At 40.2% G+C, this 92603-nt stretch carries 80 protein-coding genes and 2 riboswitches; of the genes, 44 read left to right on the top strand and 36 right to left on the bottom strand.

The genetic code is table 11. The features are described from left to right. Positions 1 to 370 precede the first annotated feature (370 nt). From DD657_RS05250 to DD657_RS05280, 7 genes are all read left to right on the top strand, one after another. Entirely contained in the window at positions 371 to 1546 is a 1176-nt protein-coding gene (locus tag DD657_RS05250; protein ID WP_118774678.1) for an AAA family ATPase, read from the top strand. A gap of 107 nt (positions 1547 to 1653) precedes the next feature. After that, entirely contained in the window at positions 1654 to 5190 is a 3537-nt protein-coding gene (nifJ, locus tag DD657_RS05255; protein WP_287048849.1) for a pyruvate:ferredoxin (flavodoxin) oxidoreductase, read from the top strand. Between the two features lie 265 nt (positions 5191 to 5455). Next, positions 5456 to 5755 (top strand): hypothetical protein, encoded by a 300-nt coding sequence (locus DD657_RS05260; RefSeq protein WP_068689948.1) that lies wholly within the window; start codon positions 5456 to 5458, stop codon positions 5753 to 5755. Between the two features lie 156 nt (positions 5756 to 5911). Continuing rightward, positions 5912 to 6009, top strand: a riboswitch (TPP riboswitch). Positions 6010 to 6036: 27 nt separating this feature from the next. Then, positions 6037 to 8322 (top strand): TonB-dependent receptor, encoded by a 2286-nt coding sequence (locus tag DD657_RS05265; protein ID WP_287048851.1) that lies wholly within the window; start codon positions 6037 to 6039, stop codon positions 8320 to 8322. A gap of 127 nt (positions 8323 to 8449) precedes the next feature. Beyond that, a complete protein-coding gene (gene pnuC, locus DD657_RS05270) occupies positions 8450 to 9013 on the top strand; it encodes a nicotinamide riboside transporter PnuC (protein WP_068689945.1) in 564 nt (187 codons plus the stop codon). Between the two features lie 102 nt (positions 9014 to 9115). Then, positions 9116 to 9760, top strand: a complete 645-nt coding sequence (locus DD657_RS05275; protein WP_287048853.1) for a thiamine diphosphokinase — start codon at positions 9116 to 9118, stop codon at positions 9758 to 9760. 137 nt (positions 9761 to 9897) lie between these two features. Then, on the top strand, positions 9898 to 12072 hold the full coding sequence (locus DD657_RS05280; protein ID WP_287048854.1) for an alpha-galactosidase: 2175 nt from the start codon (positions 9898 to 9900) through the stop codon (positions 12070 to 12072). A gap of 34 nt (positions 12073 to 12106) precedes the next feature. Here DD657_RS05280 and DD657_RS05285 read toward each other — a convergent pair whose 3' ends face one another. Beyond that, positions 12107 to 12481: a response regulator gene (locus tag DD657_RS05285; protein ID WP_287048856.1), complete on the bottom strand. Its 375-nt coding sequence runs from the start codon at positions 12479 to 12481 to the stop codon at positions 12107 to 12109. A gap of 526 nt (positions 12482 to 13007) precedes the next feature. On the opposite strand from DD657_RS05285, the gene tgt reads away from it, so the two are divergent. The 7 genes from tgt to DD657_RS05320 all read left to right on the top strand — a co-directional run bounded on the left by tgt (position 13008) and on the right by DD657_RS05320 (position 22872). Next, entirely contained in the window at positions 13008 to 14138 is a 1131-nt protein-coding gene (tgt, locus tag DD657_RS05290; RefSeq protein WP_287048857.1) for a tRNA guanosine(34) transglycosylase Tgt, read from the top strand. Positions 14139 to 14174: 36 nt separating this feature from the next. Beyond that, on the top strand, positions 14175 to 15254 hold the full coding sequence (locus DD657_RS05295) for an LptF/LptG family permease (protein WP_021988437.1): 1080 nt from the start codon (positions 14175 to 14177) through the stop codon (positions 15252 to 15254). A 70-nt stretch (positions 15255 to 15324) separates the two neighbouring features. Continuing rightward, on the top strand, positions 15325 to 16572 hold the full coding sequence (locus tag DD657_RS05300) for a pseudouridine synthase (protein ID WP_273133560.1): 1248 nt from the start codon (positions 15325 to 15327) through the stop codon (positions 16570 to 16572). 104 nt (positions 16573 to 16676) lie between these two features. Continuing rightward, the gene (locus DD657_RS05305; RefSeq protein ID WP_021988439.1) at positions 16677 to 18632 is read left to right on the top strand and encodes a polysaccharide biosynthesis protein; all 1956 of its coding nucleotides are present in this window, start codon (positions 16677 to 16679) and stop codon (positions 18630 to 18632) included. A gap of 25 nt (positions 18633 to 18657) precedes the next feature. Continuing rightward, complete coding sequence (locus DD657_RS05310; protein WP_021988440.1) at positions 18658 to 19161, top strand: UpxY family transcription antiterminator; 504 nt, start codon at positions 18658 to 18660, stop codon at positions 19159 to 19161. 101 nt (positions 19162 to 19262) lie between these two features. Further along, positions 19263 to 21734: an SLBB domain-containing protein gene (locus tag DD657_RS05315; protein WP_287048859.1), complete on the top strand. Its 2472-nt coding sequence runs from the start codon at positions 19263 to 19265 to the stop codon at positions 21732 to 21734. 1 nt (position 21735) lies between these two features. Next, positions 21736 to 22872: a Wzz/FepE/Etk N-terminal domain-containing protein gene (locus DD657_RS05320; protein WP_287048860.1), complete on the top strand. Its 1137-nt coding sequence runs from the start codon at positions 21736 to 21738 to the stop codon at positions 22870 to 22872. A 45-nt stretch (positions 22873 to 22917) separates the two neighbouring features. Here DD657_RS05320 and DD657_RS05325 read toward each other — a convergent pair whose 3' ends face one another. The 22 genes from DD657_RS05325 to DD657_RS05430 all read right to left on the bottom strand — a co-directional run bounded on the left by DD657_RS05325 (position 22918) and on the right by DD657_RS05430 (position 48686). Then, positions 22918 to 24114 carry a sugar MFS transporter gene (locus DD657_RS05325; protein WP_287048862.1) on the bottom strand — a complete coding sequence of 399 codons (1197 nt, stop codon included), beginning with the start codon at positions 24112 to 24114 and terminating at the stop codon, positions 22918 to 22920. A gap of 5 nt (positions 24115 to 24119) precedes the next feature. Next, positions 24120 to 24449 (bottom strand): L-rhamnose mutarotase, encoded by a 330-nt coding sequence (locus tag DD657_RS05330; protein WP_021988444.1) that lies wholly within the window; start codon positions 24447 to 24449, stop codon positions 24120 to 24122. 99 nt (positions 24450 to 24548) lie between these two features. Then, the gene (locus DD657_RS05335; RefSeq protein ID WP_287048864.1) at positions 24549 to 27401 is read right to left on the bottom strand and encodes a bifunctional fucokinase/fucose-1-phosphate guanylyltransferase; all 2853 of its coding nucleotides are present in this window, start codon (positions 27399 to 27401) and stop codon (positions 24549 to 24551) included. An 88-nt stretch (positions 27402 to 27489) separates the two neighbouring features. After that, positions 27490 to 28572: a GDP-L-fucose synthase family protein gene (locus DD657_RS05340; protein ID WP_068689929.1), complete on the bottom strand. Its 1083-nt coding sequence runs from the start codon at positions 28570 to 28572 to the stop codon at positions 27490 to 27492. Positions 28573 to 28639: 67 nt separating this feature from the next. Beyond that, on the bottom strand, positions 28640 to 29713 hold the full coding sequence (gene gmd / locus DD657_RS05345; RefSeq protein ID WP_118774144.1) for a GDP-mannose 4,6-dehydratase: 1074 nt from the start codon (positions 29711 to 29713) through the stop codon (positions 28640 to 28642). Positions 29714 to 29851: 138 nt separating this feature from the next. Next, entirely contained in the window at positions 29852 to 30247 is a 396-nt protein-coding gene (locus tag DD657_RS05350; protein WP_118774145.1) for a WbuC family cupin fold metalloprotein, read from the bottom strand. A 181-nt stretch (positions 30248 to 30428) separates the two neighbouring features. Beyond that, positions 30429 to 31382, bottom strand: coding sequence for an MraY family glycosyltransferase (locus DD657_RS05355; RefSeq protein WP_287048934.1), 954 nt, complete (start codon positions 31380 to 31382; stop codon positions 30429 to 30431). A 73-nt stretch (positions 31383 to 31455) separates the two neighbouring features. After that, the gene (locus DD657_RS05360; RefSeq protein WP_287048866.1) at positions 31456 to 32433 is read right to left on the bottom strand and encodes an NAD-dependent epimerase/dehydratase family protein; all 978 of its coding nucleotides are present in this window, start codon (positions 32431 to 32433) and stop codon (positions 31456 to 31458) included. Continuing rightward, on the bottom strand, positions 32430 to 33197 hold the full coding sequence (locus tag DD657_RS05365; RefSeq protein ID WP_287048867.1) for a glycosyltransferase family 2 protein: 768 nt from the start codon (positions 33195 to 33197) through the stop codon (positions 32430 to 32432). The genes DD657_RS05360 and DD657_RS05365 overlap by 4 nt, the downstream gene beginning before the upstream one ends. A gap of 94 nt (positions 33198 to 33291) precedes the next feature. Next, entirely contained in the window at positions 33292 to 34431 is a 1140-nt protein-coding gene (locus DD657_RS05370; RefSeq protein ID WP_287048868.1) for a polysaccharide biosynthesis C-terminal domain-containing protein, read from the bottom strand. Positions 34432 to 34502: 71 nt separating this feature from the next. After that, entirely contained in the window at positions 34503 to 35516 is a 1014-nt protein-coding gene (locus tag DD657_RS05375; RefSeq protein ID WP_287048869.1) for a polysaccharide biosynthesis protein, read from the bottom strand. Between the two features lie 65 nt (positions 35517 to 35581). After that, on the bottom strand, positions 35582 to 36793 hold the full coding sequence (locus DD657_RS05380; RefSeq protein WP_287048871.1) for a glycosyltransferase family 2 protein: 1212 nt from the start codon (positions 36791 to 36793) through the stop codon (positions 35582 to 35584). After that, complete coding sequence (locus DD657_RS05385) at positions 36786 to 37592, bottom strand: hypothetical protein (RefSeq protein ID WP_287048873.1); 807 nt, start codon at positions 37590 to 37592, stop codon at positions 36786 to 36788. The genes DD657_RS05380 and DD657_RS05385 overlap by 8 nt, the downstream gene beginning before the upstream one ends. A gap of 463 nt (positions 37593 to 38055) precedes the next feature. Beyond that, a complete protein-coding gene (locus tag DD657_RS05390) occupies positions 38056 to 39198 on the bottom strand; it encodes a hypothetical protein (protein ID WP_287048875.1) in 1143 nt (380 codons plus the stop codon). Next, positions 39191 to 40318 (bottom strand): nucleotidyltransferase family protein, encoded by a 1128-nt coding sequence (locus DD657_RS05395; RefSeq protein ID WP_287048877.1) that lies wholly within the window; start codon positions 40316 to 40318, stop codon positions 39191 to 39193. The genes DD657_RS05390 and DD657_RS05395 overlap by 8 nt, the downstream gene beginning before the upstream one ends. A gap of 65 nt (positions 40319 to 40383) precedes the next feature. Next, on the bottom strand, positions 40384 to 41535 hold the full coding sequence (locus DD657_RS05400) for a LegC family aminotransferase (RefSeq protein ID WP_287048878.1): 1152 nt from the start codon (positions 41533 to 41535) through the stop codon (positions 40384 to 40386). A 34-nt stretch (positions 41536 to 41569) separates the two neighbouring features. Then, positions 41570 to 42607 carry a glycosyltransferase gene (locus DD657_RS05405; protein ID WP_287048879.1) on the bottom strand — a complete coding sequence of 346 codons (1038 nt, stop codon included), beginning with the start codon at positions 42605 to 42607 and terminating at the stop codon, positions 41570 to 41572. A gap of 8 nt (positions 42608 to 42615) precedes the next feature. Then, complete coding sequence (locus DD657_RS05410; RefSeq protein ID WP_287048881.1) at positions 42616 to 44040, bottom strand: lipopolysaccharide biosynthesis protein; 1425 nt, start codon at positions 44038 to 44040, stop codon at positions 42616 to 42618. Next, positions 44019 to 45188 (bottom strand): glycosyltransferase, encoded by a 1170-nt coding sequence (locus DD657_RS05415; protein WP_287048884.1) that lies wholly within the window; start codon positions 45186 to 45188, stop codon positions 44019 to 44021. The genes DD657_RS05410 and DD657_RS05415 overlap by 22 nt, the downstream gene beginning before the upstream one ends. Before the next feature lie 30 nt (positions 45189 to 45218). Next, positions 45219 to 46529 (bottom strand): UDP-glucose dehydrogenase family protein, encoded by a 1311-nt coding sequence (locus DD657_RS05420; protein WP_287048885.1) that lies wholly within the window; start codon positions 46527 to 46529, stop codon positions 45219 to 45221. 1 nt (position 46530) lies between these two features. Beyond that, positions 46531 to 47589, bottom strand: a complete 1059-nt coding sequence (locus DD657_RS05425; protein ID WP_287048887.1) for an NAD-dependent epimerase — start codon at positions 47587 to 47589, stop codon at positions 46531 to 46533. A gap of 119 nt (positions 47590 to 47708) precedes the next feature. Continuing rightward, positions 47709 to 48686: an NAD-dependent 4,6-dehydratase LegB gene (locus tag DD657_RS05430; protein WP_287048889.1), complete on the bottom strand. Its 978-nt coding sequence runs from the start codon at positions 48684 to 48686 to the stop codon at positions 47709 to 47711. A 336-nt stretch (positions 48687 to 49022) separates the two neighbouring features. Here DD657_RS05430 and DD657_RS05435 point away from each other — a divergent pair, with 336 nt between their 5' ends. From DD657_RS05435 to DD657_RS05535, 21 genes are all read left to right on the top strand, one after another. Further along, complete coding sequence (locus DD657_RS05435) at positions 49023 to 49481, top strand: helix-turn-helix domain-containing protein (RefSeq protein WP_287048891.1); 459 nt, start codon at positions 49023 to 49025, stop codon at positions 49479 to 49481. Between the two features lie 305 nt (positions 49482 to 49786). Beyond that, a complete protein-coding gene (locus DD657_RS05440; RefSeq protein ID WP_287048892.1) occupies positions 49787 to 51091 on the top strand; it encodes a nucleotide sugar dehydrogenase in 1305 nt (434 codons plus the stop codon). A gap of 128 nt (positions 51092 to 51219) precedes the next feature. Next, complete coding sequence (locus tag DD657_RS05445) at positions 51220 to 52758, top strand: lipopolysaccharide biosynthesis protein (protein WP_287048894.1); 1539 nt, start codon at positions 51220 to 51222, stop codon at positions 52756 to 52758. A 37-nt stretch (positions 52759 to 52795) separates the two neighbouring features. Then, positions 52796 to 53734 carry an ATP-grasp fold amidoligase family protein gene (locus DD657_RS05450; RefSeq protein WP_118774315.1) on the top strand — a complete coding sequence of 313 codons (939 nt, stop codon included), beginning with the start codon at positions 52796 to 52798 and terminating at the stop codon, positions 53732 to 53734. Beyond that, positions 53734 to 54678 carry a glycosyltransferase family 2 protein gene (locus DD657_RS05455; protein ID WP_287048897.1) on the top strand — a complete coding sequence of 315 codons (945 nt, stop codon included), beginning with the start codon at positions 53734 to 53736 and terminating at the stop codon, positions 54676 to 54678. The genes DD657_RS05450 and DD657_RS05455 overlap by 1 nt, the downstream gene beginning before the upstream one ends. Before the next feature lie 445 nt (positions 54679 to 55123). Further along, a complete protein-coding gene (locus DD657_RS05460; RefSeq protein WP_287048899.1) occupies positions 55124 to 55909 on the top strand; it encodes an O-antigen ligase family protein in 786 nt (261 codons plus the stop codon). Between the two features lie 112 nt (positions 55910 to 56021). Then, positions 56022 to 57119 (top strand): glycosyltransferase family 4 protein, encoded by a 1098-nt coding sequence (locus tag DD657_RS05465; protein WP_287048901.1) that lies wholly within the window; start codon positions 56022 to 56024, stop codon positions 57117 to 57119. Further along, positions 57119 to 57727, top strand: a complete 609-nt coding sequence (locus DD657_RS05470) for a sugar transferase (protein ID WP_118774311.1) — start codon at positions 57119 to 57121, stop codon at positions 57725 to 57727. Before DD657_RS05465 ends, DD657_RS05470 begins: the two co-directional genes overlap by 1 nt. 9 nt (positions 57728 to 57736) lie before the next feature. Further along, positions 57737 to 59272: an AMP-binding protein gene (locus tag DD657_RS05475; protein WP_287048903.1), complete on the top strand. Its 1536-nt coding sequence runs from the start codon at positions 57737 to 57739 to the stop codon at positions 59270 to 59272. Positions 59273 to 59283: 11 nt separating this feature from the next. Next, positions 59284 to 59505 (top strand): acyl carrier protein, encoded by a 222-nt coding sequence (locus DD657_RS05480; RefSeq protein WP_118774318.1) that lies wholly within the window; start codon positions 59284 to 59286, stop codon positions 59503 to 59505. Next, positions 59506 to 60720: a class I adenylate-forming enzyme family protein gene (locus DD657_RS05485; RefSeq protein WP_287048905.1), complete on the top strand. Its 1215-nt coding sequence runs from the start codon at positions 59506 to 59508 to the stop codon at positions 60718 to 60720. It begins immediately after the preceding gene. Next, positions 60717 to 61439 (top strand): SDR family NAD(P)-dependent oxidoreductase, encoded by a 723-nt coding sequence (locus tag DD657_RS05490; protein WP_287048906.1) that lies wholly within the window; start codon positions 60717 to 60719, stop codon positions 61437 to 61439. The genes DD657_RS05485 and DD657_RS05490 overlap by 4 nt, the downstream gene beginning before the upstream one ends. A gap of 10 nt (positions 61440 to 61449) precedes the next feature. Beyond that, complete coding sequence (locus DD657_RS05495) at positions 61450 to 62199, top strand: hypothetical protein (RefSeq protein WP_147379519.1); 750 nt, start codon at positions 61450 to 61452, stop codon at positions 62197 to 62199. 2 nt (positions 62200 to 62201) lie between these two features. Continuing rightward, positions 62202 to 62435, top strand: a complete 234-nt coding sequence (locus DD657_RS05500) for an acyl carrier protein (protein WP_118774307.1) — start codon at positions 62202 to 62204, stop codon at positions 62433 to 62435. Beyond that, positions 62432 to 63496: a 3-oxoacyl-ACP synthase III family protein gene (locus tag DD657_RS05505; protein WP_287048910.1), complete on the top strand. Its 1065-nt coding sequence runs from the start codon at positions 62432 to 62434 to the stop codon at positions 63494 to 63496. Before DD657_RS05500 ends, DD657_RS05505 begins: the two co-directional genes overlap by 4 nt. 11 nt (positions 63497 to 63507) lie before the next feature. Then, complete coding sequence (locus DD657_RS05510) at positions 63508 to 63714, top strand: phosphopantetheine-binding protein (RefSeq protein ID WP_110688699.1); 207 nt, start codon at positions 63508 to 63510, stop codon at positions 63712 to 63714. Then, positions 63714 to 64475: an SDR family NAD(P)-dependent oxidoreductase gene (locus DD657_RS05515; protein ID WP_118774306.1), complete on the top strand. Its 762-nt coding sequence runs from the start codon at positions 63714 to 63716 to the stop codon at positions 64473 to 64475. The genes DD657_RS05510 and DD657_RS05515 overlap by 1 nt, the downstream gene beginning before the upstream one ends. Positions 64476 to 64477: 2 nt before the next feature. Further along, entirely contained in the window at positions 64478 to 65227 is a 750-nt protein-coding gene (locus tag DD657_RS05520) for an SDR family NAD(P)-dependent oxidoreductase (RefSeq protein ID WP_273133589.1), read from the top strand. After that, complete coding sequence (locus tag DD657_RS05525; protein ID WP_287048913.1) at positions 65227 to 65859, top strand: MBL fold metallo-hydrolase; 633 nt, start codon at positions 65227 to 65229, stop codon at positions 65857 to 65859. Before DD657_RS05520 ends, DD657_RS05525 begins: the two co-directional genes overlap by 1 nt. Before the next feature lie 8 nt (positions 65860 to 65867). Next, positions 65868 to 66536 carry an LbetaH domain-containing protein gene (locus DD657_RS05530; protein WP_118774304.1) on the top strand — a complete coding sequence of 223 codons (669 nt, stop codon included), beginning with the start codon at positions 65868 to 65870 and terminating at the stop codon, positions 66534 to 66536. A 44-nt stretch (positions 66537 to 66580) separates the two neighbouring features. Continuing rightward, the gene (locus DD657_RS05535) at positions 66581 to 67717 is read left to right on the top strand and encodes a DegT/DnrJ/EryC1/StrS family aminotransferase (RefSeq protein ID WP_021988480.1); all 1137 of its coding nucleotides are present in this window, start codon (positions 66581 to 66583) and stop codon (positions 67715 to 67717) included. A gap of 106 nt (positions 67718 to 67823) precedes the next feature. Here DD657_RS05535 and DD657_RS05540 read toward each other — a convergent pair whose 3' ends face one another. Then, a complete protein-coding gene (locus DD657_RS05540; RefSeq protein ID WP_287048914.1) occupies positions 67824 to 68972 on the bottom strand; it encodes a BPL-N domain-containing protein in 1149 nt (382 codons plus the stop codon). A 454-nt stretch (positions 68973 to 69426) separates the two neighbouring features. Between DD657_RS05540 and DD657_RS05545 the strand changes: the two genes are divergently transcribed. The 3 genes from DD657_RS05545 (at position 69427) to DD657_RS05555 (ending at position 73088) form a co-directional block, all read left to right on the top strand. Then, the gene (locus DD657_RS05545; RefSeq protein ID WP_287048916.1) at positions 69427 to 70809 is read left to right on the top strand and encodes a hypothetical protein; all 1383 of its coding nucleotides are present in this window, start codon (positions 69427 to 69429) and stop codon (positions 70807 to 70809) included. Between the two features lie 2 nt (positions 70810 to 70811). Beyond that, positions 70812 to 71429, top strand: coding sequence for a hypothetical protein (locus tag DD657_RS05550; RefSeq protein WP_118774499.1), 618 nt, complete (start codon positions 70812 to 70814; stop codon positions 71427 to 71429). A 228-nt stretch (positions 71430 to 71657) separates the two neighbouring features. After that, entirely contained in the window at positions 71658 to 73088 is a 1431-nt protein-coding gene (locus DD657_RS05555) for a DUF8451 domain-containing protein (protein WP_287048919.1), read from the top strand. An 88-nt stretch (positions 73089 to 73176) separates the two neighbouring features. On the opposite strand, the gene DD657_RS05560 is transcribed toward DD657_RS05555, so the two are convergent. After that, complete coding sequence (locus tag DD657_RS05560) at positions 73177 to 75816, bottom strand: glycoside hydrolase family 2 protein (protein WP_068689849.1); 2640 nt, start codon at positions 75814 to 75816, stop codon at positions 73177 to 73179. A gap of 577 nt (positions 75817 to 76393) precedes the next feature. Here DD657_RS05560 and DD657_RS05565 point away from each other — a divergent pair. The 5 genes from DD657_RS05565 to DD657_RS05585 all read left to right on the top strand — a co-directional run bounded on the left by DD657_RS05565 (position 76394) and on the right by DD657_RS05585 (position 82219). After that, positions 76394 to 78196, top strand: coding sequence for a hypothetical protein (locus DD657_RS05565; RefSeq protein ID WP_287048921.1), 1803 nt, complete (start codon positions 76394 to 76396; stop codon positions 78194 to 78196). Beyond that, positions 78193 to 78675: a GNAT family N-acetyltransferase gene (locus tag DD657_RS05570; RefSeq protein ID WP_021988487.1), complete on the top strand. Its 483-nt coding sequence runs from the start codon at positions 78193 to 78195 to the stop codon at positions 78673 to 78675. The genes DD657_RS05565 and DD657_RS05570 overlap by 4 nt, the downstream gene beginning before the upstream one ends. A gap of 223 nt (positions 78676 to 78898) precedes the next feature. Further along, a riboswitch (TPP riboswitch) is annotated at positions 78899 to 78995 on the top strand. 58 nt (positions 78996 to 79053) lie between these two features. Further along, the gene (locus tag DD657_RS05575) at positions 79054 to 79674 is read left to right on the top strand and encodes a thiamine phosphate synthase (protein ID WP_021988490.1); all 621 of its coding nucleotides are present in this window, start codon (positions 79054 to 79056) and stop codon (positions 79672 to 79674) included. A 13-nt stretch (positions 79675 to 79687) separates the two neighbouring features. Continuing rightward, positions 79688 to 81436, top strand: a complete 1749-nt coding sequence (gene thiC, locus DD657_RS05580; protein WP_287048924.1) for a phosphomethylpyrimidine synthase ThiC — start codon at positions 79688 to 79690, stop codon at positions 81434 to 81436. Between the two features lie 9 nt (positions 81437 to 81445). Further along, positions 81446 to 82219, top strand: a complete 774-nt coding sequence (locus DD657_RS05585; RefSeq protein WP_021988492.1) for a sulfide-dependent adenosine diphosphate thiazole synthase — start codon at positions 81446 to 81448, stop codon at positions 82217 to 82219. A 67-nt stretch (positions 82220 to 82286) separates the two neighbouring features. On the opposite strand, the gene DD657_RS05590 is transcribed toward DD657_RS05585, so the two are convergent. Then, complete coding sequence (locus DD657_RS05590) at positions 82287 to 82892, bottom strand: thiamine phosphate synthase (RefSeq protein WP_068689841.1); 606 nt, start codon at positions 82890 to 82892, stop codon at positions 82287 to 82289. After that, positions 82889 to 83701 carry a bifunctional hydroxymethylpyrimidine kinase/phosphomethylpyrimidine kinase gene (thiD, locus tag DD657_RS05595; protein WP_068689839.1) on the bottom strand — a complete coding sequence of 271 codons (813 nt, stop codon included), beginning with the start codon at positions 83699 to 83701 and terminating at the stop codon, positions 82889 to 82891. Before thiD ends, DD657_RS05590 begins: the two co-directional genes overlap by 4 nt. 396 nt (positions 83702 to 84097) lie before the next feature. Between thiD and DD657_RS05600 the strand changes: the two genes are divergently transcribed. Further along, entirely contained in the window at positions 84098 to 85006 is a 909-nt protein-coding gene (locus DD657_RS05600) for a PLP-dependent cysteine synthase family protein (RefSeq protein WP_021988495.1), read from the top strand. A gap of 28 nt (positions 85007 to 85034) precedes the next feature. Here DD657_RS05600 and DD657_RS05605 read toward each other — a convergent pair whose 3' ends face one another. The 9 genes from DD657_RS05605 to DD657_RS05645 form a co-directional block, all read right to left on the bottom strand. Continuing rightward, complete coding sequence (locus DD657_RS05605) at positions 85035 to 86216, bottom strand: porin (protein WP_287048929.1); 1182 nt, start codon at positions 86214 to 86216, stop codon at positions 85035 to 85037. A gap of 171 nt (positions 86217 to 86387) precedes the next feature. Continuing rightward, positions 86388 to 87449, bottom strand: coding sequence for an L-asparaginase 2 (ansB, locus tag DD657_RS05610; RefSeq protein WP_021988497.1), 1062 nt, complete (start codon positions 87447 to 87449; stop codon positions 86388 to 86390). A gap of 24 nt (positions 87450 to 87473) precedes the next feature. Then, complete coding sequence (locus DD657_RS05615) at positions 87474 to 88787, bottom strand: anaerobic C4-dicarboxylate transporter family protein (protein WP_021988498.1); 1314 nt, start codon at positions 88785 to 88787, stop codon at positions 87474 to 87476. A gap of 157 nt (positions 88788 to 88944) precedes the next feature. Beyond that, entirely contained in the window at positions 88945 to 89316 is a 372-nt protein-coding gene (locus tag DD657_RS05620; RefSeq protein WP_068689831.1) for a hypothetical protein, read from the bottom strand. Positions 89317 to 89320: 4 nt separating this feature from the next. After that, complete coding sequence (locus tag DD657_RS05625; RefSeq protein ID WP_287048930.1) at positions 89321 to 89887, bottom strand: hypothetical protein; 567 nt, start codon at positions 89885 to 89887, stop codon at positions 89321 to 89323. Between the two features lie 450 nt (positions 89888 to 90337). Then, positions 90338 to 90754, bottom strand: coding sequence for a hypothetical protein (locus tag DD657_RS05630; RefSeq protein ID WP_118774511.1), 417 nt, complete (start codon positions 90752 to 90754; stop codon positions 90338 to 90340). Positions 90755 to 91192: 438 nt separating this feature from the next. Continuing rightward, positions 91193 to 91468, bottom strand: a complete 276-nt coding sequence (locus DD657_RS05635) for a hypothetical protein (protein ID WP_021988502.1) — start codon at positions 91466 to 91468, stop codon at positions 91193 to 91195. A 222-nt stretch (positions 91469 to 91690) separates the two neighbouring features. Continuing rightward, positions 91691 to 91900 carry a hypothetical protein gene (locus DD657_RS05640; protein WP_287048931.1) on the bottom strand — a complete coding sequence of 70 codons (210 nt, stop codon included), beginning with the start codon at positions 91898 to 91900 and terminating at the stop codon, positions 91691 to 91693. A 200-nt stretch (positions 91901 to 92100) separates the two neighbouring features. After that, a partial coding sequence (locus DD657_RS05645; protein WP_287048933.1) for a hypothetical protein occupies positions 92101 to 92603 on the bottom strand: 503 nt, incomplete at its 5' end.

The raw sequence follows: 92603 nt of genomic DNA on the forward strand, positions 1-92603 counted from the left end.
TGTAATTTACGATTTTTGATTTTAGATTTACGATTGGGGTGAATGCTGATATGTAGAAGGGTTTCGAAGAGGTAGTTTATGATTTTAAATTTTAGATTTTAAATTGAGAAACAGGTAGGTGAAAATTACACACTGGTACGGACTTGTTGTGTAATTTACGATTTTTGATTTACAATGGAAATACAGAATCAATAAGTTGCCGGAAAATTTTCAGGTATATGAATGGAATGAAGTGATTAACTTAATGTTTTCGGAAATATTATAGGGAAAGTAATTGCTATATCTATAATCTGGAAAATATATAAAATTGCAATCTCAAGATTGCAAATAATTATATTTTATATTATTTTTGTATGGCAAAAAAGAGAAAATGGACAGTTTACGTAGTACGCACAATACATTATTAAAAGAGCGTGTTTCTGCTATTCGTCGCGGACTTGCAGATCAAATCAACAGGAAGAGCCGTTTGATTGCTGTAAAAGGGAGCCGGGGTGTAGGGAAAACGAATTTCTTATTGGATTATTGCCGCGACTATTATCCGGACGATGTTTCCTGTTTGTATGTAAATATCAATAATCTTTTTTTTGCTGCAGAAGGACTTTATCATTTTGTTGAACGTTTTTATAAGTTGGGAGGGAAAGTCCTTTTATTAGACCAGGTTCATAAATATCCCGGCTGGGACCGGGAGTTGCAAGCCTGTTATCATTCTTTTCCCGGTTTGCAGATTGTGTTTACGATTTCTTCCATCGTTCGGGTAAAATCGAATGAATATCTGAAAGAGATCGTGGATATGTATAATTTGAGCGGTTTGTCGTTCCGGGAGTTTCTGGAGCTTGAAACAGGGTATCAGTTTCCGGTATTTTCATTTAAGGAGATTGTGGAAAAGCACGAGCAGATCGTAGACGGTATTCTGGCTCAGATTCGTCCTTTGGCCTATTTCGGGAATTATTTACGATACGGTTATTATCCGATATATTTGGAAGAAAAATCACATATTGATTATTTGTTGAAAAATATCAATTTGACTTTGGAATTTGATATTCCCTACAATAATCAAATAGAACTGAAATATCTGCCCAAACTAAAAAAATTATTGTATCTTGTGGCGCGGGATAATGGTGGCAGTGTGAATATCAGTAGATTGAGTGCCGATATCGGCGTATCCCGGGCTACGGTGCTGAATTATTTGTATTACATGAAAAATGCCCGTTTGTTGACATTGTTGTTGCCGGAAGGGAATGAGGAAGATTGTTTGCGTAAGCCGAACAGACTGTATATGCACAATTCGAATTTGTTGAATGCAGTTTGTCTGGACGAGGTGGATAAGCAGGTATTACGGAAAACATTTTTTTTGAGTCAATTGTGTCCGGTGCATCGTATAAATTATACGGATAGGGCTGATTTCCTGATTGACGGTATGTATCATGTAAATGTTTGTGAGGAAGGAAAAGAAAAGGGGGCGGATGATGTTATTCTGATGGAAGATATGATAGAACGGGGAAAAGGAAATGTCATACCTCTCTGGTTATCGGGATTTACCTATTGACGGGAAGATTAAGATTGAGAATTAAATATAGTAATAAATCAAAATTGAATGTCGAAAGCCAAAATTATTTTTGTTTTCAATTTTCAGTTTTCAATTAATTTAAAAAGATGGCAAAAGAAAAACAATTCATGACTTGTGATGGTAACGCTGCCGCTGCACATATAGCATATATGTTCAGTGAAGTATCGTGTATTTATCCCATCACTCCGTCTTCGCCGATGGCTGAGAATGTCGACGAGTGGGCGGCTAAAGGGAGAAAGAATATGTTCGGAGAAACCGTACGTGTGATCGAAATGCAATCAGAAGCCGGTGCTGCCGGAGCTGTTCACGGTTCTTTACAGGCCGGTGCATTGACCAGTACTTATACTGCTTCACAGGGATTGTTGTTGATGATTCCGAACATGTATAAAATTGCCGGGGAATTATTGCCTTGTGTATTTCATGTAAGTGCACGGGCATTAGCTGCTCATGCTTTGAATATTTTCGGAGATCATGCCGATGTTTATGCAGCCCGTCAAACCGGTTTTGCTATGTTGGCTTCCGGCTCTGTACAGGAAGTGATGGATTTGTCAGCTGTTTCTCATTTGACGGCAATAAAATCCCGTGTTCCGTTTGTGAATTTCTTCGATGGTTTCCGTACCTCTCACGAGATACAGAAAATTGAAGCTTTGGATATGGAAGATTTGCGGGGACTGGTGGATATGGAGGCTTTGCAGGCATTCCGTAGCCGCTCGTTGAATTCCGAAACTCCGGTAACCCGTGGTACGGCTCAAAATCCGGATATTTATTTCCAGGGACGTGAAGCTTGTAATAAATTTTATGAATTAGTGCCTGACCTCGTGGCCGCTTATATGGATGAAATTTCTAAGCTGACTGGAAGAAAATATCGTCCGTTTGATTACTATGGTGCTCCGGATGCTGAAAATATCATTATCGCTATGGGATCGATAACGGATACCATTCGTGAAGTAATTGATTATAAATTGGCGCAAGGAGAGAAAGTCGGTTTGATAGCCGTTCATTTGTATCGTCCGTTCTCTGCCAAATATTTTATGGAAGCTGTGCCCGCATCTGTAAAACGGATTACAGTACTTGACCGTACTAAAGAGCCGGGAGCTAACGGTGATCCGTTGTATTTGGATGTAAAAGATATATTCTATGGAAAAGCAAATGCGCCTTTGATTGTAGGCGGACGTTATGGTATGGGGTCCAAGGATGTGACTCCGGCTCAAATCATCGCTATTTATAAAAATATGGCTTTGAATGAACCGAAAAATCAGTTCACAGTCGGTATCGTGGATGATGTAACATTCAAATCGCTGCCTTTGGAGCAGGAAGTAAAGGTGACCTCCGATTCCACCTACGAAGCCAAATTTTATGGGTTGGGTTCGGACGGTACGGTTGGTGCCAATAAGAATTCCATCAAGATTATTGGAGGAGCTACGAATAAATATTGTCAGGCATATTTCGCATATGATTCCAAGAAGTCGGGTGGTTTTACCGCTTCTCACCTGCGTTTCGGAGATGAACCGATTCGTTCTACCTATCTGGTGACAACTCCTGACTTTGTCGCTTGTCATGTGCCTGCATATATCCATCAGTATGATGTATTGAAAGGGTTGAAAAAAGGCGGTTCGTTCCTGTTGAATTCTCTTTGGGATGCCGAAGAAACGGCTAAGCATATGCCGAACCATATGAAGAAATATCTGGCAGATAACGAAATTAATTTCTATATCATTAATGGTACGAAGATCGGTCAGGAATTGGGATTGGGGAATCGTACCAATACGATTATGCAGAGTGCTTTTTTCAAGATTACGAATGTGATTCCTTACGAACTGGCTGTTAAAGAAATGAAAGCCGCTATCGTGAAATCTTACGGTACGAAAGGGGAAGCTATCGTAAATATGAATTATGCTGCCGTAGACGCCGGTGGTAAGGAAGGCAATCTGGTGAAAGTCAATGTTCCTGCCGAATGGAAGAACTTACCGGATGAAATGCCGGGTCATGATGGCAACCGCCCTGAATTTATCCGTAATGTTGTAGATGTGATGAATGCTCAGAAGGGAGACGATCTGCCTGTCAGTGCTTTTGTCGGCAGAGAAGACGGTACATTCCCTTGTGGAACAGCGAAATATGAAAAACGGGGTATTGCTGTGAATGTTCCGGAATGGCAGGTTGAAAACTGTATACAGTGTAACCAATGTGCTTATGTATGTCCTCACGCTGCTATCCGTCCTTTCCTGATGACGAGTGAGGAATTGGCTGCTGCTCCTGCCGGAACACAATCAAAACCGGCAATCGGTAAAGAGCTGGCTGGATATCAATTCAGAATTCAGGTATCTCCCTTGGATTGTACGGGGTGTGGTAACTGTGCCGATGTTTGTCCGGCTAAAACCAAAGCTTTGGTCATGAAACCGCTGGAATCTCAGGAGGTTGAAATGTCTCGTTGGGAATATATGGATAAGAAAGTTGGTTACAAACAAGTTGTAGAACCGAACAATGTGAAGAATTCACAATTTGTTCAGCCTTTGTTTGAGTTCTCTGGTGCCTGTGCCGGTTGTGGTGAAACTCCGTATATCAAATTAATCACTCAGTTGTTCGGAGAAAGAATGATGGTAGCTAATGCAACGGGTTGTTCTTCTATTTACGGTGCATCTGCTCCCTCTACTCCTTATTGTACAAATTATAAGACGGGGCGTGGTCCGGCCTGGGCTAATTCATTATTTGAAGATAATGCTGAATTCGGTTTCGGTATGGCAGAAGGTGCAAACCGTTTACGTGAAAGAGTGAAGAGATTGCTGGAAGAAAACATGTCAGCTTTCTCTGCTGCTGTACAAGCTGCTGCTACTGCATGGATTGCCGGTTTTGATGATAAAGACCAGACTTTGGCTTTGAGCGATGCATTGCTTGCTGCCCTGGAAAAAGAGACTGCTCCGGTAGCTAAGGAAATTTTAAGTCTGAAGGCTTATTTCACGAAGAAATCTCAATGGATATTCGGTGGTGACGGTTGGGCTTATGATATCGGTTACGGTGGTGTAGATCATGTATTGGCCAGCGGACATGACGTAAATATTTTGGTTGTCGATACCGAAGTATATTCGAATACCGGTGGACAGTCTTCTAAATCAACGCCGACGGGTGCCGTTGCCAAGTTTGCTGCCAGCGGTAAACGGGTAAGGAAAAAAGATTTGGGTATGATGGCTATGTCTTATGGCTATGTTTATGTAGCACAGGTAGCAATGGGGGCAAATCAGGCTCAATATATCAAAGCATTGAAAGAAGCGGAAGCATATCCGGGACCGTCTTTGATTATAGCTTACGCTCCCTGTATCAACCACGGTTTGAAGGCTAGCATGGGTAAATCACAGGCAGAGGAGAAAAAAGCCGTTGAGTGTGGTTACTGGCAGTTGTATCGTTATAATCCGTTGTTGGAGTGTGAAGGTAAAAATCCGTTCCAATTGGATTCTAAGGAACCTGATTTCTCTAAATTCCGTGAGTTCCTGATGGGTGAAGTACGTTTCAATTCTTTGGTAAAAGCTGCTCCTGCAGATGCAGAGAAGCTGTTTGAAACAACAGAAGCAAATGCCAAATGGAGATACGAAGGTTATAAACGTCATGCTGAAATGAAGTATGGTGAATAAATAAGATCTTTGGATCCGGATAAGGGCTGCATTTTGCAGCCCTTTTTTTATGGAATGGGGAGGAAAAGATACAAACCGGACTGATAATTGATACGGGAAGGATATATTGCAATCTGTTCTTATTCCGCTTGCCGAGCTTTTCGTGTTGATTGTTTTTTATAAAAATTTACATTAAATTGCATATCCTATTTTTTTTCGTATTTTTGACTGTAATTTTATGTCGTTAGGTATAAAGAACAAAAGTGTAAGTTTAAAAGATAATTTTATGGAAGAATTAGAAACAAAAAATCAGGAGCAACCCAAACAAACGATTATAATTCAGCAGCCTGTTTCCCGTTCGAACGGTTTGGGTACTGCGGGGTTTGTATTGGCATTGATTGCATTATTTTTAGGCTGGATTCCGTTTTTAGGCTGGATTGTATGGTTGTTAGGACTTATTTTTTCTGCCTGCGGTATGTTTAAAGCTCCCAGGGGGCTTGCTATTGCCGGACTGGTAATATCTCTGATCGGGGTGATATTATTGCTGGCTGTTTTCGGTGCCGTAACTGCTGCTCTTACGTTGTGATAAAAACGGGGGATGCGACTTTCTGAATCTTCACAGATTTAATAGAAGAAAAATAATGGGGCGATGAAAAAATATTTTCATTACCCTATTTTTGTTTCTATAAACTTTTTCTTTTGGGTATTTTCTTAATTTTTATTTACCTTTGAGCCATTATTAACAGTCAGAAAGGGGTGCCTGAATAGTACGGGCTGAGATTATACCCATTGAACCTGATCCGGGTAATGCCGGCGAAGGGAGTTATGTAACAGATGTGCGCCTTTCTGTTATAATTTAAAGCACAAATGAATAAAAAATTTTGGATCATTGCCACATTATTGCATTGTGGTTTGTATGCCGTTGCAGAAACAGAAACGACGGATTCTTTGCGTCATGTAAATCTTGAAGAGGCTCAGGTCTTTTCAACGCGTGCAACAGCGAGGACTCCGATTGCTTTTGTCAATATCAGTAAAGAGGCAATTCAGAAACAAAATGCCGGTTTGGATATTCCGTTTTTATTGTTGATGACGCCTTCCGTATTGACCACGACAGATGCCGGTGCCGGAATCGGCTACTCGACGATACGTGTACGGGGTACGGATGCGACTCGTATTAATGTAACCACTAATGGTATTCCGATGAATGATGCGGAGAGTCATGCTATTTTTTGGGTGAATACGCCGGATTTGGCTTCTTCTTTGAAAGATATGCAGATACAGCGCGGGGCCGGAACTTCAACGAACGGGGCCGGTGCTTTCGGGGGAAGTATCAATATGCAGACAGAGAGCTCTGCCATCAATCCTTATGCAGAAATCAGCGGTTCTTACGGTTCGTTTAATACACAGAAAGAAACGTTTAAAGTGGGAACCGGTCTGGTGAATAATCGTTGGGCTTTCGATGCCCGGCTTTCGCATATTAAAAGTGATGGTTATAGAGACCGGGCTTCTGCCCAATTGAAATCTTATTTTGCTCAGGCCGGGTATTACGGAGATAAAACGACAGTTAAATTTATTACTTTCGGTGGCAAAGAAGAAACTTATCATGCCTGGGACGGTATAACCAAGGATATGCTGGAAACCGATCGTACCTATAACCCGAATGGAGTAATTGAAGATGAGAACGGAAAGGCTGTGGGTTTTTATGATGATCAACTGGATGTGTATCGTCAAACCCATTATCAGTTATTATTCAACCATATTTTCAATCCGGCCTGGAATTTAAATGTTGCTTTTCATTACACCGGCGGGGAAGGATATTACCAGGAATACAAGAATGGCCGCTATCTGGCCGAATATGGATTACAACCTTATGTGGATGCTGAAGGCAAAACGGTTGAAACTTCGAATTTAATCCGGAGAAAGAATGTCGCCAGTGATTTCGGTGGTATGGTTTTTTCTTTAAATTATCAAACCGGAAAATTACAGGCATCTCTCGGAGGCGGAATGAATAAATACAAGAATGATCACGATGGAAATGTAATTTGGGTGAAAAATTATATCGGCGATCTTGCTCCCGATCATAAGTTCTATGAAAATACCGGAGAGAAACTGGATGCCAATATATACGGACGTCTGAATTATGAATTTGTACGTAATCTGAATTTTTACGTCGATTTACAATATCGTCATATTAATTATACGATAAAAGGAGTGAACGATAAATACGATTGGAGTGCGGGTCATATGCAGCCATTGAATTTGGATGAAACCTTTAACTTTTTTAATCCGAAAGCGGGACTTTTCTGGCAGATCAATTCTCAAAACAGTGCTTACGCTTCATTTGCTGTAGCGCAGAAGGAACCGACCCGAAATAATTACACTGACGGTTTCTTTACCCAACGCCCCAACGCCGAACGTCTGCTGGATTATGAGCTCGGATATACTTTCCGCTCGGGCCGTTTTACTGCCGGCGTGAATTTGTATTATATGGATTATAAAGATCAACTGGTATTGACCGGACAGTTGAACGAGATCGGAGAAGCCGTATCAGCTAACGTAAAAGATAGTTATCGTACGGGTGCCGAATTGTCGGCCGGAATGAGGTTTACAAATTGGTTGCGTTGGGATGTCAATGCGACGTTGAGCCGTAACCGGATTAAGCATTATACGGAATATTTGAGCGATGTGAATGAGAACTGGAAAGATATGACAACAGCAGATGGCGGTATTTCTCAAACAGCCAATTATTTGGGATCCACTCCGATTTCTTTTTCTCCGGATTTTATGTTGAATAGCTTGATTGCTTTCAATTATAAGGGATTGGATGCCTCGTTACAGTCTCAGTATGTAAGTAAGCAGTACCTGAATAATTCCGGGGATAATGATTGTACATTGGATGCTTATTTTGTAAGTAATTTGAATGTAAGTTATACTTTCAAGCTGCCGGCGATGAAATCGGTAACGGTAGGGGTAACGGTGTATAACCTGTTCGATGAAACGTATGAAAGCAACGGATATGCCAGTCGTACGGCTGTTTACCCGACACCGGACAGAATAAAACCGGCGGGTGTCAAACCGGAAGTAGTACCTTATGCGGCTTATTATCCCAATGCCGGAATTAATGCGTTGGCGTATCTGACGTTGCGATTTTAAAAGATAAGGTTGGAACCGGTGTTAATATCGGTTCCAATTGTAAATCAAAAATTTATGGGTTCGTATCTTGGTTTTTTGTAATTTTATTCTTTTATAGTCGATCTGAAATTTACATTTTAAAGCAGCTATGGATTATTTAGAAATTATCGGGACCCTTGTCGGATTGCTATATCTCTGGTTCGAATATAAAGCGAGTATCTGGCTTTGGGCTGCGGGTATTGTCATGCCGGCTTTAAGTCTTATGGTGTATTATCGGTCCGGATTATATGCGGATTTCGGTATTAATATTTACTATCTTTTAGCCGGTATATACGGTTGGGCGATGTGGTTAAAAGGGGCTTCCGGTAAGAAAGAGCTTCCGGTTATACATACGCCTATAAAACAGATTTTGCCGTTGACAGCTATAGCTGTCGGGTTATTGTTGTTTATTGCCTGGATATTGATTCGTTTTACGGATAGTACAGTTCCCTGGCTTGACAGTTTGACAACGGCATTGAGTATTGTGGCCATGTGGATGTTGGCTTATAAACATGCCGAACAATGGTTGGTATGGATTATTGTCGATGTTGTTAGTTGTGGGTTATATATTTATAAAGGTTTACCTTTCTATGCCGCTTTATATGGATTTTATACTATAATTGCCTTCTTCGGCTATTTCAAATGGTTGAAAATGATCTCCGAAGAAAGATAATTTATGATTTCTGGATTCTGATTTATCTCCCTAACTAACCGTTTGTTTTAATTTAGAATTTGCAATTAAAATTCTACTTTTGCCTTGTAATTGTATTGAAAGATGAAGCATTATCCTTTATGTGGTAAGGGGCATTTGCCGGAGGTTGTTATATTGGCGGACGGGAATTTTCCGAGGACCCGTTCGGCTGTTGAGATGTTAAAACGATTGCCGATAGTATGTTGTGACGGGGCGACCGGTAAATTATTGCGTCATGGGTATAAGCCTCACGCTATTGTCGGAGATGGAGATTCGCTTTCATCTGTACTTCGGAAACAATATGCTTCTATTATTCATCTGGAAAAGGAACAGGAAACCAATGATTTGAGCAAAGCTTTCCGTTTTTGTCTGGAAAAGGGTTGGAGAAATATTCTGATCCTGGGGGCAACAGGAAAAAGGGAAGATCATACTTTGGGAAATATCAGTCTTTTGATGGATTATATGTCCTGTGCTCAGGTACAGATGTTGACGGATTACGGTTTGTTTACCCCTGTTTGCGGAGATTCTGAGTTTGAGTCTTTTCCGGGACAACAGGTATCTGTGTTTAATATGGGATGTACTTATCTGAAAGGTGAAAATCTGGCTTATCCGCTCTCTCCGTTTACGAATTGGTGGCAGGGAACTTTAAATGAGGCAACTGAAACCTGTTTCCGGGTTATTACGGACGGAAAGCTGTTGGTATACCGGGTTGGCGGTTTATTGAAATAATAAGAATGTAATTTTTATCATTATTTACAAAACTTCCTAAAATTTTTATCAATCTGATTTATGTTATATATTTGCGGAAATTTAGTTATCGGTTGCATGTACGGTAATCATTTTACGGTTTATTAAATTTATTTTTCATGAAAAGGCAATTGATTTCCTTATTGGTGCTATGTTTTGGAATATTTCAATTACAAGCAGCAGATAAACAGGTGATCCGGATTTCGACAGCCGCTACGGATTTAATTTTTCAGGTGGGGGCGAACGGGCGTTTGTATCAGTCGTATTTAGGTCCCCGATTTATGAACGGGACGGATATAGAGTGTTTGTCAAAAGACAGAAATGTAGCGGCACAAGGGTGGGAAGTATATCCGGGTTCAGGAATGGAGGATTATTTTGAACCGGCATTAGGTATCACTCATAATGATGGGAATATGGCGACTTTGTTGAAGTTTGTTTCACAGGAAGTCCGTCGGATAGATACGAATGTGGAAGAAACCATAATTACATTGAAAGATGAGGTTTATCCGATCGAGGTGAAGTTACATTATGTGTCTTTTGCCAAAGAGAATGTGATTAAATCCTGGTCGGAGATATGCCATCGGGAGAAAAAGCCGGTGACTTTATTCCGTTATGCTTCTGCTATGTTTTATTTTGAAAGTCCGCGCTATTTTTTGACCGAATTCAGTGGTGATTGGGCGCGTGAGGCGATGATGACTTCTCAGGAGCTACAATTCGGTAAGAAAATTATTGACACGAAACTAGGAAGCCGGGCTGCCATGCATGCACATCCGTTTTTTCAATTGGGTCTGGGGCATCCGATGGCTGAAAACGAAGGATTGGTATTGGTCGGTACTATCGGATGGACCGGAAATTTCCGGTTTACCTTTGAAGTGGATAATGTGGGAAATTTGCGCGTAATTTCAGGCATAAATCCTTATGCTTCCTGTTATGAGCTTGTGCCGGGAGAGGTTTTTAAGACACCTGAATTTATTTTTACTCTCAGTGGGAATGGTGTCGGCGATGCCAGTCGCAATTTGCATGATTGGGCACGGCATTACCAGGTAAAAGACGGATTGGGGGCACGGCTTACTTTATTGAATAATTGGGAAAATACCGGATTTAATTTTAATGAAGAGATATTGCTTGGTTTGATGAAAGAAGCGAAGCATTTGGGGGTCGATATGTTTTTGCTCGATGACGGTTGGTTTGGGAATAATCATCCCCGAAATGACGACCGTGCTGGTTTGGGTGACTGGGAACCAATGAAGAGTAAATTACCTAATGGTGTTGGTCCTTTAGTCGAGGGGGCCGAAAAAGCAGGAGTCAAATTCGGAATCTGGGTCGAGCCGGAAATGGTAAATCCGAAAAGTGATTTGTTTGAAGAGCATCCGGAATGGGTGATTCATCAGCCTAACCGGGAACCTTATTACTATCGCAATCAGTTAGTATTGGATATGAGTAATCCAAAAGTACAGGATTATGTATATGGGATTATTGATAACTTAATGACCCGACATCCGGGAATTGCTTTTTTCAAATGGGATTGCAACAGTCCGATCACCAATATTTATTCTCCGTATTTGAAAAATAAGCAGTCACAATTGTATATAGATCACGTACGTGGGATATATGGCGTTTTGGAGCGGCTAAAAGAAAAATATCCGAATCTGCCGATGATGCTTTGCTCCGGGGGAGGAGCCCGTTGTGATTATGAGGCATTGAAATATTTCACTGAATTTTGGCCAAGCGATAATACGGAGCCGGTGGAACGTATTTTTATTCAATGGGGATTTTCGCAAGTGTTTCCTTCACAGGTTTTGTGTGCGCATGTCACTGGCTGGGGGAAACAATCCGTCAAATTCCGAACGGATGTTGCTATGATGTGTAAATTGGGATTTGACATCGGTATTGCAGATATGACAGCAGATGAACAGGCGTTTTGTCAGGAAGCTGTGAAAAATTTTAAACGCCTTTCTCCGGTTATTCTACAAGGAGATTTCTATCGTCTGGTTTCTCCTTATGAAACAAATCATGCTGCGGTTGTACATGTCGGAAAAGATAAGCGTAAAGCAGTTCTTTATGCTTATGATTTGTATCCTCGTTTTGGAGAAAAATTATTTCCGGTAAAACTACAGGGATTAAATCCCGTTAAAAACTATAAAATCGAAGAGATCAATTTGATGCCGGGACATCAATCCGATTTAACTGCCCACGGAAAAATATATTCCGGTGATTTTTTAATGAAGGTGGGTATAGACGTGTTTACAGGTAACAAGACACATAGCCGGATTCTTGAAATAACAGCTCAATAAATAATAAGAGGTGTGGTTTCAACCGCACCTCTTATCATTTAAGGAGTAAATTATTGATTTTTTCTTTCAACATCTGGACATTTATCGGTTTGGCAATGTAGTCTGTAAATCCGTAGGACAGGATATTTTTAACATCCTGAGAGTAGGCATAGGCAGTTACTGCAATAACCGGAACGTTGGATGATATTTTGCGAATTTCAGAAAGAGCTTCGTATCCGTTAACTTCAGGCATACGGATATCCATTAGAAGTATGACAGGATTATAGAGCTTAAAAAGAGTGATTGCTTCGCGTCCGTTATAAGCATGTAAAAGCTGGAAGTCTGCTTTTAGAACATATTCCAACAACAGGTAATTATCTCTGTTATCTTCGGCTATGACAATAATAGGTTTGTTTTTTGAATTATGCATGTATTCTGTCTGCCTAAATTAATATTCTGTTGAATATAAATGCAATTCCGAATGTAAAAATTTTATGATTTCAATATTCTAAAGTCATTTATACGGAATACGACTTTATTTGATTCACACACACACCATAAAATAATACTTATGACCCTTTTAGAGGGAGATTCAAAGGTACGTTTTTTAAGTTTATAAAAATGGGAAAAATTCAAATAGAAATGTAAGAAGGAAGAATAGATATAAATATTTTTTTAATTATTGAAATACAGTTGTTTATGATGTATTGAATAACCTGTATGAATGATTTTAATTTCTATCTGTCAATTTTTGTGATTACACAAAAAAAACGTACCTTAAATTTGGCTGAAAGATACTATTTGTTATGTGTGTAATTTGCTTTTTTACATCGCTTTCCGTTTTTATGGCATGTCTTTTTCAACTTTCTTAAACACACTACCGTATCTCGTAAAAAAAGTATATCTTTGCAGTTCGTTAATGTTGGACGTTTAATATTTTTGTTTCCGGACAGATCATGCAATATACTTTATTGGCTAAAGATAAGAATAGTGAAGCTCGTTGTGGGGTATTAACAACGGCGCACGGGGAAATTCATACTCCTATTTTTATGCCGGTAGGAACGGTGGGAACAGTGAAAGCTGTACATGCCCGGGAATTAAAAACTGATATTCGTGCAGAAATTATTCTGGGGAATACGTATCATTTGTATTTACGTCCGGGAACAGATATATTGCAAGCTGCCGGAGGATTACATAAATTCAACGGCTGGGACAGACCCATCCTGACGGACAGCGGAGGTTTTCAGGTTTTTTCTTTGACCGATCGGCGGAAGATTACCGAAGAAGGAGTCATATTTCATTCCCACATTGATGGCTCGAAACACATTTTTACACCGGAATCCGTAATGGATATCCAGCGTAAAATAGGGGCGGATATCATTATGGCTTTCGATGAATGTCCTCCGGGAACAAGTGAATACGGATATGCAAAAAAATCTTTGGAATTGACGCAGCGCTGGCTGGAACGCTGTGTAAAACATCTGGATGCCACGGAGCCTTTGTATGGTTACGAACAAAATCTGTTTCCTATTGTTCAGGGATGTGTGTATAAGGATTTGCGGGAGCGGTCGGCGGAGCATGCGGTAGCGCTGGATCGGGCCGGATATGCTATCGGCGGCTTGGCTGTCGGTGAACCGGCAGAAGACATGTATGCGATGATAGAAGTCGTAAACCGTATTTTACCGCAAAATAAACCCCGTTATTTGATGGGGGTAGGTACTCCGGAAAATATTCTGGAAGCGATTGCTTTGGGAGTAGATATGTTCGACTGTGTTATGCCCACCCGGAATGGACGTAACGGAATGTTGTTTACGACTGAAGGTGTGATTAATATAAAAAACAGAAAGTGGGATAGGGATTTTTCTCCTTTAGATCCTGCCGGATTATGCTTTGTTGACACAGATTATACAAAGGCATATCTCAGACATCTGATAAAGGCCGATGAAATATTGGGATTACAAATATGTTCTATCCATAATCTGGCTTTTTATTTATGGTTGGTTCGTGAAGCCAGAAAACATATTCTGGAAGGAGATTTTGCTGTCTGGAAATCACGAATGGTAAAAAAAGTAACAACACGGTTGTAATAGGAAGCTGCTATTTCAGAGTCCAATAGTCTTAAAATGAAAAAACTCGATTTATACATTATCCGTAAATTCTTGGGAACATTCTTTTTTTCCCTGGCACTTATATTGTGTATCGTCGTTGTTTTCGATGTTGCGGAAAAGTTGGAAAAATTTATAGGGAATCAGGCCCCGTTGTCGGAGATTATTTTTCAGTATTATCTGAATTTCATACCTTATTTCGCTAATCTTTTTTCATCATTATTTACTTTTATTTCCGTAATCTTTTTTACCTCGAAAATGGCTTATGATAGTGAGATCATAGCTATATTAAGTACCGGTATCAGCTTTAAGCGTTTTTTGTTTCCTTATATGATATCTGCGGCTGTAATTGCATTGTTGTCTTTTTGTCTCAGTGCTTTTATTATTCCGAATGCCAATCAGACGCGTATTGAATTTCAGAAACGTTATATCAATAAAAAATTCAATAATAAGGAAGCTAATATCCACCGGCAGATCGCTCCCGGCGTATTTATTTATATGTCGAATTATTCGGTAGCTTCCAATATCGGATACGATTTTTCTATTGAGACGTTTAATAATGATACGTTGGTCAGTAAGCTTACGTCCAGTCGCATTACCTGGGATAAAGATAAGGAAAAATGGGTGATCAGTAATTGGAAATTGCGGGAGCTTGAAGGGAACCGGGATAAATACACGACGGGCCGGGAGATTGATACATTGCTGGGGTTTTTGCCTTCGGAATTTTCAGAGGACCCGAGTAAAATAAAGGAACAGCTTACCTTGCCGGAATTGGATGAATATATCGAACGGATGAAGTTGCGGGGAAGTTCTAATATTATCGAATTTCAGATTGAAAAATATAAAATATGGTCCAATGCTTTTGCGACTTTTATTTTGACATTAATAGGTGTGTCTATCTCTTCCCGTAAAATCCGGGGGGGAATGGGCCTGCATTTGGGGTTGGGATTGTTACTCAGTTTCTCTTACATTCTGTTTATGCAATTTTCGACTGTTTTCGCAACAAACGGGGATATGAATCCGTTATTATCCGTGTGGCTGCCGAATATACTGTTTGCGGTAATTGCGTTTTTTGTATACCGGACAGCTCCGAAATAGGAAAATAAATACAATAAATACCGATAGAAGGGTGGGCTTGTGTAGAATTGGGTGTGATAATATGTTTAATATGGAGAAAAAAATCAATAGAAGAGAAAATAACGAAGGACGTCGCCAGGAAGGTCGTTCTTTTTCCAGAAATACCCGGAATTCCGGATATAAAAGTGAAAACAAAGAATCTTCGCAGACGAATCGTCGCTATTTTGACCGGGAGAGAAAAGACAATGAAAATAAACCTCGTTTTAATTATACAAGGGAGGAGGGAAGTGTTAGGCAGGAGTCTGAATCCCGTTATCAACGCAGACCGAGAGTAGAGGAAGGCCGGAAAGAATCGGAGAATGGGGGACGGTATCAGAAGAGGGATTATTATAAGCGGGAAACAGGAACGAATCCGGCAAATCGGTCGCAGGAGAAAACCCCCGGACGTAGGAGTTATTTTTCAAAACCGACTGAAGAGAAGAATTACAGTAGGGAAAACAAATACATAAAACGCGACTATAAGCGTCAGGATTCTTTGGGGGAAGAAGGGAAGGAAGAATTGCGTAAAAAGCATTACAGTAAGAAAAAGCAGTTGGAGCATCATCGGCTTAAGGTAGAAAAAGAAGATGCTGAGTTGCGTTTGAACCGTTATATTTCTATGGGAGGGGTATGTTCACGGAGAGATGCGGACGTGTTGATAGCCGAAGGAAGAGTGAAAGTAAACGGTGAAGTTGTCCAGACTGTGGGAATTAAAGTCCGTAAGAACGATCGGGTAGAGGTTGACGATGTTTTAATTGTTCCCGAACGAAAAGTATATCTGGTACTCAATAAACCTAAAGACTACGTAACTACTGTAGAAGATCCGCTTGAACGTAAGACTGTGATGAGTTTGATAGAAGATGCGTGTAAAGAACGGATCTATCCTATCGGGCGTTTGGATCGTCAGACCACAGGCGTCTTATTGTTTACGAATGACGGTGATTTAGCCAAGAAGCTGACGCATCCGAAATATGAACACAAGAAAATATACCATGTATTTTTGAATAAACCGTTGGATGAAACGGATCTGGAAAAGATCAGTAAAGGATTGGAATTGGAGGACGGTTTTATAAAAGCCGATGAAATTAGTTATACGTCGCCTGACAGATCCGAGGTCGGGATTGAGATTCATTCGGGACGTAACCGGATTGTGAGACGGATATTTGAGCATTTGGGATACGACATCGTTCGTCTTGACCGGGTGTATTTTGCGGGAATAACCAAAAAGAATTTACCGAGAGGAAGATGGCGGTTTTTGACTTCTCAGGAGGTTCGGATATTGAAGATATATAATACTTGACGGGTTTATAAAATCAGTCCGGATTGTATATATTTTTAAATGTAATATTTTTATTTAAAAAATAATGCTTATTTTGCATTGTTTTCATTGTTAAAATATTTATTATGGTGGCACTGGTATCACAAGGAATGAACAGAATGAGGATATTACAGAAGATTTCTTATACCCCTCGTTGGATCATTTTCATTTTAGATGTATGTCTGAGTTTGTTCTCAATAGGTGTTGCTTGTTTGGTTTTAGCTAATTTTCAGATTGATAAGATCGTTTTAGAGCCTCTGATAAAGATCATGTTTATTGTTGTAGGGGTTCGGATGGTCGGATTTATTTTAGGGAAAACTTATTCCGGAATTATTCGTTATACGGGGACTGAAGATGTATTGCGGATATTTTATGTATTGACGGCCGGCGAATTGGTTCTTTTGTTGTTTAATGCCGGTTTTTTCATTTTTGATCAGACATTTTTTATTCCGTTGGGGTTTCTTTTGATTGAATATATGGTATTGATGTGTACCATGACGATACTTCGTTTATTTGTTAAAATTACATTTTCCCAATATGTCGATGCTGAAAAGGTAAAGAAAAATGTGATTATTTGCGGTAGTGACGAATACGGAATGATGGCGAAGCATGCTTTGGATAATGCTGTGGATGCCTCATACAATATCATTGCTTTCGTAGATATGAACGATAAAAAAGCAGGGAAGGTATTGGAGGGTGTCAAGATTTATAAGTCCAGTGCTTTATCTTATCTTTTGAAGCGGAATGATGTCGATAAGGTGGTAATCGCTAAAAAATTACTGGCGCAGGATAAGAAACGCCGCCTGATTGAAACCTGTCTGAAATACAATGTCAGTGTATTGGAAGTGCCTCAATTTGAAAGCTGGATTAACGGGGAGTTGAATATTAAACATATTAAAAATATCAAGATTGAGGATTTACTGGATCGTGGAGTTATAGAATTGGATGATCAGGCTTTGCGTAAACAGTTACTGAATAAAACAATTTTGGTAACAGGTGCGGCCGGTTCGATTGGAAGCGAGATTGTCCGGCAGTTGACCCGTTTTAAACCGGCACGTATCATTTTACTGGATGAGGCAGAGTCACCTCTTTATGATATACAACTGGAATTATCTGAAAAATTCCGTTTCAATGATTTCTCGGTAGAAATGGCAGATGTCCGGGATTATGACAGAACGGAAGGTATATTTGTCAGGTATCGGCCTGATATTGTGTATCATGCTGCCGCTTATAAGCATGTGCCGATGGTTGAATTATTGCCGTTGGAAGGAATAAAGACTAATGTTTTCGGAACAAAAAATGTGGCTGATCTGGCTGTGAAATACGGGTGTGATAAATTTGTTATGATTTCGACCGACAAAGCTGTGAATCCGACGAATGTAATGGGATGTACCAAACGGATTGCTGAAATATACATACAGTCGTTGAATGCTCAATCGAAAACCTGTTTTGTTACGACCCGTTTTGGTAATGTATTGGGGTCTAACGGATCTGTAATCCCCCGGTTTACCAAACAGATAGAAGAAGGTGGTCCGGTAACGGTGACACATCCGGATATTACCCGTTTTTTTATGACCATACCGGAGGCTTGTCAATTGGTATTGCAAGCCGGGGCCTTGGGAGAGGGAGGTGAGATATTCGTCTTCGATATGGGGGAAAGTGTGAAAATTGTCGATTTGGCTCGTAAAATGATTAAACTTTCCGGATTTGAAGTAGGTAAAGATATACATATTGTATTTACAGGTCTCCGGCCGGGTGAAAAACTATACGAAGAAGTGTTGAACGTAAAGGAGACGACATTGCCGACACCCCATAAACGAATTAAACGGGCTAAAGTGCGTGAATATGATTTTGAAGAAATCAAGCAGGAAATCATAGAGTTGCGTATGATTGTCGATAAGGGAAATGTTTTTGAAACGGTAAGAAAAATGAAGTTTATTGTGCCTGAATTCAAATCCAAAAATTCCGTTTATGAGGAGATTGACTTTCAACTTGAAGCAAACCGGGTAGATCTGATGATGGAAAAGGCTGTACAAGAATAAATATATTGGTAATATTAAAGTGAACATGGAATATTCTTCTTCCTGGTATGCTTTGCATACCGCTCCCCGTGCAGAAAAGAAAGTGAAGGAAAGGTTGGAAGAACAAGGGATCGAGAATTACTTACCTTTAAAAATTGAAACACGTATCTGGAGCGACCGTAAGAAAAAAATCGCAGTACCATTAATTCCCGGATACATCTTTGTTTGTGTTTCTGCAAATGACTTTTTGAAAGTATTGAATACAACGGGAGCAGTGGCTTTTTTAAAGGAAAAATCGGCACCTGCAGCTATTCCTGTAGATCAGATCAGGCGTTTACGGATGATGGTAGAGCATGCGGTTGATGAGATTGAATTTGTAAACAATCCTTTGCGGATTGGAGATAAGATAAGAGTAAAGCAAGGTGAGTTGGAGGGATTGATCGGGGATCTTATTGAGATGCGGGGAAAATATAAGATTGCCATTCGTTTGCAATATTTCGGCTGTGCTTTGACAACTATACCTTTGGGATGGATTGAAAAGCTGGAATGATCGGTTCATTTGTGAAAAAAGGAGGTGGGTGTTTTATTTTATCAGATGATTTAGGTAATTTTGTAACTTATATATAGAATATTAATTAAACGGAAATCGGCGTGAAAAAAATAGCATTGTTGTTATTAGGAGTTTGTCTGATTATACAGGCTTGGGGACAAGTGTCCGATAATGATGTAATTCAGATGGTTTTAACGGCCCAGAAACAGGGGATGAGTCAGCAGCAGATTGCTGTTATGCTGTTACAGAAGGGGGTGACCAAAGAACAACTGTTGCGATTGAAAGATACTTATGAGAAAGGTGAGTTGAATTTGAAAGATGCCGGGAACGTCACGACCGATACCCGGATACGCCAGTTACCGTTGAAACAGAACGATAAAAAGACCGATAGCCGTTATCTGAAAGAGGATGAATTGACGGGAAAACCTTTGTTTGAAGCTCCGCGTGGAGAAAATGTTTCTTTCATCGATTCGATTGGAAATATAATGCAGCCTCCCTATCCTGTGGAGACGGAAAAAAGTGTCATCTTCGGTAAGGATATTTTTAATAATACGTTGCTGACTTTTGAACCGCAATTGAATATTGCAACTCCGGACAATTATCTGTTGGGGCCCGGGGATGAAGTGATTATTGATATATGGGGAAATTCAGAGGCGAATATAAGGCAGGTTATTTCTCCGGATGGTAATATTGTTGTACAAGGTATCGGACCGGTTTATTTGAACGGACTGACGGTAAAAGAAGCGAATGCCCGTGTGAAAAATGAATTCAGTAAGATTTATGCGATTGCTTCCGGTAATGTGTCTATCCGTCTGACTCTGGGACAAATCCGAAGTATTCAGGTGAATGTGATGGGCGAAGTTGCGGTGCCGGGTACCTATACCTTACCTTCTTTAGCCTCCGCTTTTCATGCTTTGTACAATGCAGGAGGTGTAAATCCGATCGGTTCTTTACGTAGTATAAAGATATACAGGAATGGGAAAGAAGTTGCTGATGTGGATATTTATGAATATATCATGCAGGGAAAGAACGACCTGAATATTCTTTTACAGGACGGGGATGTCATTGTGGTAAGTCCGTATGTTAATCTGGTGGACTTATCCGGTAAAGTAAAACGTCCTATGATTTATGAAATGAAAAATCAGGAGACCGTAGCTGATATTTTGAGTTATGCCGGAGGATTTACAGGAGATGCTTATAAAAAGAATGTACGGGTAATTCGGAAAAGCGGCCGGGAACATCAGATATATAATGTTGATGAAAATAACTTCGATACATTTATTATGACGGATGGAGACCAGATATCTGTGGATTCCGTGCTTCCTCGTTTCGAGAATAAAGTAGAAATAAAAGGAGCCGTTTATCGGGAAGGTTTATATGCAATCGGTGAGGGGGTAAATACGTTGAAAGAACTGCTTGATAAAGCCGAGGGAGTTCGGGGGGATGCGTTTTTGAACCGGGCTGTACTCTATCGGGAAAAACCGGACCTGACCTTAGAGGTACTTTCTGTTGATATAGCTGGATTGATAGAGGGGACGGCCGAAGATATTGCTTTGAAGAAAAATGATGTTTTATATGTACCCTCGGTTTTTGACTTACAAGAAGATTTTACGATTGTTGTAAAAGGAGCTGTACGAAATCCGGGTACTTATAAATTTGCCGATAATATGACCCTTGAAGATCTGGTGATTCAATGTGGTGGGTTGCTGGAATCAGCTTCGACCGTTAAAATCGATGTTGCCCGCAGAATCAAGGATCCGAAAAGCACTACAGTCGGTGATATGAGGGCTGAAACTTTTACCTTTACCCTCAAAGACGGTTTGATAACGGGAGGCCAACCGGGATTTACGTTAAAACCGTTTGACGAGGTATATATCCGGCGTTCTCCCGGATACCAGGAGCAACAGGATGTGTTTGTCGACGGAGAAGTGATGTTTGGAGGAGAATATGCATTGGCCAAAAAGGGAGAACGTCTTTCCGATATCGTTATTAAAGCAGGCGGACTTACGCCTGAGGCTTATCCGGAAGGAGCACGTTTGATGCGCAAAACAACCCCGGAGGAGAAAAAGCTTATACAACAAACAATTATGAAATTGACTCAACAAGGGGGGAATGATACGATTGATATAGCACTGATGAATTTGGGTGATTATTATCCGGTTGGAATAGAGTTGAAGAAAGCTTTGGAAAATCCGGGGTCCGATTACGATGTTATTTTGAAAGAAGGAGATCAGTTGGTGATACCCGAGTATTCCGGAACCGTCAAGATTAGCGGAGCTGTGATGTATCCGAATACGGTGGTGTATAAGCCGAAAGCGAAAACTTCCTATTACATTTCACAGGCGGGTGGTTTTGCACAGAGGGCTCGCAAACGCAGAGCTTTTGTGATTTATATGAATGGAACGGTCGCTGTGGCCAGAGGAGGACGATTGGATATAAAGCCCGGATGTGAAATTATCGTGCCGATGAAGCAGCCGCGTAAAGGATTAGGATTGGCTGAAATTATGAGTTTGACAACTTCAACAACTTCAATGGCCGCAATGATAACATCAATCATTAATTCGACGAAATAAGATGGAACAGCATGTAAATACGTCGCCTATGAATAATCCGGAGCAGGAAATCGATTTGGTAGAGGTTATCCGGAAGCTTTGGAGAAACCGTAAACTCATATTGAAAGTTACGGTTGCTTTTATGATATTAGGTGTTTTAGTGGCTCTTTTCAGTGCGAAGGAATATACTGCCGGTAGTACGTTGGTACCTCAGTCTTCTGATAAAAAGATAGGTGGAAGTTTGAGTGGTTTGGCTGCCATGGCGGGAATCAATCTTGGTGATATGACGGGGGGAGAAGTATTGTCTCCGAAAATTTATCCGAAAGTTTTGGCCAGTATTCCTTTTCAAAAGGATATCATGTATACTCGGGTTAAATTTGAAGATTTCGATGAACCGGTGACGGTATTGGATTATTATACGAATGAAGAGTATCAAAGATTTAGTTTGGGGAAAACGATCGTTAAATATACAATCGGATTACCGGGAGTTATTCTCAAGGCAATCCGGGGAGAACAGCCGGAGCCGGAATTTTCCGGTTCAGCAGAGAATCAGATTCAAAGCTTATCCAAAGATGAGAAAAAATGTATAGATATTTTGAAGGATAAGATCAATTTGAATCTGAATGAAAAAGACGGTTACGTTCAGCTGAGTGTCGATATGCCCGATGCCTGGTCTGCTGCTCAATTGGCTGAAAGGGTACAAGTGTTATTACAAAAATACATTACCGAGTTTAAAATTGAAAAAGTACAGTCGAATCTTGATTTTGTACAAGGGCGTTATGATGAGGCCAAACGGGATTTTGAACAAGTGCAGGAGGAAAGGGCTATTTTCCGGGATGCCAATAAAAATCTTATTTCAGCCAAGGCCCAGACTGAGCAGGAAAAACTGGATACCCGCTATAATCTGACACTTAGTATTTATACGGAATTGGCAAAGCAGTTGGAGCAGGCAAAGATACAGGTAAAAGAAACAACACCTGTATTTACGATTGTGGATCCGGTTACAGTACCTATCGAGCGTTCTAAACCCAAACGGGCTTTGATCTGTATACTTTTTACTTTCCTGGGCGGTTTCGCCGGAATAGGATTGGTACTTACTTTGCCGTTTTTAGCGAAAGTTTCCGGCAATGAGAAGTTAAATAAATATATTAAAGAATAATCTAAGGGTAGTTCCTGCTTATCGTATTGATGTCAGGAACTGTCTTTATCGATAAAGCTTGGAAAACCGGATGGCGTAGATAAAGATAGCGATAAAGCAAAGAAGGGGGATAATAAATCCTATGGCCATCGACTCTTCTCCGAGCATCCCCATCATAATTGGTGCGATAGCTCCTCCTACAATCGACATAATTAAAATAGAAGAAGCTTTTTTGGTATGATATCCCAAACCTTTCAATGATAAGGCAAAAATGGTTGGGAACATTATGGATTCAAATAAAAAGCATAAAAATAATGCTGTAATTGAAATCCATTTCAGTTGAGTCAGGACGATAAGCATCATCAGAATGGCTCCTATACCGTTTATGCCGAGTAGAAATGTAGCTTTTACTTTGCGCATCAGATAACTGCCGGCAAAACGGCCTGCCATAAATAATCCCATTCCTCCGAATGACAATAATAAGGAAGCTGTCCGGTTGGAAATTTCCGGAGCTGCTTCCGTTACATAATTGATAAAGAAACTGTTGATTCCTGTTTGAGCTGCAACATAGAGGAATAAAACGACAACTCCCCATACGAAATGGGGATATCGGTGCAATTTTTTTTCAATAATAGCGGAAAAGCTTTCTTCCTTTACTTCCGGAAGCGGTATGCATATAAAACAAAGTGCGATGACAATTACCGAGCAGCCGATGATCAGATAAGGATATATGATGTCACTGGCTTGACTGTCATCGGAAAACAAAATCAAGCCTCCGATCAATGGACCGAAAATCCATCCCAATCCGTTGAAAGATTGAGCCAGATTTAATCGGCTGGCAGCATTTTCCGGTTCTCCCAAAACCGTTACATAAGGATTGGAAGCTGTTTCCAGGCAAGTCAAACCACAACCGATGATAAACAAGGAAAATAAGAAGAAATAGAAAGACATCAAAAAACTTCCCGGAATAAACAGGAATGCTCCTAATCCGTATAATAAAAGTCCGAGGATGATGCCGGCCCTGTAGCCGTAGCGTTTGATAAACATACCGGCTGGTAATGCCATCAGAAAATAGCCACCGTAAACAACAGCCTGTATCAGTGCTGACTTCGTTTTGGAAATAACCAGTACTTCTTGAAAATGTTTGTTCAGAACATCCAGGATACTATGTGCAAATCCCCATAAAAAAAACAGGGAAGTGACCAGGATAAAAGGGTATAAATAGGAAACTCCTTCTTTGGTTTTTACAATAGATAATTTCATCTGGTTTATAACTTAAAAATTCGTTCCATCAATTGCCATTTTTCGGCTGAAGTAGCAGAAGCACTTGCCTGCTGAAAACGGGAGACATAAGCTTCCCATTCGGCTTGCCTGGGAAGAGCGGCTAATCGCTGATTGTCTTTTACCCAGTCAAAAGCGTCCGTTGTTTCCACAATCATAAAAAGTGTATTTCCGTGGATGTATATTTCCATGTCCAAAATACCTACTTCCCGGATGCCTGCTTTGATTTCCGGCCAGATTTGCCGGTGTATTTCTGTATATTGTCTGATCAATTCCAGATCTTCTTTTAAATGCAATGTCTGACAAAATCTTTTCATATATAATGATATAGTATATTTTAAATTGAATTTATAACCGTTTCCCAATTTTAAATTCTCAGATTTTATACTTCAAATTAACTGTTTTATACGGATAACTTATGATCTGCTGATTTGTAATCCTTTTTTCGATAACGTCATTTCTACAAACCGGGCTAACTTATTCGGCGGGTTTTGCGTCAATGTCCGTTTAATTTTTACGGCAGCTTCCGGGTCTTTGGCTATCATATACAAATATCCGCCACCTCCGGCTCCCGGTAGTTTATAACCTAAAGCATAATCGTCGATTTGCCGGATCAGAGCTTCTATAGCTTCCGGATTCGTTCCCCGGTCCAAAGCCTTGTTTTGGGTCCAGGTCTTTTTAACGAGTGTTCCTAAAGTTGGGAAACAGCCTTTTTGAATAGCGTCGGATAGATCTGCAGCATGTTCTTTCATTTCTTTTAGCAGATGCAGATGTTTTGTTTCGTTGAGGAACATACCCTTTACAATTTCTGCCAGAATATTTTTGGCCGTCCGGGTAATACCGGTGTAATAAAGTAAATGACACGATTTATATTCCGGCTCGGTAAACAACATATCCGGCAGCCATTTTACGCTGGGGCTCTGTTCAAATCCTTGTTGCGTCTCAATGCATTTTATACCTTGCAATACTCCACCGAACTGATCTTGCCAGCCTCCTCCGGTGGTAAGCAATTGCTCCAGAATAAGAGTGCGGCGGCAGATTTCGTTTTTATCCCATCCCATTCCGCAAAAATCCGATAAAGCCCCAAGTATGGTAGCTGCTAAAACGGAAGAGGTCCCTAAACCGGAACCGGCCGGAATTGCGGAGAGTAGAGTGATTTCCAGACCTCCGCCTATCGTTTGTAACTGTTCTTCCAGACTGCTGTATCTTATGTCTGAAAAGTCCGGAGAAAAACCACTGAGGACCAGAGCCGCTTTCGGTATAGAAAAGGGAGAGCCTACTTTAGTAAAGTGATGTAGTTCTTCATAAGTCGTAATGACTTCCATAGCTCCCAAATCAATCGAACGCAGGATGATTCGGTTTGCCGGATTTGGTTTTATATATACTTGTATGGGAGGTTGTCCGTTTAATTCGATAGCAATGTTGACAACCCGCCCGCCTTCATTCAGACAATAGGGAGGGGTATCTGTCCAGCCTCCAGCCAGGTCTATGCGTACCGGACTGCGGCTCCATACAATTTGATCTGCATATACAGATCTGCCGGGAGATAATTTTTGAGAGTGTACGGATTCGATCAGGCCTTCCCGAAGTAGTGCAAAAGCTTTGTTTTCCTCCGGTAAAAATTCTTTTCCGGATAATTGTAAAACCTTGGCTCTGAACATGTGATCACGTATCCGGGTCATCCGGTTACAACCGGAAGGGAGAGGGTGCGGCAGATCGATGTGATTGGTTACGAATTTTTGGGCAGCATCCATCAGATTCAGTTGATAGAATACACTTTTTTCGTAATTCTTAGCCAGAAAACTCCAATTTTTAATTTGAAATTCTTTGCGTTGCCCGAATAATCGTATCAGATTCGCCTGGGCAGAAATAGTATCGGCAGAAAGCCGTCGGGATTTCAACCACAATGCTTTACCTGTGTCTGAACCGGGAGTATGGATCATCCATTTGAGTATCTCTTCGGCTTCTTCTATCGAATGAGATACCGGAAAAAGAGCGGCAGATTGGATATCGGTATCCGGGTTCAACAGACTGGTCGGCCAGCTTAAGTTTCTTGTTTCCAGCCATTGTTTGAATGGATGTCCCATAAAAAGGGTTGACGGATGGTCCAGGGGACCTTTAAAAGCGTCATTAAAACCATAGGGACGAATGGCATAGGCTTTTTCTCCGATCGGTACGATATCGATACATACGCCTGCCGGTATCTCTATGGTCCATTCGTTTCGCGGTATACCGGTGAACAGATGTTGATTGTGAATTTTCCAACCTTTACCGAGGTGGCTGTTTTCTATCCAGAGATTGGAGTTGTCGGCAGTAAGCGGAATTTCGATCTCTGCATTTTGTACAAACATGGCCGGATGAGGTTTTACATGGCGTTGTACAATCATCCGTTGGTCGTGTACCCGGTTTTGTACCGCAAGCGTCGATGATATCAGTTCCCGGCTTGTCCCGTAATGGTAAAACTCTCCGCCCGGCAGGGGTAGAATGGCTACGCTCAGTGTATTTAGTTCCGGATCGTTGATTTTAGGATGCATTCCCAATGTCAGACCGAAATCCGAATATAGATCGTAATACCGGAATTCTTTATTGCTACTGCTATGCGACCGCTTTATCAGTAATTCGACCGCTTTATCACTCAATATCCAAATCCCGATATCCATCAGGAACAGATGTGTGGCCATAAGTTGCCCTAGTTCTTCTACAGATGGTTTTTGCAACATATAGTCCAGTACGTCCGGATTTTCCCGGGAGGCTATGAAAACCCCGTGATTGGTGGCTATGGACGGATCAGTCCATAATCCGTAACAGATGACATCGGCTTGGGGAATCTCTTGTAAAGGTTCGTTGTTACGTATATAAACATCCCCGCTGGCAATGAGGGTATGTAGACCTTGCGGGGCAATTTCCATTATTTTTTCGTAAAGGGGAAGTTGCAAAGACAATAAATTCTGGTCGAAACATTGTCCCGTTGCCCAACGGAATACCGGGATCGGTGTCAAAATCTTACCTGAAGGGGCATATCCCGGAAGTCTTCGGCTTTGGCCTCCGGCATGCAGGAGAATTCGTTTTTCCTGTTTCAGCCAATCGTTAAACGGTTTATGAGGTGCATCGTTTTCCCTGCATTTTTCCAATAGCCAGCTTGTCCCGCCTCCCGAACCTAATTTATGATCGGTTGGGTCTGAAGTACAAAACCATTCCTGCCGGTCTGCGTTTTGCAATTTGTGAAAGTAACCGACTAAATTTGCCGGTAACGACAACAATTTTTTCATCCTGCTTTATTTGTCATAACACACCCGGGTATATTCCCTGTATCCAATCGTCAATTTTTAAGAGCTAATTCGTGTGGCAATCTAAAATCTACAATTTACAATTCTCGCTCTTATACCATTCGTACATTTTTTTAATCCCTTCTCCGATTTCTATTTTATGGTGCCATCCTAATTTATGCAGTTTGCCGACATCCGTTAACTTACGCATTGTTCCGTCGGGTTTTTCTGCGTTGAAACGTAATGTTCCTTTGTAACCAACTTCTTTTACAATCAGATTTGCCAGTTCGGCAATCGTCAATTCTTTACCCGTTCCGATATTGATGTGGCAGTTACGTATTTCCGGAGAATTGCCTTTGAGATCCTGAAAGTCGACTCTTTCCATAATAAATACGCAGGCATCCGCCATTTCTTCACTCCATAGGAATTCACGCAGAGGCTTGCCGGTTCCCCACAGTTCCACGGCAGACGTTGTAATACCGTATTTAGCCAGAATTGCTAAGATAGTCTCTTGCGGAGCGTTCCCATCGACTCCTTCTACGGGACGTTTATTCAGATCATAACGTACCGCTTCCCAATTCTCTTCATGCAGGTATCGCCCCAAATGTATTTTCCGGATCATCGCCGGTAATACGTGGCTTCGTTCCAGGTCGAAATTGTCATTCGGTCCGTATAAATTGGTCGGCATAACGGCGATATAATTGGTATCGTATTGCAGATTGAAGCTTTCGCACATCTTCAGTCCTGCAATTTTCGCAATGGCGTAAGGTTCGTTTGTATATTCCAGGGGTGATGTGAGAAGAGCTTCTTCTTTCATCGGTTGTCCGGCATCCCGCGGATAAATGCAGGTGCTGCCCAGAAACAAGAGTTTTTTAACTTTATGCCGAAAACTTTCTCCAATGATGTTTTGCTGAATTTGCAGATTCCGGTAGATAAAATCGGCCCGGTAAATATTGTTTGCCATAATGCCGCCGACATATGCTGCTGCCAGAAATACGTATTCCGGTTTCTCCCGGTCGAAAAATTCCCGTACGGCAACTCCGTCCAGTAAATCTAACTCTTTATGGCTTTTCCCGATCAGATTTGTATAACCTTTCGTCTGTAAATTTTGCCATATAGCAGAACCGACCAGTCCTTTATGTCCGGCAACGTATATTTTACTTGTCTTTTCCATTATTATAATTTACTCCGGATTATCAGATATCTGTTTATTTTTGAAAAAATCCGAATAATCTTACGTCTTATTCTGCTTTTTTATACAATTTTTTCACAAACCGCATATCATGCTCAACCATGATATGTACTAACTCTTCGAAAGAAGTCTTAGTCGGATTCCATTTTAACAGGGTTTTGGCTTTGGTCGGATCTCCCAGCAATTGGTCTACTTCTGTCGGCCGGAAATATTTCGGATCGACTTCTACCAGTGTTTTTCCTGTTTTCCGGTCTATTCCTTTTTCATCTATTCCGTTTCCTTGCCATTCCAATTCTATACCTGCTTCTTTAAAAGCCAGAGTACAGAAATCCCGTACGGAGTGCATCTGTCCTGTTGCAATGACAAAATCCTCCGGAGTTTCGTGTTGCAGCATCAGCCACATACATTCCACATAATCTTTGGCATATCCCCAGTCACGCAGAGAGTTTAGATTTCCTACGTATAATTTATCCTGAAATCCTTGTACGATGCGGCTGGCTGCCAGGGTAATTTTGCGGGTAACGAATGTTTCGCCCCGGCGTTCGCTTTCGTGATTGAAAAGAATACCGTTTACGGCAAACATACCGTAAGCTTCCCGGTAGTTTTTAGTAATCCAGAAACCGTATTGTTTGGCAACACCATAAGGACTACGGGGATAAAAGGGGGTGGTTTCTTTTTGCGGTACTTCCTGTACCAAACCGAATAATTCCGAAGTCGAAGCCTGGTATATCCGGGTCTTTTTTTCCAGCCCAAGAATCCGTACGGCCTCCAGCAAACGTAAAGTACCTACGGCGTCGGAGTCGGCGGTGTATTCCGGTACATCAAAACTGACTTTTACATGACTTTGTGCTGCCAGGTTGTATATTTCATCGGGTTGTACCAATTGAATAATCCGTATTAACGAACTCGAGTCTGTCATGTCGCCGTAATGCAGATTGATCAACCGTTGTTGTTTCATATCCCGTACCCATTCATCCAGATATAAATGTTCAATCCGTGCCGTATTGAAAGACGACGACCGTCTCATAATCCCATGTACTTCATATCCTTTCTCAATCAGGAATTCAGCCAAAAACGATCCGTCCTGTCCCGTAATTCCTGTAATTAACGCTGTTTTTTTCATATATCGTTTAGATTCCGTAAATATTCGTCTAATATTATCCTGCAAATATCGTAAATATATTTGAAATATAAAGATATTAAAAAAAGCATACCGTTGAGAATTGGTATGCTTTTCAATAATGACGGATCGGTATTTTCGCTATATTAAAATATTTTCTTCGGAAATAGGCGTATAAGGACCGTCTTTGACCTCAAAAATAACAGTCCCGGATGCTAATACTTCCAAGGTATGCCATTGTCCTATGGGAATATTTACACCGTAATTTCCCTGTGACGGATCAAGCACGACAGTGTCGGTAATTTGTTTCATATCGTTATAAAGGAGTACTTTGATTTTGCCTCTTATTACTAAATAAGTTTCTGCCGTATGTGTATGCCGGTGTATCGGTAGTTCGGTTCCGGGTTCCAGGGCATTTAACAGACGTTGTGCTCCGGCTTCCGGAGAAGTATGAAAGTTATAATTCATTCTCAGACGTTGGTTCTCCTTAGCTTTTCTACTTACCTGATCGAGTAATTGATCTTCGATGATTTCCATTTTATAAATGTATTTTATGTTTGATCTGCGATTGGGATATAAAGTTACACTATCAATAAGTCACTATGTGAATTTTAAACTTATAAGTAAAATCATCATTTGGTTTATTCATAAATTACACAATGAGTCCGTCCCAGTGTGTCATTTACGGACTGAATTATTTTTTACTTGTAAACTACAACTAAGGTTTATTTATATGGAGATGAAAATATTTTTTCATGAATCCTATATAACCACAGCATAAAATTAAAATGATTGCACCTAAATACCAAAAACGGTAGTTATAAAAAACAATGTATCCTGCAAATATACATACCTGGAGTAACATATAACATCCGGCAACGGCCGTATGCGGAATTTTTAATTCGTTCGCCATTAACTGGTATAAGTGTTTGCGGTGGGGAAGGCCTATATTTTCATGCAGGATCAGCCGATGAATGATTGTAAGAATACTGTCGACACCATAGACACTTAATAGTATGATATAACTTGCATCCTGGGTGAAAATAATCAATTTTCCCAATAAAAACAGGATAATAAAAGCAATACTCACAGAACCGATGTCTCCGGCAAAACATTTGGCCTTATTCCGGAAGTTGAAAATATTGAAGACGGTTACGGCAAGTAATATGATCCATAGAAATTGTGATTCGATAAAGGTAATCCGAAATTCATTGATGTAGGTCAGACAGCCTAATATAACCAGACTATAGCCTCCCGTAATCCCGTTTATTCCGTCCATAAAATTATAGGCGTTGATAATTCCCGTACATACAATAAGCGCAACAGGAATATACCACCAGGGGAGTGAAGCGATACCCCATTGGTAAAACAGTAGCAGCATGGCTGTAAAATGAAATATCAATCGGACTTTTTGGGATACCGATCGTATATCGTCGATAAAACTGATACCTGCGATCAGGGTTAACGCTAGTACAAACCAAGGATATTCGAAATGGTGGGTAAAAGAATACAATAATACACCGAAATAGAAAACAATTCCGCCCCCCCGCAGGGTGATCCGGGTATGTGATCCTCTTGCGCTCGGTTTGTCGATAATGTTAAATCGATCTGCTATGCGGAAGTAAATCAATTCTGCGCATAATAACAGAAGAAAAATAAACAGATAATACATACTAAAATGAGATAAATAACGCACTGGAGCGGATGTTTTGTGGAATTTTAAATATTCCTCAATTTTTTATTTATTACTGGAAACTCCGGATTGTTTTTTCGAGTCCTTCTCTGGCGTGTACAGGCATCCGGTCGATCTCCAACGCTGCTTTTATTTTGGCATTCGACACTACGTAATTTTCGGTCAGTTTTTGAAGCCTTTCTAAATTTAAGGGCAGATGAATGACACTGCCCAATCGGGCGCATCCCGTCATAAACCCTTTATTGACTTTCCAGATATGCGGTTTTTTCCCCATCACGTTACACATGATTTCGATTAATTCATTGGTAGATAGGGATTCGTCGTCCGCGATATGATAAATTCCGGAAATGACATTTTTTTGAATCAATCCGTCGATTATATAGCAAAGGTTGTCGATGGATGTGAATGACCGCCTGTTTTCAAAATCGCCTAATGGCCAGGGCAAGCCTTTTTTCACCAGATTATACAATAGGTTCAGGTTGCCCTTATTCCCTGGCCCGTGGATCATACAGGGTCTTAATATGTATACTTGTTTCCGGTTTTCCCATTTTTCTTTTTGGGAAAGGATATAATCTTCCGCAGCAATTTTACTTTCACCATACGGGCCTTTAGGACACGGAATGACCGCTTCTGTCAGTACATCACCTACGACAAAGTCAGCAGCTGCTTTTACGGAACTGAAAAAAATAAATTTTTTTGCATTGGATTGCAGAAAAAAGTCGAAAGCCTTCCTGGTCAATCCCGTGTTGATATCGAAATATTCCTGTGCCTGAGCCTCATTTTTAGTGTCATGTGCTTTGCCTGCCAAATGAATAATTATGTCGATCTGTCTCAGTAACTTTACTTTGTCCACTTCTTCAGAAGTGTAAAATTGTTCCGGATTATCCAAATCTTTCCATTGGAATGTAGTTTCTACCCCATCTTTTACAGGAAATATGATATCGACTCCATATATTTTATGTATTTTTTGTAAATAAAATACTAAATTTGAACCCACAAAACCATGAATTCCGGTAATCAAAATATTCATATAATTATTTTTTTTCTTAATTCGAAAATTTTGTAAAAATATTTGAACGTAAGGAAAAAGAGATTGGTGTAGATACCATATTTTCGACAAGCTTTTACGATTTCCCGGTTAAGAATAATCCGGCTTTTGATCCCAGTCGTACTTACGCCACCTGTTCGCATGGTTACAAAATCCATTTTTATATACTTATATTTTATCCGGTTCACATACAGGAAGCGGATTAATAAATCGTAGTCTGCTGCAATTTTGTAGTTCAGGGCATATAGGCCGTATTTTTCATAGCATTCCCGTTTGACATAAAAAGAGGGGTGGGCCGGCATAAAGCCGAACCGAAATAATGCAGGACGAAAGATGGAGGATGAGTAATAACGTACGCACTTTTGTAAATTTCCCGGATTTACGAAATGTATATCCCCATATACGGCATCTATTTCATTTTTATCGAATTCTTCTGCAATTCGTGTAAGTACATCATTGGAGGTAAAGAAATCGTCTGAATTTAAAATACCGACAACATCTCCTGTTGCCATCCGGATACCTTTGTTCATTGCATCGTAAAGCCCTTTGTCTTTTTCTCTGTACCACTGTAAACGACTACCGAATAAAGGTTTGTATTGTTTGATAATTTCAGGGGTTTTTTCATCCGATCCGCCGTCAATAATAATATATTCTATGTCCTGATAAGTTTGAGAAAGAACGCTCTTCAGCGTATCGGTAAGTGTTTGTGCACTGTTATAGGTTGGAGTAATAACACTTATAAGCATTAAGGTATGAAATTATGGTAATATTTCGGATTTAGTACGTTTGGGATTGAGTGGCCGGCAAATGCTGTATAAACCTTCCGGATCAGTGTATTTTTTATTTTTTAATCGGTTCAAAATAAGTATCTCCATCTTCCGGATCATACCATTCATTAATCCAGAACTGGGTATACAATTCATCTTTTCCGATATTTGTAATATTATGCGTATACCAGATAGGCATATCTACATAGGCAGGTTCTGAACCGTCCAGTTCAAAATTCAACACCTCTTCCGTGCCGATTTTTCGTAGTTGGATGCGGGCTTTTCCTTTAATGACTGTAAAGCGTTCTATTTTACGGGTATGGTAATGATTTCCACGTGTAATACCCGGGATCGTTGTTGAAAATGAAACTTGTCCGCCAATTCCCAAACGAATCGTTTCTACAAATACTCCGCGCGGATCGCTATGTTGTATCAACTTTATAGGGAAATGTCCGGAATAATCAATATAACAACGGAAAGTGTTGAAAAGATTCACTTCATTAGGATCACGTAAAACCGGAATTGAGCCTTGATCAAAATAGAGGCGTTTATAGTCTTGAAACAGGTTGAGAATCTCTGTGACTTTTTTTTCAAAATCATAAGGTACGACATCCCTTTCAATTACCGGAATATTTTCATTTATTCTGGTTTGTATTTTCTTATAAATATAATTGCATAATGAACCGACATAAATTAATTTTACATTGCTGTCTGTCAGAACTTCTGGTTGTTCATTATGTGTCAGTTTATGACAAAATGTTGCAATAAATGAATTGTAGTTCGGCCGGCCAAACGGACCATATACATTGGGAACAATCAAACCCGTAAAAGAGGCTTGATTTTGTTTTGCCCATTCTTCCAATAAAGCCCTGCCTTCCCGCTTTGAACATCCGTATTCATTATCCCGTTCTTCTTGGGTAGAAGAAGAAAATAACACATACGGAGTTACATTTTCCTCTTCCATGGCTTTAATCAATTGTTTGACTAAACGGATATTTGTTTCATATAATATCCGAGGATCCGGATGCCGGTTCATTGCTGCCAAGTGTACAATTACATCACATTGCTTTACAAAGGCACGTAATCGGGATTCTTCTTCAAAAAAAGCATCTTCGAAGGGAATACGTTTCACAACTTGTGGATATAAACCCAGTAAATTATACAGATAAGTACCGACAAAGCCTGCCTGGCCGGTAATTCCGATGTTTATCATAGAATTTCTGATTGTATGAGAAAAGTTTGTAGATTAAAGTCAGATGGAGAAATAAGAAAAAGTTATAAATATTATAAACTGAAATCTTCACGTACAATATCTACTTTGAGTAGAAGTTGTTTCATCTCTTCTACATTTAACCGATGTGTATTATGGGAATGATAGTCTTCGATTGTGGTGATTTTTTCTTGGCCCATTGCCAGATATTTATCATAATTTAGATCCCGGTTGTCACAAGGAACTCTGAAATAATGGCCTAAATCTTCTGCCCGGGACATCTCTTCGCGGGTTACTAAAGTTTCATAGACTTTTTCGCCGTGTCGGGTACCGATAATTTGGATTTTAGAATTTGAGTGGGAAAGTTCCAGAATTGCTTTGGCTAAGGTGTCAATAGTAGCGGCTGGAGCTTTTTGTACGAACAGGTCTCCGTTATGTCCTTGGGTGAAAGCGAATAATACTAGATCAATGGCTTCATCCAGGGTCATCATGAAACGGGTCATATTCGGGTCTGTAACGGTAAGATTTTTTCCGTTTTTTAATTGTTCTAAGAACAAGGGTATAACAGAGCCTCTGCTGGACATGACATTACCGTAGCGGGTACAACAGATGATTGTTTCTGAATCTGGAGCCATTGCTCTGGCTTTGGCTATGGCTATTTTTTCCATCATGGCTTTAGAAATTCCCATGGCATTGATAGGATAGCATGCTTTGTCTGTACTTAATACGACAACTCTTTTTACTTTATTCTGAATCGCCGAATCCAGTACATTTTCTGTTCCGATAACGTTGGTTCTGACAGCCTGCATCGGGAAAAATTCGCAGGAAGGGACCTGTTTCAGTGCAGCTGCATGAAAAATGTAATCAACACCTTGCATTACACCGTCCACAGAACGTTTATCTCTGACATCTCCTATGTAAAATTTTACCTTGGGATTTTGCAGCCGGTGACGCATATCATCCTGTTTCTTTTCATCCCGGCTGAAAATCCGGATTTCTTTGATATCTGAATCTATAAAACGCTGTAATACAGCATTACCGAAAGAACCTGTCCCTCCGGTAATCAATAAAATTTTGTCTTTAAACATAGCGGTAGCTGTTTATATTTTAATTGAAGTAATCTTGAAATAATAGTCTGATAGGGTAGAATATCTTAAAAAACTTTACGGAATCCCCATTTTTTCATTCTGTGGAAGTATTCGGAAAAAGAAGTATAAATCAATTTCCATATTCCGAATGTGTAAAGAAATAAAGCGATTGAACCGATTCCATACATGTATTTTAAAACAAAGGCCGGGATCGGTCCGCTTTTGATTTTTTTCATAGAAAGGGTATCATACAAGGTGAGACCTTCTCCCGGTATATTTTGAATAATGTTCATTTCATAGGGCCGGAGTTTCAGTCCGAAAGTTCTGATGACTTTGGCTTGTCTGATTTTTTTTGTAGTCAACCAGTATCTTTTATTTTCCCTGTTATTTTTCATCCCATAAAAGTCGATACACACTTCTTCTTCCTTTACGTTCAGGTAGGGCGCCAGGAATTTTCTTTCGAAAAAGCCGTCATAGAACACCTTGCTCTCTGAGAGTTCAGGGAGTTGATAATGTTCTTTTTTGCCGTAAAGTAAGGAAACCTGAAACAAAGTCGAACCTCCGTATGAATGACTGCCCGGATCATCGGAATTTGTTGTCAGGGAGATGTGTGGATAAACAAAATATTTGTTGTTTTCAATACAATACTTGGTATGGTATTTCAGCCATGAACTTTTAGGCCAATGGCAAATAGACAATGGAAGATGGGGGTATTCTGTAAATTCTTCGGAATGTTTGCTATACCAAGTGATGAAATCCTGCCAGGGTTTGCGTAACCAGACTTGTCCCCAGGATTGGGCGCAGTTCATAAAATATACGTCATTCCCGTCCTGTTCCGGTAAAAAGAAACTGCGTGTGTGATAGTTAATGGCAAAGCTGTATAAACTGATACCGGCAATGCATTCATTCTTACTGTATTTATTAACGGCTTGACAGGCAAAATAATAAAATCGGGGAGATACAAGCAGATCATCTTCCAGAATGATCACTGCTTCATATTGTTTGAGAAAGTCTCCGCATTGTAATACATGTTTACGTAATCCCAGATTCTGAGAATGCCTGACAATATGTTTAGTTCCGTAAGGCCATTCAAAACTTTGTGCATATTCGCTGACTTTATCGGACGGACTCTTGTCAATACTGATAATTAACGGAATTTCCTGCTTTGGGTAATCGGCCTGAAGCAATGAACTTAACAGTCTTTGGATAGAATCCAGACGGTTATAACCGATAACCACGATGGCCACATTAGGAAAAAACTGCGGATTATTATTCATAAGGAATTTGTATTGGGATATGTTTATCAGATCGGTTATTTTCTGTGTTGTTGAATAAATAGTATATGAATAACAGGAGACAGAAACTTAGAGGGAAGAAGAATCCTTTCAGGTTCATCGTGAAGACCCATCCCCAGATAAAAAGAGATAATTTCCAGGTGTTTCCGCTTAATTTGTGTGGAAAGACCAGTTTGTAGACGATCGTAAAAAGGAGGATCAGTCCTGGTATTCCTATAAAGTACAAAATCCGGAGTACGCCGATGTCTACATGCATGTAATAACTTCCGTCGGGTAAAGTAAATTGTCCGTCACCAATGATATAAGTTGAAATGTGTTCGGGAAAAACTCGCCACATATCGAACATTTCATTGGTAGAAGCGCTGTCGGCTGTCCCGCCTGCAAAATAATTGGTTATAAGTTCCAGACCCCATTCCAGCATTTTGGGATTGAGATATTCCAGAAATAGAATAAAGGCACCGAATAACAGGGGTATGGCGGAAAAAAAAATAAAGATATGTTTGAATAAAATGCGGATTTTTTTTCCTGAAAGATAAATGATGAACAATATACTCAGCAGAAATCCGACCAGAGTTGTACGGGCAATCAGAGTTCCGGTGACTAGTATCAGTATAAAGATGAGAAGATAAATATATTTACTTATTATTTGTTTGCTCTGAAACAGCAAATAAGTTGATAATAATAATCCCAAGCATGAGTAAGCCCCTCCGTTGAAAAAAGTATTTTCCCCTAATCCGAACAAACGCATCAGGGAACCGCTTGAATCCGTGACTAAGTCCAATGTTTCTGAATTTACATTTTGTATACTGGATAGAAAATTGAATACGGCTGGGATTAAACTGGCTGAAAAAGCCAAAAGATTATTGGAGAGGATTGTCAGAACTATCAGAAGTAGGAATTTTTCTGTATGGTATGGAGTTCCGTAAAGGAAATGTAAAGAATAGAGAACAAAATAAGCTGCAAAAAAGTTGGAAATGAAGGAGATGGTTGTGGAAATAAAAAAAGTATCCATGTTCCCATTGAAAATTCCTGCAATTAACGAAAAGGCTATAAGTAAAAAAAACAGGAATAAAAGCTGGGATGTTTTTTTAATTCCCTGTTTGTAATACTGTGTATGTTGCCATTTTAAAATGAAAACAAAAATTCCGAAAAGTGTCAGAATCTTTCTGCAAGTAAGGGGAAGAAAAGAAAAGCTGATGTTGTAGATGTACATGTTCAGCAAAATAATTCCCCAGAAATATGCCTTAAAAGGTAGATTTCTCATGCTTTTCTAATTTTCCGAAATAATTTACCCACTTGGCTATATTTACTTTCCAGCTTTTAAGTTGACGGATTTTCTCTTTGTTTGATGAGCAAAGAGCGTGTAAAGAGGCATAATTTTCAATCGAATAGTGTATATTGAATTTTAATTTTTCTAACGAAGTTGGCAGATAGAATATATTTTCTTCTTCCAGTTCATCGTATTTTAACCATTCCCCGTTGATAACAACATTGCCAGCTAAAAGATGCTCGGCCAGAGAACTGGAAAAAGCATCTGAAATTTGTATATGAATAAAAATGTCGGTGGCTGTAATGAGATCAGTCCAATCGGAATCGGGGATAAAATCTGTCAACAAACGGTAATTACATTGTGTTTCCCGAAGAAGATTTTCCATCTCTCTGATATAATCCCCGTTTCCGTTATAAGTCATAGGAAATATCCATAAAATGTCTTTACCGAATGAAGGAATTAGGCGGATGATCTCTTTGTGGTTCTGGCCGGCAGAAGCATTATAACCGCACATGACGACATATTTGACAGAAGATGGAACATGGATTTTTTCCCGGGCTTTTTCCGGATTTTGTTTTGCTTCATATAAACAGTCGATAATCTGAGACCCGAAATTCAGTTTGTCGGTTTTCGTTTTGATAAACGGGTAGTCATTTATCATTTGTTTTTTCATGTGCAGGGAATCGCAAACAATGGAATCAGACAAGCGGAAGACAAAAGATAAATAGTATTTTTTTATTTTTCCGCTTCTCATGTAGTCACTGCCATATACAAAAGATGAAATTTTATACCCTTTTAATTTGGAAATCAGTTGTAAGGGAAGGGTATAACGGGAAATGAAATGAAATTGTACGATACATTCCTCTTTTTTCAGACGCCTGAAAGCCCAAATGCAACGTAGATAATTAATAAATGCCCGGATCAGAGGAAAACGGAAATTACACCTGTTAAAAGAAAAATGCTGCTCATAGAACCTGTCGAGATCCTGTTGCCGACTTTTTTCAGGGGCTAAGTCAAATCCATATATCCTGTAATCTGAAGCTTGTTTCAGATAGGAAGTAAATACTTTCAAATGTTGGTGGCCTATTTCTCCCACCATTAGAATTTTTCTATTCATGCAGACGTATTGTCTTTAAGTATTCGTCCCATTCGCCGATATCTTTCCAGGATTTTTCACTGACGGGAAAACACCCGATTTGTCCTCCGCGTTTTCTGATTTTTTCCATTAAATCGGTCATGTGGAACATACAGTCGGAAGGAATTTCTGCAATTAATTCCGGATTCAGTACGTAGACTCCGGTATTCACCATCAAATTCATTTTGGGTTTTTCTGTCAGTTGCATCAGAATTCCGTTATCTGCCGTCTCAATTACACCATAAGGAATCTGATAGCTTTTGATGGCAGCGACAATGGTGATATCGTTGTGGTTATTTACATGATATTCATAAACATCCCGAAAATCCTGATCGACCATAATGTCACAATTGGTGACAAAAAAAGGAGTATCTATTTTGCCTTTTAACAGCGATACACTGCCAATGGTTCCTAAAGGCCGGTTTTCTTTAAAAAAAGAAATATCGAAAGAAGGAATATTATGGGATAGATAATATTCGATTAATTCTGCTTTATAATTTACCGACACATAAAATTTAGAACATCCGATAGATTGAAATTGTTCCATGATAACCTCCATGATTGTTTTTTCACCGATGGGGATCAGAGGTTTGGGCAATATATGTGTCAGGGGGCGGAGACGGGTTCCTTCTCCGCCTGCCATAATTACGACGGGAAGATTAATTTTATCCCTTACCTGGATCTCTTTGTCTGGAAATACATCTTCCCAGAACAGCACATCTGTCATTTCCCCGTTTGACTTTAAAATGGGCAGGCATTCCAATCGCTCACGGATCATGGTGTTTTTTAATGTTTCCAGGGATTCATTTTCTTTACCGAAAATTTTGTCTGTATCCAGAATGGTTTCTATTTGTGCCGTAAGTGAAATATTCCGGATAATGGCGCGCTGAATATCACCTATTGTCAGTAAACCGATGAAGGAATCCTTATCATTAAATACAAATAATAACTTTGTTTTCTCGTCATCCATGGTTTTTAAACACTGGATGAGTGTGGTTTCCGGATGAACAATACGACCGGATATTCTATTCAGATAAGATGTCATTTGGATATAATCAATTGTCAGCAAAACGGAAACACCCACTTTTATCCTGGCTGACAAGGTTTATAAAATCTAAAGCAGGAAAACTAAAAATTCACCAAAATTGAAACGTATAAAAATTGCAGTTACAAAAGGGCTGTTCTTACACTGCTGGGTATGTTGACCACTCTTTCTTCAAACCATTGGGTATTGACCAAAGCATCTGTTTCTGCATTTTTAAACATGTCTGATTTATTCATCAGCCCCCAGACCGGACGGGTCATAACTCTATGATCATTGGTGTATTGCAAGAAATCTTCCCGGGCAGACTTGTCTTTTAGCAAAACGGCATTCAGCCAGTAGTTAGAACGGCATCCCTCGGGTTCGCTGAAAAAATGGATGTCGGGAATATGCTTAAAAAATTCCTGGTATTGCAGGGCTGTTTCCCGTTTGTTAGCTATATATTTATCCAGATTTTCCAGTTGTGCACATCCTAAAGCTGCATTGATATTGGGCATGCGATAGTTGTATCCGATTTCATCATGGATAAATTCCCAGCGGTGGGGTACTTTTGCCTGTGTCGTCAGGTGCTTTGCCTGTTTTGCAAGTTCTTCGTCCATAAACAGGAGCATGCCTCCACCTCCGGTTGTGATTGTCTTGTTTCCATTAAAACTCAGGACCCCGATTTTACCAAAAGTACCTGTGTGCTGACCTTTGTAAAGACTTCCGATACTTTCGGCGGCATCTTCAACCAGTTCGATAGCGTATTCCCTGCATACTTCCAGTAATTCATTCAGATGCACAGGATGACCGAAGGTATGCATCGGAACACATGCCTTTATTTTACGTTGGCTTCGTTTGTTATAGCAAATTCCACCTTTCACTTCTGCATGATGTACAAGCCATTCTTTGAGTGCATGGGGAGAAAGTCCCATGGTGTCTTTGTCTACATCTATGAAAACCGGATGAGCCCCGATATAATGAATGGCATTACAAGTAGCTATAAAAGTCAGTGCCTGTGTGATAACTTCGTCGTCTTTCTCAACTCCTGCTAATAAAAGTGACATGTGAAGTGCATTGGTTCCGTTGACACAGACGACAGCCTTAGCGGCTTTGGTATAGGCGGCAATCTGTTCTTCAAAACGATCTACATATTGGCCGACACTGGATACATAGGTAGAGTCTATACAATCATTCAGGTATTTTTTTTCATTACCGCTGAAACAAGGTGCATGCAGTGGAACGAACTCCTGGTGTGGATAGAGTTCTTTTATAAAATTTGTAATTTTCCCGTACATATTCAATTTTTTATTGTTCAGGAGCCTTGTTTGTTCATTCATTTGAACAGACATGCCATAGTTTGTTGTTTTTTATTAAAGAGGCTGTGGCGTATGGATGTATTTTTCCGACACTCAACTGAAATTTCAGTAATTCGTAAAAAGCCCGCCACAGATAGTAATGCCGTGTCAGATAGGTTGCGTACAAATGAATCAGATGTCTGGTTATTATGCCCGTATTAATTTTATCATTTATCTTCAGGCCAGCAATAAGATGACATAAAAATTTTTTAATTTCAACAGGTGAAAACAGTTCCGGGTTTTGCACTTTACGAGTTAAAAGACGGAACATTTCTTTTTCGGTATCGGAGAGGAAAATTTTGTATTTTTCCAACTGCCTGATCTGAATGCTGAAAGCTATTTTTTGTTGTTCTTCCAGATGATGTGAAGAAATCTGATCATCTGAATATCTATAACAAATCAGAAAACAGGGAATATTGGAAAAACGACAGGAATCCGATAGTCTGGTCCAGAGTTCGTAATCTTGTGAATATCTGTAATTTGAATCGTAAACAACCGGTTTGTCGCTAATGTGCTTTCTCATCATTACCGATGGATGAAATAACGGACTTTCGAAAAATAACAAACTGTTTAAAGTTTCAGGTTCCCGGGCTCTCGTTAATTTACCGATATTTTTTCCGTCACTGTTTATGATATAAGCCCAGCTTCCTACCACGGCTATATCGTGTTTTGCTTGCAGGAATGCGATTTGTTTTGCAAAACGGTCGGGAAGAGAAATATCGTCGGCATCCATTCGGGCAATAAATTCTCCGGAAGCTTTCGATAACCCGAAGTTTAATGAGCGGGTCAGACCGATATTTTCCGGGTTTCGGTAATAACGGATCCGGTTGTCGGTTGCGGCTTTTTGGTGTATTATTCCATCCAGTAGCTGTTCTTTCGGATTATCGTGGATAATGATAAATTCGAAATGAGTATAAGTTTGCGACAGAATACTGTCTATCGCTTCTTCCAGATGCTGCGGAAGTTCATTATATACGCACATTAACACACTAAGCAAAGGCTGCCGGTTCATGGAAATAATTAATTAGAGGATAACGCCTGCCACCATCTTTTTCTGGTAAACCATCCGAAGGTTAGGAGAACCAATAGAATGATTATTTTCTGTAGAAGAAGTAATTCTATATAGTGAAATGCTGTCAGTAATGCGCAACATATGAGGAAAGAAACGATAAAAAGCCGCACATTATAATTTACCGGATAGAGACGATGAGAAAAATACCAGGCCGAACTGAGTAAAATAATATTGGTCAGGACCATGGCCGACACCATTTCCGGTAGTCCTCCTACCTGCATTGACAGATAAAGAAAGACCAAATTAAATCCTGAAGCGATCAGATAACTATATGTGACGTAAACCGTTTTTTTGGTAATAATGGGACCGATATCAATAATTTCTTTCAGTATAAACAGACTTTGGTAAAGCGTCAGCCAGCCTATATATTTTGAAGCTTCATAATAGTCCTGATTTTTTATAAATAACCTGAGTACGTCGTCTGCAAAGAAACTGATTATTACGACTAAAGAAAAAACCGCTAAACAGGCGTATTTAAAAATTTTCCTGAAAAGCTCCTTGTGCTGAGGTGATTTCAGACTATCGTACATAAAAGGATACCATGCCATAACAAAGGCGCTGTCAATCAGTGTCATGATTGATGCGAATTTCAATGAAACCGAATAAATCCCTATGGCAAAAGTTGAAAGATATCCCAGCATGAAAAAACGGTTAACATAGCTGTTACAGACACTTCCCAAACGGGCAGGAAACTGAGGTATGGCAAAAGAAAAAGCTGATTTTAATATCGGTTTGTTTATTTGCCAGCTATATTCATTTTTTAACAAAAACAACTGAAGCAGAAGTACAATGCCAAAGCCTGTTATTTGTCCCATGAAAACGCCGGAAATACCTTTGTCGAATACCAGGACCAATATCAGAGTGCTCCCGATTGATATAAAAATCTGTGTTAAAGTCAGGACGGCAAAAAGAACCGGTTTTTTCATATATCGTATGATTATGAAAAAAATAGTCGTCATGTTTGTGAAAAGGATAAGAAAAGACGACAGTATAAGCAGATCGCGGAAATGGTCAGTGCGGAATAATAAAACAGAAATCCAGCCGGCAAACAGACAAAATACAACGACCAGCAGAGCGGAAAGCAGTGTGACGCTCCACAGAATGGTCGAAATCATTTTTTTCCGTTCTTTGCCCTCAAATTCGTAATAATACCTTTGTAACGAAGTTTCCAGTTGTAGTATACCAAATATGGTGATAATCAGTATGACAGACTGGATCAGATCAATTTCTCCATATTCCTCTACGGAGAAAATCGTCGTATATATCGGTAAAAGTAATACAGATATAAATTTACTGCATGCTGATGCCAGGCCGTAAATCAGGAACGATTTGATCAGATTGCTTCGGATGCTTACAGAGAATCGATTAGGCATGATAGGGGAGTAATCTGTTTTTTGTAATCGAATTGACAGGCTGACAAACGTCCCTCTAAACCGATTTTTTGACTGATTTCATAGTTTTCGCAGATAAAGCTTATGATTCTGGTCAATGGTTCCGGGCTTTCAGACGATACAATAAAACCATTTTTCTGATGTTGTATATATTGATTCATTTCGCCGACATCAGTGACGATAAGGGGCTTTCCGGAATAAAGGTAATCACCCAGTTTGGAGGGAATATATCCTCTTGCTCTATCGTCATTCAGCTTGGGGATCACGAGAATGTCAATGTGATCTTGTATAAAAGCAATAGCTTCTTTGTTTCCTAAAGGATTCAGAATCGTAATTTTATTTTCCAACCCCGCTTTTTTTATACAGTCATTCAAATGATTCCGGTAATTCTGACGGGCCGGACCGAACATTGTTAAACGGACTTTCTGATTTTGTTTTATAGCTTCAGAAACAGCGGATAATAATAGTTCGACTCCGTTACTTTTATTCAATGTCCCTGCATATCCTACAACTAACTCTGTATCTTTTGGTTTCTTTTCAGGCTCTTTTGTTCCGGGTGCAATTTCCATCAGCATGGAAATTACGACATGTTTACACTTAGAGGAGGTATATTTTTGATAATATTTCCGGTGTTCGGATGAAATCACAATTAATACTGAGGCTGATTTCAATATCAGTAAGTCAAAAAATTTCCCAATGTTGAAATACACTTTCTTTTTAAAAGTATCCAGTATAGAGGTCCCTTTTAAAAATTCATTGTATTGTATGATATATTTTTTCCTTCTCAATTTAACGGCCAATAAAAAAGGCAGGACATAGTAATGGGGTAATTTGTCGCACAAGATACAATCGTAATGAGCTGCCTGCGATAAGACGGTTTTGAAAAACAGGAATGTATAGACAATAGGGTTCAGAAATCGTAATTTTCTCCGGTATGATAGCATGTAACTGACCGTTTTGCAGTCTTCATGCTTTCCGGCAGGAGTATTTTTATCAATGTAATAAGAGAATACGGATAACTGGTGACCTTTTTCTTCCAGCCCACGGATAATAAACCTTGTACGGATAATTTCTGCCTGTCCCAGATCAGAATTACAAGGTAATTTACCTATGATCATTATTTTCTTCATTCCTGTAATGGAATTAATTTTCTTCCCCGTTTATCCGATGCATTTATACAGAAAGCCGTTTTTTTCCATTTCTTTCCGGTCATAAATATTGCGTCCGTCGATAATGATATGTTGTTTCATGGCCTTTTTTATTACTCCCCAGCTCGGAATCCGGAATTCTTTCCATTCTGTAACAAGTAATAAGGCATCTGCATCCAGTACGGCTTCATACATATCCTGGGTATAGGAAATACAATCGCCGATGCGGCGTTTACATTCCGGAATAGCGATCGGGTCATAAGCAACGACTTCAGCCCCGCTTTCCAGTAAATGTTTAATGAGCACCAGGGCTGTAGCTTCCCGCATATCGTCTGTTTCCGGTTTAAAAGCCAAGCCCCATAAAGCTATTTTTTTATTTTTTAAGTCTCCCTGGAAAATTTTGTTCAGCTTCTCAAACAGTATACTTTTTTGCTTTTCATTGACGTCTTCCACAGCTTTGAGTACTTTCATCTCGTAACCGTTTTTTTCTGCCGTTTTTATCAGTGCTTTTACATCTTTGGGAAAACAACTTCCTCCGTAACCGCATCCGGGATACAAAAATTTACTGCCGATACGACTGTCTGAGCCTATACCTTTGCGTACCATATTCACGTCAGCTCCTACCAATTCACACAGATTAGCAATATCATTCATAAAACTAATACGGGTAGCTAGCATCGAATTTGCAGCATATTTGATCATTTCGGCAGAAGGTATATCTGTGAAAATCAGACGATAATTGTTCATCATAAACGGTTTGTAAAGCCGTTCCATCACTTCTTTGGCCTGATCTGATTCCACACCAACTACCACTCTGTCCGGCTTCATAAAATCTTCTACAGCATTCCCCTCTTTTAAGAATTCAGGATTTGAAGCCACATCGAATGGTATATTCAGATTTCGTTTGTTCAATTCTTCCTGTATTGTTGCTTTAACTTTCTGAGCCGTACCGACAGGTACCGTACTTTTGGTGACAACCAATACATAGTGATTTATATTTTGACCGATTGTTCTTGCAACTTCCAGCACATATTTCAAATCAGCACTACCGTCTTCATCCGGAGGAGTTCCTACTGCACTGAAAACAACTTCAACTTCGTCCAGACAAGACGTTAGGTCAGTTGTAAATTTCAGCCGTTCGGCATGATAGTTACGTAATACCATTTCTTCCAGTCCCGGTTCATAGATCGGAATAACACCCGCTTTCAAATTTTTGATTTTTTCTTCATTGACATCTACACAGGTAACATCTATACCCATTTCTGAAAAACAGGTTCCTGTAACTAAGCCGACATAGCCAGTACCGATTATTGCAATTTTCATATTATTCGTTGATATTATAAAATTTTTTAAACCAATTTACGTATTCCCGGATCCCGTCATTTAAACTTGTTGAAGGTTTGAAATGTATTTCCTCTTGTAAGGCTGTGGTATCGGCGTGGGTCTGGAAGACATCTCCGGCTTGCATGGGTAAAAACTTCTTTTCTGCTTTTTTTCCACAATTTTTTTCAATAGCTTCAATGAAATCCATCAAAGGGACGGGTTCTGAATGACCTATGTTGTAAATCCGATAGGCACAGTTAGAAGAGGACGGATCAGGCCGAGTGGCATCCCAGGATGGATCGGGTGCCGGAATATGCTCTATAATTCGTACTACACCTTCTGTAATATCATCGATATACGTGAAATCACGTAACATATTGCCATTATTGAATACTTTAATCGGACGTCCGCTTAAAATGGCATCTGTAAATAAGAAGGGACTCATATCGGGTCTTCCCCAGGGACCGTATACGGTAAAAAAGCGTAAACCGGTCGACGGAATTGAATAAAGATGACTATAGACATGAGCCATAAGCTCATTTGCTTTTTTAGTTGCTGCATACAAACTGGTCGGATGAGCAATTCCCGCTTTTTCTGAAAAAGGAACATTTCCATTTAATCCGTAGACACTGCTGGAACTTGCGTAAACTAAATGTTTTATTGCATTATTCCGGCATCCTTCGATAATGTGGAGAAATCCCTCAATATTAGAATGGATGTAAGCTTCCGGATTTTCTATGGAATACCTGACTCCCGCCTGGGCAGCTAAATGACAAACAACATCAAAGTTTTCATTGGCAAATAACATTTGCATTGCCTGTTTATCCTCAATGTGCATCCGTATAAAACGATAGTGAGGATATTTTTCACTTTGGATAAATTTGTACCATGCAATTGAGTCTTTTTTTATGCCGCAATTCTCCAGACGGGCATATTTCAGTGTTGTATCATAATAGTCATTGATATTATCTAATCCAACTACCTCATTCCCTTTCCGGGATAAAGCCTGAACTACAGAACATCCTATAAAACCTGCCGCTCCGGTAACTAATATTTTCATTTTCTAAGAGAGAAAGTCCGTTGACTTATTTAATATTTTCGTAGTCTTTTGTGTACAGATACCAAAAGTATTGTAATGTATCATTCATGTTGAACAATTACTTATAAACTGATCCAGGTTTATACATTATAAATATCCGCTTTATATTTTTTTAGGTTTTCTTTATCTAAAAACCAGTTTATAGTTTCTTGTAATCCCTGTTCAATAGAATAGTAAGGTGTAAATCCGGTAAGTTTTTTTATTTTAGCATTATCTCCCCATAAGCGGAAAACTTCAGAATTTTTGGGCCGCAGACGTTGTTCATCCTCAATGAATTTCACATCGGAATGCATGAGTTTTGCAATGAGTTCCAGTGTATCCCGCATCGAGATTTCAAAATTGCTGCACACATTCACCTCCTGGCCGATAGCGGCATCACACTGCGATAATTCGATAAAGCCTTTACAGGTGTCTTTTACGAAATTAAAATCCCGGGTAGGTGTTAGGTCGCCCAGTTTAATTTCTTTTTTTCCATTGGCTATCTGGGTGATGATGGTGGGTATGATAGCCCGGGCAGACTGCCGGGGACCATAGGTGTTGAAAGGCCGTACGATCACAACCGGTAACTCAAAAGCATTATAAAAACTCATCGCCATCGCATCTGCACCGATTTTTGTGGCTGAATAAGGTGACTGTGGCTGTTTGGGATGCTTTTCGTCAATGGGTACATATTGGGCTGTTCCGTACACTTCTGATGTGGAAGTAACCAATACCCTTTTCACTCCGTTTTCTTTGGCTGCCTGACAAATATTCAGTGTACCTTTGATGTTGGTGTCGACATAACTATCCGGAGCTATATACGAATAAGGGATTGCGATCAGGGCTGCCAAATGAAAAATGACATCAATCCCCTGGGTAATATGTTTGCAAAAATGTGGGTCTCTTACATCTCCGGTTATCACTTCCAGATGCGGATGTTCCATACTGTCGAGCCATCCCCAGTAATTGAATGAATTATAATACGATAGGGCACGTACTGCATACCCCTGTTCCAATAACATTTCTGTCAGATGAGAGCCGATAAAGCCATCTCCTCCGGTTACCAATACTTTTTGCATAACTGGGTTCGTATTAAATTATAAAATAAAGTCTTTAAGATTTTTAATCAATATTATTTAAAGTGACAACAAAGCCGGAATATTTCCAATTTAAACGAGCGTTTTTATTGGATGCAAAAGGAAAATTAAAAAATGGATATAATTTCTTTTTAAGTTTGATATATAATGAGTAAATTTGTTGCGCAGAATTGAATTTTCTTTATCATTCTGTTCCATAACCTGGGACTTACCGGGCGAAGCTGTAAACAGCAGTTTCATTGTATATGCATGTTAGATAGTCTGATCACTTCCAAAACTCGGATTAAATTACTTTTAAAGTTTTTTTTGAATTCATCCATGAAAGCCTATTTACGTGGGCTTGCAGATGAATTCGGCGAATCGACAAACGCTATTCGGTTGGAATTAAATCATTTGGAAGAAGCCGGTTTGTTATGTGCCGAATCCGAAGGGAATAAAAAGGTGTATCAAGCAAATCCACGGCATCCGCTTTTCGGAGATATTCGTAGTTTAGTACTAAAGCATAGTGGTATAACTCAAGTCATTGAAGGAGTAGTTGAGCGTGTCGGAGACATATCCCGTGTATGGATTCGTGGAGATTTTGCCGTAGGTATTGATTCTAACCTGATCGATTTGGTTATTGTCGGAGAGAATATCGATATGGATTATTTCAATAGCCTTGTAAAAAAAGCAGAGGATTTGATAAAACGCAAAATTCATTGTACAATTATTTTTCCTGAGAAAGAAACAGATTACTTCACTCCCGAAGAAAAAAGGCTATTGATTTGGAAAAAATAAGTGAGACGAGGGCATTTTTCATGTATTATTTTCACCAATAAAACGCTCGTTTAAATAAGTTGTAAAAGAAAATGTAAACTACTTTAAATGGATGTATTTAAGTGATTTATAGATAGCGTGTAGAGACTGTAATTCCTTAATATGTGGTAATTAAGAATTTTACGTGATTTTTTATTTTCCTAATAAAAGCATTACGGGATTCAGATAGTTGATTATTAGGTGTTGACAGATATAAATGTTTTGCGGTACATAAGAATTGACAGCTATATAGTATTAATGAAATCATAATATAAATAATTATTGGTATGAATTTCTGTAAATCAATGGGATATAATTATAGTGCAGTTAAAATTGCTGTAATTGGTTTAGGTTATGTCGGGCTTCCATTGGCGCGTTTGTTTTCAACAAAATATCAAACGGTCGGTTTTGATTTGAATGTTGAGCGTGTAAATACTTTAATGTCAGGTCATGATTCGACCCTGGAAGTTTCTGACGAATTATTACAAACTGCTTTAAAAAATGGTTTTGTTTGTTCTTCTGTTTTAGATGATATTCATGATTGTAATGTATATATTATTGCGGTTCCCACACCTGTTGATGATAATAACAGACCTTTGTTGATACCTTTGATCAAAGCAAGTGAAACTGTCGGAAAAGTAATTTCTTCTGGTGATATTGTTATTTATGAATCAACAGTTTATCCGGGTGTTACAGAAGAAGAATGCTTGCCGGTTGTTGAAAAAGTATCCGGATTAAAGTTTAATGTCGATTTTTTTGCTGGTTATTCTCCGGAGCGGATCAATCCGGGAGATAAGGAACATACTGTTGAAAAAATCAAAAAAGTAACGTCCGGTTCTACGCCTGAAGTTGCCGAAATAGTCGATAATTTGTATAATTCGGTTTTAATAAATGGAACCCATAAAGCATCTTCTATCCGGGTGGCTGAAGCTTCTAAAATTATTGAAAATTCCCAGCGTGATGTTAATATTGCTTTTATGAATGAATTGGCTAAAATATTTAATGCCATGGGAATTGATACTAATGAGGTGATTGATGCGGCGGCTTCTAAATGGAATTTTATAAAGTTAAAACCGGGATTAGTCGGAGGGCATTGTATTAGTGTTGATCCCTATTATTTAATACAGAAAGCTCAGGTATATGGTGTGTTGCCCCGGATTATGTCGGCTGCCCGGCGTTTAAATGACGGTATGGGAAATTATATCGCCAATCAGGTGATCAAATTGATGAACAAGAAAGGAATCTTGGTAAAAGATGCCAATATTTTAATCTTGGGAATTACATTTAAAGAGAATTGTCCAGATATTCGTAACACTAAAGTTGTAGATATTTATGCCACATTGCACGAATATTCTTCCAATATTACCGTTTATGATTCGTGGGCAGATCAAGAAAAAGTCGAACGCGAATATAATATCAGAATTCTTTCTTCCGGATTAGAAAATTTACAAAATTCGTTTGATGCTGTTATCCTGTCTGTCGCTCATGATGAGTTTAAAGAATTACCGATTCAGAAATTTTTGAAGAATAATGGTGTAATTTATGATGTAAAAGGTGTGCTTGAAAAGGCGCTTGTAGACGGAAGATTATAAGGTAAATGGAGGTATTCGTTGGAATAGTATTTTTTAATATTCAAAATTTAATCGAATAGTATTTGTTTTAAAGTGAATAGTCATATTTACAGTGATAGGAAGCAGATATTTTTTTTAAGAATAGAAAGGTGAGGATAGAGAGAGCTTCAACAAGAGTTTTTGTAAATACAGGCGTACAATATGTCAGAAGCATATTATCTGCAGGTATATTATTATATACTTCCCGTTTGATATTGGCAGAACTGGGGGTTGATGATTTTGGCTTATATAGTCTTATTGCGGGGGTTATTGCTCTGTTGTCTTTTATAAAAGATTCTTTGGCATCGACAATTCAGCGTTTTTTGTCTTTTTATCAAGGGAAAAATGATTTGAGTAAGCAATGTGACATCCTGAGTAACAGTTTGGTGATTACATTGTTAATAAGCATTGGTCTGGTTTTGCTCTTGTTTTTATGCCGGAAATTTGTATTGACGGAATTTCTGAATATTGATAAAAGTCGGGTGGAGGCTGCTTATTGGGTGTATAACAGTATGTTGTTTATGCTCTTTTTTACGATGCAAAGCACTTCTTATTTTGCCGTTTTGATTGCGCATGAAAATATTGTATACACTTCCATTATACAGATGACAGATGTTATTCTGAAATTATTTATCTCAATATCACTTGCCTATGTCGGTTTTGATAAACTGGTTTACTACGCCTGTTTGATTGCTTTAGTTCCTTTATTTGATTTTGTTTGCTATTATATTTATTGTAAAAAAAATTATACCGAGTGTAAGCGGGCTTCTGTTTTTAAATTTAAGCCTTATTTGTTTAAAGAACTGTTTGTGTTTACGGGATGGACGGTTTATAGTATCGGGTGTATTGTCGGACGTACACAAGGGATTGCTGTTTTATTGAATCGTTTTTTCGGAACAGCATTAAATGCTTCATACGGTATTGCTCAACAGGTGATAGGCCAAATATCTTTTTTATCGACTTCTTTGATAAATGCCATGCAGCCGCAAATCGTTAAGGCGGAAGGAGCTAAAGACCGAAATAAAATGTTTCAGTTATCTGAAATGGCAAGTAAGTTTTCTTTTTTGTTGTTTGCCTGGATAACGATTCCCAGTCTTTTCTATATGGACCGGATTTTGCAGGTATGGTTGGGAGAAATACCTGATTATGCCGTTTCCTTTTGCCGGTATAGCTTGTTTGGAGCCTGGATGGATCAATTTACGATGGGGTTGGGGGTGGCAAACAGAGCAATAGGAAAAATAAAAATATATTCGATAGTTACAAGTACCATAAAAATTTTGACTTTACCATTTGCTTACCTCTGTTTAAAAATGGGAATGTCTGCTGTTTCCGTTATGGTGTGTTATGTATTTTTTGAAATAGTATGTTCGCTTTCCAGAATTGTATTGCTAAAAATAGAAAGTGGATTGTCTATTATGAGTTTTATCAATAATGTATTTGTTTATGAATTGATACCGGTTACCGTACTTTTATTGATAGCTTATATTTGTTCGTTACTCATTCCGGATCAGTTTTTTTGGGTGACTTATTTCATTGTCGGCCTGTTTTTTATCTTGTCAATCTATTGTTGTGGATTGACCCGTACGGAGAAAGAGATGACCGTATCATTTATGCACAGGTTGAAAGTGAAACTGTTACAGATTTTTTAAGATTAAAAGTATATTAACTTATATGGTTTTATAAAAAATGAAAGAGAGTGGTCTAGGCAGAAAAGTGATCAGTCCGTTTTTGCCGTTGTATAGAAAGTTCAGAGATGGGTATTATGCGAAAATCGGAAAAAGAGATCCCAAAGAGTTAGCTATTCTATTATTTAAAAAATGTCACGGATGTCGTATTAATTTAGAAGATCCTTCCGATATAGATGAAAAAATAAACTGGTTGAAGTTTTACACGAAGACGGACAAGTGGTCGGAACTGACTGATAAGTATTTGGTACGGCAGTATGTAGAAAATAAAGGGTTGGGACATACACTGAATACAATCTATGGTGTATATGAAAAAAGCGAAGATATAAATTTTGAAATCTTACCGGAGTCTTTTGTTATAAAACTGACAAATGGTGGGGGTGGAAAATATGTGAAACTTATTCAGAATAAGAGAGAGCTGAATATTCCGCGTTTAAGAAAAGAATTAAATGAATGGCTAAAATATCCGTTTGGGTTGATAAGTGCGGAGCCTCATTATTTAAAAATTAAACCCCGGATTCTGATTGAAAAATACTTGAATTCTGATTTGAAAGGTGAAAATTCCCTTGTCGATTATAAATTTAATTGCTACAACGGTAAGGCTTATTCTGTTTTTCTTTGTTCGGACAGAATCAAAGAAAAAGTAAATTATTCCATTTACGATCTGAACTGGAATTTACAACCGGAAAAAATAACAGCCCATTACAGAACGCATAAGGTATATCCCCGACCTGTTTCATTTGATAAAATGTTAGCGTATAGTGAAATTCTTGCAAAAGAATTTCCGTTAGTCAGAGTTGATTGGTATGAGATAAACGGAGAACCGGTTTTTAGTGAAATGACCTTTACGCCCGGTGCCGGATTTCAAACTTATTATACTCCTGAATACCGGCAGGAGTTGGGAGCACAGCTTGTATTACCTGGTAAAAACATATTATAATGGGAGTAAATTATTCATTTATAATTCCCCATAAAAATACGCCGGAATTGTTGCGTCGTTGTCTGGCTTCTATTCCTTGTCGGGAAGATATTCAGGTTATTGTTATTGATGATAATAGTGATCCGGTGAAAGTTGATTTCGAGTATTTCCCGGGGAGCGATATTGAAAATGTTCAGGTAATTTTTTCAAAGGAGGGGAAGGGTGCAGGGGCGGCAAGAAATAAAGGCTTACAAAAGGCGGAAGGGAAATGGTTGTTTTTTGCAGATGCGGACGATTTTTTTAATCCTTGTTTTATAGAATCTGTCGATAAGTATATGTATTCGGATGCGGATATTGTATATTTTTCCGTAAATAGTGTTTATTCGGATACTTTAGCACCCGGTTTCAGGGGTATAGAAATAGATCGAATGGTCAATATTGCCATTTCAAACAAGGATTTAGACCCGCTTCGTTATAAATATTTCAGTCCAGTCAGTAAGATGGTGAGAAGGGAGCTTGTGTTAAGAAACCATTTGGAATTCGATGAAACCCTTGCCAATAATGACGCGATGTTTAGTGTGAAATGCGGATATTATGCAAGGAAAGTGTTGGTGGATGCAACGAAGGTCTATTGTATAACGTGTGACATTAGTTCTGTCAGTCACAGATATTCGGAGGCAATAGCCAAAGATCGTTTGATCGTATTTCGGAATATTAATTGTTTTCTAAGGGATGTTCATAAAAATAAGTACAGAACAAATTTGATCCCTTATTTGTTGTGTATACACAATTGGGAATGGCGATCGTTTTGTAGACGAGTCCGTTTGTTGTCATTCGGGTATTATATGTCTTATTTTTGGGTAGATCTGATTGCTTTGGGGATTTTTCCGTTGAAATTATTTTTTGATCGGTCTCGTCGGAATCAGTTTATTGACAGAAAAAATTTACTAAAAGGAAAACTCTGATATGTTTTCTTTTCCCTATACGACTACTGTTGACAGGATTCTTTTATTTCTGTTGATTGGTTATATATTTTTCGTCGGTATACTGGGAAGTATAGGCACCTACCTGCTTCTTTCAGTTTCGTGTTTATTTTTATTTAACGGTTACAAAACAAACAGTTGTTATACATGGCATTTTTTCCCATTCCGTTATTGTTGCTATATAATATTGTTTTTAATCTTGCATTTCCTTTTGGTTCCATTTAAAAGTCCGTCATTTTTATTAGGTACTTTAACCACTTTTTTGATTGCAATTGCCTTAATTCAGAAAGTAGAGTATGAGGTTATAGAAAGATGGATTATTATTTTTGGGTGTGTTCAGCTATTTTTTGGTCTGTGGTATCTGCTGTCTTTTTCTTCTTTAGTGGCTATATTCCAGTATTTTTTACCGGAAAATGTTTTAATTGCTATGTGGAAATGGCATGCGGAAGGAAGAAATACGGGGATCAATTCTCAGACATTTCCTTTGGCTTTTTATTTGGTGCAGCTATTAGGGGTATTCTTTATAAAGTATCGATGTAGAATAAATTTACTGTTTGTATTTTTAAGTTTAGTAATTTTATTCGTCTTATTTACAACGAGTAGAAGGGGAGCCTTGATATTTTCATTTGCAGGTGTCTTTTTTTGTTGGGTAATTGTTAAAAAATATTCTTTTTTTAAGCTTTTGACGATAGGGACGGCTGCCTTACTAAGTATTTTTATTTTTATCAAAGGTTTTGGAGTATTGGGCTTGGATTTTCCGGTATTGGATCGGTTTGATGTTTCTGCCGTTAGCCTGACAGATTATGATTCTATCAACGAATTGTCGTCTTCGAGATTGTCATTAATTGTTCATGCTTATAATTTTTTTAGTGAACGTCCGCTTTTAGGACAGGGATTTAAGTTCTTTTTTGAAACGAAAGGACAAGATGTGCATAATACCTATCTTCAACTTTTATGTGAATCCGGGATAATCGGAACTTGCATGTTGCTCTCTTTTTTTCTGTATAATCTGACAAAAACGATCTCGATGATCAAGCGATACGTTCGGGTTCCTAAAGATATCGTGTATTCGTTTTACGGACAGTTCTTTTTCCTTATTATGTGTTTTATAGAAAATCCGTTTTCCGACAGATATTTCTTTTTATCTTATATGATTGCAATTTCGTTAATGTATAGCAGGCTTTTGAAAGAGAAGTTGGGTTTGTCGGTTTAGAAATTATATTATAACATTCTTCTGAAATTCATTTGGTTTAATCGTGGAAGAACAATTGAAAACATTCCATTCGAAACGTATTGTATTTATTAACCAGTCAAGCGGGACATTAATGGTTGATATAGTCAATGCTTTTGGAACGAAATATGAACATCTGGTTTTGATAACCGGGACGAAAGGCGGAGAAAAATATCAGGCTGGCTTGTTGGAAAAGGTGAAAGTCGATAAGATTATCTCTTATGAAAAAAATACTACGTTCAGGCGGATTTTTACTTGGTTGTGGGGGTGGTTACAGATTTGGTTCAAAATTATATTGAAATACCGGAAAGCTGATTTATTTATAGTTTCCAATCCGCCTATGGCAACTTTATTGCCTTTATTTTGCCGGAATCCTTATTCTTTTCTGATTTACGATACTTATCCCGATGTATTGGTGAGTACCGGAGTATGCCGGGCAGACAGCTTTATTGTACACTGGTGGAAAAAGCAGAATAGAAAACTGTATAGAAAAGCCCGCAATATATATACTATCGGAGAAGGGATGGCAGAATGTCTGACTCAATATACGGAAAAGGAAAAAATAAAAATTATTCCGAACTGGGCCGATGTTTCTTTTTTGAAGCCTTGTAGTAAGGCAGACAATCCTTTTCTGAAAGAATACGGTTTGTCCGATAAGTTTATCGTTCTCTATTCCGGCAATTTGGGGAATACTCATAGCGTGGAGACTATTGTAGAGGTTGCAGAACGTCTGAGATGTGAACAGGATATTTGTTTTGTCATTATTGGAGAAGGAGGTAAGAAAAAGAAAATCGGGCAGATGGTAGAGGAAAAAGGATTGAACAATTGTCGGTTGCTTCCCTGGCAGCCTGTAGAACGCATACCCTATTCACTCGGGGCTGCAGATGTCGGTGTCATTACCCTGGATTTGTCGGCTTCAGCTTTGAGTGTTCCTAGCAAGACCTATGCTATGTTGGCTGTCGGTTGCGCATTGCTGTGTATTGCCGGACGGGATTCAGAGCTTGGCGGAATTGTCGGGAAATATCAGGCAGGGGAAATCTTCGCGCCGGATGAGGTGGACCGGATTGCTGATTTTGTGCTCGGGATGAAAAATGATGCAGAAAAATTGGAACGTTATAAACGGAATGCCCGGAAAGCCGCTTTGGATTTTACGCCTGAAAATGCAAGACAATATGTTAACAGATACGAATGATGTATAGGAACGGGTTAAAGCGTTGTCTGGATTTTTTGATGTCTTTGTCGGGAATTCTGGTTTTATCACCTGTATTGCTGATTGCGACGGGGGTATTGATGTATGCCAATAAGGGGGCGGGTGCTTTTTTCTTTCAGGCACGTCCCGGGAAAAACGGAAAGATATTTAAAGTAATCAAGTTTAAAACGATGACCGATGAACGGGATAAAAACGGAGAGTTATTGCCGGATGAGATTCGGCTGACCCGGGTCGGGAAGTTTATACGTTCGACTTCTTTAGATGAGTTGCCGCAGTTAATAAATGTATTGAAAGGAGATATGGCATTGATCGGTCCGCGTCCTCTTTTGCCGCAGTATTTGCCGTTGTATTCACCCGAACAGGCTCACCGGCATGATGTCCGGCCTGGGATTACGGGTTGGGCACAGGTGAACGGACGGAATGATATAAGTTGGTGTAAAAAATTCGAGCTGGATCTTTGGTATGTAAACCATCTTTCGTTTCGACTGGATCTGAAGATCGCTTTTCTGACAGTTTGGAAAGTGATAAAACGTGACGGTGTTGCTAAAGAAGGTATGGCAACTACAGTTCCATTTAACGGACATAATTAAGTTTGAGATATGATAAAGATTAATCTTATTGAGTATTTTGAAGGTACGGTAAAAAAATATGCCGATAAAGTTGCCGTATGGGATAAGGAGCGCCATGTGACTTTTGCCGGTCTTAAAAATTACAGTAAAGCTTTAGCCTGGAAAATAGTCCAGGATAAGGGAATAATAAAAAAGCCGATAGCTGTTTATCTGAATAAGAGCATCGAGAGTGTTTATGCAGATATGGCGATTATTTATAGCGGTAATTTTTATATGAATCTGGATGTAAAGACTCCGGCAGAAAGAATAAAAAATATACTGGAGCTTATACAACCTGCTGCGATTATTTCGAATAGCCAGTTTGAGAAGAATATAAAAGATGTGATCCCGGCTGGAATTGACGTGATAAACCTGGATTCGGTGATATGGGAAGATATAGAATGTGATGATAAAACATTGTTACGGCGTTTGGAAGCTTTGATAGATACCGATCCGCTTTGTATCATCAATACTTCCGGTTCGACAGGGACACCCAAAGGGGTGGTATTGAATCACCGTAGTTTCTTTGACTTTACAGAGTGGGCACAGGAAGAATTCGGTTTTACGGATCATGAGGTTATTGGCTCCTTGTCTCCTTTGGTTTTTGATATTTATAGTTATGAATTATGTCTTTTGATGTCCCGGGGAAGTACGATGGTCCTGATCCCGGATAATCTTTCTGCATTCCCGGTGACGATCTTGAAACTATTGCAAGAAAAGAAAGTTTCTTTTATCTTCTGGGTTCCGACGATTATGGTCAATATCGCTAATATGGACTTGTTGAGTCAGATGCAGTTGCCTGATTTGAAATTATGCTGGTTTGCCGGAGAAGTATTTCCAACAAAGCAGTTCAACTACTGGCATCATAAATTGCCTCATGTTCTGTTTGCCAATTTATACGGACCTATTGAAATCACGCTGGATTGCACCTATTTTAAAGTGGAACGTGAGTTAAAGGACGAAGAACCTATTCCGATCGGATTCCCTTGCCGGAATACGGATATTTTGATTTTAAACGAAAATAATCAACAGGTGTCGGAAAAACAAAAGGAGGGCGAATTGTGTGTCAGGGGCACTTCGCTGGCTATGGGGTATTATAATAATCCGGAAAAGACGGCCGCCGCCTTTGTCCAGAATCCTTTGAATAAAGCTTATCCGGAGATTATTTATCGTACCGGCGATATCGTATTTATCAACGAACTCGGCGAGATTGTGTTTAAAGGAAGAAAGGATTCGCTGGTAAAGCATTTGGGATACCGTATCGAGTTGGGTGAAATCGAGCATGTGATTATCAATAAGTTGAAGTTGGTAAAGAACGGATGTGTCGTTTATAGTTTTGCAAGGAAAGAGATTACGCTGTTTTATGAAGCGGAAAAGGAACTGACGGCTGCGGAGTTCCGGCTGGCTATCGGTAAAGAATTACCGAAATATATGATACCTACGGTTTATCATTGTTTGGAGCAGTTGAAACGGAATACAAACGGTAAAATAGATCGGTTATATTATAGTAAACAAGTTAACGATTGAATAAAGAAATTATGGAACAACGTGTTTTAGAGATTGTAAATCTGGTTTTGGAAAATCGTTCTAAAACAAAAGTAAACAGTCTGTCTCCTCATGATAAATTGAGAGAGACATTGGGGTTTGATTCATTGGATTTAGCAGAATTAACCGTGAGAATAGAGGATGAATTCGGTGTGGATATTTTTGAAGACGGGTTAATAAATACGGTCGGAGAAATTTATTCAAAATTAGGATAGATGTCTGTTTTTCTCAAAGATCTCGATAAGGTTTACGGGTATGAAGATTTACTTTATCGTATAGATCATTCTTCAGCTTATAAGCCCTGTTTCCAAACAAGTGATTTATATGACTTTTTTACGAATTTGTTAGTGGGGCTTGTTTCTGATTCTCCTCTGGTATTGTTGGATGCAGATTTAAATTTTTCAGAATTATCCGGATTGAATGTCAGGGAAATCAATATTGAGAAGCCTGTTGTAAAAAAGCAATATGCTTCATTGGAAGATTTAGTAAAGGCAGTTCAGACTTCTCTTTCAGAAATAACAATTTTTACTTCGGGAACAACGGGACAACCCAAACAGGTTCGGCATACCATTCAAACTTTGACTCGTTCTGTCAGAATAGGAACTGGGTATCAGGGACAGGTATGGGGATTTGCTTATAATCCCACACATATGGCTGGATTACAAGTGTTTTTTCAAGCTTTTGAAAATTTGAATACACTGGTAAATATATTTAATCGCAGCCGTTCGGAAGTAAATGCCGTGCTGAAATCTGCAGGAATTACGCATCTCTCTGCAACTCCGACTTTTTACCGTTTATTATTGCCCGTAGAAGAGGTTTTTGAAAAGGTTCAACGGGTTACTCTGGGGGGAGAGAAGTCGGATCAGAAGTTGTATGACTTTATTCGGCAGTTGTTTCCCTGTGCCAGGATAAATAATGTATATGCTTCTACAGAGGCGGGCTCTTTATTTGCTGCCAGAGGTGAAAACTTTCAGATTCCGGAAAATTTTTCCGATAAATTCAGGGTCGAGGACAGCGAATTATTAATACATAAATCTTTATTGGGAGAGTCGGAAAGTTTTCAGTATTCCGGAGAGTATTACCGGACCGGGGATTTGATCGAATGGGTGGATGAAAGTAAAGGGATTTTCCGGTTTAAGAGTCGTAAAAATGAATTGATTAATATCGGGGGGTATAAGGTAAATCCGGAAGAAGTGGAAGATGTTCTGCTTCAGATAGAGGGTGTACAGCAAGCCGTTGTTTATGGAAAACCGAATTCTGTACTGGGGAATGTATTGTGTGCAGAATTGAAAGTATTGTCAGGTATGGAATTGACAGAACTTCAGATTCGTCAATATCTTCAGGGGAAGTTACAGGATTTTAAAATCCCCCGCCGTATTAAGTTTGTAGAACAATTTTTATTAACACGTACAGGTAAGATTAAAAGATGAATATATTGGTTACAGGCTGCTCCCGCGGAGTCGGGTTAGAGATATGCCGGGTTTTGCTGGAGCAGGGGCATACCGTTTATGGTGTGGCCCGCAATTATACGGATGATTTTAAAGAATTGGCGATGCGGTATAAAGACAGACTGTTTTTTAAAAGTGTTGATCTATCGGCTCCTGCTGAAATTCACCGGCAGGTATTTAAGGAGTATGTGACCAATCGGATAGCTTTGGACGGTGTTGTAAATAACGCAGCGATGGCTTATGATGATATTGTTACAAATCTTAGGCTGGAAAAATTGGAAGCGATGTATGCAGTTAATGTATTTGCTCCGATGATGATAACGAAATATGCAATTCGAAATATGTTATTGCATCGTAAAAAAGGCTGTATTGTTCATATATCTTCGATAAGTGCACATACGGGATATAAAGGATTGGCAATGTACGCTTCCAGTAAAGGAGCGTTGGAAGCTTTCTCTAAGGATACTGCCCGGGAATGGGGAGAGTTGGGAATCCGTTCCAATGTTGTTGTTCCCGGTTTTATGGAAACGGAGATGAGTGCAAGTTTAACCCAGGAACAAAAAGACCGAATATACAAACGGACTTCGATGAAACAGGCGACTTCTGTTCGTTCCGTTGCAGAGACGACCGTATTTCTGTTATCAGAAAAAGCCTGTAGTATAACGGGACAAAATATTCATATAGACAATGGAACGATTTAACATGTTAAATATGCGACCATACGAGAAAGAAGCGGTTCGTTTGGCAATTGGCCGGGCTTTCTCTTTAAAACCTCGTTACTCAAATTATTACGGGCGTCAATTGGAGGAAGGAGATGATTATGTCGAGACGGATTCTTCGTTGGTGCTGAGAAAGAAAGAGGGTGATTTTTACAGAATATATATCATGTCGGTATCACAGGCTGATGTTGTTGATATTCTGAAAAAATTGCCGGGAGTCAATGTTTTGAATATACCGGCAAAAAACGATATCTCCGAGTGGAGAACTTTGATGCAGTCTGCCGGATTTGATATGATTTCGATGTATGAGAGATATTATTATAAAAAGGTCAAAGAACGGAAAAATGCGCAGACAATAAACTATGCGACACAGGAGCAAACAGAGGTAATATATGCTTTGTTTCAGAATCATTTTTCTTCATATACGGATTATTTACCGGCGAAAGACGAATTAGCTGGACTGGTGGAGCAGGGGAATGTTATTGTAAATTATTCGGAGGGCCAGGTATGCGGTGCCTTTGTATATGAATTGGAAGGGCGTAAATGTTATCTGAGAGCTTGGTATGACAGCGGGGAGAATGGCTTAAAATTACTGTTTGATGTGTACTGCATTATGCATTTGAAAAATATTAGCTATGCCTATTTTTGGGTAAACAGTACGAATACGAATGTAAAAAAAATTCATGAGCTATTAGGTGCAGTTCCCGATGGTTTAAAAGATTATACATTTATAAAAAAATAATTATGAGAGAAAAAATTATAAGCATATTGACAGAGCTCCGTCCGGAGTTCGACTTTAATGAACCTTTGAATTTTATTGAAGAAGGTATGTTGGATTCTTTTGATGTCATTAATCTGGTGACCGCTTTAGACAGTGAATTCGGTATCTCTATCGACGGTACGGATGTATTGCCTGATAATTTTTCATCGGTGGAAAATATAGAGGCTTTGTTAAGAAAAAACGGAGTAAAGGCATGAAGCTGAAATTTCATCGTAAAAGAATAACGGGGATATTGACCGTGTTGCCTTCCAGGGAAGTCTCATTCGAAGAGGAGATGGAGAATTACAATTTTTCTGCAGCCAAATCGATGAAACTAAAGATGGCAATGGGGTATAACAAGCATCGGATTGTAGAAGAAGGAGTATGTGTGTCGGATTTGTGTGTATATGGTTTGAACTTCCTTTTTGAAAATCGGATGCTTCGCAAGGAAGATATCGATGCTTTGTTATTGGTTACCCAATCGCCCGATCATTTTATGCCGGCGACGAGTAATATCATACAGGGAAAACTGGGTTTAGGGACGGATGTTTTTTGTATGGATATCAATCAGGGATGTTGTGGTTTTATCGTTGGTTTGATGGAAGCATTTATGTTGTTGGAGCAAGAGAGTATCCGTAAGGTCGTACTGCTCAATGCGGATGTTTTGAGCCGCAAAGTATCGAAGCGGGATCGCAATAGTAATCCGTTGACGGGGGATGCTGCAACGATAACTATTGTTGAAAGAAGTGATGCAGATACTGTTATTCACGGTTTTCTGAAAATGGACGGTACCGCTTCCGATGCCCTGATGATCCCAGCAGGAGGATTCCGTTTGCCTGCTTCAGAAGAAACCGGAAGAATGACTGAAGATGCTGCCGGAAATTTTCGTTCACTCGACAATCTGGTGATGAAAGGGGATGAAGTATTCAATTTTGTTCAGCGTGAAGTACCTCCGATGATAGAGGAATTATTGCAGGAAGCAGGATGTTCCAAAGAAAAGGTCGATTGGTATATGTTTCATCAGCCCAATCGTTTTATGCTACATAAACTGGCCGATAAGTTAGGAGTGCCCCATGAAAAAATGCCTTCCAATATTGTAGAGAATTTCGGTAATGCCAGCGGGGCGACGATACCGACTAATATCAGCTTTAATATCGGCGACCGTTTAAAACAGGAGCAATATATGTTCTGTCTGGCCGGATTCGGAGTCGGTCTGACATGGGGGGCACTGCTTATGAATATAGGAAATCTGGATTTTAATGAGATTATTTATTACTAAAAAAATGCGTTATGGAAAAGATGAAAGAAGAATTGGCGGAATTATTGGAAGTAGACGAAATAAAAGAAAATGAAGTTCTGGCAGACTTTGAATGCTGGGATTCTTTAACGGTTCTTTCTATTATAGCCTGGGCTTCCGAAAATTACGGGAAAACACTTTTGGCAAAGGATGTAAATGAAGCCAAAACGGTCGGTGGACTTTTAGCTTTGTTAAAGTAATGGAATTCAATCCATTGAATTTGAGTGGCCGGCGTTATCTGATAACCGGTGCCGCTTCCGGGATAGGTAAGGCGACATGCATTCTTTTATCCCGTCTGGGTGCGGAACTTTTACTTGTCGATTTGAATGCAGAGGGCTTACAGGCTACACAACAGTTGTGTCCTGACCGGACCTCTCTTTTGGCTATCGACCTGACAGATACGGAAGAGATGAAACAAAAAATAAGTGAAGCGGTTGCCGGTTTCGGAACCTTAAACGGATTTGCACATATTGCTGGCCGACCTTATATTACTCCTTTGAAAGGGGTAAGTGAAAAGGTATGTACGGAAGTGTATAAACTGAATGCTTACGCAGCGATTGAACTGGCTAAACTCTTTACCAACCGGAAAATTTATGCGGGAGAAAACGGGTCGGTGGTCTTGATCTCTTCTGTTTATGGGGTGGTTGGTTCGGCTGCCAACGTAGGCTATGCTATGACCAAGTCTGCTATAATCGGGATTACCAAAGCTTTGGCGATGGAATTTGCTGCTAAGAAAATTCGGTTTAATTGTATCGCCCCCGGTTTTATCCGTACCCCGATGATGGATGCAAATATAAATTCTTTCGATCAGAATTATCTTGAAACCTTAAACCGCCTGCATCCTCTCGGTTTGGGAAATGCGGATGATATTGCCAATGCCGTGGCCTATTTGTTGTCGGATATGGCGAAATGGGTGACGGGTTCGGTGATGAATGTGGACGGCGGTTTTACAGCTCAATAAGTATGGAAAATAAAGCATGTATTTTAATTACCGGTGCTTCTTCCGGGATGGGGCGGGAGATGGCTGTGCGGTTTTCTGCGGTTTACCGGGTGATCTTGAACGGTCGCGACACCAAACGTTTGGAGGAAACCCGGCAGTTATGTACAAATCCGGCAGATCAATTGATCTGGCAGTATGATTTGGCAAAGGTAGAAGAATTGGAAAACTCTTTTGTCACTTTTATGTCAGCACATCAGATTCGGGTAAGTTATTTTGTACATTGTGCCGGTTTTATGAAAACTTATCCGTTGAAAATGGTTACTGCCGGGCTTTTTCAGGATACTTTTAATGTGAATGTAATTTCCGGGGCTCTGTTGGTCAAATCCCTGATGAACCGGAAAATTAATGATGCAGCATTAAAAAGTGTGGTTTTGATTTCCAGTAATATCAGCAACTTCGGTGCTAAAGCATTTTCAGTTTACGGTGCCTCAAAAGGGGCTGTCGATGCGTTGATGCGTTCGCTTGCCGTGGAGCTGGCACCACGGGTTCGGGTAAATTCCGTATTACCCGGAGGAGTACGTACGGCAATGACGGAACATATGTATCAGGATCAGGAATTGATCGACCGTATGGCTGCTGGATATCCTTTAGGATTGGGAGAAGTCGGTGATATTTATGAAGCGGTGAACTTTTTGTTATCTGATAAGGCCGGATGGATAACGGGACAGCAGTTTACAGTGGATGGCGGACGAACGATTAATATTACCGGTTGATGGCGCTAAAAATTGTTCGGATAGTCAATAAACCGGTTTCTTCAAACTGTTTTTTACTTTATGACCGGGAAATCAATAACGATTGTTTGGTTGTAGATCCGGGAAGCGAATACCCGGACGAGCTTGAACAGCAGTTAAAGGATTTGAATTTGTATCCGAAATATATTCTGTTGACTCACGAGCACTTCGATCATGTTTGGGGATGTAATTATCTAATTGAAAAATATCGTTCGAAAATTATCTGCTCGGCTGTATGTTCTGAGGCGATACAGGATGCTAAAAGAAATCATTCTTTGTTTTATAATCAAAAAGCTTTTCAGGTTTCTGCGGCGGATATCTGTGTCGAAGATTTAGGGTTTAGCTGGAATTGGAATGGGTGGGATATCACCTTTTTTATTGCAGAAGGCCATACAAATGCCGGGATTTGTTTTGAAATAGGAAATGGCTTATTTACCGGTGATACCCTTTTAAAAGATCTCCGGACAGTCACGAAATTATTTTGCGGTTCTAAAGAAAAGCTGGTCGTTACCATAAACCGGATAAAAGGATTGCAGGGGAAAGGTTTTTATGTTTATCCCGGTCACGGGGATGGCTTTGACTTGGATAATTATGATTTGAATAAAGCATTTTAAATTGAACTATGAAAGATATTAAAAAGATAGTCATATTCGGGACAGGAGCTGTTGCGGCTGAAATTACGTCACAATTGGAAGATAGCGATTGGGGAGAAAAGGCGGGAATTTCGATCAAAGGATATGTTGCGTCTGATGAGGCAGGATTGACTCATTGGAAGGAATATAAATACCGGAATCCTTATCTGGGTAATTTTTTTGACTATGAGATAGAAGAGGAAGATTATTTTGTTTTGGCTTTGGGAAACTACAGGGTGAAAAGAAAGATTGTCGGTGAGATAAAGGCAAAAGGCGGAAAATTTGTGACCTTGATTCATCCGACGGCAATTGTCGCTAAGACGGCAATAATCGGAGAAGGGAACATTCTTGATCCTTTCACCATGATAGGGCCTAATGTAAGGTTGGGAGATTTTAATTTGCTGACTTCACAGTCGATTATCAGTCATGATTGTAGCGTCGGTGATTATAATTTTTTTGCGACCTCTTTGTTATGCGGATACAATCATATCGGTGACGACAATTATTTTGGTATCAGAGCGACTACATTGCCTGAAATCTCTGTCGGTAACCGGAATGTGGTACAGGCTGGTATGATTGTAGATAAGAATGTGGATGATGATGCGACGGTTTTTTATCGTTATAAGGAGAGGGTTATAGCAGTTCCCAAAGAGTTGTAATATTGTCCGTTTTTTTGTCTGTTAGGGATTTAATCGTTTATAATATGAAATCAAGAATTTGGCTCTCTTTGGCCCATATGGGGGGAAGGGAGCAGGAGTTTATACGGGAAGCGTTCGATACGAATTGGGTGGTTCCGCTGGGACCGAATGTGGATGCTTTTGAAAAAGCGTTGGCAGCGTATTTACGGGAAGATAAGCATGTGGTGGCGTTGAGTGCGGGGACGGCTGCCTTGCATTTGGGATTGATCTTGTTGGGAGCCGGAGTCGGAGATGAGGTGATTTGCCAGAGTTTTACCTTTTCCGCTTCTGCTAATCCGATTATGTATCAGGGGGCTAAACCTGTATTTGTGGATAGCGAGGCTTCGACCTGGAATATGGATCCGGTGTTGTTGGAAGAAGCAATAAAAGACCGGTTGCGCAAAACCGGCAAATTACCCAAAGCGATTATACCGGTACATTTATACGGAATGCCAGCCCGGTTGGACCGGATTTGTGAGATTGCCGGGCGATACGGAATACCGGTGTTAGAAGATGCTGCAGAAGCTTTGGGATCGGAGTTTAAGGGACGGAAATGCGGTACTTTCGGTGAATTGGCTGCCTTGTCGTTCAATGGAAATAAAATGATAACTACTTCCGGTGGGGGAGCCTTGGTTTGTCGTTCGGAAGAGGAAGCCGGGCAAGTGAAATTTTATGCGACTCAGGCACGGGATGCGGCTCCGCATTACCAGCATTCACATATCGGTTATAATTACCGGATGAGTAATATTTGTGCGGGAATCGGCCGGGGCCAGATGTTTGTATTGGAAGAACATGTGGCTCGCAGAAGGGCAATCCATGCTTTATATACTTCTTTGCTGAAAGATATTCCCGGAATCAGTGTATTGCAGAATCCTTCCTCGGATTTCGATTCGAATTTCTGGCTGACTTGCATTACCGTCGACCCGCTTGTGGCGGGATGTACCCGGGAAAATATCCGTCTGGCGCTGGATGCGGATAATATCGAGAGCCGACCCTTGTGGAAACCGATGCATTTGCAACCCGTATTTGCCGAAGCTCCGTTTTATGGAAACGGCACTTCTGAGCATCTGTTCGATATAGGTCTTTGCCTGCCTTCCGGACCGACGCTGACGGATGAAGACATCAGGCGGGTTGCCGGCGTGATACGCGGATTGGTAAGATAATTGTATTATATATCGGATAAAAAAGCACGTAGTTTCAGAGCTACGTGCTTTTTTTGTATCACCACTAAATGAAAGATTCTGCCGGGGAAATTTATTTTATTGGAAATTAAGGTAATAAAGCTTTCAGTTTATCCACTTGTTTTTGTAATTCGGCCCGGGTTTGCGGGTCTTTTTCATTGTGTAGGGCAGCCTGAATATCGGGTAAAAAGTGCAGATAATGGGTGTCGGCGATGTAAGCGGCAGCACGGATACGTACTTCCGGTGCGCTATCATAGAGCAGACCCTGTATCCAGCGTTTGGCATCCCAGGAATGGTGGTTTTCCAGCCAGTCGAGAGCATCGATTTTGGCTTTGCCTGTACCGTGTAAAAATGTCTGAAAACATTCGGATTCCTGTTGAAGACCGGATGTTGTCATCAACAGTTCGCGTTGGGGCAGTGCGGGTTGCACCGTGTTTTCTTTATAGGAAATAAGGGGTTTACCGAGAGTCCAACGGATCATGCGGGGAATCATCCACATCATACCGGGAGTGGCTTCCGGATGAGCAATGGAGCTGAATACACGCCCTTTGCCGTATTGGTTGGCAATGAAGAAAGGTTTGCCGTTGGTCATACCGGCCGGAGCATTCCCTTCTTCATGAACATCACTTTGCATGGTGGCCAGAAGCGTATACCGAATGCTGTCCGGGGCACTCGGTATAAAAACGGGACCTTCATAATAAATGACATAACAAGTGTCGCGGGAAGATAATTCCGGGAATATTTTTTTCCCTTCTTCGTTCAGGGTGAATTTAGACAGACCGTGTCCGCGGTTGTCATGTTCAATGTCAATGGCCTGTGCTCCGTTCAAGGCCATACAGGCATATCCGGGAGTATTCGAGAAAAGATAAGCTCCGGCGCATATACCGACAGCGCCGTGTCCGTCGGCAATAAAGTCTCTGATGCGTTTCTGGTTTTCACTACCCAGGTTCAGGTATTGACGGCTGCCACTGCCTCCCGGAATAACGATGGCGTCGAGAGAATCAAGTATTCCTTCCGCGATTTCGGCGGATGTAATTGTCCGGGCCTGTATGCCGGGATCGAGCCGTAAGGCTGCTAGGGTTTCCCAGATACAGGTTTGCGCGCCTCCATGTCCGTCGAATACACCGACTGTAATTGCCGGAACCGTTTTTTTGTCGGTACTTTTTTTATCTGTCGGGGAAGCACATTGTAAACATAATGTCAGCCAGATCAAGCTAAGGATGTAAATGTTTTTCATGGATAGTAGAAGTTTATATTTTGCCTGAAAGTAATAAAATTTATTTGGCTTGTAGATTCGACTGCAGATAATTTTATTCCGGTTTTGTTTTTTTATCCGGATAAGGATTTAAAAATTGTATTGCCTTATAATTACCGCCCGGATAGTGTTTTTATATTCCGGATACACTTCAGTAAGTGAGATCCGCTCCGGATATTGTGTTTTTGTGTAATTGTATGTATAACATGGAGTTTACAATCTGGTAATTTTTTGATCGTTTTATAGATACTGTCGTTTCTGATTATTTTATAGTAATTGAATAAAAATAAAAAGATATTTCATTTTTTATATATAAAAACATTTGTTTAATAAAATTTATTTTATATTTTTATCATGTGTGTAATACAATTGTATTTGTTTTTGTATAAAACGGTATTGTCAGGTCGGAAATGTACAATAAATTCGGTTTATTATTATGATATATATAGATCGTCGAAATACAGGCAAGGAAAAATGTATATGGAAAAAGCGTGTGATGCCTTGGTGGAAAATGTTAATAATTGTATTAATTTTGGCCGTAGGTCTTGTATCCTGGTATTTCTTTTTTCCGTCGACCGTTTATATTTATCACGGACCTTATGCTACCTATACTCCTGTGGATTTACAAAAGAAACGCCAGGAAGAGTATAATAAAAAATCTGGATGGTGGAATTGGGGAATAAATAAAATTTGGCTAAAAGCTGCGGTTGTAAAAAGAAAAGATTTGGATTACCTGGATTGCTGGAAAGAAGCATTTTGGGGAAATAAAATTGATGGTAAGAAAGTTGTATTTTCTGTAAATTCTTATACGTGGATGTGTTTGGCTAAAGGAAAAGTGCCATGTGATAGTTTGAAGGTGCAGAATGGTTGTGATTCCTGTACATTAAAAGTAATCGGATATAAAAAGGCAGAAAGGCCCTATTATTTATTGCGGTTTATTACACATAAAAACGGGACTTTTCCTTCGACCCCCAAAGAATTCGCCCAGACGAAATATATTTTAAACGTCAAGGAGGGATCCGGATCGACTCATATTACGCCTGAAGTTTATTTGTTGGAAAATTGTACGAATACTCTTCCTACTGTATTGTGGGATTCTAAAAGTAACATGATCAACGAATTAGTGGCGGACAAACCAGAAGGACAAAATAAAGGGTGTTATTGGATAGGGGCTATAAGCGATAGTGAGTATAATGAATTATTGGATCAGGAAATGAGAGACAGTCTGATCATTCAGGATGTGATGATAAATATTCCGCATGATCCGTTAGTAATTGTCGAGGAAGTATGGCTAAATAAAAGAAAGAAATATAGTTGGAAATGGTGGATAAACAAAATAATATACAGAAATAATGTTTGTATAGACAATATAAGCGAATGCTTGCATAATAACGGATTGATGGAGCAGGATACGGTTAGGATACCCTATTTGCAGCAAATGTATAAGTATTATGTCGCTTTGGGAATTTTGAGAAAAGACGAAGAAGGGAACTTTTACATTCACAATCCGCAATACGAGAACAGAGTAAAGGGAAATGAGATGAATGTATTGCCGGACGGTCCTTATAAAGACAGTGTGTCTGTCTGGTGTTATTTTTACAAAACGGTATATGGAAATCTGGAAGATCATTATTACCGGTTTGAAAGAGATAAGGTGATGAAACTCCCGGTAAAAAAGGGAAAAATTGTGTCCGGACCATGGGAAAAAGAATTGAAAAATAAAATCGGCTATAGGGTGTATATCAGTGAAGATAAAAAAGAAGAAACGCCTGTAGATAGCCTGATAGCTGAACGGGATCGTTGTTTATATAACAGATAAATATGGTAGTAACGGATATATTATGGATGGCAATCCTTTTCCTGATCCCTGGAATGGTTGCATTTACAGTGTACAGATATGTGGCGGGATATGCAATAGATAAATTGTATAAATTTATATTTTACAGTGCGATATGGGCTATTTTAGCCTATGGGATTGTAGAAGTGATAGCGGCGTTTATTTATGATATTCCTTTTGGTAAGTATTTGAACATTTGGATTATGTTCAATTATAAATTTGCCGATATTTCAGTCGGTACGATGTTTAAAGCATCGGGGGCGGGAATTATTGAAGCATTTATAATCGGCCATTTGATGCGTAGGATCCGCTTGAATTGTGCCGGTTTGTTGCATGTAAAATTATGGGATCATTATGTGAATTTATTGTGTAAGAAGGGTCAGAATGTTGAGATTTATGACTATAAGAATAATTATAAATACATTGGAAATATAAAAAGCTTTTCCTATTTCAGTCCGCAGAAAGAGATTGTGTTACAGGAAGCTAAAATTTATTCTATGCAGGAGAATGAAGGAAAACTGTTGAGCGAAAATAAAGAAATTTATATACAGTTGGAAGAGGGGCGTTTTAGTATTGTCTCAGTCGGTGGTAAAACAGACTAATCCAAGGATCATAACAAGAAAAAGAAGAGTAATTTAAAAGTTTAGGAACAACGTGTTCAGTTAGTTAGGGCTGGTGGTAGTTGAGAGGACTGTATCTTATAGGATACGGTCCTTTCTGTTTTAGTATTTGGAAGTAGGGGGATGAGGGAAAGGAGCCTAAAGGCTGAGTGCCGGTTTTTGAACTTTTGTAAAAAATGCTTAAATTGAAAAATGAAATAAATTATAGTCATGGATATTCAATCTGTTTTACAAAAAGGAGAGGGAATTAGTGCCGAGTTTAAGCGGGCGGAGTCTAAGGTTCCGGATAATTTGTTCGAGACGGTTTGTGCATTTTTAAACCGGAATGGGGGCATCATATTGTTGGGTGTAACCGATTCCGGGAAAGTAGAAGGGATAAAGGCCGGAATGGTAGAAAAGTTCTGCAAGGAAATTTCGAATTTGTCGAATAATCCGCAGAAATTAAATCCGACTTTTCTGTTGGAACCTGCGGTTATTGATTTCAGAAGGAAAAAACTGATATCGGTTTATGTTCCTGTTTCTTCACAGGTACATCGATGTGCCGGGAAGATTTTTGACCGGAGTGTGGACGGGGATTATGAAGTACGGAGTGATGATCAGATCCGGAATATGTATAGCCGGAAAAGTGCTTATTATTCGGAGGGTATGGTGTATCCTTATGTAAGGGAAGCGGATTTTGTACCCGGGATTGTGGCCCGTGTTCGTCAGATGATGGAAGTACAACGCCCCGATCAGCCATGGAATACATTATCCGATGAAGAATTCTACCGGATATCCGGATTATACCGCCGGGATATGCTGACCGGTAGGGAAGGATTTACTTTGGCTGCATTGCTGTTGTTCGGGCAGGAGGAGGCTATACGGGATGTGGTACCGCATTATAAAATCGATGCTTTGTTACGCAGAAAAGATAAAGAGCGTTACGATGACCGGGTAAATATTCGTTGTAATCTGATCGATGCCTATCCTTTATTGATGCAGTTTATTGCCAAGCATTTGCCGGACCCGTTTTGGCTGGAAAGAGATCAGCGGATTTCTTTACGCGATATTATTTTCCGGGAAGTAATTGTTAATTTTTTGATTCACCGGGAGTATCTGAATGCTTATCCGGCTTCACTGATTATCTATGATAATGGGGTAGTATTGAAAAATGCCAATAAACCGCATGTATTCGGTGAATTGTATCCGGGAAATTACGAAGCATTTCCTAAAAACCCTAATATAGCGAATATATTCACACAAATTGGAAGGGCCGAAGAATTAGGGACGGGGGTGAGAAAGGTGTTTCAGTATATTAAGATGTATTCGGGATGTGAACGGGCTTTGTTCCGGGAGGAGGATTTATTTACCGTAAAAATCCCCTTGGTTGGCATGGAGGATGATTTGGATTTTATTGTGGGAGAAACTGTGGGAGAAACTGTGGGAGAAACTGTGGGAGAAACTGTGGGAGAAACCGGATTGAAAATATTGCAATTAATTAATAATAAACCATTTATAACGCGATTGGAATTATCGGAAGCAATCGGGTTGTCTGTCCGGGGAATAGAATGGAATTTATTGCAGTTAAGGAAAAAAGGGATATTAAAACGTATGGGCGCTACGAAAAAAGGATATTGGAAAATTGTCCGGAGGTTGAAATAGCCTGATAAATAAAATCAGGGTTGTAATATTCTTTTGAGAGGGAATATTACAACCCTTACAGATGATTATATTTTTGCTTTGTATATTCTTATTTTTCGAATTCCCCTTGTTGTCTTTCGACCTCTTTCAGGCGGATGGAATTCAATTCCTGTTGCAGTTTCTGAATTTCCTTTTTCAATTCAAAGTTTGTTGTTTTATCTCCGTTTTTTTCCATATTCCGGGTATTCAATTTTTCAGCTTCCTGCGGGTCATAAAGCATTTGAAAACCGGGAGCCACACTCTCAAAAGTTACTTCTCCGGCTACTGGCATCTGTGAGCCTTTCAGCAAGACCTCTGCATGCACGGTAATTTTACCCGGTTGTAATCCGGAACGTATCAGTACGGGAGCAGTTCCCCATTCGATAGGTTTCGGATTTACAAATCCTGATTCTTCACCGACAATGCTTGCGGGACCTTTCACTGTGAATCGGATTTCATCTTTATTCAGGCGTTTGATGTTTCCCTGCTGATCGGCGATAGCAGCCACTACGGTGACAAAATCCGAACCGTCGGCAGTCAGTTTTTTCCCGTTATCATCTACCCACATTATAATTTTAGCCGGTCGCCGGGCTGGTCTTTTGATCTCTCGGGCCACTACTTTTCCGTCGATCAGTCCCTCGGCCAATAGGTATACCTCTTCTTGCTTTCCGGCTCTGCTTAATTCTTTGTCGTGCATAAAATCATATATATCCCGGAAAATAACAATCGGAGAGGGCATTCCCGTATTGCGCTTTTCCTTATGATAAATCCGGGTCTCTCCGTCTTTACAAAAAGTCAGGCGCACCTCGTCACAATTGGAATAGACCGTTACATCGGAGGGAGAAAAAGGTGTCATTTCGTGGGCGATATATATCATCGGTTCCGTTTTTTCCCGTTGAGCCATAAACATGTAATAGGCATATTTGGGCTGGCGGAATACATCCATCAATCCTCCGTAGAAAGGGTCGGGATGATATCCCCGCTGGTGGTCGAAGGAGTGCCAAAGGCAACCGCCGGCATGCTGGCGGCCGGTTTGGTACAATGTTTCGTAGCAGGTGTATTTATACGAGGGGGAGGCATAGTGGTTCGCCTGTATCAGCATCGGTTTTTCTCCCCAGCTCCGGTCTACCCGGCTCGGAGAGTTATGTGAATTCCAGTCGTCCACATTGTCGCCCCATTCCCGGGTAAAATAAGTAACTGTATCGTTACTTTCCCGGGATTCCCAACCGGCGTCGCCGGTTGCCGGATGGGTATAACGGATGGCGTAATACTCTTTCCCGCGTGCTGTTTCGTCACAAGCGCAGTAGCAGCCTGGGTAAGGATATTCTTCTTCTACGATGTGCCGTACTTTTTCTGCAAAATCTGCGGGATACCAGGTTTCATTCAGAATAGGCTCCCACAGCCACACTGAAGGATGATTCCGGTCGCGTCTCACCATATTCCGGATATCTGCATATACCCTTTCGCCGAAAACAGGATCGTTGTTCCAGAATTGCCAACCCGGCGTATTTACGATTACGAAAAGTCCTAATTCGTCGCAGGCATCCATAAAAGCGGGATCCTGTGGATAATGAGCATTTCGGATTACTTTCAGTCCGGCTTCCCGTAATTTTTTGGCATCTCTCCAATGCATACTATTAGGCAGTGCATTACCTACAACGGCAAAATCCTGATGTCGGTTGGCTCCGATCAGTGGAAACGGATAAGGTTTGCCGTTCAGCCAGAATCCGTCTTTTCCCCGGAATTCAATACTCCGGATTCCGATACGTTGTTTATATCCGTCTATCGTTTTGCCTGCTGCATCTTTTACAGTCACTATCAGCCAATATAAATTCGGATGCTCCGGGGACCATAAACTGGGAACACGAACCTCCATTTTTCCGTTGCGTTCTGCAGTTTGCCCGGCTTTAATGTGTAATTTTTGAGTCAGTCCGGCTACTTTTCTGCCGACTGTATCTTCCAGGATATAGTTGATTTTTCCCTGAAATGTTTTCTCTGTAACATTTTTTACCTGCAATTTCAGTAATACTTCTGCACTTTGTTCCGATACCCGGTCGTAACCGACAAAAATTCCCCCGCCTGCCGTTTCGTTTTCATAATTCGGGTCAGTGATGAATATGTGATTGTGAGTAATCAGGTAACAATCGCGGTATATGCCTCCGAAATAGGAGAAATCCAGGGTTTCCTGCGGCTTGCCGGGAGGATATGCCGGATCGTTGCTATTGTCTGTACATACGGCGACTATATTGTCTTCTCCCGGTTTTACGATCTCTGAAATATCTACTGCCACAGGTAGGTATCCTCCGAAATGTTCGGACAGTAGCCGCCCGTTTACCCAGATTTTTGATTTTCCCATAATACCTTCGAAATACAGAAATATCTTTTTGCCTTTTAGTTCTGCAGGAAAAGAGAAATGTTTCCGGTACCAGGCGATACCCTGGTAGTTGACACATCCGCTGGCTTTTTCGGGTAAGTATTCCAAACCGTGGGGAATATTTACTACCTCCCACAAAGAATCCGGGTAGTTCGTTTGCCAGGCGTCGGGTATATCTCCTTTCCGGAAACGCCATGCCACATTCATATTATATACTTTCCGTCCGGAATTTTTCAGTTCGTAAAATCCGGCAGTCGACCAGGAGCTTTGGTTGTCGGCAAAGGATTGACAAGCAATTCCCCATAGAATTCCGATCAAAATAATATATTTTTTCATAGAGACAGAGATATAATTTATTTAGCAAACAGGATGATCATGCTTTATTAATGAACGAACATCTTGAATATCGTTTTATTTTAAATGTTAATGAAAGAGTCGTTTATTCTTTTCCGCTTTCCAAAATCAGGCGGATTGATAATTGGAAATTGACAGATATAGATCCGGACGACTTTCTGAATTTCGTATTTATTTCGCCTTTATCCTAAAGTTAATATCAGGATGTATCATTTTTACCGGTTCGCATAGCAGGCGAAATTTCGGTAAATATAATACTTCTGATTTCAATATGCCAAAAAAAGAGCAGTCGGATCTTTATCGGATATATGGTTTTGTAAGGTATGCCTGAAGAAGACGTCTTTGTTCCGGATATTTTTGCTGGTATTTTATTTGGCGTATCCTTGTCATTCAATATATTTTTCAGGAAAGAAATGAGTGAAAATAATTTTATAGGATCGGGTACTGGCTTGATTGATATATGATTACGAGAATGAGACAGCCGATTTGTGATGTATTATATTTCTTTAAGAAACATTGGGGAATCGGAATCTTATGTATATTTGTAAAAAGTGAAGTTATGAAGAATGAAGATCAGTGTAAATCGGGGTTGTTGTATAAGAATTTTTCTATCGTTTTGATGCAGACTTTTACTTCCCGTTACATCGATATTTCTGAAAAAGAACTTTTCCGGGATAAAAGATCCGGGGATATCGACGATCAGTTGTTTACTCATCAGGAAAGGATTATCGACAGGTACGAACTCGAAGGTTTCAGTATTAGGATTCAGATTGATGAGCCCAATGTTGCTGTATTGGAAGGGCATGTACAGGTTTTGGTTGCTGTTTTCTTCGATAGAACGATGCAATTGTCTTACCGTATTGTGGTTCCTCCGGGGGAGGGGGACGAGAATGCCGTGTTGCCGGAGGAGGATAGGGAAGAAAGAGAACGGGAGAAGCAAAAGTTTTGCCGGATCAGCGAACCCTTTAATACAGATCAGTTGATTGTGGTGGCCGGTATTGTGCAACGCGTCGAACACTGGATTTATAATAAGGAAAAATGCCGGCAGGAGATCGACGGAGCCTTGAAGAAAGTAAAGATTACGGGACTGCATTTGGATGCCGGCGGCAGATATCGGGAAAAGGACGTTTATGAGCCGGGAATTTCATTTGAAGAAGTGCAGAGACGTTACCGTAAATACTTTGACAGGACACCTGAGAAAGAATTTTATTATCCGGACCATAATTATATCTATATTGATATTTGGGAAACGGTCGGGCATCAGGGAACGGTTATGTTCGACAGGATGAAGGAAGACGATATTATCCAGCATATTGAGAAATTTCATCGTTCGGAATTGGTGGGATTAATGACTTTGTATCCGGAAGAATGGCCTTACCGGATGGAAAAAAGTTTTGGAGATATATGCGGAAAAAATATTGCGATTGATACGGACGACCTCGTGCTTGTCAATGAGAATGTATGTGTGGTGATCGGTACTTATGGGAAGCGTGGGAACTGTGCTGCGACAAATTGGAAAGAACATCTGGGCAGAAGGGAGTGTTATCACGTCAGTTGGCCGGAATATCTCGTGTTGGTTGAAATTTTGCTGGCGAAAAAACAAACGATCAATTATGTGCTGAATAAGTATATTTATAATTCCCACCGGGCTATGGAAAAAGATTTCCAGCATCAGGACAATGTGCACGATATGATCAAAGAAAATGCCCGTTTGAGTGTGGAATTGTCGAATATCGTTCTAAAACTCGATTCGGTGCGGTATTTGCGCTACATGTCGCATAAATACATGTATCATCAGACAGCCCGGAATCTGAAAATCGAGGAAGATGAGAAACAGTTGAATATGACGATCAAGCAAGTGGATAAGTCCTTGAATAATGTCAGTAATATGTTGGAAATCAGTCAGGCCAATAGTACGAAATACATATTGTTATTTATATCCGTAGCTTCTTTGTTTTCTGTTATATTGCAAGGGGATGAAGTGCCTTTATTAACGGATTTATCTCAGGAATTGGGTAAGCAAACAGCTACGGTTTTGGTTTTGCTGACGGTTTTGGGTGTTATATTCGGGTTTGTCGTTTTATTGAAAACAGCCGTGAAATATATAGCTAAAATATTGCGTTTGAACGAGCCCGGATATATTATGCTATTCGTGTATCTGACATCGGTTTTTATTATAGTTTTGCAACAGAATACAATTTTGTTGTTATCCGAATGGTATGCTAAGATCGGGCGTTTACCGATTATAGTCGTATCGGTGGTTATTGCCTCTGTTGTGGCTGCGGGGCTGATATCCTGCATAAAAATGATAGTGGGGGATACGAGTGGAAAATTGAGAAAACATAAATCTGATGTGAAATGATCCGGAATTATAAATTTGAAGACAGAACGACATTGTGTGATTTTTTTGCAATTGTGCTCGAAGAGCATAAGGACTATATATCTCACGGGGAACTTCAGATGGGGATTGCAACGGATCCCGGTATATTGGCTGCCGATTATAAGCAAAAATGGCTGCAATACCTAGACAGGCAGACAGCGGATCCCTCCAATACCGTGTTGTTGTATGAAGACAACGGTATTTTGACCGGATTTATCATATTCGGTGTTATGGAAGACGGGGCAGAACCTTATGGTGTAATTTTCGATATGGCTGTTGCTCCGGATGCCCGGGGAAAACGTATCGGGGAGCAGTTGCTGGAAAAAGCTGTAGAGAATTTCCGGGAACGCGGGATCCGCAACTGTTATCTGGAATCGGGCGTTAATAACCATTCGGCTCATCATTTTTTTCAAAAACACGGTTTTGCACAAGTCTCCGATATCTTTCGAATGAAATTGTGATTGTACCTGTTACCGGAACGATCTGCCCGAACTGTTATTGCTCTGAAATTATCTGCATGTAAAATTTGGGATTTACGAATTTTCCCTGAAAAGAATAATATGTTTGATCTGAAATAGTAAGTTAGAATAACTTAAAGATTCTTCACGACTTATTCTCTATTTAAAGTTTATAATTAAAGTCCGGAATTGCTTTGTTTTCTTGAATATTCTGTTTTAATTTGTTTCCGGAAAAAGGGGGTGCCTCTTTCATGAGGCTGAGATTATACCCGATGAACCTGATACGGTTAGTACCGTCGTAGGGAGTTTTTTTGAGTATCCGACTTCTCTGAACGTGCGCGGCACACTCTCTTTCCATAGATAACATATTTAAGAGAGTTTATGTTCGACGTACAATTTATTACTCATTTTACCGATACGATTACTTATCTTGATTCTGTGCGGATTGCGCTGGAAGGAGGTTGCCGCTGGATACAGTTGCGCATGAAAGAGGCGACGGAGGAGGAAGCAGAAGTTGTTGCCCGACAGGCGCAGGCTCTGTGTTCTGATTACGGAGCAGTTTTTATTATCGACGACCGGGTGAAATTGGTGAAAAAGATTGGAGCCGACGGGGTGCATCTCGGTAAGCAGGATATGCCGGTGGGGGAAGCCCGGCGGTTTTTGGGAACTGCATTCCGTATCGGCGGGACAGCTAATACGTTTGAAGACATACGGCGACATGCGATGGACGGTGCCGATTATATCGGTTGTGGCCCTTTTCGGTTTACGACAACCAAGCAAAAGTTAGCTCCCGTGCTCGGATTGGAGGGATATCGAGTTATTTTAGGCCGGATGCATGAGGTTGGCATCGGATTACCGATTGTCGGAATTGGCGGTATTACAACCGAAGATATCCCGCCCTTAAAAGCTGTCGGATTAAATGGAATTGCTCTAAGTGGTAGTGTATTGCGTGCAGCCGATCCGGTAGCGGAAATGAAAAAAATCATTGAATTGACAAAATAAATTCCGGATAATTATGAAAGATCAAATTAAAATTACGTATCCCGATTCGGAGAAAATTTACATGCCCGGTAACTTGTTTCCTGAGCTACGGGTCGGCATGCGGCGTGTAAAGCTGACCCCGACGGTAACTGTGGTGGATGGCGAACAGGTGATGACCGAAAATACTCCGGTCTATATATATGATACCAGCGGAGCATATAGCGATCCGGAAACGGATATTGATTTAAAAAAGGGATTGCCTCGTTTGCGTGAAGAATGGATCCGGCAGCGCGATGTGGAGCGTCTGCCGGAGATCAGTTCCGAATACGGTAAGGCCAGGCTGGCTGACAGGAGTCTGGATCATCTTCGTTTCGAACATATTCAATTGCCTTACCGGGCAATAGAAGGGCGGGAGATATCCCAGATGTATTATGCCAGGCAGGGTATTGTTACGCCTGAAATGGAGTATGTGGCTATCCGTGAGAATATGAATTGCCGGGAGTTGGGTATCGACTCATACATAACAGCGGAGTTTGTTCGACAGGAAATTGCGGCCGGTCGTGCGGTATTGCCGGCCAATATTAATCATCCCGAAGCCGAACCGATGATTATCGGTTCGAAATTTCTTGTCAAGATCAACACCAATATCGGTAATTCGGCAACGACGTCTACGATCGAGGAGGAAGTCGAGAAGGCGATCTGGAGCTGTAAATGGGGTGGAGATACCCTGATGGATTTGTCGACGGGCCGGAATATTCATGAAACCCGCGAATGGATTATCCGTAACTGCCCGGTACCTGTAGGAACTGTGCCGATGTATCAGGCAATGGAAAAGGTAGGAGGAAAGGCTGAAGAACTGACCTGGGAATTGTTTCGCGATACGTTGATTGAGCAGTGTGAACAGGGGGTTGATTACTTTACGATCCATTGCGGAATTCGTTTGAAAAATATCCGTTACGCCAATAGTCGCCTGTGTGGTATGGTAAGCCGTGGCGGTAGTATTATTTCCCAATGGTGTCTGGCGCATCGGAAAGAAAGTTTTTTATATGAGCATTTCGATGATATCTGTGATATTTGTGCACAATACGATGTGGCTTTGTCTCTGGGAGATGGGTTACGTCCGGGATCGATTTACGACGCCAACGACAAGGCTCAGTTTGCTGAGTTGGATACGATGGGCGAGTTGGTGCAACGGGCTTGGGCAAAGAATGTACAAGCATTTATAGAGGGACCGGGACATGTGCCGATGCATAAAATACGGGAGAATATGGAGAGGCAGATTGAGAAATGTCATGGTGCTCCGTTTTATACCCTCGGACCGTTAGTGACCGATATTGCTCCGGGATATGATCATATAACGAGCGCCATTGGCGCGGCTCAGATCGGCTGGTACGGTACGGCAATGCTTTGCTATGTAACTCCGAAGGAGCATCTTGCATTGCCTCAGAAGGAGGATGTGCGCGTGGGAGTCGTGACATATAAGATTGCAGCCCATGCGGCAGATTTGGCCAAGGGCCATCCCGGGGCCGATGTACGTGATAATGCATTGAGTAAGGCTCGTTATGAGTTTCGGTGGAAAGATCAGTTTAATTTAAGTCTTGATCCGGAGCGTGCTTTGCAGTACTACCGTGAAGCCAACCATCTGAATGGAAAATACTGTACAATGTGCGGACCTCATTTTTGTGCGATGCGTATCAGCCGGCAATTGCGTGATTGTGAATATACGGCTGAAACCGAGACAGAATCGACTGTCGGAGTAGATAATAATCCATGTATAAAATAAGCTGAAAAGATGATTGAAACAAGAGTATCACAGGGAATCGTAAGTACCTATTTTGACAAATTACAGAGAAATCTTGATTTGGATGTTGCCATTGTCGGCGGAGGGCCGTCGGGTATCGTAGCTGCCTATTATCTGGCCAAGGCCGGTTTGAAGGTAGCTCAGTTCGACCGTAAACTTGCTCCGGGAGGAGGTATGTGGGGCGGTGCTATGATGTTTAACCAGATTGTTATTCAGGAGGAGGCAATGCCGGTTGTACGCGATTTTGAAATCCGTTACGAATCATGCGGAGACGGACTTTATGTTATGGATTCGGTTGAAAGTACTTCTTCATTACTTTATCATGCCGTGCATGCCGGGGCTACGATTTTTAACTGCTATTCGGTTGAAGATGTGATTTTTAAGAATAACAAAGTAAGTGGGGTTGTTGTAAACTGGACGCCTGTTTTGCGTGAAGGATTGCATGTCGATCCGTTGAATATTTTGGCTAAAACCGTTATCGACGGTACGGGACATGATAGTGAAATAGCTTCTACGGTTGCCCGTAAAAACGGTATCAAGCTGGCAACAGAGACCGGAGGTGTTATCGGTGAACGTTCCCTGGATGTAACTGCAGGTGAAGAGGAAGTTGTAAACGGTACGAAGGAAATTTATCCCGGTCTTTATGTTTGCGGTATGGCGGCTTCGGCTGTGTCAGGTACTCCGCGTATGGGGCCGATTTTCGGCGGTATGCTGATGTCGGGTAAGAAGGTTGCTGATGAGATTATTGCTCGCTTTAAGAAATAACGATTTTCAACACAAGAAAAACAACAACCCTGTTCTGCCAAATGGGCGGGACGGAGTTGTTGCCTGTTTAAGAGACGGTTTGAATCAGCTTATCCAGATGCTGCAGAAAGGCTTCGGTGTCGTCGGGAGAGCGATAACGGTTCCAGACATCACCCAAAAGAGCTGCTCCGCCGAATCCCAATGTCCGGACCGTCGTAAGATTGTCGGCCGTTATCCCTCCCAGTGCAATGATTTTGGTATCTATAATGCCTTTGCGGGCAGCAGTCCGGAGTTGCTCCATTGAAAATTCCGACCGATACCCTTGTTTGGAAATACTGTTGAAAATAGGACTGAGAAAGAGGTAATCGGTTTGTTTTTTGTATTCGGTAATTTCTTCCAGTGAATGGCAGGAACGGCTTATCGAACCGTTATAACCGTCCGGTATGTCCGGGTTACGCTTGTTGAGATGTATTCCTGCCAGTCCGTACCGTTGCTGAAGGGTAAAATGATCGTGTAAAACGATGCCGGCACGATGTGAGGCCGGTAGCTCCTCGATCAGGGCTGCCAGCTCTTTTTCACTGCATCCCGGTTTACGTAGGTGAAGACGGAAGCCCTTATCGAGTATGGCTGTCAGTGCGGTTGCTTCCTGAGGCAGGAAATCCGGTGTTGTCAGGATGATCAGGCGTAAGTTCATAAGCATTTACTGTTTAGTGTATCCGGGAAATGCCATAGCGGACCGTTTCCCGCGCCGAGGTGTAAGTCACGGGCAGCAGCAATGGCATTGTCTGTGTATCTTTTGGCCTGCCGGACAGCTTCGGACAATGTGTAGCCGTATCCCAACAAAGTGGCGATTGCCGATGAGAGGGTACATCCCGTACCGTGGAGATTGGAGGTGTCGATGCGTGGACTGGTGAATACGTGTAATGTGCCGTCGTAAAGTACATCCGTCGTATCGTTTCCTTCCAGATGACCTCCTTTGACCAGAAAAGCACAACCATAACGGTTATAAAGGGTTGTTGCTGCGGTTTTCATTTCAGAAACAGTGCGTACCGGAGTGTCTAATAGCAGAGAAACTTCGTCCAGATTCGGAGTTACCAGGCAGCAAAGCGGAAACAACTCATGACAAACGGCTTCGATGGCGTCGGGTTGGGTTAAGGTTCGGCCACTGGTAGATACCATTACAGGATCGAGTATGACATTGCGGCAAGGGTAATGTCGGAGAACGGTGGCAACTGCCTGGACAATACCGGCAGTTCCCGTTATACCGATTTTGATTGCTGCGGGTTTCATGTCGCTTAGTACGGCTTCTGTCTGTTGTCTGACAAGTACAGGTTTCAGATATTCTACAGTCCTGACGCCTTGGGTATTTTGTACTGTAATGGCTGTAATGGTTGTGGTAGCATATCCGCCTAAGGCGGATATTGTTTTGATGTCGGCCTGTATTCCGGCGCCGCCTGACGGATCGGAACCGGCAATGGATAGTATGATAGGAGGCGTATTCATATTACGGAATCCGTTGATTTATTCTTTCAAGTCTTTATTCTTCCTGAATGGAGATGTCTGTGATTTGGGGTATTTATATTGACAAAGGTACATTTTAATTGTAGATTTTAGATTAACGGTTTTAGATTCTGTCTTACTTTAAAGAATAATAGCTTACTTTGCTTACAATATGCCATAGTTTCGTGGAAATTATAACCGGAATCAGTATATTTTACTTCAGGTTGTATGTTTTAACTGTAAATTTAAAATTACTTGACAGACCGGTTTGTTATTGGATTTATTCAATCCGGAATTGTAAATTTGCAATTAAAGCCTGTGGTTTATCAGTTAGCTGAAAACGGATTTTGGAAATTACTCTTATCTTTGCCGGCAGTGCGATACTAACTAAACTATACAATGATAAAAAACAACATCTTGGATACTATCGGGAATACCCCGATGGTAAGAATCAATTCATTATGCCCCAATCCCCGGGTAAATATCTATGCCAAATTGGAAGGGTTTAATCCGACAGGAAGTATAAAAGACCGTATTGCCTTGCAAATGATCGAACAGGCTGAACGGGAAGGGCGTTTGACGAAAGGAAAGACGATTATCGAGCCGACTTCCGGCAATACGGGAATAGGACTGGCTATTATCGGTATTATCAAAGGTTATCCTGTGGAAATTGTGATGAGTGAAGGTGTTTCAGTAGAACGCCGGAAAATTATCCGTTCTTATGGAGGTAAAGTAACTCTTACTCCGGCAGCAGAAGGAACTGACGGAGCTATTCGTAAGGCCCGTCAATTGGTGGCAGCCGCTCCGGAAAAATATTTTATGCCGGACCAGTTTTCCAATGCGGCCAATTATCAGGCGCATTATGAGAATACTGCCATAGAAATCTGGCAGCAGACAGAAGGAGAAATCGATTATTTGGTATGTGCTTTAGGGACTTCGGGTACGATTATGGGACTTTCGAAATTTTTGAAACGTTGTAAGCCGGAACTGAAGGTGGTTTGTGCCCATCCGATCAAAGGACATTATATTCAGGGACTTAAAAATATGGAGGAGGCCATTGTACCGGCTATCTATGATCCTTCCCGTATCGATATACAGGTGATGATCGAAAGCGAGGAAGCGATAGCGATGGCCCGGGAGATAATAGCCAAAGAAGGTATTTTTGCAGGAATGAGCAGTGGTGCGGCTATGCTCGCTGCATTACGTACGGCAGAACAGATCGGATCCGGAAATATCGTCGTCGTATTTCCGGACCGGGCGGAAAAATACCTCAGTACCCCGATGTTTGCTAATCTGGCGGATTACTGATCGGGTATTTCAGAACTGAATAGATAGATCAGTAAATGGGAATTTTATAGAGTAATCCCAAAGACAGGTATTGCGGATGTTCGTTTTTCATACCGAACGTCATAGCCCGGTCGGTATAATCGATTTGCCGTCCCCGGTAGAGAAGGTAAAAACGGAGATTTTCTTTCATGGGGAAATATTCGATTCCCCCCTGGTAACCGTAAGAAGTACGGTATTTGCCCTGTTCTGGCAGATTGGTTCCGGAACGGGCTGAAACGGTTTCGTACGATCCTTTGACAAAAATATTCAGTTTGGGGAAAATACGGTAATTGAGCCGGCTCACCAATGAGAAATAATCACTGTGTGTCGCTCTGTACGGTTGTTCGGCATTACCGGATATTTCGGATAAGATTCCCAGTTTGTCGATTTCTTCGACAGAGTATAAACCGTCGATGTACATATTGAAATTCTCCTGTTCCCAGGCGGCAGCTAATGCCAGAAAGTATATATTTTGTTTCCGGCCTTCGTGGAATAAGGAAAAAGAACAGCGGGTAGTCAGTCTTTCATCCAAAAAATTCCCGTTCCAATTTATGGTGTATCCCAATGGAGTTTTGGCGGTTTTGTAGCCTTCGGGCTGTATTTCGTCATTTTCCTCTGCTTTGTCCGAACGGGCATCTGTGATTTGAAACCTGATTTCCTGAGTAGGAGTAAACCACCAGGACAGATTGATACCGACCAGAAAACAGGTGATATAATCACCTATGTCAGAATAGGAATATACCTCTGCCGGATCGGCATCGTATTCGAATCCTCCGAAATCGGCATATTGTTTTCCGGCAAAAGCCGATAGGGTAGGTGTGATATGAAAGCCGACACCCAGGCAATCGATGGAGGAAGGCATATTGTCCAGACTATTAGGTTTGTTGCTTCGGTTCAGGTGCTGCATCCATTTGTAGTAAATGCGTTCGGTGACATTGCCGGTTACTTCCAGACGCAGATAATCCATGCGGAAGGCCGATTGCTCCCGATCTCCTCCTGAAATGGCAGAATGAAAGGCCATACGGGTGTTGAGTTTTACGTTTAAAAAATCATTTTGCTTCCGGATGTGCGTAATCGTTTCATACAAGCTTTTTTCGGGGTGCAGAGTATCTTGTGCTGTTTGAAAATTAGCCATCACGGGCGAAACAATGATTGTACCGATAAAAAGATATAGGATTGAAAATGTCTTCATATTTTATTAAGCTGTCGGTTTCTTATACAGCCGGCAAAAATAGTAAAAACAGGGAGATATCCGTTATATATTTGTTGTTGTGTTTGCGAAGTAGCGGTACTGGTTTCTGAATTTCTGTTTTGAACCTTAACGAATAAAACAGGGCGTGATTTGTGTCGCGCCCTGTTTTGTCTAGTAGTTGTTAAAGTATGTCTGTATGACTTTCGGATCTTTGGTTCGGGTTAAGGCAAGCATCAACAGAATGCGGGCCTTTTGGGGATTGAGTTCTTGGGAAGCAATAAAACCGTAACGGGTGTCGTCAACTTCGGCATCCTGTGTTGTCGGGCCAGTAGGTACCCGGCTGGAACGGACAACCAATATACCTTTGCTGCTGGCATTTGCTAATTTATCGAATAAGTTTTTGTGGATATTGCCGTTGCCGACTCCGGCGTGGACGATACCGGCGTAGTTATGTTCGATTAGGGCATTTAAAGCTTCCGGTTCGACATTGGAATAGCTGTAGACGATGCCTACTTTCGGAAGTGTATTCAGGTCGGAGACATCGAAAACGGATTGGATGGTATGTATCTTGTCTGTATTTTGATTATAGTTTGCCTTGCCGTTGAATACGTAACCCAAAGGGCCGGAATTCGGGGCCTGAAAAGCCTGAACGTTTATGGTATTCATTTTGGTTGCGGCATGTGCTCCGAGGATACTGCCGTTCATAACGATAAGTACGCCTTTCCCTATAGATTCAGGGGATCCGGCAGTAACGACGGCATTGTAAAGGTTCAGCGGACCGTCGGCACTAAGTGACGTAGAAGGGCGCATAGCACCGACCAGTACAACGGGTTTGTTACTTTTTAAAACGAGATTCAGGAAAAAGGCCGTCTCTTCCATTGTATCGGTACCGTGGGTAATTACCACTCCGTCTACATCCGGACGCTTGAGTAGTGTATTCAGGTAGTGAGCCAGTTTCAGCCATACTTCATCGGACATATCCTGGGAACCGATCTTGACAATCTGTTCTCCCGTAATGTTAGCGATTTTTTTCAGTTCCGGGACGGCATCAATCAGGTCGGCTATAGCGACTTGTCCGGCAGTATAGGCCGTGCCGGTGGCACTACTCCCTGTACCGGCAATCGTACCGCCTGTGGCGAGGATATGAATATTAGGGAGTTTTTGTGCTATTCCTTGCGCTATAGATAGCGCCGTAAGGATAAAAAAGAATAGAATGAATCTGTAGGTTTTCATGGTAGTATTAGTTTAGTTTGTTTGTCAGAATATCAGTTTTACAAGGATGAGTCCGGTTGTCACTGATACAATGGTTGCTATCAGTCCGGGCATCATGAAAGAATGGTTGAGGACGTATTTCCCGATGCGTGTCGTACCCGTCCGGTCGAAATTAATGGCTGCAACGACCGTAGGGTAGTTGGGGATAAAAAAGTAGCCGTTTACAGCCGGAAACATGGCGATCAGCAGATAAGGCGAAATACCTAGGGCAAGGCCGAGGGGCATAAAGGCCCGTACCGTTGCGGCCTGGCTATAGAGCAGTATGGACATGACGAACAGGGCGATACCGAATAGCCAGGGCATTTGAGTAACGATGCCTTCGATGGAAGTTTTTAGGGCTGTCATATTGCCTTGCAAAAAAGTGTCGCCCATCCAGGCGATGCCGAAAATAGCAACCACAGCCTGCATTCCCGCTGAAAAAACGCTGCCTTGTACGGCTTTCAGTCCGTTGGTTTTAGTCAGAAGCAATATAAGGGCGGCAGCCGACAGCATCAGTATTTCGATAATGGAGGGCATATCGGTTATGACGGTTTTTCCGTCGATGATGTGGGCCGGACGCAGGGTATCGAAAGAACCGAATATCACGATGAAAACTGTAGCCACGATAAATATCAGAACCGATAGCGATGCTTTGTGTTTATTGTGTATATCTTTCAACTCATAATGACTGTCATTGAGCAGGCCCTCTTTCAAGCGGCGTTGGTATTCGGGGTCTTCTGTCAGGTCTTTACCTACCCGTAACGAGTAAAGGGCTCCCAATAGTACGCCGAACAGAGTCGCCGGGATGGTAATCATCAGAATCTGGATAAGCGAAATATTGAAACCGGCCAGTAATCCCAGTAAAGCTACTGTTGCGGCCGAAATGGGACTGGCGGTGATAGCTTGTTGTGAAGCAATGACAGCGATTCCCAAAGGCCGTTCCGGACGGATTTTAGTTTCGCGGGCGACTTCTGCGATAACCGGAAGTACGGAATAGGCGACGTGCCCTGTACCGGCCACGAAGGTGAAAATGTAGGTTACCAGCGGACTGAGGAGGGTGATCCTGGACGGATGTTTTCTGAGCAAACGTTCGGCTACCTTCACCATCAGATCGAGTCCTCCTGCTGCCTGCATGCAGGAGGCGGCCGTAATTACGGCCACAATCATCAGCATGACATCGATAGGGGGAGAGGTCGGTTGCAGTCCGAAAACAAAGGTCAGTATCCCCAGGCCTATACCTCCCATCACACCCAGACCGATACCTCCCAGGCGTGCTCCTACGATAATAGCAGTCAAAACAAAAGCTAATTGCAATAGCATCCGATTGTATTTAAGTTATTGAATTTTGTACTCCCAAAAGTATAAAAATGTTTCAAAAATACAGTGGAATAGCTTCACCTTATCCTCTGGTACGGGAACACACAGGGACAAAGCAAATATGTGTACATTTACCCCGTCCCCGGATGTTTACCCGGAGTTACTTATAAAGTTCTTGAAATAAAGTAATGACTTTACTTATGGAATATATGACTAACCCCAACAATCCTACTTCCACAAAAACAAAAATTGTATTTAATGTATCGAAATGCCAGAAGGAAAAAGTACTGACAGAAATTATTTCAATTGTGCTGGGTAACAAAGTATAAAATACGATTGTATAAATCAAGAATACAGGAATAAGTTTAAAATACAAGATGTTTTTTATCTTTTTTTTATACTTTCTCATTTTGTCTTTGTGTTCTTGCTGAGGTCTTTTGGACAAAATCGTTTCTACGTTTTGCTCTATTGAACTCAAAAGAACTGTAAGAAAAACAAGTAAAACACTGACTGCCGATAAAGTTTCTGCCATAAGATTATGCAAGCTCTTTGTTTAATAAATTGTAAGTATCGATAGAACACTGATATTTGCAAGCTGATCCTTTTACTTTTGAAATCGCCTCTAAAGCTCCTTCTTTTTGACTTATTATCAGATTCAATTCTTCAATGATGGTAGGAGAGGTACATATGAATTCGTAATAGTCAGCTTCTTTATTAAGAACAAAGGAACGAAATGTGGTTAATAAAGTTGCTTTTATAAAATTTGCAATTTTGGTTCTATATCTTGACTTTGTATTCCGTAATAATGATTTACTTTGCGATTGTGTCAGTTGAAAAATAGACGATAGTTCGTTTTCTGTAGGTAAACGATTACCGAAATAGTGAATTAACAGAAAAAAGAGTCTTTCTTGTTTGATCTCATCGGCCCTTGTCGGAAGTCCTTTTTCAATAAACATTTTCGTATATTCCATAAAAGAGGATTTAGCCAATTTAGATAAGGCATGAGTAAATGTAGTTTCATCCTCTATCCCGAGACATTCTTTTATGAGATTTCTTTCAGGAGCTGATAATTCTTCCTCTGTGATATTGATGATTATTTCCATAGATTGTAAATTAATAATGATAAAGATAATATTTTTTAACTATATTTCAAACAAATATGGAATTTCATTTGTCATAAAAGAGAATTTATTGTGAGAGTCGTTTTTTACTTTTGCAGGCGGGGAGTTGTATTCGGTATACGTTTACTTATGGCTATATTTATGACGCTACAGCTGCGGTATAACTCCGGTATAAGAACGGTCTCCACCGCAGTTGTACCGGAGTTATACCGGAGTTATACCGGAGTTGTACCGGAGTTGTACCGGAGTTAATAAGGCGAATCTCCGGCGAATCTCATGTGAGGAAGGCAAGGGGACAAGGCAAGTGTGTGTACAAATGCCCCGTCCCCATCTGTTTTAAGCGGTCTACTCATGAGTAAGGCTGTATTTATTCGGCAAAATTCACCAGCAATTAGCACTTTACCTCCGTCCCCGGGTACTGGCAAGAGCGGATTAATCGTCTAGCGGTTTAGCTTGCAATTTTTCAAATTCTGCGCATAATTCAGGAGTATTTTTATATTCGATGCCATTAATTAAGACTGCAAATTGGTCTAAATAAATATTACATACCTTGTCGGCATTATATAGCTCTATTTTAGCACGGGTATTTATTCCGAAAGTACTGTCCCTATCTTGTACTTTTAATTCTTTCAGTAAATGGAGAATTTTATTAATATAAATTGAATCTTCATATATTTTAATGTAGCAATCATCTACAAATGCAACATCAAAATGTTGTGGAGTAATTTCTATTATTGTTTCCAAATCAAATCCGGCATATTTTAAAATGATTTTATCTGCGCTTTTCAGGCAATCCTTACTATCGACTTGTAATAATAATAGTAAATTAATTATCAATATCGTTTTCATTTTTTTTCTTCGATTTAGTAGGTTTTACAGTTGTTTCATTTACATCTTTATTTGAAACTGAATTTTCCGTTGTAAATAAAATCCCTTTAATATTTGTGCGAGTCACTTCACCTTCTTTTATTTCTCCCAGAACTTTTGCTGTTCGTTGCTCTGATCCTGTAATAACCCGCCGTTCTTCTTCAGTCCTATACTCTTTATTCTTAGTATTTGAATCTTTCCAGTGCCCTTTAGGATCATTATTATGGCGTAGAGCATGGTCAACTTCATGATTTAATACTGTTGTTGGTGATAAAGCGATAAATTTATCTGTTAATACTCCCTGGCGGGAATTCCCAAAAATAGTTCTAATACTAGCTTTATATATACTTCCCTTGATAGGATTACCCTCTGCAATATAATATATTGTATTCGGAACGTTCTGAGAATTTGGCCATTTTGCTATTTCAGTGTTTTGTTCATGTGGTATACATGTATTATTTTTTTACATACTTGTTCCATATTTTCAACATGTGATTTGTTGGAAGAGTTATAGTCTAATCCCATATTGTTTACTAAAATATCAGTCAAACAATTCATTAATGATTGCTTATCATGAATAGATTTGAGGATTAGTGGTATATATCCTTTATATTCATCTTTTGCGGTAAATTCGCCGACACCTATAGGATCCCATTCGGCTAAAACTTGATTGATATTTTCAATTAGAGTTTTCATGATGATGGAAATGATATAAAAAATCCTTTATTTAGTCCTTGGGTTGTTTCTGGAGCGTTACTAAATACACGAATAACTTTCCCTTGGGCATTTACAACAACGGTATTCCCTCCTAATGTATAACGTGTTTGAGAACCGAATCGCCCAACTGCCTCAACCGTTTTCCCTTCTCTAACAATCTTTAAAATGTCAGAAGTTTTAAATCCATGTGTTATTGCTTGATTAATACCATGTTGTGTAGATTTTTATTACATTTTCTGCTGGCTTTATATCTATTTTAGCAGCTCCTTTTGTTATTCCCTGCCATCCACCCACACCTATACTCAAGCCTGAAAGCAGTAATTCCGGAGTTGTCCACTGTGCAGCCAATTCCTTACCCAGTGTAGGGGTGCCCGTCGTTGGATTTACGTGATGTTCAATGGCAGCTATCATCGTTTTCTCAACAATATACAGGGGACAGGATAAAGTGCTATTCGAAAAAATTTACTAGCAATAATAATCCACTGATGTTAATTTGTTGTTTGAAAAATTAAAATCCAATGTGGGAACTCTTCAATATATGGTAATTATTTGCCTGTTTTATAATTAAATTGTTTCTTTTTCCATCTTCTATTTAGTTTAATTAAAACTTATTATTTCCAACGATCGCGTTCAATATTAAAAAAATCATTAAAAAATAAATAATCAATCCTGTATTTATTTTTATTAAAAATGATACGAATGGCTACAATTATTTCACTGGAGAGTACAGCATTTTCAATTTCTTCTTTTTTTATTTCTACTGTATTCCATTCAGATACCAATTTTGTCATGTAATTTGTAAAAGATGATTCATTTTCAACATTGAATGTTTTTCCTTGATCTTCAGAAGAAACAATTAAAGAATCCTGTCGGTTCCAAATTGTTGAGGATAGTGCATATGATTCTATACTATTTCTTTGGAGAATGAAAACAGTATCAATCATGGAAATAGTTTTCATCCTTTTTAAAAACTCAGAATTTTTCCATAAGTTGTAAAAACCATAAATAGCACATTCATTATCTTTTACTAGAAAGTGATTTTTATATATATCCTTAAATATTTTATTCCAGTTTTGTCCGGATACATACACAGTTATTAGCAACAGACATCCTA

It is taken from the genome of Culturomica sp., assembly GCF_003524185.1.
GTDB classification, from domain to species: domain Bacteria; phylum Bacteroidota; class Bacteroidia; order Bacteroidales; family Marinifilaceae; genus Culturomica; species Culturomica massiliensis.

Bases quoted from the DNA above. Each gene is read 5' to 3' on its own strand.
- DD657_RS05250 (WP_118774678.1), top strand. From the start codon at position 371: ATGGACAGTTTACGTAGTACGCACAATACATTATTAAAAGAGCGTGTT.
- nifJ (WP_287048849.1), top strand. From the start codon at position 1,654: ATGGCAAAAGAAAAACAATTCATGACTTGTGATGGTAACGCTGCCGCT.
- DD657_RS05260 (WP_068689948.1), top strand. From the start codon at position 5,456: ATGGAAGAATTAGAAACAAAAAATCAGGAGCAACCCAAACAAACGATT.
- DD657_RS05265 (WP_287048851.1), top strand. From the start codon at position 6,037: ATGAATAAAAAATTTTGGATCATTGCCACATTATTGCATTGTGGTTTG.
- pnuC (WP_068689945.1), top strand. From the start codon at position 8,450: ATGGATTATTTAGAAATTATCGGGACCCTTGTCGGATTGCTATATCTC.
- DD657_RS05275 (WP_287048853.1), top strand. From the start codon at position 9,116: ATGAAGCATTATCCTTTATGTGGTAAGGGGCATTTGCCGGAGGTTGTT.
- DD657_RS05280 (WP_287048854.1), top strand. From the start codon at position 9,898: ATGAAAAGGCAATTGATTTCCTTATTGGTGCTATGTTTTGGAATATTT.
- DD657_RS05285 (WP_287048856.1), bottom strand. From the start codon at position 12,481: ATGCATAATTCAAAAAACAAACCTATTATTGTCATAGCCGAAGATAAC.
- tgt (WP_287048857.1), top strand. From the start codon at position 13,008: ATGCAATATACTTTATTGGCTAAAGATAAGAATAGTGAAGCTCGTTGT.
- DD657_RS05295 (WP_021988437.1), top strand. From the start codon at position 14,175: ATGAAAAAACTCGATTTATACATTATCCGTAAATTCTTGGGAACATTC.
- DD657_RS05300 (WP_273133560.1), top strand. From the start codon at position 15,325: ATGGAGAAAAAAATCAATAGAAGAGAAAATAACGAAGGACGTCGCCAG.
- DD657_RS05305 (WP_021988439.1), top strand. From the start codon at position 16,677: ATGGTGGCACTGGTATCACAAGGAATGAACAGAATGAGGATATTACAG.
- DD657_RS05310 (WP_021988440.1), top strand. From the start codon at position 18,658: ATGGAATATTCTTCTTCCTGGTATGCTTTGCATACCGCTCCCCGTGCA.
- DD657_RS05320 (WP_287048860.1), top strand. From the start codon at position 21,736: ATGGAACAGCATGTAAATACGTCGCCTATGAATAATCCGGAGCAGGAA.
- DD657_RS05325 (WP_287048862.1), bottom strand. From the start codon at position 24,114: ATGAAATTATCTATTGTAAAAACCAAAGAAGGAGTTTCCTATTTATAC.
- DD657_RS05330 (WP_021988444.1), bottom strand. From the start codon at position 24,449: ATGAAAAGATTTTGTCAGACATTGCATTTAAAAGAAGATCTGGAATTG.
- DD657_RS05335 (WP_287048864.1), bottom strand. From the start codon at position 27,401: ATGAAAAAATTGTTGTCGTTACCGGCAAATTTAGTCGGTTACTTTCAC.
- DD657_RS05340 (WP_068689929.1), bottom strand. From the start codon at position 28,572: ATGGAAAAGACAAGTAAAATATACGTTGCCGGACATAAAGGACTGGTC.
- gmd (WP_118774144.1), bottom strand. From the start codon at position 29,713: ATGAAAAAAACAGCGTTAATTACAGGAATTACGGGACAGGACGGATCG.
- DD657_RS05350 (WP_118774145.1), bottom strand. From the start codon at position 30,247: ATGGAAATCATCGAAGATCAATTACTCGATCAGGTAAGTAGAAAAGCT.
- DD657_RS05355 (WP_287048934.1), bottom strand. From the start codon at position 31,382: ATGTATTATCTGTTTATTTTTCTTCTGTTATTATGCGCAGAATTGATT.
- DD657_RS05360 (WP_287048866.1), bottom strand. From the start codon at position 32,433: ATGAATATTTTGATTACCGGAATTCATGGTTTTGTGGGTTCAAATTTA.
- DD657_RS05365 (WP_287048867.1), bottom strand. From the start codon at position 33,197: ATGCTTATAAGTGTTATTACTCCAACCTATAACAGTGCACAAACACTT.
- DD657_RS05370 (WP_287048868.1), bottom strand. From the start codon at position 34,431: ATGATAAACATCGGAATTACCGGCCAGGCAGGCTTTGTCGGTACTTAT.
- DD657_RS05375 (WP_287048869.1), bottom strand. From the start codon at position 35,516: ATGTTTAAAGACAAAATTTTATTGATTACCGGAGGGACAGGTTCTTTC.
- DD657_RS05380 (WP_287048871.1), bottom strand. From the start codon at position 36,793: ATGAATAATAATCCGCAGTTTTTTCCTAATGTGGCCATCGTGGTTATC.
- DD657_RS05390 (WP_287048875.1), bottom strand. From the start codon at position 39,198: ATGAATAGAAAAATTCTAATGGTGGGAGAAATAGGCCACCAACATTTG.
- DD657_RS05400 (WP_287048878.1), bottom strand. From the start codon at position 41,535: ATGTACGGGAAAATTACAAATTTTATAAAAGAACTCTATCCACACCAG.
- DD657_RS05405 (WP_287048879.1), bottom strand. From the start codon at position 42,607: ATGAACCGGCAGCCTTTGCTTAGTGTGTTAATGTGCGTATATAATGAA.
- DD657_RS05410 (WP_287048881.1), bottom strand. From the start codon at position 44,040: ATGCCTAATCGATTCTCTGTAAGCATCCGAAGCAATCTGATCAAATCG.
- DD657_RS05415 (WP_287048884.1), bottom strand. From the start codon at position 45,188: ATGAAGAAAATAATGATCATAGGTAAATTACCTTGTAATTCTGATCTG.
- DD657_RS05420 (WP_287048885.1), bottom strand. From the start codon at position 46,529: ATGAAAATTGCAATAATCGGTACTGGCTATGTCGGCTTAGTTACAGGA.
- DD657_RS05425 (WP_287048887.1), bottom strand. From the start codon at position 47,589: ATGAAAATATTAGTTACCGGAGCGGCAGGTTTTATAGGATGTTCTGTA.
- DD657_RS05430 (WP_287048889.1), bottom strand. From the start codon at position 48,686: ATGCAAAAAGTATTGGTAACCGGAGGAGATGGCTTTATCGGCTCTCAT.
- DD657_RS05435 (WP_287048891.1), top strand. From the start codon at position 49,023: ATGAAAGCCTATTTACGTGGGCTTGCAGATGAATTCGGCGAATCGACA.
- DD657_RS05440 (WP_287048892.1), top strand. From the start codon at position 49,787: ATGAATTTCTGTAAATCAATGGGATATAATTATAGTGCAGTTAAAATT.
- DD657_RS05450 (WP_118774315.1), top strand. From the start codon at position 52,796: ATGAAAGAGAGTGGTCTAGGCAGAAAAGTGATCAGTCCGTTTTTGCCG.
- DD657_RS05455 (WP_287048897.1), top strand. From the start codon at position 53,734: ATGGGAGTAAATTATTCATTTATAATTCCCCATAAAAATACGCCGGAA.
- DD657_RS05460 (WP_287048899.1), top strand. From the start codon at position 55,124: ATGTGGAAATGGCATGCGGAAGGAAGAAATACGGGGATCAATTCTCAG.
- DD657_RS05465 (WP_287048901.1), top strand. From the start codon at position 56,022: ATGGTTGATATAGTCAATGCTTTTGGAACGAAATATGAACATCTGGTT.
- DD657_RS05470 (WP_118774311.1), top strand. From the start codon at position 57,119: ATGTATAGGAACGGGTTAAAGCGTTGTCTGGATTTTTTGATGTCTTTG.
- DD657_RS05475 (WP_287048903.1), top strand. From the start codon at position 57,737: ATGATAAAGATTAATCTTATTGAGTATTTTGAAGGTACGGTAAAAAAA.
- DD657_RS05480 (WP_118774318.1), top strand. From the start codon at position 59,284: ATGGAACAACGTGTTTTAGAGATTGTAAATCTGGTTTTGGAAAATCGT.
- DD657_RS05485 (WP_287048905.1), top strand. From the start codon at position 59,506: ATGTCTGTTTTTCTCAAAGATCTCGATAAGGTTTACGGGTATGAAGAT.
- DD657_RS05490 (WP_287048906.1), top strand. From the start codon at position 60,717: ATGAATATATTGGTTACAGGCTGCTCCCGCGGAGTCGGGTTAGAGATA.
- DD657_RS05495 (WP_147379519.1), top strand. From the start codon at position 61,450: ATGCGACCATACGAGAAAGAAGCGGTTCGTTTGGCAATTGGCCGGGCT.
- DD657_RS05500 (WP_118774307.1), top strand. From the start codon at position 62,202: ATGAGAGAAAAAATTATAAGCATATTGACAGAGCTCCGTCCGGAGTTC.
- DD657_RS05505 (WP_287048910.1), top strand. From the start codon at position 62,432: ATGAAGCTGAAATTTCATCGTAAAAGAATAACGGGGATATTGACCGTG.
- DD657_RS05510 (WP_110688699.1), top strand. From the start codon at position 63,508: ATGGAAAAGATGAAAGAAGAATTGGCGGAATTATTGGAAGTAGACGAA.
- DD657_RS05515 (WP_118774306.1), top strand. From the start codon at position 63,714: ATGGAATTCAATCCATTGAATTTGAGTGGCCGGCGTTATCTGATAACC.
- DD657_RS05520 (WP_273133589.1), top strand. From the start codon at position 64,478: ATGGAAAATAAAGCATGTATTTTAATTACCGGTGCTTCTTCCGGGATG.
- DD657_RS05525 (WP_287048913.1), top strand. From the start codon at position 65,227: ATGGCGCTAAAAATTGTTCGGATAGTCAATAAACCGGTTTCTTCAAAC.
- DD657_RS05530 (WP_118774304.1), top strand. From the start codon at position 65,868: ATGAAAGATATTAAAAAGATAGTCATATTCGGGACAGGAGCTGTTGCG.
- DD657_RS05535 (WP_021988480.1), top strand. From the start codon at position 66,581: ATGAAATCAAGAATTTGGCTCTCTTTGGCCCATATGGGGGGAAGGGAG.
- DD657_RS05540 (WP_287048914.1), bottom strand. From the start codon at position 68,972: ATGAAAAACATTTACATCCTTAGCTTGATCTGGCTGACATTATGTTTA.
- DD657_RS05545 (WP_287048916.1), top strand. From the start codon at position 69,427: ATGATATATATAGATCGTCGAAATACAGGCAAGGAAAAATGTATATGG.
- DD657_RS05550 (WP_118774499.1), top strand. From the start codon at position 70,812: ATGGTAGTAACGGATATATTATGGATGGCAATCCTTTTCCTGATCCCT.
- DD657_RS05555 (WP_287048919.1), top strand. From the start codon at position 71,658: ATGGATATTCAATCTGTTTTACAAAAAGGAGAGGGAATTAGTGCCGAG.
- DD657_RS05560 (WP_068689849.1), bottom strand. From the start codon at position 75,816: ATGAAAAAATATATTATTTTGATCGGAATTCTATGGGGAATTGCTTGT.
- DD657_RS05565 (WP_287048921.1), top strand. From the start codon at position 76,394: ATGAAGAATGAAGATCAGTGTAAATCGGGGTTGTTGTATAAGAATTTT.
- DD657_RS05570 (WP_021988487.1), top strand. From the start codon at position 78,193: ATGATCCGGAATTATAAATTTGAAGACAGAACGACATTGTGTGATTTT.
- DD657_RS05575 (WP_021988490.1), top strand. From the start codon at position 79,054: ATGTTCGACGTACAATTTATTACTCATTTTACCGATACGATTACTTAT.
- thiC (WP_287048924.1), top strand. From the start codon at position 79,688: ATGAAAGATCAAATTAAAATTACGTATCCCGATTCGGAGAAAATTTAC.
- DD657_RS05585 (WP_021988492.1), top strand. From the start codon at position 81,446: ATGATTGAAACAAGAGTATCACAGGGAATCGTAAGTACCTATTTTGAC.
- DD657_RS05590 (WP_068689841.1), bottom strand. From the start codon at position 82,892: ATGAACTTACGCCTGATCATCCTGACAACACCGGATTTCCTGCCTCAG.
- thiD (WP_068689839.1), bottom strand. From the start codon at position 83,701: ATGAATACGCCTCCTATCATACTATCCATTGCCGGTTCCGATCCGTCA.
- DD657_RS05600 (WP_021988495.1), top strand. From the start codon at position 84,098: ATGATAAAAAACAACATCTTGGATACTATCGGGAATACCCCGATGGTA.
- DD657_RS05605 (WP_287048929.1), bottom strand. From the start codon at position 86,216: ATGAAGACATTTTCAATCCTATATCTTTTTATCGGTACAATCATTGTT.
- ansB (WP_021988497.1), bottom strand. From the start codon at position 87,449: ATGAAAACCTACAGATTCATTCTATTCTTTTTTATCCTTACGGCGCTA.
- DD657_RS05615 (WP_021988498.1), bottom strand. From the start codon at position 88,787: ATGCTATTGCAATTAGCTTTTGTTTTGACTGCTATTATCGTAGGAGCA.
- DD657_RS05620 (WP_068689831.1), bottom strand. From the start codon at position 89,316: ATGGCAGAAACTTTATCGGCAGTCAGTGTTTTACTTGTTTTTCTTACA.
- DD657_RS05625 (WP_287048930.1), bottom strand. From the start codon at position 89,887: ATGGAAATAATCATCAATATCACAGAGGAAGAATTATCAGCTCCTGAA.
- DD657_RS05630 (WP_118774511.1), bottom strand. From the start codon at position 90,754: ATGAAAACGATATTGATAATTAATTTACTATTATTATTACAAGTCGAT.
- DD657_RS05635 (WP_021988502.1), bottom strand. From the start codon at position 91,468: ATGAAAACTCTAATTGAAAATATCAATCAAGTTTTAGCCGAATGGGAT.
- DD657_RS05640 (WP_287048931.1), bottom strand. From the start codon at position 91,900: ATGATAGCTGCCATTGAACATCACGTAAATCCAACGACGGGCACCCCT.